The organism is Azospirillum sp. UENF 112521, assembly GCF_058780665.1.
Genome location: NZ_JBSNCI010000005.1, coordinates 657,320 through 772,662 on the forward strand (window position 1 = coordinate 657,320; position 115,343 = coordinate 772,662).

The 115,343-nt window shown below is 68.0% G+C and carries 70 protein-coding genes (2 of these 70 running past the window's edge); 42 read left to right on the forward strand and 28 right to left on the reverse strand.

Annotated elements, in window-relative coordinates; translation table 11 throughout:
* From ACWPN8_RS27860 to ACWPN8_RS27870, 3 genes are all read left to right on the forward strand, one after another.
* Positions 1–515 carry the final stretch of an ABC transporter substrate-binding protein gene (locus ACWPN8_RS27860; protein ID WP_109095744.1) on the forward strand. Its footprint begins 532 nt before the window's first position, so only the last 515 of its 1,047 coding nucleotides appear in the window; its start codon lies beyond the left edge, outside the window; its stop codon occupies positions 513–515.
* Between the two features lie 313 nt (positions 516–828).
* Entirely contained in the window at positions 829–2,079 is a 1,251-nt protein-coding gene (locus ACWPN8_RS27865) for an ABC transporter permease (RefSeq protein WP_109450921.1), read from the forward strand.
* The gene (locus tag ACWPN8_RS27870) at positions 2,076–2,906 is read left to right on the forward strand and encodes an ABC transporter permease (protein WP_492243109.1); all 831 of its coding nucleotides are present in this window, start codon (positions 2,076–2,078) and stop codon (positions 2,904–2,906) included. Before ACWPN8_RS27865 ends, ACWPN8_RS27870 begins: the two co-directional genes overlap by 4 nt.
* Positions 2,907–2,951: 45 nt before the next feature.
* On the opposite strand, the gene ACWPN8_RS27875 is transcribed toward ACWPN8_RS27870, so the two are convergent.
* Positions 2,952–3,518 (reverse strand): cupin domain-containing protein, encoded by a 567-nt coding sequence (locus ACWPN8_RS27875; protein ID WP_109450923.1) that lies wholly within the window; start codon positions 3,516–3,518, stop codon positions 2,952–2,954.
* Between the two features lie 220 nt (positions 3,519–3,738).
* Here ACWPN8_RS27875 and ACWPN8_RS27880 point away from each other — a divergent pair, with 220 nt between their 5' ends.
* From ACWPN8_RS27880 to ACWPN8_RS27890, 3 genes are all read left to right on the forward strand, one after another.
* Positions 3,739–5,199, forward strand: coding sequence for an NAD-dependent succinate-semialdehyde dehydrogenase (locus ACWPN8_RS27880; RefSeq protein WP_199237842.1), 1,461 nt, complete (start codon positions 3,739–3,741; stop codon positions 5,197–5,199).
* A gap of 23 nt (positions 5,200–5,222) precedes the next feature.
* Entirely contained in the window at positions 5,223–6,512 is a 1,290-nt protein-coding gene (gabT, locus tag ACWPN8_RS27885; protein ID WP_492243110.1) for a 4-aminobutyrate--2-oxoglutarate transaminase, read from the forward strand.
* A gap of 88 nt (positions 6,513–6,600) precedes the next feature.
* A complete protein-coding gene (locus ACWPN8_RS27890; protein WP_492243111.1) occupies positions 6,601–7,803 on the forward strand; it encodes a CaiB/BaiF CoA transferase family protein in 1,203 nt (400 codons plus the stop codon).
* A gap of 45 nt (positions 7,804–7,848) precedes the next feature.
* Here ACWPN8_RS27890 and ACWPN8_RS27895 read toward each other — a convergent pair whose 3' ends face one another.
* Complete coding sequence (locus ACWPN8_RS27895) at positions 7,849–8,889, reverse strand: zinc-dependent alcohol dehydrogenase family protein (protein ID WP_492243112.1); 1,041 nt, start codon at positions 8,887–8,889, stop codon at positions 7,849–7,851.
* 135 nt (positions 8,890–9,024) lie between these two features.
* Here ACWPN8_RS27895 and ACWPN8_RS27900 point away from each other — a divergent pair, with 135 nt between their 5' ends.
* Entirely contained in the window at positions 9,025–9,492 is a 468-nt protein-coding gene (locus tag ACWPN8_RS27900) for an Lrp/AsnC family transcriptional regulator (RefSeq protein ID WP_109453195.1), read from the forward strand.
* 80 nt (positions 9,493–9,572) lie between these two features.
* On the opposite strand, the gene ACWPN8_RS27905 is transcribed toward ACWPN8_RS27900, so the two are convergent.
* Entirely contained in the window at positions 9,573–11,204 is a 1,632-nt protein-coding gene (locus ACWPN8_RS27905) for a methyl-accepting chemotaxis protein (protein ID WP_492243113.1), read from the reverse strand.
* Between the two features lie 614 nt (positions 11,205–11,818).
* On the opposite strand from ACWPN8_RS27905, the gene ACWPN8_RS27910 reads away from it, so the two are divergent.
* Entirely contained in the window at positions 11,819–12,721 is a 903-nt protein-coding gene (locus ACWPN8_RS27910) for a DMT family transporter (RefSeq protein ID WP_492243114.1), read from the forward strand.
* 9 nt (positions 12,722–12,730) lie between these two features.
* Here the strand turns inward: ACWPN8_RS27910 and ACWPN8_RS27915 are convergent, their stop codons facing one another.
* The 3 genes from ACWPN8_RS27915 to ACWPN8_RS27925 are packed head-to-tail and all read right to left on the reverse strand — an operon-like array spanning position 12,731 to position 15,574.
* The gene (locus tag ACWPN8_RS27915; RefSeq protein ID WP_109450935.1) at positions 12,731–13,105 is read right to left on the reverse strand and encodes a hypothetical protein; all 375 of its coding nucleotides are present in this window, start codon (positions 13,103–13,105) and stop codon (positions 12,731–12,733) included.
* Between the two features lie 49 nt (positions 13,106–13,154).
* Positions 13,155–14,468 carry a hypothetical protein gene (locus ACWPN8_RS27920; protein ID WP_492243115.1) on the reverse strand — a complete coding sequence of 438 codons (1,314 nt, stop codon included), beginning with the start codon at positions 14,466–14,468 and terminating at the stop codon, positions 13,155–13,157.
* Between the two features lie 2 nt (positions 14,469–14,470).
* Positions 14,471–15,574, reverse strand: coding sequence for a hypothetical protein (locus ACWPN8_RS27925; RefSeq protein ID WP_109450940.1), 1,104 nt, complete (start codon positions 15,572–15,574; stop codon positions 14,471–14,473).
* Positions 15,575–15,793: 219 nt separating this feature from the next.
* Between ACWPN8_RS27925 and ACWPN8_RS27930 the strand changes: the two genes are divergently transcribed.
* The 4 genes from ACWPN8_RS27930 (at position 15,794) to ACWPN8_RS27945 (ending at position 20,695) form a co-directional block, all read left to right on the forward strand.
* Entirely contained in the window at positions 15,794–17,818 is a 2,025-nt protein-coding gene (locus ACWPN8_RS27930; RefSeq protein WP_492243116.1) for an AsmA family protein, read from the forward strand.
* 70 nt (positions 17,819–17,888) lie between these two features.
* Positions 17,889–19,664, forward strand: a complete 1,776-nt coding sequence (locus ACWPN8_RS27935) for an SLC13 family permease (RefSeq protein ID WP_109450944.1) — start codon at positions 17,889–17,891, stop codon at positions 19,662–19,664.
* A 117-nt stretch (positions 19,665–19,781) separates the two neighbouring features.
* Positions 19,782–20,261, forward strand: coding sequence for a hypothetical protein (locus tag ACWPN8_RS27940; protein ID WP_492243117.1), 480 nt, complete (start codon positions 19,782–19,784; stop codon positions 20,259–20,261).
* 143 nt (positions 20,262–20,404) lie between these two features.
* Positions 20,405–20,695, forward strand: a complete 291-nt coding sequence (locus ACWPN8_RS27945; protein WP_174469996.1) for a hypothetical protein — start codon at positions 20,405–20,407, stop codon at positions 20,693–20,695.
* 55 nt (positions 20,696–20,750) lie between these two features.
* On the opposite strand, the gene ACWPN8_RS27950 is transcribed toward ACWPN8_RS27945, so the two are convergent.
* Positions 20,751–21,782 (reverse strand): purine-nucleoside phosphorylase, encoded by a 1,032-nt coding sequence (locus ACWPN8_RS27950; protein WP_109450949.1) that lies wholly within the window; start codon positions 21,780–21,782, stop codon positions 20,751–20,753.
* Between the two features lie 193 nt (positions 21,783–21,975).
* Here ACWPN8_RS27950 and ACWPN8_RS27955 point away from each other — a divergent pair, with 193 nt between their 5' ends.
* The 3 genes from ACWPN8_RS27955 (at position 21,976) to ACWPN8_RS27965 (ending at position 29,955) form a co-directional block, all read left to right on the forward strand.
* Entirely contained in the window at positions 21,976–23,139 is a 1,164-nt protein-coding gene (locus ACWPN8_RS27955; RefSeq protein ID WP_109450950.1) for an aminotransferase, read from the forward strand.
* Positions 23,140–23,369: 230 nt separating this feature from the next.
* The gene (locus ACWPN8_RS27960; RefSeq protein ID WP_492243118.1) at positions 23,370–24,962 is read left to right on the forward strand and encodes a sensor histidine kinase; all 1,593 of its coding nucleotides are present in this window, start codon (positions 23,370–23,372) and stop codon (positions 24,960–24,962) included.
* Positions 24,963–25,149: 187 nt separating this feature from the next.
* Positions 25,150–29,955, forward strand: coding sequence for an alpha-2-macroglobulin family protein (locus ACWPN8_RS27965; RefSeq protein WP_492243119.1), 4,806 nt, complete (start codon positions 25,150–25,152; stop codon positions 29,953–29,955).
* A gap of 57 nt (positions 29,956–30,012) precedes the next feature.
* Here the strand turns inward: ACWPN8_RS27965 and ACWPN8_RS27970 are convergent, their stop codons facing one another.
* Positions 30,013–30,201 (reverse strand): hypothetical protein, encoded by a 189-nt coding sequence (locus ACWPN8_RS27970; protein ID WP_109450953.1) that lies wholly within the window; start codon positions 30,199–30,201, stop codon positions 30,013–30,015.
* Positions 30,202–30,596: 395 nt separating this feature from the next.
* Between ACWPN8_RS27970 and ACWPN8_RS27975 the strand changes: the two genes are divergently transcribed.
* The 5 genes from ACWPN8_RS27975 (at position 30,597) to ACWPN8_RS27995 (ending at position 37,406) form a co-directional block, all read left to right on the forward strand.
* Positions 30,597–31,058 carry a MerR family transcriptional regulator gene (locus ACWPN8_RS27975; RefSeq protein WP_492243195.1) on the forward strand — a complete coding sequence of 154 codons (462 nt, stop codon included), beginning with the start codon at positions 30,597–30,599 and terminating at the stop codon, positions 31,056–31,058.
* Complete coding sequence (locus ACWPN8_RS27980) at positions 31,055–32,191, forward strand: thiolase family protein (RefSeq protein ID WP_109450954.1); 1,137 nt, start codon at positions 31,055–31,057, stop codon at positions 32,189–32,191. The genes ACWPN8_RS27975 and ACWPN8_RS27980 overlap by 4 nt, the downstream gene beginning before the upstream one ends.
* A 26-nt stretch (positions 32,192–32,217) precedes the next feature.
* Positions 32,218–34,554 (forward strand): 3-hydroxyacyl-CoA dehydrogenase/enoyl-CoA hydratase family protein, encoded by a 2,337-nt coding sequence (locus ACWPN8_RS27985; RefSeq protein ID WP_492243120.1) that lies wholly within the window; start codon positions 32,218–32,220, stop codon positions 34,552–34,554.
* A gap of 16 nt (positions 34,555–34,570) precedes the next feature.
* Positions 34,571–36,361: an acyl-CoA dehydrogenase C-terminal domain-containing protein gene (locus tag ACWPN8_RS27990; RefSeq protein WP_492243121.1), complete on the forward strand. Its 1,791-nt coding sequence runs from the start codon at positions 34,571–34,573 to the stop codon at positions 36,359–36,361.
* Between the two features lie 391 nt (positions 36,362–36,752).
* On the forward strand, positions 36,753–37,406 hold the full coding sequence (locus ACWPN8_RS27995) for a response regulator (RefSeq protein ID WP_109047693.1): 654 nt from the start codon (positions 36,753–36,755) through the stop codon (positions 37,404–37,406).
* A gap of 81 nt (positions 37,407–37,487) precedes the next feature.
* Here ACWPN8_RS27995 and ACWPN8_RS28000 read toward each other — a convergent pair whose 3' ends face one another.
* The 5 genes from ACWPN8_RS28000 to mutY form a co-directional block, all read right to left on the reverse strand.
* Positions 37,488–37,922 (reverse strand): CBS domain-containing protein, encoded by a 435-nt coding sequence (locus ACWPN8_RS28000; protein ID WP_492243122.1) that lies wholly within the window; start codon positions 37,920–37,922, stop codon positions 37,488–37,490.
* A 153-nt stretch (positions 37,923–38,075) separates the two neighbouring features.
* Positions 38,076–38,783, reverse strand: coding sequence for an OmpW/AlkL family protein (locus ACWPN8_RS28005; protein WP_247873243.1), 708 nt, complete (start codon positions 38,781–38,783; stop codon positions 38,076–38,078).
* A gap of 156 nt (positions 38,784–38,939) precedes the next feature.
* Positions 38,940–40,631, reverse strand: coding sequence for an NAD(P)/FAD-dependent oxidoreductase (locus tag ACWPN8_RS28010; RefSeq protein ID WP_492243123.1), 1,692 nt, complete (start codon positions 40,629–40,631; stop codon positions 38,940–38,942).
* A 33-nt stretch (positions 40,632–40,664) separates the two neighbouring features.
* Positions 40,665–41,381: a DUF1194 domain-containing protein gene (locus ACWPN8_RS28015; RefSeq protein WP_109450967.1), complete on the reverse strand. Its 717-nt coding sequence runs from the start codon at positions 41,379–41,381 to the stop codon at positions 40,665–40,667.
* A gap of 33 nt (positions 41,382–41,414) precedes the next feature.
* Positions 41,415–42,473, reverse strand: a complete 1,059-nt coding sequence (mutY, locus tag ACWPN8_RS28020; RefSeq protein WP_109450969.1) for an A/G-specific adenine glycosylase — start codon at positions 42,471–42,473, stop codon at positions 41,415–41,417.
* Between the two features lie 208 nt (positions 42,474–42,681).
* Here mutY and ACWPN8_RS28025 point away from each other — a divergent pair, with 208 nt between their 5' ends.
* The 3 genes from ACWPN8_RS28025 (at position 42,682) to smc (ending at position 47,425) form a co-directional block, all read left to right on the forward strand.
* Entirely contained in the window at positions 42,682–43,155 is a 474-nt protein-coding gene (locus tag ACWPN8_RS28025) for a DUF721 domain-containing protein (RefSeq protein ID WP_109047699.1), read from the forward strand.
* Positions 43,156–43,235: 80 nt separating this feature from the next.
* Positions 43,236–43,883, forward strand: a complete 648-nt coding sequence (locus ACWPN8_RS28030) for a DsbA family protein (protein WP_247873244.1) — start codon at positions 43,236–43,238, stop codon at positions 43,881–43,883.
* An 80-nt stretch (positions 43,884–43,963) separates the two neighbouring features.
* Positions 43,964–47,425, forward strand: a complete 3,462-nt coding sequence (gene smc, locus ACWPN8_RS28035; RefSeq protein ID WP_492243124.1) for a chromosome segregation protein SMC — start codon at positions 43,964–43,966, stop codon at positions 47,423–47,425.
* Positions 47,426–47,455: 30 nt separating this feature from the next.
* Here smc and ACWPN8_RS28040 read toward each other — a convergent pair whose 3' ends face one another.
* Positions 47,456–48,520, reverse strand: a complete 1,065-nt coding sequence (locus ACWPN8_RS28040) for a hypothetical protein (RefSeq protein WP_492243125.1) — start codon at positions 48,518–48,520, stop codon at positions 47,456–47,458.
* 66 nt (positions 48,521–48,586) lie between these two features.
* Positions 48,587–49,867 carry an NAD(P)/FAD-dependent oxidoreductase gene (locus ACWPN8_RS28045; RefSeq protein ID WP_492243126.1) on the reverse strand — a complete coding sequence of 427 codons (1,281 nt, stop codon included), beginning with the start codon at positions 49,865–49,867 and terminating at the stop codon, positions 48,587–48,589.
* A 167-nt stretch (positions 49,868–50,034) separates the two neighbouring features.
* Here ACWPN8_RS28045 and ACWPN8_RS28050 point away from each other — a divergent pair, with 167 nt between their 5' ends.
* From ACWPN8_RS28050 to ACWPN8_RS28090, 9 genes are all read left to right on the forward strand, one after another.
* Positions 50,035–51,378: a glutamine synthetase family protein gene (locus ACWPN8_RS28050; RefSeq protein WP_108549038.1), complete on the forward strand. Its 1,344-nt coding sequence runs from the start codon at positions 50,035–50,037 to the stop codon at positions 51,376–51,378.
* 644 nt (positions 51,379–52,022) lie between these two features.
* Positions 52,023–54,911 (forward strand): UbiA family prenyltransferase, encoded by a 2,889-nt coding sequence (locus tag ACWPN8_RS28055; protein ID WP_492243127.1) that lies wholly within the window; start codon positions 52,023–52,025, stop codon positions 54,909–54,911.
* 41 nt (positions 54,912–54,952) lie between these two features.
* On the forward strand, positions 54,953–55,327 hold the full coding sequence (locus ACWPN8_RS28060) for an EamA family transporter (RefSeq protein ID WP_109450976.1): 375 nt from the start codon (positions 54,953–54,955) through the stop codon (positions 55,325–55,327).
* Positions 55,328–56,035: 708 nt separating this feature from the next.
* A complete protein-coding gene (locus ACWPN8_RS28065; RefSeq protein WP_452032267.1) occupies positions 56,036–57,133 on the forward strand; it encodes an extracellular solute-binding protein in 1,098 nt (365 codons plus the stop codon).
* Positions 57,134–57,235: 102 nt separating this feature from the next.
* A complete protein-coding gene (locus tag ACWPN8_RS28070; RefSeq protein ID WP_109450979.1) occupies positions 57,236–58,387 on the forward strand; it encodes an ABC transporter ATP-binding protein in 1,152 nt (383 codons plus the stop codon).
* Positions 58,384–59,328: an ABC transporter permease subunit gene (locus tag ACWPN8_RS28075; RefSeq protein WP_109450980.1), complete on the forward strand. Its 945-nt coding sequence runs from the start codon at positions 58,384–58,386 to the stop codon at positions 59,326–59,328. The genes ACWPN8_RS28070 and ACWPN8_RS28075 overlap by 4 nt, the downstream gene beginning before the upstream one ends.
* Positions 59,325–60,158, forward strand: a complete 834-nt coding sequence (locus ACWPN8_RS28080) for an ABC transporter permease subunit (RefSeq protein ID WP_492243128.1) — start codon at positions 59,325–59,327, stop codon at positions 60,156–60,158. The genes ACWPN8_RS28075 and ACWPN8_RS28080 overlap by 4 nt, the downstream gene beginning before the upstream one ends.
* Positions 60,159–60,700: 542 nt before the next feature.
* Positions 60,701–61,744 carry an agmatine deiminase family protein gene (locus ACWPN8_RS28085; protein WP_492243129.1) on the forward strand — a complete coding sequence of 348 codons (1,044 nt, stop codon included), beginning with the start codon at positions 60,701–60,703 and terminating at the stop codon, positions 61,742–61,744.
* A 223-nt stretch (positions 61,745–61,967) separates the two neighbouring features.
* A complete protein-coding gene (locus tag ACWPN8_RS28090; protein WP_492243130.1) occupies positions 61,968–63,752 on the forward strand; it encodes an AI-2E family transporter in 1,785 nt (594 codons plus the stop codon).
* On the opposite strand, the gene ACWPN8_RS28095 is transcribed toward ACWPN8_RS28090, so the two are convergent.
* The 6 genes from ACWPN8_RS28095 to ACWPN8_RS28120 are packed head-to-tail and all read right to left on the reverse strand — an operon-like array spanning position 63,749 to position 68,158.
* A complete protein-coding gene (locus ACWPN8_RS28095) occupies positions 63,749–64,537 on the reverse strand; it encodes a GGDEF domain-containing protein (protein WP_492243131.1) in 789 nt (262 codons plus the stop codon). The genes ACWPN8_RS28090 and ACWPN8_RS28095 overlap by 4 nt on opposite strands.
* Positions 64,534–65,139: a sensor histidine kinase gene (locus ACWPN8_RS28100; protein WP_492243132.1), complete on the reverse strand. Its 606-nt coding sequence runs from the start codon at positions 65,137–65,139 to the stop codon at positions 64,534–64,536. The genes ACWPN8_RS28095 and ACWPN8_RS28100 overlap by 4 nt, the downstream gene beginning before the upstream one ends.
* Positions 65,127–65,483: a histidine kinase dimerization/phospho-acceptor domain-containing protein gene (locus ACWPN8_RS28105; protein ID WP_492243133.1), complete on the reverse strand. Its 357-nt coding sequence runs from the start codon at positions 65,481–65,483 to the stop codon at positions 65,127–65,129. Before ACWPN8_RS28105 ends, ACWPN8_RS28100 begins: the two co-directional genes overlap by 13 nt.
* Positions 65,484–65,503: 20 nt before the next feature.
* Positions 65,504–65,878, reverse strand: coding sequence for a biofilm regulation phosphoprotein SiaC (gene siaC, locus ACWPN8_RS28110; protein WP_109450990.1), 375 nt, complete (start codon positions 65,876–65,878; stop codon positions 65,504–65,506).
* 20 nt (positions 65,879–65,898) lie between these two features.
* A complete protein-coding gene (locus ACWPN8_RS28115; protein WP_492243134.1) occupies positions 65,899–66,444 on the reverse strand; it encodes a SiaB family protein kinase in 546 nt (181 codons plus the stop codon).
* Positions 66,445–66,463: 19 nt separating this feature from the next.
* Positions 66,464–68,158 (reverse strand): SpoIIE family protein phosphatase, encoded by a 1,695-nt coding sequence (locus ACWPN8_RS28120; protein WP_492243135.1) that lies wholly within the window; start codon positions 68,156–68,158, stop codon positions 66,464–66,466.
* 461 nt (positions 68,159–68,619) lie between these two features.
* On the opposite strand from ACWPN8_RS28120, the gene ACWPN8_RS28125 reads away from it, so the two are divergent.
* From ACWPN8_RS28125 to polA, 3 genes are all read left to right on the forward strand, one after another.
* Complete coding sequence (locus ACWPN8_RS28125) at positions 68,620–69,495, forward strand: substrate-binding periplasmic protein (RefSeq protein WP_492243136.1); 876 nt, start codon at positions 68,620–68,622, stop codon at positions 69,493–69,495.
* 118 nt (positions 69,496–69,613) lie between these two features.
* Positions 69,614–70,393, forward strand: coding sequence for a response regulator transcription factor (locus tag ACWPN8_RS28130; RefSeq protein WP_109450993.1), 780 nt, complete (start codon positions 69,614–69,616; stop codon positions 70,391–70,393).
* A gap of 132 nt (positions 70,394–70,525) precedes the next feature.
* Positions 70,526–73,450, forward strand: a complete 2,925-nt coding sequence (gene polA, locus ACWPN8_RS28135; RefSeq protein WP_492243137.1) for a DNA polymerase I — start codon at positions 70,526–70,528, stop codon at positions 73,448–73,450.
* Between the two features lie 54 nt (positions 73,451–73,504).
* Here polA and ACWPN8_RS28140 read toward each other — a convergent pair whose 3' ends face one another.
* Both ACWPN8_RS28140 and ACWPN8_RS28145 read right to left on the reverse strand, forming a co-directional pair.
* On the reverse strand, positions 73,505–75,793 hold the full coding sequence (locus tag ACWPN8_RS28140; protein ID WP_492243138.1) for an FdhF/YdeP family oxidoreductase: 2,289 nt from the start codon (positions 75,791–75,793) through the stop codon (positions 73,505–73,507).
* Between the two features lie 115 nt (positions 75,794–75,908).
* Positions 75,909–76,922: a chemotaxis protein CheB gene (locus ACWPN8_RS28145; RefSeq protein WP_492243139.1), complete on the reverse strand. Its 1,014-nt coding sequence runs from the start codon at positions 76,920–76,922 to the stop codon at positions 75,909–75,911.
* Positions 76,923–77,081: 159 nt separating this feature from the next.
* Between ACWPN8_RS28145 and ACWPN8_RS28150 the strand changes: the two genes are divergently transcribed.
* The 3 genes from ACWPN8_RS28150 (at position 77,082) to ACWPN8_RS28160 (ending at position 81,987) form a co-directional block, all read left to right on the forward strand.
* Complete coding sequence (locus ACWPN8_RS28150; protein ID WP_492243140.1) at positions 77,082–79,349, forward strand: CheR family methyltransferase; 2,268 nt, start codon at positions 77,082–77,084, stop codon at positions 79,347–79,349.
* Positions 79,350–79,587: 238 nt separating this feature from the next.
* Positions 79,588–81,078 carry a PAS domain-containing sensor histidine kinase gene (locus ACWPN8_RS28155; RefSeq protein WP_492243141.1) on the forward strand — a complete coding sequence of 497 codons (1,491 nt, stop codon included), beginning with the start codon at positions 79,588–79,590 and terminating at the stop codon, positions 81,076–81,078.
* A 228-nt stretch (positions 81,079–81,306) separates the two neighbouring features.
* Positions 81,307–81,987 (forward strand): LuxR C-terminal-related transcriptional regulator, encoded by a 681-nt coding sequence (locus ACWPN8_RS28160; RefSeq protein ID WP_492243142.1) that lies wholly within the window; start codon positions 81,307–81,309, stop codon positions 81,985–81,987.
* Positions 81,988–82,004: 17 nt separating this feature from the next.
* On the opposite strand, the gene ACWPN8_RS28165 is transcribed toward ACWPN8_RS28160, so the two are convergent.
* Positions 82,005–83,552, reverse strand: coding sequence for a hypothetical protein (locus tag ACWPN8_RS28165; protein ID WP_492243143.1), 1,548 nt, complete (start codon positions 83,550–83,552; stop codon positions 82,005–82,007).
* Between the two features lie 320 nt (positions 83,553–83,872).
* Here ACWPN8_RS28165 and ACWPN8_RS28170 point away from each other — a divergent pair, with 320 nt between their 5' ends.
* Positions 83,873–84,088 carry a hypothetical protein gene (locus ACWPN8_RS28170; protein WP_492243144.1) on the forward strand — a complete coding sequence of 72 codons (216 nt, stop codon included), beginning with the start codon at positions 83,873–83,875 and terminating at the stop codon, positions 84,086–84,088.
* A gap of 129 nt (positions 84,089–84,217) precedes the next feature.
* Here the strand turns inward: ACWPN8_RS28170 and ACWPN8_RS28175 are convergent, their stop codons facing one another.
* Positions 84,218–84,586, reverse strand: coding sequence for a beta-barrel domain-containing protein (locus ACWPN8_RS28175; protein ID WP_492243145.1), 369 nt, complete (start codon positions 84,584–84,586; stop codon positions 84,218–84,220).
* Positions 84,561–89,720 (reverse strand): ABC transporter transmembrane domain-containing protein, encoded by a 5,160-nt coding sequence (locus ACWPN8_RS28180; RefSeq protein WP_492243146.1) that lies wholly within the window; start codon positions 89,718–89,720, stop codon positions 84,561–84,563. The genes ACWPN8_RS28175 and ACWPN8_RS28180 overlap by 26 nt, the downstream gene beginning before the upstream one ends.
* A gap of 341 nt (positions 89,721–90,061) precedes the next feature.
* On the opposite strand from ACWPN8_RS28180, the gene ACWPN8_RS28185 reads away from it, so the two are divergent.
* The gene (locus ACWPN8_RS28185; protein WP_492243147.1) at positions 90,062–108,724 is read left to right on the forward strand and encodes a beta strand repeat-containing protein; all 18,663 of its coding nucleotides are present in this window, start codon (positions 90,062–90,064) and stop codon (positions 108,722–108,724) included.
* A gap of 52 nt (positions 108,725–108,776) precedes the next feature.
* Here the strand turns inward: ACWPN8_RS28185 and ACWPN8_RS28190 are convergent, their stop codons facing one another.
* On the reverse strand, positions 108,777–109,271 hold the full coding sequence (locus tag ACWPN8_RS28190) for a MarR family transcriptional regulator (RefSeq protein WP_109451806.1): 495 nt from the start codon (positions 109,269–109,271) through the stop codon (positions 108,777–108,779).
* Between the two features lie 239 nt (positions 109,272–109,510).
* On the opposite strand from ACWPN8_RS28190, the gene ACWPN8_RS28195 reads away from it, so the two are divergent.
* Positions 109,511–110,209, forward strand: coding sequence for an HAD family hydrolase (locus ACWPN8_RS28195; protein WP_109451808.1), 699 nt, complete (start codon positions 109,511–109,513; stop codon positions 110,207–110,209).
* A gap of 404 nt (positions 110,210–110,613) precedes the next feature.
* On the opposite strand, the gene ACWPN8_RS28200 is transcribed toward ACWPN8_RS28195, so the two are convergent.
* Entirely contained in the window at positions 110,614–111,897 is a 1,284-nt protein-coding gene (locus ACWPN8_RS28200) for an MFS transporter (RefSeq protein WP_174473124.1), read from the reverse strand.
* 787 nt (positions 111,898–112,684) lie between these two features.
* Here ACWPN8_RS28200 and nifJ point away from each other — a divergent pair.
* Positions 112,685–115,343, forward strand: the 5' portion of a protein-coding gene (gene nifJ, locus ACWPN8_RS28205; RefSeq protein ID WP_492243148.1) for a pyruvate:ferredoxin (flavodoxin) oxidoreductase. 941 nt of this gene lie beyond the right edge of the window; only the first 2,659 of its 3,600 coding nucleotides appear in the window; the start codon lies at positions 112,685–112,687; its stop codon lies off the right edge, out of view.

A 115,343-nucleotide genomic window follows, 5' to 3' on the forward strand; every position in this document is an offset into this window, starting at 1 on the left:
TGGCGCCGGCCGACGTCTATAAGGTGCTCGGCACCGAGGCCGGCATCGACCGCGCCTTCAAGAAGCTCGACACCATCAAGAACGACATCGTCTGGTGGAAGGCCGGCGCCCAGCCGCCGCAGCTGCTGGCGTCTGGCGAAGTGGCGATGACCTCGGTCTACAACGGCCGCATCGACGCCGCCAACAAGAAGGAAAGCAAGAACTTCGGCATGGTGTGGAACGGCGCGCTCTACACCGTCGACAGCTGGGTCATCCTGAAGGGCAGCCCGAACGTCGATGCCGCCTACAAGTTCCTGAGCTTCGTCGGCAAGCCGGAGAACCAGGCCAAGCTGTCCGAAGGCATCGCCTACGGCACCTCGAACAAGAAGGCCCCGGCGCTGCTGTCCAAGGCGGTCCTGGCCGACCTGCCGACCGCGCCGGACAACATGAAGAGCGCGGTGGAGATCAACACCGACTTCTGGCTGGAGAACATCGACCGCCTGACCGAGCGCTTCAACAAGTGGGCGGCCAAGTAAGCTTTATCTGAGGGCCACCTCATACCCCCTCTCCCCCGCTCACGCGCAAACTTCGTTTGCGCTGACGCGACAGGCGGACCTTTGGTCCGCCGAAAGCGGGGAGAGGGTCGGGGTGAGGGGGATGCACAGCGGCACGCGTCGGGCCGATAAGCGCCTCCCCCACTTAAGTTTTTTTTGGCGGACTATTTCCCGCCCTTCGGTGACCGGACGCCATGCGTCCCCCTCGCCCTCACCCTCTCCCCGGGGGGGAGAGGGGATGGTCCCGGCTTTTTGGGGCTCTATGCACCTGCGTCTTTCCAACAGGACAATGCCGATGACAGCCGCATTCGTTGCCGGCGCCGACGTGCCGTTGAAGCGTCGATTGAAACGGGCCGAGCGGGCCCGGCAGTTCCGTGCGCTGGGTCTGGTGCTGCCGCTGCTGGCCTTCCTGCTGTTCACCTTCGTCGTGCCGCTCGCCGGCATGATCTGGAAGTCCGCGGACGACTGGGAGGTGCCGCAGGTGATGCCGCAGACCGTCGCGGCGCTGGAGCATTGGAACGGCCAGGGCCTGCCCGACGAGGCCGCCTTCGCCGCGCTCGCCGCCGACATGCGCACCGCGCGCGAGGCCGGAACGCTGGCCGTCGCGGCCAAGCGGCTGAACTACATCGTCAACGGCTACCGCACGACGCTGCTGTCCACCGCGCGCAAGCTGAAGGAGCAGCCCGCTCCCGGCACCGCGAAGGAGACGCTGATCGGCCTCTCGCCCGCCTGGGGCGAGCGCGAAAGCTGGACGGCGATCAAGAGTGCCAGTGGCCCGGTCACCAGCTATTACCTGCTGGCCGCGGTCGACCTGACCCGCAACACCGACGGCGCCATCGTGGCCGCCCCGCCGGATCAGGCGATCTACCGCGACGTCTTCATCCGCACCTTCACCATCGGCTTCGGCGTCACCGCGCTCTGCCTGATCCTGGGATTCCCGGTCGCCTATCTGCTGGCGAACCTGCCGACCGGCCGGTCGAACCTGCTGATGATCTTCGTGCTGCTGCCCTTCTGGACCTCGCTCCTGGTGCGCACCTGCGCCTGGATCGTGATCCTGCAGAGCGAGGGCATCGTCAACGGCTCGCTGCAATGGCTGGGCGTGATCGACGAGCCGATGCGGCTGATCTACAACCGCTTCGGCGTCTACATGGCGATGACCCATGTGCTGCTGCCCTTCATGATCCTGCCGCTCTACAGCGTCATGCGCGGCATCTCGCCGGCCTACATGCGGGCCGCCGCCTCGCTCGGCGCGCCGCCGGCGACCGCCTTCATGCGCATCTACCTGCCGCAGACCATTCCGGGCATCGGCGCCGGCTGCCTGCTCGTCTTCATCCTGGCCATCGGCTACTACATCACGCCGGCACTGGTCGGCGGGGCGGCCGACCAGATGATTTCGTCCTTCATCGCCTTCTACACCACGGAAACGGTCAACTGGGGCCTCGCCTCGGCGCTGGGTGCGGTTCTGCTGCTCTCCACGCTGGTGCTGGCGGTTGTCTACGGCAAGCTGGCGCTCGGCCGCCAGACGACGGGAGGTCTGAAGAATTGAGCGCGAACCATTCCCCCCAGACCGCCAGCCAGCGTTTCGCCTGGATCGCGACAATCGTCGCCTCCACGCTGGTGTTCATCTTCCTGATGGCGCCGATCCTGGCGATCGTGCCGCTCTCCTTCAGCTCCAGCACCTACCTGACCTATCCGCTGCCCGGCCTGTCGCTGCGCTGGTACGAGGATTTCCTCGGTTCCGCGCGCTGGATGAACGCGCTGAAGAACAGCGTCATCATCGGCGTGGCGTCGTCCATGCTGTCGATGGCGCTGGGCACGCTGGCCTCGCTGGGGCTGGCCCAGTGGAAGAGCAAGTGGAAGCCGCTGGTGCTGGCCATCGTGCTGTCGCCGATGGTGGTCCCGGTCGTCATCACCGCGGTCGGCGTCTATTTCTTCTTCGCGCCGCTGGGGCTGACCGGCAACTATCTCGGCCTGATCCTGGTCCACACCGCGCTGGCGACCCCCTTCGTCGTCATCACCGTGTCGGCGACCTTGCAGAGCTTCGACATGACCTTGGCGAAGGCCGCCGCCTCGCTGGGGGCGCCGCCGCTGCTGACCTTCCGCAAGGTGATCCTGCCGCTGATCCTGCCGGGCCTGGCGTCGGGTGCGCTGTTCGCCTTCGCCACCAGCTTCGACGAGGTGGTGACGGTGCTGTTCCTCGCCGGGCCGGAGCAGCGCACGCTGCCGCGTGAGATGTTCAGCGGCATCCGCGAGAACATCAGCCCCACCATCACCGCGGTGGCGGTGGTGCTGACGGTGATCTCGGTCTGCATGCTGTCGACGCTGGAAATCCTGCGCCGGCGCAACGAGCGGCTGAAGGGGAACGCGGAGTAGGGGAGTCGATGACGGGGAGGAGAATGTACTCTTCCCCGATCCCGCTCACAGATAGGGCGGGGTGCAGGCGCTGATCAGTTCGCACTCGATGTCGCCGACGTTGCGGAAGCGGTGCGGCACGCGGCTGTCGAAGAAATAGGCGTCGCCGGGGCCGAGAAGCTGCTTGCGGTCACCCACCGTCAGCTCGATCTGGCCCTTGATGACGATGCCGCCCTCTTCGGACTCGTGTTGCAGCATGGTGCGGCCGGTGTCAGCGCCAGGGGCGTAGCGTTCGTGAAGGATTTGCAGGTTGCGGCTGCGCAGGTCGCCGACCTGACGGAAGGAAACCTGGCCGACCGTGCCCTTCAGTTCGCCGGCCAGTTCGATCAGCTCGCCGCCCTTGAAGAAGATCTGCTCGGGCGGCGGCAGGTCATCGGAGGAGAAGAATTCGGCCAGGGTCATCGGGATTCCCTGAAGCACCTTGCGCAGCGACGACACCGACGGGCTGCTGCGGTTCTGCTCGATCAGCGAGATCGTGCCGTTGGTCACTCCGGCTCGCTGGGCGAGCGCCCGCTGGGACAGCCCATGCTGTTCGCGGATCTGCTTCAACCTGGCGCCGACATCGAATTCCATCACCGGACTCCTGCTCCTCACCCGCTCTAGGCAATAGCCCATTCGCGCAACCCCGTCATCAGAATATGAACAGCTAAACAGGGGTTGTTTAATTTATTAAACATGGTAGGCTTCTCTCCAAGGTCCAGGCCCCCGCGCAGGAAATCCTTGATTGCCAAGGAAGTTTTCGCCGGGTGCGGCCGGCCGGTTCCATAAATCCTTCATCCAGGGCGGATCGAACATGCTGTCGCTGAACGACCAGGGCCTTCTCCGAACCAAGGGCTACGTGAACGGTGCGTGGCGCGCGGCCGACTCCGGGAAGAGCTTCCCGGTCACCAACCCCGCCACCGGCGCCGTCATCGCCGAGGTGTCCGACATGGGCGCCGCCGAGACGCGCGAGGCCATCGACGCCGCCAATGCCGCCCTGCCGGGCTGGAAGGCCAAGACCGCCAAGGAGCGCGCGGCAATCATGCGCCGCTGGTACGAGCTGATCCTGGCGGCGCAGGAGGATCTGGCCCAGCTGATGACCGCCGAGCAGGGCAAGCCGCTGACCGAATCGCGCGGCGAGGTCGTCTATGGCGCGTCCTTCATCGAGTGGTTCGCGGAGGAGGGCAAGCGCGCCTATGGCGACGTGATCCCAAGCTTCGCCGCCAACAAGCGCATCGTCGTACTGAAGGAGGCCATCGGCGTCGTCGCGGCGATCACGCCGTGGAACTTCCCGAACGCCATGATCACCCGCAAGGTGGCTCCGGCGCTGGCCGCCGGCTGCACCGTGGTGGTCAAGCCGGCCGAGGACACCCCGCTGTCCGCCCTGGCGCTGGCCGAACTGGCCGAGCGCGCCGGTTTCCCGGCCGGCGTCTTCAACATCGTCATGGGCAGCGAGCCGGCCGCCATCGGCAACGAGCTGACCCACAGCCCCATCGTCCGCAAGGTCAGCTTCACCGGCTCGACCGAGGTCGGCAAGCTGCTGATGCGCCAAGCCGCCAGCACGGTCAAGAAGGTGTCGCTGGAGCTGGGCGGCAACGCCCCCTTCATCGTCTTCGACGACGCCGACCTGGACGAGGCGGTCAAGGGCGCCATGGCGTCGAAGTACCGCAATGCCGGCCAGACCTGCGTCTGCGCCAACCGCCTGCTGGTCCAGGCCGGCGTCTATGACGCCTTCGCCGCCAAGCTGGCCGAGGCGGTCAAGGCGCTGAAGGTCGGCGACGGCACCGAGCCGGGCGTCACCCAGGGTCCGCTGATCAACGCCGACGCCATCGCCAAGGTCGAAGAGCTGATGGGCGATGCGCTGGAGAAGGGCGCCACCGTCGCTCTCGGTGGCAAGCGCCACGCGCTGGGCGGCACCTTCTTCGAGCCGACCATCCTGACCGGCATCACCACCGAGATGCGCGTCGCCCGCGAGGAGATCTTCGGCCCGGTCGCCCCGCTGTTCAAGTTCGAGACGGAAGAGGACGCCATCCGCATGGCGAACGACACCGAGTTCGGGCTTGCCGCCTATTTCTACAGCCGCGATATCGGCCGCGTCTGGCGCGTGGCGGAAAAGCTGGAATACGGCATCGTCGGCATCAACGAGGGCATCATCTCGACCGAGGTGGCCCCCTTCGGCGGCGTCAAGGAGTCCGGCATCGGCCGCGAAGGCTCCAAGTACGGCCTCGATGATTTCATGGAAGTCAAATATCTCTGCGTCGGCCTCGGCGCCTGACTGTCGTCAAAGGAAAACAGACCATGAGCACCAACCAGTCCTTCGTCGCCCGTCGCGAGGCCGCCGTCTCCCGCGGCATTTCCGCCGGCATGCCCTTCTACATCGACCGCGCCGAGAACGCCGAGATGTGGGACATTGAGGGCAAGCGCTTCATCGACTTCGCCGGCGGCATCGCCGTGCTGAACACCGGCCATCGCCACCCGAAGGTGATGGAGGCGGTGAAGGCCCAGCTCGACCGCTTCACCCACACCTGCGCGATGGTCACGCCCTATGACAGCTTCGTCGAGCTGGCGGAGAAGCTGAACGCGCTGGTCCCCGGCTCGACGCCGAAGAAGACCGCCTTCTTCACCACCGGCGCCGAGGCGGTCGAGAACGCCGTCAAGGTCGCCCGCGCCGCCACCGGCCGTCCGGGCGTGGTCGCCTTCTCCGGCGGCTTCCACGGCCGCACGCTGCTGACCATGGGCCTGACCGGCAAGGTCGTTCCCTACAAGGTCGGCTTCGGTCCGTTCCCGGCCGAGATCTTCCATGTGCCGTTCCCCAACGCCTACCGCGGCATCAGCGAGGCGGAGAGCCTGAAGGCGCTGGACACCCTGTTCAAGTCCGACGTCGATCCGGCCCGCGTCGCCGCGATCATCATCGAGCCGGTGCAGGGCGAGGGCGGCTTCAACATCGCCAGCCCGTCCTTCCTCCAGTCGCTGCGCGCGGTCTGCGACAAGCACGGCATCGTCATGATCGTCGACGAGATCCAGACCGGCTTCGCCCGCACCGGCAAGATGTTCGCCTTCGAGCATGCCGGGATCGAGCCGGACCTCGTCACCATGGCGAAGAGCCTGGCCGGCGGCTTCCCGCTGTCGGCGCTGACCGGCAAGGCGGCGCTGATGGATGCCCCGATCCCCGGCGGCCTGGGCGGCACCTATGCCGGCAGCCCGCTGGCGACCACCGCAGCACTGGCCGTCATCAACGTCATCGAGGAAGAGAAGCTGGTCGAGCGCAGCGAGCAGCTCGGCGAGCGCATCGCCGGCCGCTTCCGCACCATGGCCCAGCGCAACAGCCTGTCGGTGATCGGCGATGTCCGCAACCTGGGCGCCATGGTCGCCATGGAGCTGGTGACCGACCGCGAGACCAAGGAGCCGGCCGCCGACCTGACCAAGGCGCTGGTCGCCAAGGCAGCGGAAAAGGGCCTGATCCTGCTGTCCTGCGGCACCTACGCCAATGTCATTCGCATCCTGGTCCCACTGACCGCCTCGGACGCCCTGGTCGATGAAGGCCTGGACATCATCGAGCGGTCGCTGGAAGAACTGGTGTCGGCGTAATAACCTCCCCCTCCCGCTCCTCTATCCCTCTTGGGGTGGAGGAGCGGGAGGGACGTGGGGACCAGAAATAATTCAGGAGGAAGACACCTTGGCCGGACCCTTGTCGCACATCCGGGTGCTGGAGCTGTCGCGCGTGCTGGCCGGGCCGTGGTCGGCGCAGACGCTGGCCGATCTCGGCGCCGACGTGATCAAGGTGGAACGGCCGGGGGCCGGCGACGATACCCGCGCCTGGGGTCCGCCCTGGGCCGGCGGCCAGTCGGCCTATTTCCTCTCGACCAACCGCGGCAAGCGGTCGATCACCATCGACTTCGAGCGGCCGGAAGGGCAGGAGCTTGTCCGCAAGCTGGCCGCCCAGGCCGATGTGGTCATCGAGAATTTCAAGGTCGGCGGGCTGGTCAAATACGGCCTCGACTATGACAGCCTGAAGGCGGTCAACCCGCGGCTGGTCTATTGCTCGATCACCGGCTTCGGCCAGACCGGGCCGTACCGCAACCGCGCCGGCTACGATTTCATGATCCAGGGCATGGGCGGGCTGATGAGCATCACCGGCCAGCCCGACGGCGAGCCGGGCGGCGGTCCGGTCAAGGTCGGCGTCGCGGTGACTGACATCTTCACCGGACTCTACGCCACCATCGGCATCATGGGCGCGCTTGCCCACCGCGACCGCACCGGCGAGGGGCAACAGGTCGATCTGGCCCTGCTCGACGTGCAGGTGGCGGTGCTGGCCAACCAGGCGATGAACTGCCTGGTCGGCGGCAAGGCGCCGCAGCGGCTCGGCAACGCCCATCCGAATATCGTGCCCTATCAGGCCTTCGCCACCCGCGACGGCTACATCATCCTGGCGGTCGGCAACGACGGCCAGTTCGCCAAGTTCTGCGCGGTCGCCGGCCGCCCCGATCTGGCGAAGGACGAACGCTACGCCACCAACCCGGCCCGCGTCGCCAACCGCAAGGAGTTGGTGGCCCTGCTGGAGGAGTTGATCCGTACCCGCGACAGCCACGACTGGCTGGACGCGCTGGAGCAGGTCGGCGTGCCCTGCGGCCCGATCAACGATCTGGCGGCGGTCTTCGAGGATCCGCAGGTCAAGGCCCGCAACATCCACCAGGATCTGCCGCACCCGACCCAGGGCAGCGTGCCGACGGTGGCGAGCCCGATCCGCTACAGCGGCACCCCGCTGGTCCACGACACCGCCCCGCCGACGCTGGGCCAGCACACCGACACGGTGCTCGCCGAAGCCCTCGGGCTGGGCGAGGCCGACATCGCCGCCCTGCGCGGGAAGGGCGTGATCTGACAGCCGGAGATGAGGCCGGAAAGCGGGAGCTTTCCGGCTTTGTCGTCAGAACTCCGTCACGACGGTGACGCCGGTGCCCTCGAAACTGTCCATGGTCATCAGGGCATCGATGGACTGTTCCAGCGTGATCGTCCGGCCGATCAGCTTCTCCAGCGCCAGCTTGCCGGACCGCATCATCTCCAGCATCGCATCGTAGCGGTGGGCCTGCATGCCGTGGCTGCCGAGGATTTCCAGCTCGTTGGCGATGACGCGGCTCATCGGAATGGCCGGCGTGCTGTTCTCGGCCAGCATCAGCCCGACCTGCACATGCTTGCCCCGCTTGCGCAGGTTGGCGATCGAGTTGAAGCAGGTGGTCGGATGGCCCAACGCGTCGAGCGAGACATGGGCGCCGCCGCGGGTGGTCTCGATCACCGCTTCGGCGACTTCCGCGACCTCCGACGCGTTCACCGTGGCGACGGCGCCGAGCGCGCGGGCCAGGGCGAGCTTTTCCTCCGAAATGTCGACGGCGACGACGTTGGCGCCCACCGCATTGGCGATCATGATCGCCGACAGGCCGACGCCGCCGCAGCCATGGACGGCGACCCATTGGCCGGCTGACGCCTTGCCCTGGTCGATGACGGCGCGGAACGAGGTGACGAAGCGGCAGCCCAGGCTGGCCGCCGTGGTGAAGTCCATGCTCTCCGGCAGTTCCACCAGATTGATGTCCGCCTGATGCAGGCCGACATACTGGGCGAAGGATCCCCAATGGGTGAAGCCGGGCTGGAACTGCCGGTCGCAAACCTGATGGTTGCCGGAGTGACATTCGGGACAGGCGCCGCAGCCGCCGACGAACGGGACCGTCACCCGGTCCCCGACCTTCCATTTCGTCACGTCCCTGCCGACCGCCTCGACGATGCCGGCCAGCTCGTGGCCGGGGACATGGGGAAGCTGGATGTCGGTGTCGTGGCCGACCCAGCCGTGCCAGTCGCTGCGGCAGACGCCGGTCGCCATCACCTTGACGACGACGCCATGCGGCTCCGGCGTCGGATCGGGCACGGTCATGATGTGCGGCGGGGCGGAAAATGCCTCGTAGACCACGGCTTTCATCGGGGGACTCCGTCTGGACGCTCCCCGCAGTCTACGCCGGGCCTGCTGAAATTGGCTTTCAATTGAAGAGAGGTCGGACCGGAGATATGAAAGAATTTTTCTTCTGATGGCTTGATTGCGAAGGAGTCCTTCAGCATGGACGCGCTGGACAAAATGGATGCCGCGATTGTCGACCGGCTGCAACAGGATGGCCGGCTGTCCAATGCCAGGCTTTCCGAACAGCTGGCGCTCAGCGAGGCGTCCTGCTGGCGGCGTCAGAAGCGCCTGGAGGAAAGCGGGGTGATCAAGGGCTATCAGGCGATTCTCGACCGCCGCAAGCTCGGCTTCGGCGTCATGGCCTTCGTGCAGATCGTCTGCACCCAGCATGGGGAGGACGTGACCGCGGCTTTCGAGGCGATCATCCAGGGCTGCCCCTCGGTTCTGAGCTGCCACAACACCACCGGAGAGGCGGATTTCCTGCTGGTGGTCGTCGCGCGCGATCTCGACGATTACAGCGGGTTCGTCGACCGGGTTCTGCGAAAGCTGCCGGGGGTGGCCAGCATCCGCTCGAACCTGTCGCTGCGGGAGATGAAGGCGACGAACAGGCTGCCTGTCATCGGGTAGGGCGGAGATCGCGCCATGCCTTTGCGCGATCTCCGATCCTGTACGATGCCGGGGCGGCGCTTTCGTGAAGGAACGCGGCATCAGGCCGCGCGGACACCCCGGAGGAACTCGTCGACCGCGGAACTGAGCGTCCTGGCTTCGCGCGACAGCTCTCCGGCGGCGTCCAGCACCTGGCCCGCCATGCTGCCGCTGAGGCTGGCGGCTTTCTGCACCTCGATGACGTTGGTGGAGACCTCCATGGTGCCGGAAGCCGCCTGGGTCACGTTGCGCGAGATTTCCCCGGTCGCCGCGTTCTGCTCCTCTACCGCCGAGGCGATCGCGGTGGCGATCCCGCTCATCTGCGTGATCGTTGCGCCGATCCCCTTGATGGCATCGACGGCTTCGCTGGTCACCGCCTGCATCGTGGCGATCTGTGCTGCGATCTCGTCGGTGGCGCGGGCGGTCTGGGTGGCGAGGTTCTTCACCTCCGAGGCGACCACCGCGAACCCCTTGCCGGCATCGCCCGCCCGTGCCGCCTCGATGGTGGCGTTCAGCGCCAGCAGATTGGTCTGGCCGGCGATGCTCTGGATCAGGTTCACCACTTCGCCGATCTTCTGCGCGGCGTTCGCCAGACCGGCGACGGTGTCGTTGGTCCGCTCCGCATCCTTGACCGCCTGGGCGGAGATCTGCGACGACGTGCTGACCTGCTTGGAGATTTCAAGCAGCGATGCCGACATCTCCTCGGTGGCGGCGGCGACGGTCTGGACGTTGGCGGAGGTCTGTTCGGCGGCGGCGGCCGAGGCGCTGGCCTGATGGCTGGTCTGCTCGGCCGTACCGACCATCGTCGTGGCGACCGACTGCATGTTGCCCGATGCCGTGGCGACGCTTTCCACCACCCCCTTGACGCTGGCCTCGAAACTCCGGGCCAGCGACGCCATCGACGCCTTGCGGTCGGCCTCCGCCTTCGCCTTCGATTGCTCCTGCTCGGCTTCCAGGCGGGCGTTCTCGATGGCGTTCCGCTTGAACACCTCGACGGCCTTCGCCATGGCGCCGATCTCGTCGCGACGCTCCTGCCCTTCGATCTGCACGCCGTTGTCGCCGGCCGCAAGCCGCCCCATGACGGCAGTCATGCCGCGGATCGGAGTGGCGATGCCGCGCGACAGCAGGATGCCGGCCGCGATCGCGAGGATGATCATGGCTCCGCCGCCGACGAGGTTGACGGTGTAGGAGGTCGAGAAGGCAATGGCCTGATCGGCCGCGCGCTTGCCGAGCAGATCGCGCTCCATCTTGTCGATCTCCGCGATTTTGCCGCGCAGCCCATCGATCGCTGATTTCCCGGCGCCGGAGGCTTCCAGCGCGCGCGCCTGCTCGCGGGTTTCAGGCTTGGCCATCAGTTCGATCTCTTTCTCGGCGACCGTGGCCAGCCACGTCCGATAGAAGCGGTCGACATCGGCGAAGCGGATCTGCTGCGTCGGGTTGTCCGCCGTCAGTTGCTTCGCTTTGGCAAGGGATTCCGCATAGTGGCGCTGGCCCTCGCGGTACGGCTCCAGGAACTTGTCGTCGCCGGCGATCAGATAACCACGGACACCGGTCTCCTGATTCACCACCGATCCCAGGATCCTGTTGACCTCTTCGAGCACCTCATAGGTGTGGGTCGTCCAACCGCTCGATGTCTCGATGAACGAAAGCTTCGAATAGCTGGAAAAGGCGACGGCCAAGGCGATTGCAACCATAGATGCAAATGCGCCGGAAATTTTCTTGGCAATCGACAGGTTTGCAAGGCTGAACATTGTCTCGTTCTCTCCCAATCCATACGCCCGGAGTGCGTTGAGGGTTTGCATCTTATGATGGCAGGCATAGAAGAAAAAACTGGGTCTAGTATTTCTATTGGAAGATCCCACAAAGTATTCTGGAGAAAAAAATTAATGAAATGTTAAAAACTTATATTCGGATTTACACCGATTTATTTTGTCAATGTCTGCTACATCCGAATGAATGTCGGTTCATTTTTCTAGAATTGGCAACAAAGCGCTTAGCCCCGCAATTAAATATTTTATGGTTTCAGAAGATGATTTCTCAGAACGGAGATTTTGTTCCGCAGCGGCGAAAACTTGGTGTGGTCATGAAGCGATCTCCGCGGTCAGGCTCCGGACGCGGTGAAAGACGGTGCCTCGTATTGCCCCGGGCGCATCGGCGCCGGCCGGCACGCGCCAGTGCCCATTCGGCATCGCTCCTGTCCGCCGGGCGGGGGTTGCGTTCGTCCGCCATTCCAGCAATATCGCTGCCCGCGCAGGTCTCCGGCCTGCTCCCGCGGACCCTGCCGTCAACCAACTCCCGGACCCCTTCCATGACCGCGGCCCCCGCGACCGACACCCGTGCCGGCATCCTGATGATGCTGGGCGGGATGACGCTCTTCACGCTGAACGACGCGCTCGGCAAATGGCTGGTGGCCGACCATCCGGTCGCCATGCTGCTGGCGGTGCGCAGCCTGTTCGGGCTGGCGGTGCTGGCGCCGATGATCTGGCGCGAGGGCATCGCCGCGGTCTTCGCGGTCGACCGGCTGCCGCTGCACATCCTGCGTGTGGCTCTGATGACGGTGGATGTCGCCTGCTTCTACTGGGCGGTCGGTTATCTGCCGCTGGCCGACGTGATGACCATCTACATGTCGGCGCCGCTGATCGTCACCGCGCTGTCGGTGCTGGTCCTGCGGGAAAGCGTCGGGTGGCGCCGCTGGGTGGCGGTGCTGGTCGGCTTCATCGGCGTCGTCATCGTGCTGAACCCGACCGGCCGTTTCGACCTGTGGCCGTCGCTGGTGGCGCTGATCGGCGCCTTCATCTTCTCAAGCGGCGTGATCTCCACCCGCGTCCTGCGCTCCGCCTCCAGCCTGACGCTGGTCGCCAACCAGATGGTCGGCGGTCTGCTGATCGGCGGGGTGACGCTGCCCTGGACCTGGGAGGCGCCGGGCTGGCTCGGCTTCATCCTGCTGGGGCTGCTGGGCGTCACCGCGCTGGCCGGCCACGCCATGATGAACCGCTCGCTGCAGCTCAGCCCCGCCGCGGTGGTGGTGCCGTTCCAGTATGTGTCGATCCTGTGGGCGGTGATCCTCGACCTCGCCGTCTGGGGCACGGCCCCCACGGCACGCATGGGGGTGGGGGCGGCGCTGATCATCGGCAGCGGCCTGTTCATCGTCTACCGCGAACAGCGCGTGAAACGAGGCGTCGCGGCAGAGGGGGTGACGGAAGTGCCGTAAGGTTCCGGCTTACAGCGCGAAATAGCGCGGCACCAGCCTGACCGTCACCGGGTCCACCGGACGCCAGCCATAGTCGCGGATGACGTCGTTGGATTCCACCGGGCGCCGCCCGTCCGCCAGCGACCAGGTGATGTGGTAGGTCGAGCCGTCCGGCCGGTCGCTGGCGCCGTCGACGGCGACGACCAGAGCCTGCACCCCCTCGCCGTCGTCGGCATAGCCGATCACGTCGGCCTCGGTGGCGGCGGGCAGCGGCTCCTGCGGGCCGACGCCGAAGCTCAGCGTCACATGGTCGCCGACCAGCCTTTCATAGCGGGGCGGAACCAGGGCCAGCAGGCGCCCGCGTTCGTCCGCCGGCAGTTCCCACCCGGTGTATCCCGATCCCATCGCCCCATCCTCCGCACCGCAAGGCGCCGGCCCACTCAATACAGCACGCTCACCGCCGGCCACCGCTCATGATCTCGTCCATGATCTTATTCGCTTCGGCCGGTCCGGCAATCAGTTCGATCATGCGGATGGCGGTGTAGCCGGTGCGGGTGCTTCCGGCCGGTCCGGCCAGCGCCTGCTGCGCCTTTTCCGTCAGCGAGGCGGTGGTCTTCTGCGTCATCTCCCGCAGCTCGCCGCGCAGCCCCAGCGTGTCGGCGATGGTCGCGCATTTGCGCAGCGCACGGGCGTGGTTCTCGGCCTGGGCCAGCTGGGCACGCCCCTCGCTGGCGCCGATGGCGCTGTTGTCGAGTGCGCCGATGGCGGCGACGATGCCGGCGTCGGCATCCTGCAGCACCTGGGTCTTCACCATGGCATGGACGGAGCTGCGCACCTGCTTCAGCCGCTGGTCGAACTCCTTGTTCCGGCTGTGCTCCATCGCCGACCGCGTGGCGTCCAGGCTGGCGACGAGGTCGAGGGCCAGATCGGCCACCGCCATGCGGTCATTGGCCGGGCTGTCCTGCCAGCTGCGCGAGCGGTCCTCGATCTGGGCGACGACGGTGCCGCTCAGCTGCATGAACAGGGTGGCGCGGTCGGCCGACTTCTGCCCCAGATCCATGTCCCACAGCCCGCTGAGCAGCACCGACGGATCGGTCAGGCGCGAGGCGGCGAGCAGGATGAAGATCCGCAGCGACGCCGGTCTGGCGCGGGACAGCCGGCGGCCGATGGTCTGGATCGCCTCGATATGGTCGCCGTGGAGCTTTGGCACCGGCTTGGGCGACAGCGCCGCCTTCAGCTCCATGATCTCGGGCGCGATGGACAGGAGGATGGCGATGTCCGCGAGCGCCCGTGTCCGGCTGGGGTTCATCCGCAGGTCGAGCGCTTCGCTGAAATGCCCGGCCACCGCCCCCTCGGCGATCTTCGACACCGCTGCGGCGCATTCGCCCCAGAAGGCTTCGGTCAGCGCCTTGCGATCCGGCCCGTTCTGTAGGGCGGGGCGGAAGGCGCGCATGCGCTCCTTGCCGACCTCGGCCTCCACCAGCGGCCACAGGCTGTTCATCAGCGACCGTTCGATCACGCTCAGCGGCACCGGGTCGGCCTTGCCCAGCGCCTCGAACAGGTCTTCAAAGGGATCGCAGAACAGCCGCTTCAGCGTCGGCCGGCGGTGCAGCCGCAGCTCGACCAGCCGGGGACGGATCACGGCGATGGTGCGCTGGATGTCGGGATGGTCGTTCATCTGCTCCAGCAGATCGACGATCTGGCGGAACTTGGCCTCGTCGATGTCCAGAAGCTTGTCGCCCAGTGCGACCAGATCCCTCATCTCCATGGTCAGGCCGCTCTCCCTTTGATCGTCTCGATCCGCATCACCAGATCGACATCGAGCTGGCCGCTGCGCCAGTCGACATAAGCGCGCACCGACCGCTTGTGGCTGTTGATCAGCTTGTCCGCCAGCGCGGACTGCTCGGCGCGGCCCTCGTCCTTCGGCAGCAGGGGGATGACGCGGAAGATGTCGTGGACGGCCATGTCCTGGCTGTAGCGGTCCTGGGTCAGCGCGTCGTTCCACAGCAGGATCAGATATTCCCAGCCGTCGAGCAGCCAGGACAGCCGGCTCGACGCCTTGCGGATCTGCGGGCGCTTGGTCTCCCACTGGCGCAGCAGCACCTCGAACGACGCCATCGCCTGATCGAACTGGCCGATGACGTTGCGGGCGTGGTTGACCGTATGCTCCGCCACCTCGGCGCAGAAGCCGCCGATGGGGGCCGCTTCCGACACGTTGTCGGTCGCCCAGTCGGTCATGCTGTCGCGGAACCCCTGGAGATCGCGCATCAGCCGCCGCAGCCGCGCCGGCTTGGGCGAACTGGCGAGCCCGATGGCCTCCATCATCAGCGCCAGCTCGGCGATGCGGCCGTAGAGTTCCTTCGGTTCCAGGGCCAGGCGCTGCGCCGCCTTCATCATCAGGTCGCGCGTCAGCTTCTGCCCTGCGGCGGAGGTCAGGCCGACCTTCAGGATCTCCGTCGATTCCAGCCCGACCGCCTTCAACGCTTCGACGATCAGCTGGTAGTTGATGAGAAGCCGCTGGTCCTCGTCGTCGCTCAGCGCCGCTTCCGCCGCCGCCACGGCTCCGCCGCCGGCCAGCCCGCAGCGCGCCGCCTCCAGCACCGCCTTGCGGATGTCGTCGGGCGAGCAGCCCTCGGCCTTGGCGATCAGATCGTGCAGCATCCGGTCATGCACGGTCATCGGGAAGGCCAGCGGCAGCGACTTCCAGGGAACCACATAGACGCCGCGCCCCTCGGAAAGGTTGGGCACCAGAACCTCCAGCTGGTCGCGGCTGTCCTTGCGCACGCGGGTCTGCGCCAGCACAGGCGTGGTGAAGGCCACGGCGGCACCGCGCTCCTCGAAGGTGGACGGGGCGAAATTGGTCAGAGAACGCATCTTGTCCTGCGGCCCTGGCTGCGGGGTGGGGTGTGGGGCGTCGTCGATTACGGCACTGCGATACTGAATTTTGCGTTAAATCCAATACAAGCGCCAATGGAATATATGACTTTCGGACTGACGGAACGGATCTCTTGCGGTACTCCCCGCCTCCGGCCTTCGCTGTTCCGCCCCCTCGTCCGTTGTCAGGGGAAGGGACGGTGCGCGGAGGGCAGGGGGATGAAAGCGGGTGCGGGATCGGTGTTCAAATGGATCGGCTACGGCCTGCTGGGCCTCGTCGGTCTGGTCGTCGTCGGGGTCGGCGCGGTGGTGCTGCTGTTCGACTGGAACGACGCCCGCGGCTTTGTCGCCCGCCGCGCCTCGGCGGCGCTGAACCGCGAGGTCGCCATCGACGGCGACCTGCGGGTGCATCTCGGCAACCCGATCCGCATCCATCTGGAAGGGCTGCGCGTCGCCAATGCCGAGTGGGCGCAGGACAGGACGATGGCGGAGATCAGGGCGCTGGACGCCTCGCTGCGCCCGTGGCCACTGCTGCGCGGCAACTGGGAACTGCCGGAGCTGAAGGTCGAGGGGCCGAAGCTGATCCTGGAGAAGAACGGCAAGGGCGAGGCGAACTGGAACTTCGGCCCGCCCAACGCGGAGAAGGAGGTGGCGAAGGAGGCCGTGACCCCCGACAAGCGCGGCGACATTCCGGTGATCGGGCGGCTGCTGATCGCCGACGGCAGGATTCGCTACCGCGACCCCACCAGCGACATCGACATCGACAACACCATCAACACCGCCACCGGCGACAACGACAGCGACACCGTGCAGCTGAACGGCAAGGGCAACTTCGCCGGCAAGCCCTTCACCCTGGCGGTGGAGGGCGGCTCGCTGCTCACCCTGCGCGACGATCCCAAGCCCTATCCGCTGAAGATCGACGCCGCCGTCGGCAAGACCAAGGGCCGCATCGAAGGATCGGTGGCGGAGCCGGTGAAGCTGGAGGGCGTCGACCTGTCGGTGGCGCTCAGCGGCAACGATCTGGCGGAGATCTTCCCGATCCTCGGCATTCCGACGCCGAAGACCCGGCCCTATTCCATTTCCGGCCATTTGTCGCGCGAAGGCGGCCTGTGGGCCTTCCACGGCATGAACGGCAAGGTCGGCGAAAGCGATTTGTCCGGCGACCTGTCGGTCGACACCAACGGGGAGCGGCCGATGGTGAAGGCCGACCTCACCTCCAACCGGCTGGCGGCCCTGGATATGGCCGGCCTGATCGGCGCCTCGCCGCGCGGCAGCGACGACTACCCGACCCGCGGCAACGGCCGCGTCATCCCCGCCACCCCGGTGAATGTGGAGATGCTGCGCAACACCGACATGGATGTCCGCCTGCGCGGCAAGCGGGTGGAGGCGCCCTTCGCTCCGCTCCAGGATCTGGACATGCGGGTCAGGCTGGCCAACGGCGATTTGCATTTCGATCCGCTGTCGCTGGGCATCGGCGGCGGGCGGATCGCCGGCACGGTCCAGGTGGACGGCAGCCGCAAGGTGCCGGCGATGCGCACCAACCTGGACATCCGCGCGATGAAGCTGTCCAGCTTCTTCAGCGAGACCTCGCTTGCCGGCCAGATCGGCGGCACGGTGGCCGGGCGCATCCAGCTTGCCGGCTCCGGCAAGACGGTGGCCGACCTGCTGGGCAGCTCCGACGGCAAGATCGGCGTCGCGGTGGACGGCGGCCGCGTCACCAGCCTCGCGGTCAAGGGGCTGAAGACCAACATCCTGGAAACGCTGGGCGTGGTCATTTCCGGGTCGAAGCCGATGCCCTTCAACTGCCTGGTCGGCAACATGTCGGTGCGGAACGGCGTCGCCCAGGTCGAGGCGCTGGTGCTCGACACGCCGGAAACGCTGGTCACCGGCAAGGGGCAGATCAGCCTGCGCAACGAGGCGCTGGACCTGCGCATCGTCGGCGATTCGAAGTCGCCGCAGGTCTTCGCCACCCATGTCCCGGTGCTGGTCGGCGGCACGCTGGGCAACCCGGACATCGGCGTCGATCCCACCGAGTTGGCGGCGCGGGGGGCTGCGGCGGTGGCGTTGGGCGTGCTGCTGACCCCGCTGGCCGGCGTGCTGCCCTTCCTTGACCCGGGCAGTGAGGAACAGCCACAGTGCGGCCGGCTGGTGCAGGATGCCCGGTCCCCCGACAAGGGGGCGGCGGCTTCAGGCAAGTCGGGCAATGGCCGCGGGGACGGAAAGGCGTCGGGTTCGGCGCGCTGACCGGACGCAGATCCGCGTTCCCCTGTCCGATCCGGCATCGGATCACAGGATAAGGACGCTGCCTTTCCCAATGACCATCGACCAGATGTTATCGTTCGGGATCATCGGCGCGGTGATCGCGCTGCTGATCTGGGACCGGCTGCGCTACGACCTTGTCGGGATGATCGCCCTGCTGGCCTCGGTCGCCGCCGGGATCGTGCCGGCGAAGGAGGCGTTCCAGGGCTTTTCCGACGACATCGTCATCATCGTCGGCTCGGCCCTGGTGGTCAGCGCCGCCGTCGGCCGCTCCGGCGTGGTGGAGGCGGCGATGCGCCCGCTGACCGCGCGGATGACCGGCGTCTGGACCCAGGTGGCGGTCCTGGCCGGGGCGGTGACGCTGCTGTCGGCCATCGTCAAGAACATCGGCGCGCTGGCCATCTTCATGCCCATCGCCCTGCAGGTCGCGCGGCGGAGCGGCACGCCGGTGTCGCTGCTGCTGATGCCGATGGCCTTCGGCTCGCTGCTGGGCGGGTTGATGACGCTGGTCGGCACCTCGCCCAACATCATCGTGTCGCGGGTGCGGGCGGAGATGACGGGCGAGCCCTTCCACATGTTCGATTTCACGCCCGTGGGGCTGGTGATCGCGGTGGTCGGCGTTGCCTTCCTGACGGTCGGCTACCGGCTGCTGCCGAAGGGGCGGGCGGCGGGGGCCGGCCCGGCCTTCAACATCGACGACTACACGGCGGAGGCGCTGCTGCCCGCCGGATCGCAGTTCGTCGGCCGCACGGTGGAGGAGCTGGAGTCCTTCGGCGAGAGCGAGGTGACCGTCGCCGCCATCGTGCGCGAGAATTACCGCCGCTATGTCCCGTCGGGCCATTGGGTGCTGTTCGCCGACGACATCCTGGTGCTGGAGGGCGACACCACGGCGCTGGGCGATCTGGTCAAGCGCGCCGGCCTCCGGATGATGCACGACAAGGGCCAGGAGGGGGTGGAGGACGAGGACGACGTCGCCGTGGTCGAGGCGGTGGTGGAGCAGCGCTCCGCCATGATCGGCCACAGCATCGAGGAGGTGAACCTGCGCGAGCGGTTCGGCGCCAACCTGGTGGCGCTCAGCCGGCGCGGCCGGCCGATCCGTCAGCGGCTGCGCCGCATCCGCCTGCAATCGGGCGATCTGGTGGTGCTGCAATGCCGGCAGGCCGCCGTCTCCGACACGCTGGCCGAGCTGGGCTGCCTGCCGCTGGCCGAGCGCAACCTCGCCATCGGCCGCACGCCGAAGCGCGCCGTGGCGGTGGCGGTGCTGGGGCTGACCGTCACGCTGGTCGCCACCGGGCTGGTGCCGGTCGCCATCGCCTTCTTCGGGGCGGCGGTGGCGATGACCGCCCTGAAGGTGGTCAGCCTGCGCGATGCCTACGAGGCCATCGAATGGCCGATCCTGGTGCTTCTGGGCTCCCTGATCCCGGTCAGCGAGACGCTGCGCACCACCGGCGGCACCGAGCTGATCGCCGGTTTCCTGTCGGACCTGTCGCAGGGCCTGCCGCCGGTGGGGGCGCTGGCGATGATCATGGTGGCGGCGATGGCGGTGACGCCCTTCCTGAACAACGCCGCGACGGTGCTGGTGATGGCGCCCATCGGCGCCAGCCTCGCCACCCATCTCGGGCTGCGGCCGGACGCCTTCCTGATGGCGGTGGCGATCGGGGCGGGCTGCGATTTCCTCACCCCCATCGGCCACCAGTGCAACACGCTGGTGATGGGCCCCGGCGGCTACCGCTTCGGCGATTACTGGCGGCTCGGCCTGCCGCTGTCGATCATGGTGGTGGTGTTCGGCACGACGGCCATCGCGATCTTCTGGCCGCTGGTGCCGCGCTGAGGGGCAGGCGCGCCGGAACACGTCCGTTCACGGGATCGTGTGTTCATGACAGGTTCCGTGTTCCCTCCGTCTGGTGTAGGCTTCCCGTCGGGGGCTGAAGCCTGACGGGAGGCGGGAATGTCGGTGTGGCGCCGCTATCTGGTGAAGGACGTGACCGGCCGGCTGGTCGATCTGCCGAGCCGCCTGCTCGACCGTGCCGACGACGGCACAGCACCGCTGCCGCATTTCGCCGGCCGTTGCGTGGAGATGGTGGCGGCGGTGATCGTCGGCGACCGCAAGGCCCAGGCCCGCGTCACCGAACTGGCCTTCACCAAGCTCTATTTCGACCAGATGGGCTATGTCGACGCCGCCAAGCGCGAGCGGATGATCCGCCTGATGCTGGAAAGCTGCGCCGACCGCCGTTGCCCGCCGCCGAGCCGGAGTGCCTCGCCGGACGGCTGCGCCCACCTGTCCCGCCGCGCCGTCGCCGCCCGCGACCAGCTGATCCGCGAATTCGGCTGGGAACCCAAGCCCGCCGAACGCGACGCCGCCCTCAGCCGCCTGGACCCGGCCCGCCTGCGCGCCGCGACGGTGGAGCCGACGCGCACGCTGCATTGAAAATCGGGGCATTGAGTCCAGCCCCTTTCCGGGGCGGGAGAAGACGCGCTCCCACACCTGCAAAGGGGAGGGGGGCCTTTTCGAGCCGCTCCCCCAGGCCCATATGCGGACGACCGCAAAGCTTGGAGCCTGTCGAACCGCAGATGAGTCCTCCCGATACCGCCCAGACGCTGTCTTTCGCGCGCGTGCGACAGCTGGCCCTGATCGGCGCCGGATGCACGATCATCCTGCTTGGCCTGCTGATCGCCCCCCTGCCCGGTCCCGGCGGCCTGCCGGTGATGCTGCTCGGCGGCGTGCTGGTGCTGCGCAACTCCGCCGACGCCCGCCGTCTGTTCGTGCGGGGCAAGCGCCGCTACCCCCGCATCTTCAGCCCGGTCGAACGCATCCGGCTGAAGTTGCGCAACCGCCGCCTGCGCAAGATCTACGGCGAGTAGGCCGCCGGCGCCTGCCGGGCGGGCGCTTGCCCCCCGGCAGGCGCCGGCAATGCCGTCAGGGAGCGGGCAGGGCCGGAACGCCGTCCTTCCACTGGTCCCAATGACCGACGATGTGGTCGACCATCCGCGACCCGACCAGTTCCACATTCTCCACCGTCTCGGCGAAGCCGCCGGCGGTCTCGCCCGGCTTCGGGTCGAGGTGCTGGAGCGTGGTCTCGTTCGGGTTGCCCTGGTCGAAATTGACCGCGCCGCGCAGGCTCATCACCCGGTCGGAGCCTTGCAGCCGCTTGATGACCAGCGTGATCGCCGCCGCCTCCATCTCGGTGATGACGTAGTCGTCGGCGCCATAGAGCTTGGCGATGTACTGCGCCTGGGCCGACATGCCGGGGCCGTGGAAGAAGGTGTCGCCCGTCATGTGGGTGCCGGTGCCCACAAAAGGAGCACGCTGCGCCGCTTCCTGCGGATAACGCTTGCGGTAGGCGCGGGCGGCGTCGCTGTCCTTCAGCGGCGTGTCGGCGGTCAGGCGCATCGCCCAGGACACCAGCGCCGGATTCATCGGGAACAGCCGCACCGCCTCGTAGCCCTTGCGCGGCATGAAGGTCGGCTCGCCCGCCTTGTTCTCCTCCGGCGCCCAGCGGTGGCCGAGGTCATAGTCGACCACCCAGGTCGCCCAGCTCACTTCGCCGATGGTGCCGCGCGACGGCGGGGTGCCGGCCACGCCGGTGACCATGAAATAGGCTTGCGACAGGTCGAGCTGCGGGTTCAGCAGGATCGCCTGCATCGAGGCCGACGAGCTGACCTTGCCCATGCCCAGCACCGATCCGCAGACGCCGTCGGCGTTGCAGTAGACCGGGTTCAACGCGCCCTTCACCGTGATCGGCTCGGCCGTCTGCCAATAGCGCTCGTACCAGTGCTGGAACTCGCCGGCGCGGTCGCCGGTGTTCTTGCCGATCTCGAACATCGAGCCGACGAACACCTTGACCTTGATCGGTTCCGCAGCCTGCGCGGAAGCGGCCAGCCCGAACAGGACCAGGGCCGGGACCAAAGCCGACAGGGCGGCACCGCGGCAGCGGGAAGAAAACGACATCGGAATTTCACTCCTTGGGACGGAAACTTACCTGAGTATGCAACAGCCATACCATGGCCGTCTCCATCGCTCGGTGGGAGTCCGAACGATTCCGTGATCAACCCGCAACCGTCAGCCCTGCGGAAGCGGGCACTGGACAGCATTGCCCCGCAGCGGCCATCTTGTGCGTCCGTTCGCATGAGGAGGTTTTGCGGTGAAGTCGGGCAACGCGCTGCTGTCCAGCTATGGCACCACCATTTTCGAGGTCATGTCCCGCCTGTCGGAGGAGCATGGCGCGATCAATCTGGGCCAGGGATTCCCCGACGACCGCGGGCCGGCCGACGTGCTGCAAGCCGCGGCCGATGCGCTGCTGACCGGGTGGAACCAGTACCCGTCGATGATGGGCACGCCCGACCTGCGTCAGGCGCTGGCCGCCCACGCCGGCCGCTTCTACGGGCTCGACGTCGACTGGAAGACCGAGACGATGGTCACGTCCGGCGCGACCGAGGCGCTGACCGCCTGCCTGCTCGGCCTGATCAATCCGGGCGACGAGGTGGTGCTGTTCCAGCCGATGTACGACAGCTACCTGCCCATCGTCCGGCTGGCCGGCGGCGTGCCGCGCTTCGTCTCGCTGAAGGCGCCGGACTGGAGCTTCAGCCGCGCCGACCTGGAGGCCGCCTTCTCTCCCCGCACCAAGCTGGTGCTGATCAACGATCCGCTGAACCCCGCCGCCAAGGTCTTCGACCGCGCCGAGTTGGAGCTGATCGCCGAGTTCGTGCAGCGCCACGACGCTCTGGCGGTCTGCGACGAGGTCTATGAGCACATCGTCTTCGACGGCCGCCGCCACATCCCGCTGATGAGCCTGCCGGGCATGCGCGACCGCTGCCTGAAGATCGGGTCGGCCGGCAAGACCTTCTCGCTGACCGGCTGGAAGGTCGGCTACGTCACCGCCGCCCCCCACCTGTTGCAGCCGGTCGCCAAGGCGCACCAGTTCCTGACCTTCACCACCCCGCCGAATCTCCAGACCGCCGTCGCCTACGGGCTGGGCAAGGAGGAGGCCTATTTCACCGGGCTCGCCGCCGGTCTCCAGGCCAAGCGCGACCGGCTGTCGGCAGGCCTCGCCTCGGTAGGGTTCGAGGTGTTGCCCAGCGCCGGCACCTATTTCGTCGCCGCCGACATCTCGCGTTTCGGCTTCGACGGCGACGACCAGGCCTTCTGCCGCTGGCTGGTGGCGGAGGCGAAGGTCGCCGCCATCCCCGTCAGCGCCTTCTTCGTGGAAAACGCGCCGACCAACGTCGTGCGCTTCTGCTTCTCAAAGAAGGATGAAGTGCTCGACACCGCCATCGACCGGCTGCGGCACCGCTTCGTGTCAAAATAGAAATCCACGGGCACAATTGGTAGGTGGACAAACAGTCAGGATATTTGACAAGTCTTAACAAATTGGCGCGATGATCGGCTCCACCCCCGCCGCATCGCGCCCGACGTTACAGATCGGCGCTGCGGACCGGATGCAGGGGGCGGTGGAACGGCGGAGCGCAGGGCATGCCACGTCTCCCGACCTTTCGTTTCCCCTTTGTCAGGGCGCTGTCCATCCGGAACGGCATCCTGATGGCAACCGCCCTGGCGCTGGCCGGGGTGTGGGCCGGCTATGCCCTGATGGCGTCCTCCATGCTGGACGGCCAGATACGGGAGGCCATCGTCAATGCCCAGACGACGGCACGCGCCTATGAGAGCAGCACCAGCCGCACCATGCACGACGTCGACACCACGCTGCGCTCCTTCGCCGAACGCTATGCCGAGGGCGGCTTGCCCCGCGCCCGCCGAATCATCGACGATGGACTCTACGACGCCGGCCTGATCCATCACTTCAGCGTCTTCGGTCCCGATGGCGCCCAGCTCTTCCGCAGCGAGGGAAAGGGGCCGCCCGAAGGGTTGGAGGACAGCGGCCTGATCGCCTATCACCAGGGGGAGGGGCGGTCGCTGATGAAGATCGGCCTGCCCTTCAATGGGTCGGCGACCGGGCAGCCGCTCTTACGCTTTTCCCGGCGGCTGGAGGATGCGGCGGGGGAATTCGCCGGCGTGGCGGTCGCCAATGTCGATCCCGATCACCTGTCCGATTTCTACCGGCAGGCCGACGTCGGCCGCAACGGGGTGGTCACGCTGGTCGGGCTCGACCGGGTCATCCGCGCCCGCGGCTCCAAGGACGGAAAGGATTCCGTCGGGCTCGACGGCTCCGGCTCCAATTTGTGGGTGGCATTGCAGCAGTCATTGAGCGGGGTTTTCTGGCAGGACAGCATCGCCGACGGCATCCGCCGCGCCTACGCCTACCGGCCGGTCGAGGGCTATCCGCTGATTCTCGTCGTCGGCATCGCGGTGAAGGACATCGACGCCGCTGTCGCCGGCTTCCGTGGGCAGATGCGGATCATCGCGGCGCTGCTCAGCGTCTCCATCCTGCTGGTCGCCGCCTTCCTGCTGGTCCAGCAGCGCAACGCCGAACGGCTGGCGGCGGCGCTGGCGGTCAACCGCGACTTCCTTGCCCGCGTCAGCCACGAGCTGCGCACGCCGCTGAACGCCATCCTCGGCTTTTCCGAGATCATCAAGGACCAGATGTTCGGGCCGGACGCCGGGGAGCGCTATGCCGATTATGCCAAGGACATCCATGCGTCCGGCCAGCATCTGCTGACCCTGATCGACGACATCCTCGACCTGTCGCGCCTGCAGGCCGGCAAGTTCGCCCTGCTGATGGAGGATGTCGACCCGGTCGCCGCCGCCGAATGGGCGCTCCGCATCGTCACCCCCCAGGCGGAGCAGAAGTCGATCCGGTTGGAGATCAACCGCCCGCTGTCGCCCACGCTGGTGCGCGCGGACGAGCGGGCGCTGAAGCAGATGCTGCTGAACCTGCTGGGCAATGCCCTGAAATTCACGCCCGAGAACGGGCGGGTGCTGGTCAGCGTCGCGCGCGGGGTGAATGGCCGCTGCGTCGTCCGCGTCACCGACAACGGCATCGGCATGACGGCGGAGGAGTTGCGGCAGGCCTCCATCCCCTTCGGCCAGACCTCCGCCCTCACCACCCAGCCCGGCCGCGGCACCGGCCTCGGCCTGCCCATCGTCAAGTCGCTGATCGAGGCGCATGGCGGCAGCCTCCGCATCGACAGCCGGCCGGGGCAGGGCAGCCAGGTCACGCTGGAATTCGCCGCCTGACCCTCGCGCCAGCACTCATTTCCGGCACGCGATCAAGGCGATCTTCGGGACGGCGCCGCAAAGCCATGGCGAAACCCCTGCCGCTTGGGCATACTCCGCGCCGGTTTTATCCAGGTCCGAGCCGACGCCAGGGCTGCCCCCGGCCGCGTGCCTTCGGATCCACCCGCGGAATTGGGGCCTGTCTATAATGTTGCGTGCGCTGGCGCGTGTCTGTGCCGTTCTTGCCGCGTGCTCCGGCACGCTCACCGTATCCCAGACCTTCGCCGCCGACCCGCCGGCCGAGCCGGTGCCCTTCGGCGTATCCAGCGTCGAAGTGGTGGCGGAGCGCGATACGCCACAGGCCTGCTTCACCTTCACCGACCGGCTGGAGCGGTCGCGCGCCGTCAACTACCGCGACTATGTCACGGTGGAGCCGTCGGTCGACGGCGCCGCCATCGCCCGCGACCGCACGCTCTGCGTCGAGGGGCTGCGCCACGGCGACAGCTACCGCGTCACGCTGAAGGACGGGCTGCCCGGCGCCGACGGCAAGCGCCTGCCGGCCGCCGACACCCGCGAGGTGCAGGTGCCCAACCGCAAGCCGTCGCTGGCCTTCCGCGGCGCCGGCTACATCCTGCCGCGCGTCGGCGCCGAAGGGCTGCCGCTGCGCTCGATCAACCTGGACCGGGCGAAGCTGCAGGTCCTGCGCATCGCCGACCGGGCGCTGGTCGAGAAGATCTATTTCGGCCGCATCACCCAGCAGATGACCGACTACGACATCGGCGAGATCCTGGACAAGTCGGGCCAGGAGGTCTGGCGCGGCGAGATGGGGATCGGCAACCAGCCGAACCGCACCGTCACCACCGCCTTCCCGATCGACGGCGTGCTGGGCAAGCTCGAGCCCGGCGTCTATGTCGCCATCGCCGGTGCCGACGAGATCAAGCCGGGCGGCTGGGACCGCAAGGCGACCCAATGGTTCGTCGTCTCCGACCTCGGCCTCAACACCATCCTCGGCGACGATTCGCTGGTGGTGTTCTCCCGCTCCGTCCAGACCGCGGCACCCGCCGCCGGGGTGGAGCTGCGTCTGGTCGCCCGTAACGGCACCGAACTGGGACGCCTCCAGACCGGCGAGGACGGGCTCGGCCGCTTCGACCTCGCCGCCTTGCGCGCCGCCGGGGCCGAGCCGGTCCAGGCGCTGTTCGCCGCGCGCGGCGACGGCGACTTCGCCGTTCTCGACCTGACCGCCGGCGGCGCCCCGCCTGCCGAGGCCCAGGACAAGCCGGTCGGCGTCGTCCGCCCGGCCGCCGGGGGACTCGACACCTATCTCTACACCGAGCGCGGCATCTACCGGCCGGGCGAGACGGTGCAGCTGACCGCCCTGCTGCGCGATGCCGACCTCAACCCGCCGCCGGCCGGCAAGCAGCTGACCATCCGCGTCCTGCGCCCCGACGGGCTGGAGGTGGAGCGGCGCAGCCTGGCCGACAGCGGGGCCGGCGGCTATGCCACCCGCATCGACCTGCCGATGAACGCCTATCCCGGCAACTGGGTCGTCACCGCCCATGCCGAGCCGGACGGCCCGGCCATCGGCCGTGTGGAGTTCCTGCTGGAGGATTTCGTGCCGCCGCGGCTGGACGTGGCGCTCGCCTCCCCGACGACGGAGCTGGCCTCCGACGGCGAGGCCGACATCGCGCTCGACAGCCATTATCTGTACGGCGCGCCGGCTTCCGGCCTGCCGGGCGAGCTGACGGTGACGCTGCGCGCCGCCGCCAACCCCTATCCCAGCCTGCCGGGCTATCATTTCGGCCTGGTTCAGGAAGAGGTGAAGCCGGCCCGCGCCGACCTGCCGGGCTTCATCACCGATTCCAACGGTTCCGCCCGCCTGAAGGTCAAGCTGCCGCGTCCGCCCGACAGCACCCGCCCGCTGGAGGCGGTGGTGCGCGCCACCCTGTTCGACATCGGCGGCCGCCCGGTCGGCCGCGATTTCGTGCTGCCGGTGCGCCACCAGCCCTTCGCCGTCGGTATCAAGCCGCGCTTCGAAGGCGACGGCGTGCCGGAGGGGGCCACCGCCGGCTTCGACGTGATCGCCGTCGGCCCCGACGGCAAGCCGACCGACCGCGCCGACCTCTCCTACGAGCTGTTCGAGGAGGAGTACGATTATGCGTGGTACGAGGCCAACGGCCGCTGGGACTACAAGGTCACGGTGAAGGACCAGCGGGTGACCGGCGGGTCGCTGTCGGCCCAGGCCGCCGCCCCGGCCTCGGTGGAGACCCCGGTCGCCGCCGGCCGCTACCGGCTGGAGGTGTTCGATCCCAAGACCGGCGTCGCCAGCAGCTTCCGCTTCGCCGCCGGCTGGTGGATGACTCCGACCGCCGGCGAACGGCCGGACGCGGTCGACGTCTCGGTGATGATGCCGGCCTACCGCTCCGGCGAAACCGCCTGGGTCTTCGTCAAGCCGCCCTATGACAGCCAGGTGCTGGTGGCGGTTGCCGATCGCGGCGTCAGCTATGCCGTCACCCGCGCCATCGGTCCGCAGGGCGCCTTCCTGGAAATCCCGGTCGGGCAGGGCTGGACCAGCGGTGCCCATGTGCTGGCGACCGCCTTCGCCACCTCCGACCCGCAGTCGAAGAAGCCGCCGCGCCGCGCCGTCGGCCTCGCCTGGCTGGCGATGGACAAGGCCCCGCGCACGCTGGACGTCCGCCTCTCCGCCCCGGCGGAGACGGAGCCGCGCCGCGCCATGACCGCCGACATCGCGGTGGAGGGCGTCGCCGAGGGCAAGCAGGCCTTCGTCACGCTGGCCGCCGTCGACGAATCGGTGATGCAGCTGACCGACCAGCCCTCGCCCGATCCGGCCCGCCATTACCTGCGCAAGCGCCCGCTGACCGTGGAGCTGCGCGATTCCTACGGCCGCCTGATCGATCCGGCCAGCCTGGACGCCGCCCGGCCGCCGGTGCAGCCGACGCCGCGCCTGCGCCAGATCTCCGGGATGGTTCCGCCCAAATCGGAACGGGTGGTCTCGCTCTATTCCGGCATCCTGACCGTCGGCGCCGGCGGCAAGCTTTCGGTTCCCCTCGATCTGCCCGATTTCCAGGGGCGCCTGCGCCTGATGGCGGTGGCCTGGAGCGAGGGGCGGATCGGCCAGGCCGAAAGCCAGATGCTGGTGCGCGACCCGGTGGTTGCCGACGCGGTGCTGCCGCGCTTCCTCGCCCCCGGCGATACGGCGCAGGTCCTGCTGTCGCTCGACAACCTGAACGGCCCGTCCGGCGACTACCGCATGACCCTGACCGCCGAGGGCGCCGTCTCCATCGTCCGGACGGAGTCCAGCGGTGAGGCGGCCGGCGAATCGGGCAACGAGCTGGCCGTGCCGAAGCTGGCGCGCGGCAAGCGGGCGACCGCCGGCCGTGTGCTGACCGCCACCGCCGTCGGGGCCGGCCATGTCACGCTGGACGTCACCGGTCCCGACGGCGTGCGCGTCACCCGCCGTTGGGATGTGACGGTGCGTCCGGCCACGCCGCCGGTGTCGCGCCGCAACGTTGCCGCCCTGCCGACCGACAAGGGCCTGACCGTTCCCGCCGACATCGCCGCCGGCCTGCGGCCGGAAACCGTCGCGGTCGGTGCGGAGATCGCGCCGCTGCCGGACCTGGACGTGCCGGGCCTGCTCTTCGCGCTCGACCGTGCCGCCGCGGGCGGAGCGGAGCAGACCGCCAGCCGCATCCTGCCGCTGCTGTCGCTGAGCGACGTCGCCGCCGGCCTCGGCATCGCGCCGGAGGACCGCATCAAGGCGCGTGTCCAGCGCAGCGTCGACCGGCTGCTGACCTTCCAGCGCATCGACGGAGCCTTCGCCCCCTGGTCGCCGAAGGGCGATCTCGATCCCTGGCTGACCGCCTATGCGGTGGATGTGCTGGGCCGGGCCAAGGCGGCGGGCTACCGCATTCCCGACCAGCCCTACCGCAAGGGTCTGGACTGGCTGAAGCAGGCCATCGACAACGCCTGGGTCGAGACCGCCGACCTGCCGGGCCGCGCCTATGCACTCCATGTGCTGGCACGCGCCAAGATGATCGACGCCGGTGCGGTGCGGTACTTCCGCGAGAACTATTGGGACCGGCTGCCGACCGACTTCGCCCGGGCGCAGATCGCCGCGGCGGCCGCCGTGCTCGGCGACCAGCCGGGTGCTGCCGAAGCCTTTTCCAAGCTGTCCGGCGCCCGCATGGTCACATCCAGCCTGCGCGACCACGGCTCCTCCCTGCGCGACGAGGCCGGTGTCGTCTTCCTGATGGCGGAGAGCGGTGCCGTGGAGCGCGACCGCATCTTCCAGGCCGCCGAGCGTGTGGCGAAGACCTTCGCCGCCGTCCGCACCACCAACCTGCAGGAGCAGGCCTGGCTGCTGCTGGCGTCCAAGGCGCTGATCGACCGGGCGGCTCCGATGAAGCTCGCCATCGGCGACCAGACGGTGGAGAACGCCAAGCCGCAGATCCTGGCCGTCGATCCCGCCGCCCCGCCCGCCATCCGCAATCTGGGCGGCGAGGTCAGGCAGATCCTGTCGGTGACGGGCGTGCCAGACCAGCCGGCCGGCGCTGAGGAGCAGGGGATGACCATCCGCCGCCGCCTGTTCGACATGGCCGGCCGTCCGGTCGATCCGGCCGGCATCCGCCACAACGACCTGCTGGTGGTGATCCTGGAGGGCGAGGTCGGCGACCCGCTCGACCATTCGGTGCTGGTCAGCGATCCGCTGCCGGCCGGCTTCGAGATCGAGAATGTCCGGCTCGCCAACAGCGGCCAGCTCGGCAAGCTGTCCTGGCTGGGCGAGCTGTCGTCGGCCCGCAATGTCGAGTTCCGCGAGGACCGCTTCCTGGCCGCCGTCGACCTGCCGAAGGCGGCCCCCCGCTTCCGGCTGGTCTATCTGGTCCGCGCCGTCACCCCCGGCGACTTCGCGGCCCCCGGCGCCCAAGTGCAGGATCTCCAGCGTCCCCACCTGTCCGCCCGCACCGCCGCCTCCCGGCTGCGCGTGCTGCCGGAGTAAAGCAGGCACAAGCGGAGGGGGCGCCGGCACCGGCGCCCCCAACCGAGTTGACGACGTCTAAAGGTAGCTCTGTTCGCCCCGGTGGCTCTCCCGCCGCCGGGCGAGGAGGGTCAGGCCCGCCACCACCACGGCGAATGCCAGGGTCAGCATCAGGTAGAAGGCCAATGCGAGGCCGACGGTCATGGTGCCGATCAGCACCATGGCCAGTATCCAGACGCCCAACGATACGATGGCGCGCGCCGACATGGGTTGTCTCCTGTCCCCTGTCCTGATCCGCCCGAAAACTTCAAAACCCGCCCTGAACCCGTCACGGCCTTGCGGCCGTCTGTTATTCGCCGCCCCCGCTTCCCACATCCGAGTGTGGGCAACGGCGAGGAGGCGTGCATTCACCGCGAAGCCTGCCACAGCCGCCGTCATCGGCGGGGCGTGGCATCCTGTCACTGTGCGGGCGCGCCGCACCCGTTAGGGACTGAACTGTCGCCGTCCCAAGGCGCCGATCCGTGCCTCCGGCCTGCTGGCCTGCCAACTGGTTGGCATGGTCAACAAGTCTGTTGACAGCAAGCGGCATCGACCTTACCTTTACGTAAACGTCAAGGAAGGGAGCAGGCGGAGTGGATCGGCTTTCGTTCGGCAACGGCGCGATGGAGACGGGGGAGGGTGACGGCGATGGCTGCCTGTCCGGCCCCAGGCTCGCCATCGGCGAACTGGCCGGGGAGTTCGGTCTGACCCACCGCACCATCCGCCATTACGAGGATGAAGGGCTGCTGTCGCCGGAGCGGATCGGCACCGCCCCTGGGGGCACCCGTGTCTACGGCCACCGCGACCGCGCCCGGCTGGCGCTGATCTGCCGGGGCAAGCGGCTGGGCTTCAGCTTGGCCGAGATCAAGGATTTCCTGAACCTCTACGACACCGACGACGCCCAGATCGAACAGATGCGCTACATGCGCTCCATCGCGCGCCGCCGGATTTCCGCACTTGAACAGCAGCTTGCCGACGTCGAACAGACGCTGGCGGAGTTGTGCACCATCGACACCCAGATCTCCGAGCATCTCAGCCGCAACGGCATCACGGAGACGCAGGACATGGAGGAGAAGCACTCATGAAGTCGGTCGTCATCGCCGGTTATGCCCGTTCGCCCTTCGCCTTCGCCCACAAGGGCGAGCTGACCAAGGTCCGCCCCGACGATCTGCTGGCCCGCGTCATCGCGGCGCTGGTCGAGCGCACCGGCCTGAAGACCGAGGACGTCGAGGACGTCATCGTCGGCTGCTCCTTTCCTGAGGGCGAGCAGGGGCTGAACGTCGCCCGCAGCATCTCCTTCCTGGCCAAGCTGCCGCAGACCGCGGCGGCCACCACGGTGAACCGCTATTGCGGCTCCTCCATGCAGTCGATCCACCAAGCGGCAGGCGCCATCCAGATGGGCGCCGGCGAGGTCTTCGTCTGCGGCGGCGTCGAATCGATGACCCGCGTGCCGATCATGGGCTTCAACCCGATGCCGAACCCGGCGCTGAAGGAGTCCTATCCGGAAGCCTACTGTTCGATGGGCATCACAGCGGAGAATGTCGCCCGCAAATACGCCATCTCCCGCGCCGAGCAGGAGGCGCTCGCCGTCGCCTCCCACGCCAAGGCCGCGGAGGCGCAAGCCGCCGGTCGCCTGGCCGATGAGATCGTCGGCATCCAGACCCCGGCCGGTCTGGTCGACAAGGACGGCTGCATCCGTCCCGGCACCAACGCCGACAGCCTGGCGGGCCTGAAGCCGGCCTTCACCGCCGACGGCACCGTGACCGCCGGCACCTCCTCGCCGCTGACCGACGGCGCGTCGGTCGTGCTGGTGACGACGGAGGAGTATGCCCGCGCCCACGGCCTGCCGATCCTGGCGAAGATCCGCTCGGTCGCCGTCGCCGGCTGCGCGCCGGAACTGATGGGGCTGGGTCCGGTCCCGGCCACCCGCAAGGCGCTGGCCCGTGCCGGCCTGTCGATCAACGACATCGACATCATCGAGATCAACGAGGCCTTCTCGTCCCAGGCCATCGCCTGCATGCGCGACCTCGACATCGACCCGTCCCGCATCAACCCGGACGGCGGCGCGCTGGCGCTCGGCCACCCGCTGGGGGCCACCGGCGCCCGCATCACCGGCAAGGCCGCGGCCCTGTTGAAGCGCGAGGGCAAGCAGTTCGCGCTGGCGACCCAGTGCATCGGCGGCGGCCAGGGCATCGCCACCATCCTGGAAGCGGTCTGACGAACGGGATCGGGGAGGAAACGACCATGAAGATCGAACGCGCCGCCGTGATCGGTGCGGGCGTGATGGGTGCCGGCATTGCCGCCCATTTCGCCAACGCCGGCATCCCCTGCGTCCTGCTCGACATCCCGGCGAAGGAGGGCGACCGCAGCGCCATCGCCAAGGGTGCAGTGGCAAAGATGCTGAAGACCGATCCGGCCCCCTTCATGCATCCCAAGAACGCCAGGCTGATCACGCCCGGCAATCTTGAGGATGACCTGACCCTGCTGGCCGACGTCGACTGGATCGTCGAGGCCATCGTCGAGAACCCGGCGATCAAGGCCGACCTCTATAAGCGCATCGACCCGGTGCGCAAGGCGGGCTCGGTGGTGTCGTCCAACACCTCCACCATTCCGCTGGCGGTGCTGACGGAGGGGCAGAGCGAGCAGTTCGCCAAGGACTTCCTGATCACCCACTTCTTCAACCCGCCGCGCTACATGCGGCTGCTGGAGATCGTCGGCGGCGCCGACACCCGCGCCGATGCGCTGGCCGCCATCGCCGACGTCTGCGACCGCCGGCTCGGCAAGGGCGTCGTCCATTGCAAGGACACGCCGGGTTTCATCGCCAACCGCATCGGCGTCTTCTGGATCCAGGCGGCGGTGAATGCCGCGGTCGATCTGGGGCTGACGGTGGAGGAGGCGGACGCCGTCGGCGGCCGTCCGATGGGCATCCCCAAGACCGGCGTCTTCGGCCTGATGGATCTGGTCGGGCTCGACCTGATGCCGCACATCGCCAAGAGCATGTCGGCCACCCTGCCGGCGAACGACGCCTATCGCGGCCAGATGCGCGAGCACCCGGTCATCACGAAGATGATCGCGGAGGGTTATACCGGCCGCAAGGGCAAGGGCGGCTTCTACCGCATCAACAAGGCCGGCGGCGGCAAGGTGAAGGAGTCGGTCGACCTCCGGACCGGCGAGTACGCTCCGTCGGAGAAGGCACGGCTGGACAGCGTGTCCTCCGCAGGCCGCGACCTGCGCAAGCTGTGCGAGCACCCCGACAAGGGTGGCCTCTTCGCCCGCCGCGTCCTGGCCCAGACTCTGGCCTATGCCGCCAGCCTGGTGCCGGAGATCGCCGACAGCATCGTCGCCGTCGATGAGGGCATGCGGCTCGGCTACAACTGGAAGCAGGGCCCGTTCGAGCTGATCGACCGGCTGGGCACCGACTGGTTCGCCGAGCTGTGCCGCTCGGAAGGCATTCCGGTCCCGGCGCTGGTCGAGACCGCCGCCGGCCGTCCCTTCTACCGGGTGGAGGGCGGCAAGCTCCAGCACCTGACCACGGCCGGCGTCTATGACACGGTGGTGCGCCCGGACGGCGTGCTGCTGCTGTCCGACATCAAGCGCGCCGCCGGCAAGCCGGTGTGGAAGAACGGCTCGGCCAGCCTGTGGGACATCGGCGACGGCGTGCTGTGCGTCGAGTTCACCAGCAAGATGAACGCCGTCGATGCCGACATCATGGCCGCCTACGAGAAGGCGATGCGCCTGATCGGCGACGGGAAGGGCGACTGGAAGGCGCTGGTCATCCACAACGAGGCCGACAATTTCTCGGTCGGCGCCAATCTGGGCCTCGCCCTGTTCGCGCTGAACATCGGCCTGTGGCCGCAGATCGAGGAAATGGTGGAGGGCGGCCAGCGCACCTACCGCGCGCTGAAATACGCGCCCTTCCCGGTGGTGGCGGCCCCCAGCGGCATGGCATTGGGCGGCGGCTGCGAGATCCTGCTGCATTCCGACCATGTCCAGGCCCATGCCGAGACCTATGTCGGCCTCGTCGAGGTCGGCGTCGGGCTGATCCCGGCCTGGGGCGGCTGCACCGAGATGCTGGCCCGTCATCAGGCCAACCCGAAGGCGCCGCGCGGACCGATGCCCGGCATCGCCAAGGCCTTCGAGATCATCAGCACCGCCACCGTCGCCAAGTCGGCGGCCGAGGCCAAGGAACTGCTGTATTTCCGCGCCACCGACGGCATCACCATGAACCGCGACCGGCTGCTGGCCGACGCCAAGGCCAAGGCGCTGGAACTGGCGGCGGACTACACCGCGCCGGAGAAGACCACCAGCTACGTCCTGCCCGGCCCCAGTGCCAAGGCGGCGATGGAGCTGGCGGTGGAAGGCTTCGCCCTGCAGGGCAAGGTCACGCCGCACGACAAGGTGGTTTGCGCCGCCCTGGCCGAGGTGCTGAGCGGCGGCGAGGAGGCCGACATCTCCAAGCCGGTCGGCGAGGACCACATCCTGCGGCTGGAGCGCGAGGCGTTCATGGGTCTGGTGCGCACCGGCGGCACCATCGACCGGATCGAGCACATGCTGCTCACCGGCAAGCCGCTGCGGAACTGAGGGGGAGGAACGAGAGATGCCGATCTACAAGGCTCCGCTTGAGGATGTGCGCTTCGTCCTGGACGAGATCGTCGGGCTGGACAAGCTGTCGGCCCTGCCGGGCTATGAGGACGCCACGCCGGAACTCGTCGGCCAGGTGCTGGAGGAAGGCGCCAAGCTGTGCGAGGAGGTGCTGTTCCCGCTGAACCAGTCCGGCGACGGCGAGGGCTGCCATTTCGAGAATGGCGAGGTCCGCACGCCCAAGGGCTTCAAGGAAGCCTACAGCACCTACATCGAGGCCGGCTGGCAGGGGCTGGCCTGCGACCCGGCCTATGGCGGGCAGGGGCTGCCGAAGCTGGTCAACACCATGCTGGAGGAGTTCATCTGCTCCGCCAACCTCAGCTTCGGCATGTATCCCGGCCTGTCGCTCGGCGCCTACAACGCGCTGGCGATGTACGGCTCGGACGAGCTTAAGCAGCGCTTCCTGCCCAAGCTGGTCGACGGCACCTGGTCCGGCACCATGTGCCTGACCGAGCCGCATTGCGGCACCGATCTCGGCATCATCCGCACCAAGGCGGTACCGGATGAGCAGGGTGCGTTCAAGATCACCGGCACCAAGATCTTCATCTCGGCCGGCGAGCATGACCTGACCGAGAACATCCTGCATCTGGTGCTGGCCCGCCTGCCCGACGCGCCGGCCGGAACCCGCGGCATCAGCCTGTTCCTGGTGCCGAAGTTCATGCCCGACGCCGACGGCACGCCGGGTGCCCGCAACGGCGTCGCCTGCGGTTCCATCGAGCACAAGATGGGCATCAAGGCGTCGTCGACCTGCGTCATGAACTTCGAGGACGCCACCGGCTGGCTGGTCGGCGAGCCGCACAAGGGCATGCGCGCCATGTTCGTGATGATGAACGCGGCCCGTTTGGCCGTGGGCATCCAGGGGCTGGGTCTGGCCGAGGTGTCCTACCAGAACGCCGTCAACTATGCCCGCGAACGGCTCCAGGGCCGGTCGCTGTCGGGGGTGAAGGCGCCGGACAAGCCGGCCGACCCGATCATCGTCCATCCCGACGTGCGCCGGAACCTGCTGACCGCCCGCGCCTTCACCGAAGGGGCGCGTGCGCTCGGCGCGCTGACCGCCTACAAGCTCGACGTGGCGGAAAAGCATCCCGACGAGCGGACCCGGCGGGATGCCGACGAGTTCGTCCAGCTGATGACGCCGATCGTCAAGGCGCTCTTCACCGACATCGGTTTCGAGTCGGCCAACATCGCCGTGCAGGTCCATGGCGGCCACGGCTTCATCTGGGAAACCGGCGTCGAGCAGTATGTCCGCGACGCCCGCATCTGCCAGATCTATGAGGGCACCAACGGCATCCAGGCGCTCGACCTCGTCGGCCGCAAGCTGCCGCAGGACATCGGCCGTCTGCTCCGCCACTTCTTCCACCCCGTCGGCCGCGACATCGAGGCGGCGATGGAGAAGGACGAACTGGGCGAGTTCGTGATGCCGCTGGCCAAGGCCTTTGCCAAGCTCCAGCAGGCCACCGCCCTGATCGCCCAGAAGGGCCTGAAGGATCCGGAGGAGGCCGGTGCCGCTGCCAGCGACTATCTGCGCCTGTTCGGGCTGGTGGCGCTGGGCTGGACCTGGCTGACCATGGTGGAGAAGGCGCAGGCCAAGCTCGAAGCCGGGGAGGGCAATGCCGCCTTCTATGAGGCCAAGATCAAGACCGCGCGCTTCTTTATGGCCAAGCTGCTGCCGCAGACCAACAGCCTGTTCATCACCATCGCCGCCGGCGCCAAGCCGCTGATGGAACTGGAAGACGCCGCCTTCTGACGAACGGCGCGATCCTTTGTCCGATTGTTCTCCGGATTGTGAATCTTCAAAACCGGTCCGGTGCCGTAACATGGCGCCGGACCGGTTTTTTTCTTTTGCGACAGATCCAGCGGCGCATTCGCACATTGGCCTAAAATTGTCATAGCTCTTTGGAAATATCACTGCTGGGAAGTGCAGCCTCTGTCCCCTAGGCCATCGGAGCGGTGACAAAAGTTAATTTCCGGTTGTCGGTCATCGTCCCTGCGTGTTACATCTCAACAGAGATTACGTTCGGCCGGTGCCTGCTATATCCTTTGGATTTTAGGGAATATGCGGGTGGCGACAACCCCCTCCTTTTCTCAAGCCCTTTGGGCGTCTTTTGGAGGGGCAGCATGGTTCAGGAGTTTGAGCGATGAAGATCCTGATCGGTGATGATCACGTCCTGTTTCGGGAAGGTCTTCGCCGTCTGCTTGAGCAGCTTCGAGATAATGCCACCTTTGCGGAGGCAAGCAATTTCGATGAGCTTCTGGACATGGCGGCATCGAAGGACGAGACCTATGACCTCGTCCTGACCGACCTGCGCATGCCGGGATGGCCCGGCTTTTCCGGCATCGGCATGCTGCGCGACCGGCAGCCGAACGCGAAGGTCGTGGTGATCTCCGCGTCCGAAGCGCAAGCCGATGTGCGCGAGGCGCTGGAAAACGGTGCCGCCGGCTATATTCCGAAATCGTCCAGCGTGAAGATCATGCTGAGCGCGCTCGACCTGATCTTCTCCGGCGGCGTCTATGTGCCGGCGACGGTTCTGCGCGAGGGGAACGAACCCGACCAGCGTGGCGGCGGCTCGGTCATTCCGCCGACCGATCCGCAGCTGGAACAGCTGCTGACCCAGCGCCAGCGCGAAGTGCTGGACCGTCTGCGCGAAGGCAAGTCGAACAAGCAGATCGCCCATGAGCTGGGCCTGTCCGAAGGCACGGTGAAGATCCACATGACGGCGATCTTCAAGTCGCTGGGCGTGCGCAACCGCACCCAGGCGGCGATGGCCTTCCCGCAGTCGCACTCGGCCTGACGCCGCTTTTCCCGAGACAAGGAAAACGCCCCGCCGGAGCGATCCGGCGGGGCGTTTGCTTTTCAGGCTGCGGGAGCCGGGTCAGCCCATGCCGGCGACGTAGCCGCGCAGCGACTCGACCTCCAACTCGGCATCGTCGATGCGGGCCTTCACCACGTCGCCGATGCTGATGACGCCGACCACCCGGCCGGCCTCGACGATGGGCACATGGCGGATGCGCCGTTCGGTCATCACCGCCATCATGTCGGCGACGGTGTCGGTCGGGGCGGCGGTGATCAGCTCGCGCGTCATCAGGTTGGCGGCCGGGCCGTCCAAGGCCGCGGCGCCGTTGCGGGCGATCGCCCGCACGACGTCGCGTTCCGACAGAATGCCGACCGGCTGTCCATCGTCATCGATCACCAGCACGGCGCCGATCCGATGCTCGGTCAGCAGGCGGGTGACGGCGGCAACGCTGTCGTCCGGTGCGGCGGAAACGATCCTGTTGCCCTTGCGCTTCAAAACGGCTGCAACATGCATGGCGGTACGGCCTCCCTTCCGATGACCCCTATATCGGAATCATGGGAATGACCGTACAATCCGCAAGGCTGACGGTAAAAAGAAAAAAGGCCGCCTCCCCCAAATGGGGGAGGCGGCCCTTCGGATGCCCGGGACCGGTCCCGAAACCCGGTCTTAGAAGCGGTAGCCGACGCCGACGCCGACCAGCCACGGGTCCAGCGTGACCTTCGAGGTGACCGGCAGGACGGCGGTGCCCAGGCGGGCGTTGGCGGTCACGTCGGTCTTCAGGAAGACCTTCTTGACGTCGAAGTTCAGCGACCAGTTGCCGGTCAGGGCAACGTCGACACCGGCCTGCAGGGCCCAGCCGAAGCGGTTCTTGTAGTTGGTGTCGGTGATGCGCAGGCCGCCGGCGTTGGGGCTCTCGGCCGCATCCTCGTTGTAGAACAGGGTGTAGTTGATACCGGCGCCGACATACGGGCTGACGCGCTCCTTCGGCATGAAGTGGTACTGCACGGTCAGGGTCGGCGGCAGCAGCGAGACCTTGCCGATCTCGGTGACGCCACCGGCGGCGGCGATCAGGTTGCCCTTCACGCGGTGGCGGCTGGTGCCGGCGATCAGCTCGGCGGCGATGTTGTCGGTGAAGAAGTAGGTGAAATCGACTTCCGGAATGTAGTCGTTGCCGACCTTGGCCGAGCCGACGTCACCCAGCGTGGTGTTGTTGATCGTGCCCTTTTCCTGAGGCAGCACGGCCAGGCCGCGCGCACGGACGACGATGTCGCCGGCCGACTTACCCTTGAAGTCCTGAGCGAGCGACGGGGAGGCGATGGCGACGAGGGCCGAGGTCGCCAGCAGGGCGGCGGCGGCGCGCGACAGGATGGTCATGGGGTCTGCTCCAGGCAATGCGTTGTTGCTGTTCTGTGGCATCAGCCGATGGAGCTATTACCAGACACCGAGTACGGGTACTAGAGGGGCTACAACCCTTCCTCTCCTGATGCAGCAGCTATGCAACAGTGACGAGTTGTCGCATGGACAAGCCAGTCAAGGAGTTGGTTTGATTGTCCGTTGCGGAACCAGCGCCATGCAGTTCTGGACGATGGCGTAGCATTGACCAAGTCGCGCCGAACCGCCGGTGGCACCGCCATACACGACGCGCTCGACAACGCCATTTCTCAAACTGAAGGTTGCTTCACAGTCGAAGCTGTTGACTTCATAGCCATAGGACGGCCAGCCGGCGCCATAGCCGTAATAAGGCCAACCCCAGCCGCCGTAATACCCCACCGGCGGCGGGCTTGGGTAGGAGACGAGGCGGGAACTGCGGTAGGTGAAGAACTCGCGGTTGTCGACGCTGGCCTGCCGTTCCGGCACCCCGGCGCAGGACAGCAGCGTTTCCTTCGGCATGCCGACCAGGGCGGTCTGCGCCACCAGCGCCTCGTCCGCCGCCGGGTTGGCACAGCCACCGAGCGCGCCGGTGGCGGCCAGTGCCGCCACGGCAAGGGCACGCCCGCTCATCGTCCCCAATCGACGCACAACCGACCGACGCACACGCATCGCACGCCTCCTGTGCCCTGACGGGCGATCCGATTTCCTTTTCAGCGCTTCCTGGCCGGCGACAGAATCCTGCTCGGTCACGCCCAGTGCCCGCACATCCTCCGGCAGGCCGCGTCCGGTGGCCAGCCCGGCCGCCACCCGGCCCATGGCCGGCGCCGTCTGGATGCCGTAGCCGCCCTGGCCGGCCAGCCAGAAGAACCCCTCCGCATCCGGCGCGAAGCCCACCACCGGCACCTTGTCGGCGACGAAGCTGCGCAGGCCGGCCCAGCGGTGGGCCAATCTGCGAACGGAAAAGCGCGCGGCTTGTTCCAGCCGGTCCACCGTGATGGCGACGTCGATGTCTTCCGGCTGCACGTCGCAGGGCTCGATCGGCGTCTGGTCGGCGGGGGAGGCCAGCAGGCGGCCGGCATCCGGCTTGACGTAGAAGGTCTCGGCCACGTCCGACACCATCGGCCAGCCGTCCAGCCCGGTCTTGTCGGCCGGAGTCTCGAAGACCGGATCGAAGGTGATGGCGGTGCGCCGCTTCGGCACCAAACCGACGGTGGCGACGCCGGCCAGCTTCGCCAGCTCGTCCGCCCAGGCTCCGGCGGCGTTCACCACCACCGGTGCGGCAAAGCTGCCGGCCCCGGTCTGCGCCACCCACAGCCCGTCCTGCCGGGTGAGCGTCCGCACCTCGGCATCGGTCACCACCCGGCCGCCGCGCGCCTTCAGCCCGCGCAGATAGCCCTGGTGGAGCGCATGCACGTCGATGTCGCGGGCATCCGGCTCCCAAACGCCGCCGGCGACATAGTCCGGGCGCAGGAAGGGCGCACGGGCCAGCACCTGCTCGCGGTCGTAGCGTTCCACCGACGGCGTCAGGCTGCGGCCCTGGTCGTATTCCGCGTCCAGCCGGTCGATCTCGGTCTCGCGTCCGACGATGAGGACACCGCGCGGGGTCAGCATCGCATGGTCGGCGAAGCCGGCGGGCGGGGCGGTGTAGAAGTCCCAACTGGCCACCGTCAGCGCGCGGATCGGCGCCGGGCCGTAGGTCTGGGTGTAGAGCGCCGCCGAGCGGCCGGTCGAGTGATAGCCGGGCTGCGATTCGCGCTCCAGCACCAGCACCCGGCCCTGTGCGGCCAGCTCGTAGGCCGCGGATGCGCCGGCAATGCCGGCCCCGATCACCAGGAAATCGACGCGCTCCAACGGTCCCGCTCCTCTCGCCTTGTTATCGGCCGCCTATCTTGCGGCGACGCTTTGGTTCGGCATTTGATCCGGCAGGGCGACCATTTCAAGGATCAGTTTCTGCCGCAATGCCGCGACGAAGCTGTCCTTGTCCATGGCGCTCTTCACGAAGCTGCCCGGTCCGCCGATCACCGATTCCTCGAAATACTCCTCCAGCCAGGGGAATTCGTCGAGGATGGCGAGGCCGTTGACGGTGATTCCGCGCTTCGTCACCCGGTCGCGCGCCTCGGCCGGTTCGATCCCGGCATTGGAAAACCCGTTGGACACCAGATCGATCACCTGCCGCGGCGCCTTGCCTCCCCGGTCGAACAATTTCGCCGCCTCGACGAGGGCGCTGCCGATGGCGGTCGAGTCGCCCTGGAAGCCGCGGGGCAGGGCGTCGATGCGGTCGGCGAAGCGGCCGGCATCCTCCGGCTTGTCCAGCGCGGTCCAGGGTATCAGCACGCGCAGGCTGTTCGGCCCGGAATAGGCGGCCAGCGTCACCCGCGCCCCGGCCGAGGCCAGCGCGTCGGCAACCGCCGGATCGCGGAAGGCGGCGGCATGGCCCTGCAGCTGGAATTCCAGATCGCCGGTGGTGATCGAGGCCGATCCGTCGAGCGCCAGGACCAGCGCCACCCCCGCCTTTCCCTCCGTCCCGCCGGGCGGGGCGGCAAGCGCCGCTCCGCACAGGCCGAGCAGGGCGACCAGAAGGGCGATCACGGCACGCGGCATTCCCATCGGCACTCCCTCAGGCGTCAGCCCCGCTCAGGCATGCGAGAGGGCGTGGCGCACCACCTTCACCATCACCGACGGCAGGGCGTGATCGCCCAGCCGGTCCACCGGCACCCAATTGCCGTCGGCCAGATGCCAGTCGGCACCGGCTTGGCCGACGACCACCTCAAGCTCCAGGTGAAAATGGGTGAATGTATGGCGGACCATGCCGGGCAGCCGGCGCCAGCGGGCGGGCAGGGGCTGCTGCGCCGCCACCGCCGCCTCGCCGGGCAGCTCCGGCCCCCAGGATGTGGACGGCACCTCCGCCATGCCGCCCAGCAGCCCTTCCTCCGCCCGGCGGCGCAGCAGGACGGAGCCGTCGGGGTTCAGCAGCCAATAGGCGACGCCGCGCCGGGTCGGCTTCTCCGCCTTGGCGACCTTGCGCGGCAGGGTTTCGGCGATGCCGGCGGCGCGCGCCTCGCAATAGTCCGCCCATGGGCACAGCATGCATTTCGGCTTGCGCGGCGTGCAGATGGTGGCGCCCAGATCCATCATCGCCTGGGCGTAGTCGCCGGGCCGGACGTCCGGCGTCAGGGTGGCGGCCAGCCGGCGCAGCGTCGGCTTGGCATTGGGCAGCGGCTCCTCCACCGCGAAGATGCGGGCGATCACCCGCTCGACATTGCCGTCCACCACGGTCGCCTTGCGGCCGAAGGCGATGGCGGTGATTGCCGCGGCGGTGTAGGCGCCGATGCCCGGCAGCTCCAGCAATTCCGCCTCGTTGCCCGGGAACCGCCCGCCATGAAGGTCCACCACCGCGCGGGCGCATTTGTGCAGGTTGCGCGCCCGCGCGTAGTAGCCGAGCCCCGCCCAGGCGACCAGCAGGTCGTCGAGCGGCGAGTCCGCCAGATCGCGCACGGTCGGCCAGCGTTCGGTGAAGTTGCGGAAATAGGGTGCCGCGGCGGGGACGGTCGTCTGCTGCAGCATGATCTCCGACAGCCAGACCCGGTAGGGATCGGCGGTCTCCCCCGGCTTGGCGCGCCAGGGCAGGTCGCGGCGGTGGCGGTCGTACCAGGACAGCAGCCGCCGGGCGGCCTCGATGGAATCTGGAATCATGATGGAAGAAATAGAGGGTTCGGAGCGTCTGGGGAAGGGAGTGGGCAGGTGCCCGTCCAAGCGTCCGTCCGGGTGTTCGGCCAATCCCCGGCCCAACCCCGCTGGCCGGGCGCTGGGCATCGGCCCACGCTTGCGCTAGGGTGCCGCCAACCCACATGACCCGGAACCGGTCGCCAAGGCCGGGGCCGCACAGGAGTGATCGCAGAGCATGAGCGGACCGCGTCGCATCGGCCAATCCGTTCCGGAGGTCGCCGGCAAGGTGCTGGGCAAGCGCGGGCTTGCCTTCGGTGCGCTGATCACCGACTGGCCGTCCATCGTCGGCCAGCAGCTGTCGCTGCGCACCGCGCCCGACAAGCTCAGCTTTCCCCGCGGCAAGCGGGAGGAGGCGACCCTGCACATCCGCGCGATGGGCGCCATCGCGCTGGAGTTGCAGCATCTGGAACCGCAGATCATCGAGCGCATCAACAGCTTCTTCGGCTATCGGGCGGTGGCGAAGATCAAGCTGATCCACGCGGCCCTGCCGTCCACGCCGTCGCCGGTGGTGCGCCCGCGCGCCCTGACGATGGACGAGGAGATCGGCATCACCACCACCACGGCGACCATCGAGGACGAGGAGCTGCGCGCCACGCTGGAACGCTTCGGCCGCTCTCTGATGGCCCGGCCGAAGCGGGCTGCGCGCTAACCGGCCTGCTGGACGCACCCTGCTGGACGCAGCGGTGCGTCATTGTCTATACGTCAACATCTGGTAGGAACGAGGGCAAAGTGAACCGCAAAATTCTGGGAATCGCCGGTCTTCTGGCCATTGGCTTCACCGCCGCGTTCGGCACCGCGATGACCGCGGCGCCGTCGGCGGCACAGGCCGCGGCCACCCTGCCGCCGGTGTCGGAGCTGATGGCCGACCGCGTGATGGGCGATCCGAAGGCGCCGGTGACGATCCTCGACTATTCGTCGATGACCTGCCCGCACTGCGCCCATTTCCACACCGACATCCTGCCGAAGATCAAGGAAGCCTACATCGACACCGGCAAGGTGAAGCTGATCTTCCGCGACTTCCCCTTCGATCAGGCGGCGCTGAGCGCCAGCATGCTGGCCCACTGCGCCCCGGCCGAGCGCTACTATCCGCTGACCGACGTGCTGTTCAAGAGCCAGGCGACCTGGAGCCGCGCGTCCGACCCGGCCAAGGCGCTGGGCCAGTACGGCAAGCTGGCCGGCATGAGCCAGGAGACCATCGACGCCTGCCTCGCCAACAAGGAGCTGGCCGACGCCATCCTGAACAGCCGCCTGACCGGCCAGAACCAGTACAAGGTCGAAGCGACCCCGACCTTCATCCTGAACGACGGCAAGGCGCGCATCGAAGGCGCCCAGTCGTTCGAGGAATTCTCCAAGGCGATCGACAAGCTGCTGAAGTAAGAGGTGGCCGTGTTCGGGGCCAGCTCGGCCCCGGATGCGGCACCTCATCCAAGCCCGGTACACCGAAGGTTCTTATCCCAGTGCAGTTCACGCGTCTCCGCCTGTCGGGCTTCAAGTCTTTCGTCGATGCCACCGACCTGGTCATCGAACCCGGCATGACCGGCATCGTCGGTCCCAACGGCTGCGGCAAGTCCAATCTGGTGGAGGCGCTGCGCTGGGTGATGGGCGAGACCTCGGCCAAGCGCATGCGCGGCGACGACATGGACGACGTCATCTTCGGCGGCACCTCCAGCCGGCCGGCGCGCAATCTGGGCGAGGTGACGCTGGCGGTCGACAACCGGTCGCGCACCGCGCCCGCCGGCTTCAACGAACATGACGAGCTGGAGATCACCCGCCGGATCGAGCGCGGGTCCGGGTCCGACTACCGCATCAACGGCAAGCTGGTGCGGGCGCGCGATGTCCAGCTTCTGTTCGCCGACAACGCGTCGGGCGCCGGCTCCCCGGCGCTGGTCAGCCAGGGCAAGGTGGCGCAGATCATCTCCGCCAAGCCGCAGGACCGCCGCGCCCTGCTGGAGGAGGCCGCCGGCATCACCGGCCTGCATTCCCGCCGGCACGAGGCCGAGCTGCGGTTGAAGGCGGCGGAGACCAACCTGACCCGTCTCGACGACGTGATCGGGGCGATGGATACCCAGCTGCAAAGCCTGAAGAAGCAGGCGCGGCAGGCATCCCGCTACCGCAACCTGTCCGACCAGATCCGCAAGGCGGAGGCGGTGCTGTGGCATCTGCGCTGGCTCGCCGCCCAGGAGGAGCGCGCCCGCGCCCATGCCGCCTTCGCAGCCGCCGAGGCCGAGGTGCGCGACCGCATGCTGGCCGTCAACCAGCTGGCCGCGCGCCGGACCGAGGCCGCCGCCGGCCTGCCCGAGAAGCGCCAGGACGAGGCGCGGGCCGCCTCCGCCCTGCAACGGTTGGTGATCGCCCGCGAACAGCTGGACGCCGAGGAGAAGCGCGTCGCCGACCAGCAGCGCGCCCTGGAGGCGCGGCTGCGCCAGATCGCCGGCGACCTCGGGCGCGAGGAGGCGCTGGCCGCCGATGCCGGCGAGGCGCTGGCCCGGCTGATGGCCGAGCGCGACCGGCTGATCGAGGCGCAGGCCGACGAGGAGATGCTGGAGGAAGCCGCCGGCGAGGCTCTGGCCGAAGCGCGCGAGCAGGTCGATGCGCTCGACCGCGAGCTGACCCGGGTGACCGAGGCGGTCGCCACCGACGAGGCCCGCCGCGCCGCCACCCAGCGTCAGGCCGCCGAACTGGAGACCCGCGCCGCCGGCCTCGCCAAGCGGTTGGCCGAGCAGCAGGCCCAGCGCGCCGCACTGGAGACGGAGATCGCCGCCCGCGCCGACCTGTCGGAGGCAGAACTGGCGGTCGAACTGGCTGACCAGCGGCTGGAGCAGGCCCGCGACGCCGCCGAGGCCGCCGAACTGGCGAAGGCGGAGGCCGAGCCGGCCCAGTCCCGCGCCCGCGAGGCTCTTTCTGCCGCCGACAGCGCCCGCGCCCGGCTGCGGGCCGAGGAACGCGCGCTGGCCGAACTGCTGGAAGCCGGTGCCGGCGGGCAGTTCCCGCCGCTGGTCGATGCGGTGACGGTGTCGCCCGGCTATGAGGGGGCGCTGGCCGCCGCGCTGGGCGACGCGCTGACCGCGCCGCTCGACACGGCGGCCCCGGTGCATTGGCGCATGCTTCCCGCCTATGAGGCGGCAGCACCGCTGCCGGCCGGTGCCGTGCCGCTGTCGAACCATGTGCAGGGCCCGCCTGCCGCCGGCCGCGCGCTCGCCCACATCGCGGTGGTCGCCGACGCCGCCCAGGGTGCGGCTTTGGCGGCGACGCTGGCGCCCGGGCAGGTGCTGGTCAGCCGCGACGGCGGGGCGTGGCGCTGGGACGGGCTGACCGTGCAGGCCGGCGCCCCGACTGCCGCCGCCATCCGCCTGAAGCAGCGCAACCGGCTGGCCGAACTGCGCGGCGAGCTGGAGCTTGCCGAGGAACAGGTCGAGCTGGCGCGCGAGGCGTTGGACGCCGCCAAGCGGACGGTCGAGGAGGCGGCCCAGGCCGACCGCCGCGCCCGTGACGCCGTGCGCGACGGCTTCGCCGCGCTGAACGCCGCCCGCGACCGCCATGCCAAGCTGGCGCGCGAGGCCGACGCCGCATCCACCCGCCTCGCCGCGCTGGCGGAGGCGGTGGAACGGCTCGCCGCCGAGGAGGGCGAGGCCGCCGCCCGCCGCGACGAGGTGCTGGAACTGCTGGAGCAGCTGCCCGACCCGCGCGAAGGGCGCGAGCAGGTCAACGACCGGCGCACCGCCCTGGCCGAGCGCCGCGCCGTCCTGGCCGAGCGGCAGAACGCGCTGGACCGGCTGACCCGCGAGGCCCAGGCCCGGCGCCAGCGCCTTGCCGCCATCCAGTCGGAAACCGCCTCCTGGGACACCCGCTCCGCCGGGGCCGGGGGACGCGTCGCCGAACTGCGCCAGCGCGCCGCGGAGGCCGACAGCGAGATCGCCCTGCTGTCCGGCCGCCCGGCGGAGATCGCGGCGGAGCGCCAGGACCTTCTCGACCGCATCGCCCTGGCCGAGCGCGACCGCAAGCGCGCCGCCGAAGCACTGACGGAGGCCGAATCCCGTCTGGCCGCGACCGAGCAGGCGCTGCACGATGCCGAAGCGGCGCTGGCCGACGGGCGCGAGGCGCGCGCCCGCGCCGAAGCCGCGGTCTCCGCGGCGCTCCAGCAGGAGCGCACCCTGACGGAGCGCATCGCCGAACGTCTTGACTGCCGGCCGGAGGACACCCGTGCCGCCGCCGACCTCGACCCTGCCGAACCGATGCCCGATGCGGGCGCGGTGGAAGCGCGGCTCGACAAGCTGACGCGCGAGCGCGAGAACATGGGGCCGGTCAATCTGCGCGCCGAGATCGAGGCGGAGGAACTGGAGGCCCAGATCGGCGGCCTGAACGGCGAGCGCGAGGATCTGACCGCCGCCATTGCCCGCCTGCGCCAGGGCATCGCCAGCCTCAACCGCGAGGCGCGCGAACGTCTTGTCGCCAGCTTCGACGTGGTCAACCGCGACTTCCAAGAGCTGTTCACCCGCCTGTTCGGCGGCGGCAAGGCCTATCTGGAGCTGGTCAACGCCGAGGACCCGCTGAATGCCGGACTGGAGATCTACGCCAGCCCGCCGGGCAAGAAGTTGCAGGTCCTCTCGCTGCTGTCGGGCGGCGAGCAGGCGCTGACGGCCTTGTCGCTGCTGTTCGCCGTTTTCCGGTCCAACCCGGCGCCGATCTGCGTGCTGGACGAGGTGGACGCCCCGCTGGACGAGGCCAATGTCGGCCGCTTCTGCGATCTGGTCGAGGACATCGCGCGGCAGGGCGACACCCGCTTCCTGATCATCACCCACCACCGCCTGACCATGGCCCGCGTCGACCGCCTGTTCGGCGTGACGATGGTGGAGCGGGGCGTGTCGCAGCTGGTCAGCGTGGATCTGAGCAGGGCGGAGGAGCTTCGCGGGGTGGCGTGACGGGAAGGGGGCGACGGTGGCTTTCCGCGCTCATCCCCCCCGCTTCCACACCGTCGTCTCGATGTAGCGGCTCGCCAGGAACCGGTAGGTCTGCTTCTGCAACGCCTCCACCTTGGGGGAGCGCTCCATCGAGATGTCGTCCCAGCCGCGCAGCAGGTCTTCCCACTCCAAGAGCTTGGCGCGCAGATCGTCGCGGATCTTGCGGATGAACTGGATGGTGGGGTGGAAATTGCGCAGCGCGCCGACGATGTCGCCGGTCTGGGCGTCGGCCTGATCGAAGATCATGTCGTATTCGCGCACCGGCTTGCGGATCAGCCCCTGCATCCGGTTCAGTTCGCTGCAGAAGGTGCGGTCGGTGCGGTAGATGGTGGCGAGCTTGCCCATCGCCTGCTCGATGCGGCGGATGTGCCGGAAGCGGTCGCGCAGCGCCTCGATGTAGGACAGCTCCTGCGCCAGATCGTCGATGCGGTCGGTCAGGTACTGTTCGGGGTTGTTGGTCAGTTTCAGCCGCTCGGCGATCTTGGCGAAGGCCGCCTTCATCTTCTCCTGCGTCTGCGGGTCGTCCAGCAGCTGTTCCAGCTGCGACTGGTCGGAAACGATGATCTCGTTGCCGGTGAAGGACGAGACGATCTGCATGGTCAGCCGCCCCTTGGCGGCGATGCGGTGCTTGTCCTCCACCGACCAGGAGGCGCGGCCGTCCAGCAGCTCGCCGGGGATTTCCTCGCCCGGCCGGATCTGCTTCACGAAGGCCAGACCCTGTTCGATGACCTCCAGCAGGCGGGCATCGTGGGTGCCGTCCTCGATCTGGAAGGACTCCATCAGGGTGGGGAAGGCCAGCGCCACCTTCAGGTCGCCCAGCAGCATGTTCAGCACGGGATCCTTGCTGTTCGGATCCTGGCAGAAGAAGGCGCCGGGCAGGCTGAAGACCTTGTGCTGGAAATCGAAATGCGTGTCCCGCATCGGCTGGACCAGGACATTCTCCTGCGCCGCCTTCTCGGCGATGGCGGCGTCCGGGGCAGCGTCCGGGGCGGCGTCCTTGCCCGGTGCGGCATCCGAAGAGGGGGGAGTCTCGTCGCTGCTGGAGATGTCGGTCATGGGTGGGGGCGGTACTCGGCGGGGGACGGAGGTGGATGCGTGGAGGCCATGGATTGCTTCCCCAGCCTACAGCAGATCACGCAGACGGAACCACATCATTGCGAGGACCAGCGCCGGGGTGCGGAAGCGCCGTCCGCCGGGGAAGGGGGTGTGGGGGATGCGGGCGAACACGTCGAAGCGCCCGGCGGTGCCGCTCACCGTCTCCGCCATCAGCCGCCCGGCCATGCCGGCCAGCGCCACGCCATGGCCGGAATAGCCGTGGGCATAGAGCGTGGTGGGCGACAGCCGGCCCAGATGCGGCATGCGGTTCATGGTGATGGCGACCCGCCCGCCCCAGAAATACTCGACGCGGGCGTCCTTCAGATCCGGATAGATCGCCAGCATCTTCATCCGCATCGCCTGTTTCAGACCCGGCCCGTCCACTCCGGAATAGCTGACGCCGCCGCCGAACAGCAGCCGGTGGTCGGCGGAGCGGCGGAAGTAATCCAGCGAGAACTTCATGTCCGACACCGCGATGTTGGTCGGCAGCAGGGTCCGTGCCCGCTCCTCGCCCAGCGGTTCGGTGGCGATCATGTAGGTCGCGACCGGCATGATGGTGCGGTCCAGCGCCGGGGCCAGCCCGCCGAGATAGGCGTTGCCGGCGAGGATCAGGTGCTTGGCCGTCACCCGCCCGCGTTCGGTGCGGACCCAGGGCTTCGCCCCGCTGTCCATGGCCAGCACGCGGCTGTTCTCGAAGATGCGAACCCCGGCGGCATCGGCGGCGCGGGCGAGGCCCAGCGCGTAGTTCAGCGGGTGCAGATGGCCGCTGCCCTCGTCCAGCAGGCCGCCGATATAGGCGTCGCTGCCGACATGGGCACGGATGCCGGCGCGGTCCAGCCGCTGCACCCGGTCATAGCCGTACCCGTCGCGCATCTCCTGTTCCAGCGCCGCCACGTCCTGCATGTGGCGCGGCTTCAGTGCTGCATAGGCGAAGCCCCAGGTCAGGTCGCAGGCGATGGCGTGGCGCTCCACCCGCCCGGCCAGTTGGGCCTTCGCCTCCTCGCCGAACTCCCACAGGCGGCGGGCATCCTCCTTGCCGACCCAGCCCTCGACGGTCGCCATCGGCTTGTTGTAGCCGGTGATGATCTGTCCGCCGTTGCGGCCCGAAGCACCCCAGCCGCAACTTTCCGCCTCCAGCAGAACGACGTCGAAGCCGCGCTCCGCCAGTTCCAGCGCCGCGGTCAGGCCGGTGTAGCCGCCGCCGACGATGCAGACGTCACAGGCGGCCTCGCCCTCCAGGGCCGGGCGGTCGATGCGGGGGGCGGCGGAGGCCGCGTACCAGCTGTTCAGGTAGGAGGCTTTCGGCATGGCCGCAGTTAAGTCCGAGCCGATGGGGAGGTCAACGGAAAGGCGGATATTTCACCGAACCGTCATGCGGAACCCTCTGGCGCGTTCCGCCGGAACGGCGTCATAGTGTCGCTGTCGTCCACAGCACGGAGGGGGCTGCCCATAGTCCGGAGCGGTCCGCCATACCCATGGGTTTTATGGAAGACTTCATCAAGAAGAACCGCATTACCGAAGTCGAATGTCTTGTGCCCGACATGTCGGGCATCGCGCGGGGAAAGATCGTCCCCGCCGAAAAGTTCCTCCGCATCCTGCGCGACCGCGGCCTGCGCCTGCCCGAGGCGATCTTCGTCCAGACCGTGACCGGTGAATTCCCCGACGACGAGGACATCACCTCGGACGAGAATTCCGACATCTACATGATTCCGGACGAACGGACGATCCGCTTCGTCCCCTGGTACACCGAGCCGACGGCCCAGGTCATCACCGACTGCGTCTATGCCGACGGCAGGCCGGTCGACGTGTCGCCGCGCCATGTGCTGAAGCGCGTGCTGTCGCTGTACGAGGAGCGCGGCTGGAAGCCGCTGGTGGCGCCGGAGCTGGAATTCTTCCTGGTCCAGGTCAACAAGGACCCCGATTACCCGCTGGTCCCGCCGGTCGGGCGCAACGGCCGGATGGAAAGCGGCCGGCAGGCCTTCGGCATCGACGCGGTCAACGAATTCGACCCGATCTTCGAGGCTGTCTATGATTTCTGCGAGAAGCAGGACATCGACATCGACACGCTGACCCACGAGGCCGGCGCCGCCCAGATCGAGATCAACTTCAACCACGGCGACGCGCTGGAACTGGCCGACCAGGCCTTCCTGTTCAAGCGCACGGCGCGCGAGGCGGCGATCCGCCACCAGATCTACGCCACCTTCATGGCGAAGCCGATGCAGGGCGAACCCGGCAGCGCCATGCACATCCACCAGTCGGTGGTCGATACCGTCACGGGCCGCAACCTGTTCAGCAATCCCGACGGCACCGACAGCGACCTGTTCATGGCGCACATCGCCGGGTTGCAGAAATACCTGCCTTATGTGATGCCGCTGTTGGCGCCCAACGTCAACAGCTACCGCCGGCTGGTGCCGAACTCCGATGCGCCGATCAACGTGCATTGGGGCCGCGACAACCGCACCACCGGCCTGCGCGTTCCCGTCTCCCAGCCCGACGCCCGCCGGGTGGAGAACCGGGTGGCCGGCGCGGACGCCAACCCCTATCTCGCCATCGCCGCGTCGCTCGCCTGCGGCTATGTCGGCATGACCCAGGGGCTGGAGCCGAACGACCCGATCAAGGGGTCGGCCTACCGCCTCGCCTTCACGCTGCCGCGCCACCAGTCGGAGGCGCTGACCAAGTTCAACGCCTGCAAGCCACTGAAGGAAATCCTCGGCGAACGCTTCATCGACGCCGTCACCTGCGTGAAGCAGACGGAGTACGAGGCCTACAACCGGGTCATCAGCTCGTGGGAGCGTGAGAATCTGCTGCTGAACGTCTGAGCCTTGGCGTCACGATTGAAAGGGCTGCCGGCGGGGACATCCGCCGGCAGCCCTTTTACGTATTTGGTTCCCTGTTCCTGCGCCAGTCCCGCTCGCCGATGTCCGTCCACTCCGTAGCGGGTCGCGCCGGCTGACCAGCCGTTCGTGAGCCGTCCCGCCCCGGAGATCCGAAAGTTCGGTCCGAAAGCCGGGTCCATCCGCGCCCCCCATCGCCCGTCCTACCCCGAGCGGTGCGATCCCCCTCGCCGGCCGGTCGCCGGGCACGGTGCTCTGCCACCACCGTGCAGCCCGGTTTTGGCGGATGCGCTTAAAAACGCAAGGTCGTCGTTCATCCCTTTATGGCCGCCGGCACACGTAATCGAAGACTTTCAAAGCAAAACCGCAGTGTATTTTCGACCCTGTGAGGAGAGGCAGGGGAAGATACGGTCGCCATGCGGCGGTTTGGCGCCGGCTGGGCGTCACTGCACTTTGTTATCTCCTTTGAAAATAGTCAAGGCACGGGGCCGTAGCTTTCGCGGGACATGGCGTTTCTGCCGCCGCGGCACGCCTTCGATTGCCTTGGCCGATTGCCCCGCCCGGGCGGATGAGCCGGAGCCGGGGCAGTGTCGCGACAAAAGTGATGGGCAACCGATGGATGGCCAAGCATGAGCATGCAACCTGCGATCCCGTCCCTTCGAACAGGCCTGCGAAGCGTTGGCTGGGTTCAGCGCAGCATCATTTTGGCGTCGCTGTTCATCGTGCTGACGACCGGGCTGCTGGGGCTGGCGCTGCACCGCGGCGGCCATGCCAGCAACCTGACCGACATCCAGAACCTGTTCGTGCTGGAGAACCCCGACCTGATCCCGGTCGACAGTTGGGACCCGATGATCGCCGCACTCGACTGGCTGCATGAACGGCCGGGCGAGAATGTCTATGACGGCGTGTTCTTCAAGCAGCACATCAAGTTCCAATATCCGGTGACCTCGCTGCTGCCGCTGGAGGCGATGAAGGCGCTGGGGGTGCTGAACCTCGTGGCGTTCGAGCGGGTCAACCTGCTGTTCGTGCTGGCGACCGCGGCCGGCATGGCGATCCTGGTGCTGGAGATGGCGGCGCGGCTGCGCCTGCCCGGCGCGCGGGACGACCGGCTGACCCAGGTGCTGCTGGGCGGCTTCGGCTTCGTCGCGACGCTGTGCTTCTATCCGGTTCTGAAGGCCTTTTCGCTGGGGCAGGTGCAGGTCTGGCTGAACGCCGCCTTCGTCTTCGCCTGCATCGCCCTGCTGCGCGACCGGCGGGTGCTGTGCGGAGCCCTGCTCGGCGCCTCGACGCTGATGAAGCCGCAGATGTCGCTGTTCCTCGCCTGGGCGGCGCTGCGCGGCGACTGGCGGATGGCGGCGGGCTGGGCGGCGGTCGTGGTGCCGGGGGTGGCGCTGGCGACCCTGGTCTACGGCTTCGCGCCGATGATCGATTACCTGGAGGTGCTGCTGTTCATCGGCCGGCACGGCGAGAGCTATCACGTCAACCAGACCGTCAACGGGCTGGTCAACCGCCTGCTGCACAACGGCAACAATCTGGAATGGTCGGCGGAGGCCTTCGCCCCCTATCACCCGGCGGTCCATATCGCCACGCAGGTTTCGGGCCTCGCCTTCGTCGGCTTCGGCCTGCTGTGGCGGCGGCGCGACCGCGGGGCCGAACGGATCCTGGCCTTCGTCGTCGCCGGCATCTGCTTCACCGTCGGTTCGCCGGTCGCCTGGGTGCATCATTACGGCATCCTGCTGCCGGCCTTCGCGCTCGCCTTCCTGATCCTGCTGGAGCCCGGGCTGCGACGTCCGGCCGGGGCGGTCACGCTGCTGGCGGTGGCCTATTTCCTGGCCGGCAACGTCCTGTTCTGGCCGGTCAACGCGCTGGCCGACAGCCCGCTGAACGTCCTGCAATCCTATCTGTTCTTCGCCACCCTGATGCTGCTGGGCCTGATCACTGTGCTGGCTCCACGGCACGACCGCGCCGCAGCAGCCCTGTGGGGCGTCGAGGGAGCGGTCGGGCGCGGTCATGCCCCGCCGGCCGAGGAGGCTGCGCCCTCCGTCGTCGCCCTCCCGCGTGCCGCCACTGCGACGCCGGTCCCGCCCCCGGTCGCCGAGGAGCCGCCGCTGTTCGTCGATCTCGACGGCACGCTGCTGAGGACCGACCTCCTCTATGAATCGCTGTTCGGCCTGATCAAGGCGCAGCCCTGGGCGGCGCTGCTGGTGCCGGTCTGGCTGGCCGGCGGCAAGGCGCGGCTGAAGGCGGAACTGGCCCGCCGGGTGGAGATCGACCCGGCCGGCCTGATCTACAACCCCGCCGTCCTGCAACGGCTGGAGGAGGAGCGCAGGCGCGGCCGGCGTCTGGTGCTGGCGACCGCCGCCCACCACCGCTATGCCGACGCCATCGCCCGTCATCTCGGCCTGTTCGATCAGGTGCTGTCCAGCAGCGACGGCCTGAACCTGAAGAGCGAGCGCAAGCTGGAGGCGATCCGGGCGCAAGTGCCGTCCGGCATCTTCGACTATATGGGCAATGACGAGGCCGATTATGCCGTCTGGCGCGCCGCCCGCCGCGGCATCGCGGTGGACGCCGCGGCCGGGGTGGTTCGCCATGCCGCCACGCTGTGCCCGCTGGAGACCATCGCCACCCCGCGCCGGCCGCGCCTGCTGCTGATCCTGAAGGCGCTGCGCCTGCACCAGTGGCTGAAGAACCTGCTGGTCTTCGTGCCGCTGGTGGCCGGCCAGAAGCTGGGGGAGGTCGGGCCGACCCTCCAGGCCGTCGCCGCCTTCCTCGCCTTCGGGCTGTGCGCGTCGAGCATCTATGTGCTGAACGACCTGCTGGACCTGCCGGCCGACCGCCGCCACCCGCGCAAGCGCCGCCGTCCCTTCGCGGCCGGCGACCTGCCGCTCGACCTCGGCCTGTCGTTGATCCCCGGCCTGCTGCTGGCCAGCCTCGTCCTGTCGCTGGTGGCGCTGCCGCCGCTGTTCCTGGCGGCGCTGGCGACCTATGCCGCCTCGTCGCTGTTCTACAACCTGTTCGCCAAGAACCGGGTGATCTGGGACGTGATGCTGCTGGCCGGGCTCTATTCGCTGCGGGTGCTGGGCGGCGCCACGGCGACGGCCATCGTCCCGTCCTTCTGGCTGCTTGCCTTCTCGATGTTCCTGTTCCTCAGCCTCGCCATGGTGAAGCGCTATTCCGAGATGGACAGCATGCTGAAGCTGGGGCTGGGGCAGGCGGAGGGCAGGGGCTATGTGACCGCCGACATGCCGGTGCTGCAATCCATCGGTGTGTCGGCCGGCTTCCTCTCGGTGCTGGTGATGGCGCTCTACATCAACAGCCCGGAGGTCGGGCGGGTCTATGACCAGCCGCAGGCGCTGTGGATCATCTGCCCGCTGCTGCTCTTCTGGATCGGGCGGGTGTGGCTGCAAACCCACCGCGGGCTGATGCACGACGATCCGGTGGTGTTCGCCGCGCGCGACAAGTGGAGCATCGCCATCGGGCTGGTCTGCGGCGCCGCGCTGATGCTTGGCCGGGCGTGAGCCGCCGCCCTCCATCCTTCCGTCATTTTCCCGGAGCCGCCATGCCCATCGCCGTCGTCGGACTGATCCTGCTGAGCGTCACCCTGTCCGCCATCGCACAGATTTCCCTGAAGATCGGCATGTCCAGCCCCGCGGTGTCGACCGCGCTGGCACGGGGGGAGGCCGGGCAGATCGCCCTGTCTGTGGTCGCCACGCCGCACATCCTGACCGGGCTGGCCTGCTACGGGCTGGGCATGGTGGTGTGGCTGGCGGTCCTGGCGAAGGTCGATGTTTCCATGGCCTATCCCTTCGTCGGGTTGGGCTTCCTGGTCACGCTGGCGCTCGGCATGCTGCTGCTGGGCGAGACGGTCAGCCTGACCCGCCTGATCGGCACGCTGCTGGTGGTTCTGGGCGTGGTCCTGACGGCGCAAAGTTAAGGTATCGTAAACCAAACCAAAGGTCCGGCCGCAAAACAGGAAGGCGCTGTGACAATAGTCGCAGCGCCTTATTCCGCATTGCACCAATATCTTTGGTACACGACTGTCTGCATGCCAATGAGTACCATGATATGGCGACGAGTTTCGTCACAGTATCTTTCAATTTGAAAATGGAATGACACGATTCGGGTATTGACCGGAAAAGATTGACGGGTATAACTGACGACATATTCGCGAGCATAAATACCAGGGCACGCAATTTTAAAGACAGGCGACCCGGGTTCCGGCCGGCAGGCCGTTGCCTTGGGAAAGGGTTTCCTTTGCCGGCCGCGACACTCTCTTGCGGGTTCCCCGGAACCCCTGGGGTCGCGGCCGGTCGCCATTTGCCAGCCCCAAGGTCTGGATCCAAAGGCCCGTGCGGACGGCTGCACCGCCGCCCGGCGGCATTTCCCCGGCGGCGATTCGCAGCGTTGGAGCCGGGTCTTCGCCCCGACCGGCCCGTTGCGACATTCGGTGTGTAGAGGATTGATTGCGCATGGCTTCGCGGAGATGGCCGCCGCCTGCAAACCAGTCCCGGAAACCAGCCCCCGACCACGACCCAAACCGTTGACAACATGGCCGGGCGTGGGTGCAATAGCGCCCGCGAGCCGGGCCAGCCGTTGGGATGTGGCGGTGCCCGCAACACACACGAACAGGTCGGGGCAAATCATGAAAAAACTCGCTCTCAGCCTCATCGGCGCGGTCGCGGCGATCGCCATCGCCGGCCCGGCGATGGCCCAGGCCAAGAAGCCGGTCAACATCTACATCTGGAACGATTATCTGGGTGAAACGACCCTCGCCGACTTCACCAAGGCCACGGGCGCTGAGACGAAGGTCGACCTGTACGACAGCCTGGAACTGCTGGAGCAGAAGGTGCTCGTCGGCAAGTCCGGCTATGACGTGATCGTGCCGACCGCGGAGCCGACCCTGTCCCGCCTGATCCAGGCCAAGGTCGTGGGCCCGCTCGACAAGTCGAAGATCCCCAACTACAAGAACCTCGACCCCAAGGTCCTGAAGCTGCTGGAGAATTCGGATCCCGGCAACAAGTACGCCGTGCCCTATCTCGGCGGCACCGTCGGCATCGCCATCATCCCGGAGAAGATCAAGGCCGTCGCCCCCGACGTGGCGCTCGACAGCTGGGACCTGATCTTCAAGCCGGAGGTGGCGAAGAAGGTCGCGGCCTGCGGCATCACCGTGATGGATTCGGCCATCGACGTCATCCCGTCGGTGCTGAACTATCTCGGCCTCGACCCGAACTCCGAGAAGAAGGAGGATCTGGACAAGGTCGAGAAGACGCTGATGGCGGTGCGCCCCTACATCAAGCGCTTCGTCACCGGTGAGAACATCAACATCCTCGCCGGCGGCGATGCCTGCGTCGTGATGGCCTACAACGGCGACGCCATCCAGGGTGCCGCCCGCGCCGCCGAGGCGAAGAGCGCCAAGGTCGAATACATCACGCCGAAGGAAGGCGTGCAGGTCTGGTGGGACACGCTGGCGGTTCCGGCCGACGCGCCGAACAAGGACGGCGCCTACGAGTACATCAACTTCGTGCTCGACCCGGCCAACATGGCGAACATCTCCAACAAGGTCAGCTACGCCAACGCGGTGCCGGCCTCGCTGGCGACGGTCGCCGACGACATCAAGTCGAACCCCGGCATCTTCCTGCCGGCCGACAGCAAGCTGAAGCTGTTCTCGCTGAAGCAGATCAAGCAGGCCACCGACCGCGCCCGCACCCGCGTGTGGACCAAGGTCAAGACCGGCAAGTAAGCCGGGCCCCCCTGAGAAGCGCCGCTCCATGGTGCTGGCCCGCCCCGGCCGATCCCCAGCGATGGGGAGCGGCCGGGGCGTTGTCATGAAAGAGGAAACCGGATGGCCGGTCAGCCAATTCGCAAGCCCACCCGCCTGGAACCGTGGCAGGACGCGGGCCAGACCCCTTATGTCCGCATCGAGAAGGTGACGAAGACCTTCGGCGATTTCGTCGCCGTGGACGAAGTCAGCCTGTCGATCTACCGCAACGAGTTCTTCGCCCTGCTCGGCGGCTCCGGCTCCGGCAAAACGACGCTGCTGCGCATGCTGGCGGGGTTCGAGCAGCCGACCGAGGGCAAGATCTACATCGACGGCGTCGATATGGCCGGCATCCCGCCCTATGAGCGGCCGGTCAACATGATGTTCCAGTCCTACGCCCTGTTCCCGCACATGACGGTGGAGCAGAACGTCGCCTTCGGCCTGAAACAGGACGGGGTGGCGAAGGCGGAGATCCGCGACCGCGTGACGGAAATGCTGGGGATGGTCCAGCTGTCGGCCTTCGGCAAGCGCCGCCCGCACCAGCTGTCCGGCGGCCAGCGCCAGCGCGTGGCGCTCGCCCGCTCGCTGGTCAAGCGGCCGAAGCTTCTGCTGCTGGACGAGCCGCTGGGCGCGCTCGACAAGAAGCTGCGCGAGCGCACGCAGTTCGAGCTGGTCAACATCCAGGAAAAGCTGGGCGTCACCTTCATCGTCGTGACCCACGACCAGGAAGAGGCGATGACCATGTCCTCGCGCATCGCGGTGATGAACCATGGCGTGATCGCCCAGGTCGGCACGCCGACCGAGATCTACGAATACCCGCACAACCGCTTCGTTGCCGAGTTCATCGGCTCGATCAACATGTTCGACGGCCGCGTCGTCTCGACCGAAGGGGACCAGGTCCTCGTCGCGTCGGAGGAGGCCGGCTGCGAGCTGCTGATCGCCCACGCCACCCCGGCGCCGGCCGGCTCGCCCGTCTCCGTCGCCATCCGGCCGGAAAAGATCGCCCTGTCGAAGGAGCCGCTGCCGGATGGTGACGGCCGCAACCGGACGACGGGCATCGTCCGCGAGATCGCCTATCTCGGCGACGTGTCGATCTATCTCGTGCAGCTGCCGACCGGCAAGACGGTGCGCGTCACCGCCCCCAACATCACCCGCCGCACCGAAATGCCGATCACCTGGGAGGACGAGGTGACCCTGACCTGGCGCCCCTTCGCCGGCGTGGTGCTGACCCAATGAGGACGGTCGTCTCCGTCCTCGTTTCCGGGCTCAGCCGGATCGGGCTGTGGGGCCGCGGCGTGGTCGTCGCCATCCCCTATCTGTGGCTGCTGCTGTTCTTCATGGTGCCCTTCCTGATCGTCTTCGGCATCAGCTTCTCCGAATCGATCATCGCCCAGCCGCCCTATTCGTCGCTGGTGGAGTGGCTGACCGACGAGGATGCCGGCACCTCCAAGCTGCAGATCCTGCTGAACATCAGCAATTATTTCCGGCTGGGCGGGGACGACCTCTACATCCTCGCCTATCTGAATTCGCTCAGGATCGCGGCGGTCACCACGTTGATGTGCCTCGCCATCGGCTATCCCATGGCCTATGCCATCGCCAAGGCCGATCCGGCCCGGCGCGGACCGCTGATGATGCTGGTGATCCTGCCCTTCTGGACCAGCTTCCTGATCCGAATCTATGCCTGGATCGGCATCCTCAAGGGCAACGGCGTCATCAGCAATCTGCTGGAATGGGCGGGCATCACCAGCGGGCCGGTCGAGATCCTCTATTCCGACTGGGCGGTCTATATCGGCATGACCTACTGCTATCTGCCCTTCATGGTCCTGCCGCTCTATTCGACCCTGGAGAAGATGGATCCCAGCCTGCTGGAGGCGGCGGCCGACCTCGGCTCCCGTCCGTTCAAATCCTTCCTGTCGATCACGCTGCCGCTGTCGCTGCCGGGGATCATCGCCGGTTCGCTGCTGGTCTTCATCCCGGCAGTGGGCGAGTTCGTGACGCCGGAACTGCTGGGCGGCCCGGACACGCTGATGATCGGCCGCGTGCTGTGGAACGAGTTCTTCGCCAACCGCGACTGGCCGGTCGCGTCGGCGGTGGCCATCGCGCTGCTTCTGGTCCTGGTGGTGCCGATCATGATCTTCCAGCATGTGCAGGGCAAACAGGCGGAGGCCGGGCGATGAAACGGTTCGGATTCCTGTCCTGGGCGCTGCTGTTCGGCTACGCCTTCCTCTATGTGCCCATCGCGCTGCTGGTCGTCTTCAGCTTCAACGAGTCGCGGCTGGTGACGGTGTGGAGCGGCTTTTCGACCAAATGGTATGGCGAACTGCTCCACAACGACGCCCTGCTGGATGCGGCGTTCCTGTCCTTCCAGGTGGCGGCGGTGTCGGCGACGCTTTCGGTGCTGCTGGGCACCTGCGCCGGGCTGGCGCTGACCCGCTTCGGGCGGTTCCGCGGCCGCACCCTGTTCGGCGGCATGATCACCGCGCCGCTGGTCATGCCGGAGGTCATCACCGGCCTGTCGCTGCTGCTGCTGTTCGTGGCGATGGAGCAATGGCTGGGCTGGCCCGACGGGCGCGGCGTCACCACGATCACCATCGCCCACACCACCTTCACCATGTCCTACGTCGCGGTGGTCATCCAGTCGCGGCTGGCCGGCATGGACGGCAGCCTGGAGGAGGCGGCGATGGATCTGGGCGCCCGTCCGGCCAAGGTGTTCTTCGTCATCACCCTGCCGCTGATCGCCCCGGCGCTGGTCGCCGGCTGGCTTTTGGCCTTCACCCTGTCGCTGGACGACGTGGTGGTGGCGAGTTTCGTCTCCGGCCCCGGTTCGACGACGCTGCCGATGGTAATCTTCTCCAGCGTCAAGTTCGGCATCAGCCCGCAGATCAACGCGCTGGCGACGCTGATGGTTCTGGTGGTGGCGGCCGGCATCTTCGTCGCCAGCATCGTCATGGCCCGCCAGGAACGGCAGCGCAAACGCGACGAACAGATGGCGATTCAGAACGGCTGAACGGCTTTTTGGAAGCGTTCCGCAGACCTAGCCATCCGCGCGCAGCAGACCTCTGCCGCCGCGGATGGCAATTGCCCGTTTCCTTTGCTATGTTGATGTCATCGTCAACAGCGAAAGAGGTCGTGCCATGCGCGCGCTCCTGTGGTTCCCCTTGTTGAGACTCGGATTTTTCAGTCCCGTTTCCACTGCCTATGCGACCACCCGTTCGGTCACCGCCCGCCGCGCCCTGCGCCCGCCGTCCGGCCTCTAGCCGGGCCTCATGCCGGACTCCTCTCCCGGCATGACGACGCGACGTCCATCCGCGTCTTTTTAAAATCCCGTCGCCGCAAGGCCACTCTGCACGACGCCCCTCTGCCATAACGCCAAGCACGCGCTGCGGCGGACGCGATTGCCAAAGGCGCGCTCCCGTGGTTAGGGTGGAGGGGTATGAAAAATGTCCCGGTCTCTTGCGGCGCGCTGACCGTTGTCTCGGTCCGACCGTTGTTTCGGTGTCGCGGCTGCGACGGGCAGAGGACTTTGAAAAAGGGTAGAGGGATCGACGCATGACGACACCGAACGCCCCGATGCCGACGGGTGAATGGACGGGTCAAGGCTTCCGCATGCCCGGCGAATGGGCCAGCCACAGCGGATGCTGGATGGCGTGGCCGTGCCGGCCGGAAACCTGGCCGGAGGGCGCTTTCGACGCCGCGTGCGACGCCTATGCCGAGGTCGCGCAGGCCATCTCCCGCTTCGAGCCGGTGACGATGGTGTGCGACCCGGCGGACGTGGCGGAAGCCTCGCTCGCCTGCGGTCCCGGCATCCAGATCCTGCCGCTGCCGATCAGCAATTCCTGGATCCGCGACACCGGCCCCAGCTTCGTCGTCGACGGCAAGGGTGGGCTGGCCGGCGTCCATTGGGGATTCAACGCCTGGGGCGGCAATTACGAAGGCAGCGACAAGGACCAGCAGGTCGGCCGCCTGATCCTCGACCATCTCAAGCTCCCCTGCATGTCCGCCCCGCTGGTGATGGAGGGCGGCTCCTTCCATGTCGACGGGGAGGGGACGCTGATCACCACCGAACAGTGCCTGTTGAATCCCAACCGCAATCCCGGCCTGTCGCGGGAAGAGATTGAGCAAAACCTGAAGAGCCATCTCGGCGTCGAGACGGTGATCTGGCTGGGGCAGGGCTATCAGGACGACGAGACCGACGGGCACATCGACGAGATCGCGCTGTTCGTGCGTCCGGGCGTGGTGATGGCGATCACCACCGACGATCCCGGCGACCCCAATTTCAAAATCTTCCAGGACAATCTCGACCGGCTGAAGCGTGCCCGCGATGCGAAGGGCCGCGAACTTGAGGTCATCACCATCCAGCAGCCGGCCCGCCGCGACGTGAACGGCGTGCGCCTGACCCTGTCCTACACCAACCTCTACATCGCCAACGGCGGCATCGTCATGCCGGCCTTCGAGGATCCGGCCGACGACGAGGCCTTCCGCGTCGTCCGCAAGGCCTTCCCCGACCGCGAGGTGGTGCAGATCGCAGCGCTCGACATCGTCCGCGGCGGCGGCGGCATCCACTGCATCACCCAGCAGCAGCCGCTTCCCTGACGGGCCCGATCATGGTTTGGCGACCCTCGCCGCCGTGACGGGGCAGGCGAGGGAACGTGGCGGCGCGGCCGGTGTTCATGTCGGGCATTCTCCCTTCCGGAAAGCCCGACGATCATGGCCGAGGACACCGCCCGCCGGCTGCAGGCACGCCCCATCGCGGTGACGAAGGCCGCTCCACCCGTCTCCACCCAGAACGATCCTGCTGATCATCACGCTGATCGTGGTGACGCTGTATCTGGCGGCGGACATCCTGATGCCCATCGCGCTGGCGGTGCTGCTCAGCTTCGTGCTGACGCCCATCGTCACCCGGCTGGAGCGCTGGCGTCTGGGCCGCGTTCCGTCGGTGCTGGCGGTGGTGGCGCTGCTCTTCCTCGGCATCATCGGCTTCGGTGCGGTGGTGGGCAGCCAGCTGGGCGATCTGGCCGACAATCTGCCGACCTACCAGCGCAACATCCACACCAAGATCGAGTCGCTGCGCAGCGCCACCGCCTCGGCCGGCGACCGCGGCGCGCTGAAGCAGGCGACGGATGCCTTCCGCGACCTGCAACAGGAGATCGAGCGCGCCACCGCCGGTGCCGCGGCCAACCAGCTGCCCGGCGCCGGTCCGGCGCCGCAGGCCGGCGCGCCTGTGCACCGCGAGCCGGTCCCGGTGCGCATCGACCAGTCCGACACCGGCGTCTTCGACCTCGTCAGCCGGGTGCTTGGCCCGGCGATGACGCCGATCGCCACCGCCGGCATGGTGCTGGTCTTCACCATCTTCATGCTGTTGCAGCGGGAGGATCTGCGCGACCGGATGATCCGGCTGGTGGGTTCCGGCGACCTCAGCCGGACGACGGAGGCGATGAACGACGCCGGTGAGCGGGTCAGCCGCTATCTGCTGATGCAGGTGGTGGTGAACGTGACCTACGGGCTGCCCATCGGCGTCGGGCTCTGGCTGCTCGGCGTGCCGAACCCGCTGCTGTGGGGGCTGCTGGCGACGGTGCTGCGCTTCATCCCCTTCCTCGGGCCGGTGATCGCCTCGGCCTTTCCCATCCTGCTGTCCTTCGCGGTCGACACCGGCTGGACCCTGCCGCTGCTGTGCATCGCCCTGTTCGTGGCGGTCGAGCTGTTCTCCAACAATGTGGTCGAGCCCTGGCTCTACGGAACGGCGACCGGCCTGTCCTCGCTCGCGATCATCGTGGCGGCGGTGGTGTGGACGACGCTGTGGGGCCCGGTCGGGCTCTTGCTGGCGACGCCGCTGACCGTCTGCCTCGTGGTGCTCGGCCGCCATGTGCCGCAGCTGCATTTCCTGGAGGTGATGCTGGGCGACCGCCCGGTCCTGCCCGACGAGGCGAAGATCTACCAGCGCCTGCTGGCCCGCGATCCCGCGGAAGCGACGGAACTCGCCGAGGAGCGGCTCGGCAAGTCCACTCCGCTGGAACTGGCCGACGGACTGCTGCTGCCCGCCCTGTCGCTGGCCGAACAGGAGCGCCAGCGCGGTTCCCTCAACCCGGACGGGAGGCAGGCGGTGGCCGAGGGCATGGCGGGGCTGCTGGACGAGTTGTCGGATGCAACCGCGCCTGCCGAGAATGCGCCGCGCGTGCTCTGCGTCGGGGCCCGCAACAATCTGGACGAGGCGGCGGCCGGGCTTCTCGCCTATCTGCTGGCGGGACGCGGCATCCATGCCGATGTCGTGCCCTGCGAGAAGGCATCGACCCGCTCCATCGCCAGCCTCGGCACCACGGGGGTGGATGCGGTGGTGCTGTCCTCGCTCAACCCGTCGGCGCTGGGCCATTGCCGGCGGATGATGCGCCGCCTGCGGATGCATTTCGGCCCGCGCGTGCCGATTCTGCTCTGCCTGTGGAGCGCCCATCCGGAATCCGAGGTGCCGGAGCGGGCCAGCGCCGAGACCGACGCCACTCTGGTCGCCACCGGGATGGCCGGGGCTCTGGCGCAGCTGGAGGAGCTGAACATCGGTGCCGTGCCGGTGCCGGACACGGTTGCCGAAGCAGCACCTTCCCCGACCTAGGCTGCTGCCGCCCAGCGGTTGCGTCCGGCGCGCTTGGCGATGTAGAGCGCGTCGTCGGCCGCCTGGATGCAGGTGTCGGCGGTCTGCCCCTGGCGATAGGACGCAACGCCCAGGCTGAGCGTCACCGTGATGCTGCTGTCCTGGTGGGCGAACGGATGGTGGGCGATGAGCTGGCGTAGTTTTTCCGCGACGGTTTCGGCCTGGATCTGATCGCTGCCGGGCAACAGGATCAGGAATTCCTCTCCGCCCCAACGGGCGCACAGGTCGTGCAGGCGGAGGTTCCGGCGCAGCAGGCCGGCGGTCTCCACCAGCACATGGTCGCCGGCGGCATGGCCGAAGGCGTCGTTCACGTCCTTGAAATGGTCGATGTCCAGCATGATCAGGGCGAAGCCGCTGCCGTTGCGGCCGACGCGGCACAGCTCCGCCTCCAGCCGCTCCATCATCTGGCGGCGGTTCGGCAGATCGGTCAGCGGGTCGGTCTGCGATGCGGCGTGCAGCGTGCGCGCCATCTGGCGGGTGTCGGTCTGCATGCGGTCGCTGATCTTGGCGATCTTGGTCAGCTGCCGCATCAGCTTCATGTGGTCGTTGGCGAGCGCGCGGAACTCCTGCATCAGCGGATGGCCGGCATAATCCTCGTTCGCCGCAAGACGGTCGACCCAATCCTGAAGCCTCTGTTCCTGCAGCATCATGCCCATCGTTCCCCGCCGCAAGGCCCAGCGCCTGGGCAAGCCCGTTACCGTCGTGCCGTCGGAATTGTCGACCTCGGAGTCGGCAGCCCCTGTCATTGCGACGTCTCCGGTACCGGAACCGCCGCCGAAGCCGTTGCCGCCGTGGACATCGCTGCCCGCGCCACCGGCAGCCGGACGGTGAAGGTCGAGCCCTGGCCCGGCTCGCTCGCCACCGAGATCCCGCCGCCATGGGTATCGACGATGCAGCGGGCGAGGTGGAGGCCAAGCCCGGCCCCGGTCGTCCCCGCCGCGTTGGAGGCACGGAAATACTTGTCGAACAGCCGCGCCGCGTCGGCTGCGTTGACACCGATCCCCTCGTCCGAGATCCGCACCGTCACCTGACCGCCCGCGCCGCCTCCGCAAGGGCTGCCGGCGGCACCGTCGCCGACCGAAAGGTCGAGGCGGATCGTCCCCCCGTTCGGCGAGTATTTGACAGCGTTTTCCATCAGGTTGGAGAACACGACCGCCAAAAGGTCGCGGTCGCCTGGAATCGGCACCGGAAGGTCCAGGCCGTGCAACTCGAACCGGTGGCCGGTGGCGGTCCCTGCCATCTCGCCCGCCAGCGTGGTCAGCATCGCCGCAAGGTCGAAGGCCACTGGCCGCGCCTTCGCGGCGCCAAGCCGTTCGTTGGTCAGGCAGCGTTCGATCAGGTGCAGCATCCGCTGGACCGCGTTGCGGATCTACCGACCCGCGGCATCGCCGAAACCGGCAGCTTCGGCTCCAGCTCCAGCATCTGCGAGGCGCTGTCGATGATCGCCAACGGCGTGCGGAATTCGTGGCTGACCATCAGCACGAACTGCCGCTGCTGGCGCGTTATCTCCTTGGTCTCGGTCTGGAGACGGTCACTGATCTTGGCGATCTTGTGAAACTGGCGCAAAAGCTTGCCATGCCGCTCCGCCAGCGTCTGGAATTCCGCCAGCAGCGGGTTGTCGGCATTGGCCGGATCCTCGGCCAACCGTGCCACCCATTGACGAAGCTCCTGTTCCTGTGAGCGCATCGGCATTTCGGGTACTCAGCGCGCCATCAATGGGCCAGAATTTCAAACGGCAGAGACACGTCCTCGGCAAACTCCTCCGCCATGTCGAGGGCGCGGTCGTTGTCGCTGTCGTAATGCCAGCGCACCGACACCGTCTGGCCCTGCTGGTGGGCGCCGTCCAGCATTTCCAGCACGTCGATCATGCATTTGATGCTGCTGGTGTTGAGGTAGCTCAGCCCGATGTCCAGCACCACTGCCGGCGCGGGGGTCTTCAGATAATCCTCCAGCCAGTTGAACACCGGCGCGTAGAAATCGAAGGAGTTCTCCGGATAGGATTCGCCTTCGATGCGCAGCAGTCCGGCCGCCGGATCGAAATCGATCAGGGGAGAGCAGGAGGTTGCCTCGATCCGCAAACTGTCCATTATGTGTATTCCGTGATTTCTTATAGCTGCACTTCAAGGCTGAAGAAGAAATAGGTGTCATCCACCGCGCGCAACGAATATTCCAGCGGCCGGGTGGCCTTGCGCGCCATGTCGATCAGGCCCAGCCCGGCGCCGCTGGCGCCCGCCTCGCGCGGCTTGCGCGACTGTTCCTTGTAGACCGCCTTCAGGCCGGCCTTGTCCAGCCCGCGCAGCTTCTCCAGCATCGCCGACAGGCCGGGGACGTCGTCCGCCTCCACCAGATTGCCGGAGCTGACCACGTAATGGTCATGCTCCTTGCCGATCACCACGATGCCGCTGTTGGCCGGGATCGGCCGGCCCAGCGCTTCCCGCGACGCCGTGTAGTTGCGGACATTCTGCGCCTGCTCCACATAGACGGAGAAGACGTCCATGATCGCCGACTTTTCGATCCGCTCATTTTCCAGATGGTTGCGGACCGCCTTGCCCAGCTCTTCGATGACGCTGTGGCTGAAGGGGCCGCTGAAGCAGATCAGCAGCTTCTGCCGCGACAGCAGCTCCTGAAGGTTGAAGAGTTCGTTGCCTTTCATCGGACCTTGACGACCTGCCTTACGGGTGAACGGGGTGGGATGAGGATGCGTCGGGCGCGGATGCCGCCGCAAGCACCGGTGTTGCGGCCGGTGCGGCGGCAGGCGAAACGGTGAAGCCGACCAGGGTGATGTCGTCGCGCTGTGCCCGCTCGCCCTGATGCTCGGCCAGGGCCTGCGCGAAGGCGGCCCGGCGCTCCGTCATCGGGATCGCGTCATGCTCAAGCAGCATCGCGGCGAAGCGGCGGTTGCCGAAGCCGAAGCCGCGGGTGCCGCCGGCCTGATCGAGGAAGCCGTCGGTGGTCAAATAGAAGCTGCGTCCGGGCGCCAGCTCCACCCGGTGGGTGGTGAAGCGGTGGCTGCTGTCGGACCGGCGATAGCCCAGGCTCTGCGCATCGCCCTTCACCTCATCGACGGTCCCGCCGGCAGCGGAGTCGACGATGTGCAGGCCGATCCGCCCGCCGGCGAACAGCAGGTCTCCCCGGTCCGGCCGCACGAGGCACAGCCCGATGTCCAGGCCGTTGTCGAAGCGCGGGTTGTCGCGCCCGCGGGCCAGTGCCGCGCGCACCATGCGGTTCAGCCCGCCCAGGATCGTCGCCGGATCGCTGTCCGGCGTTTCCGACAGCACATGGTCCAGGACGGCCGACACCGTCATCGTCATGAAGGCCCCCGGCACGCCATGGCCGGAACAGTCGGCGACGCCGATCAGGAAACGGCCGTCCTCCAACTCGCGGAAGATGTGGAAATCGCCGCCCACCACGTCGCGCGGACGCCAAAGCACGCAGACGCCGTCCAGGTGCCGTGCCATTTCCCGCTCGTCGGGCAGGATGGCGGATTGCAGGAGGCTGGCATACTGGATGCTGTCCATCACCTGCCGGTTGACGACCGCCAGCTGCTCATTGGACTGGCGCAGCTCCTCCGTCCGTTCGGCGACGCGCTGTTCCAGCCGCTCGGTATAGCCGTGGACGGTTTCCGCCATGTGGTTGAAGGCGACGGTCAGCTGCCCGATCTCGTCGGCGCGGGTGTTGCGCAGGCGGACGCGGTAGTCGCCGGCGGCGATGGCCCCGGCGGAGCGCGTCAGCCGGGCGAGCGGCGCCAGCACCAGCCGGTTCAGCAGGATGCTGATCATGCCGATGACGGCGAGCAGCGAGAAGAAGACCAGTCCGGCCATCGGCGCCAGCGCGGTCATGGTGGCGCTTTCCGCCTCCTCCAGCGAATAGGTCATGCGCAGCAGGCCGACCATCGTGCGCTCGCCGTTGCTGCCGGACATGACGATCTGCTTTTCGACGGTCGTCAGCTCGGCCCGGCCGGCCGGACGCTCCAGCGCCACCAGCGGCTCGCCATGGCCGCCGCGGCCGCCGGAAGCCGCCCACACCTTGACGCTGCGCACCGCCGCGTCCTCGGCCAACAGGCCGCGGATCATCGCCTCCACCGCGCGGGTGTCGAACTCCCACACCGCCTGCCCCATGGCCGAGGCCTGGAGCGTGCCGACCAGGGTCGCCCGGTGGGTCAGCGCCTCCCTCTGCTGCCGGCCGACCAGGACGGAGGAGACGCCCATGGCGATCAGCCCGACCAGCAGGGTGCAGCCGACGATCATCAGGATGACGCGGGTCAGCAGCGACGACCCGCCGGCACGGACCACCTCGTCGCCCGACCCCTGGGGGCCGGCGCCGCGCAGCGTATAGGATTCGGTGTCGTCCCATCCCGTGACGCTCATCCACATCCTCCTGACCCGGCCGATCGGACGATCCGTGTTCATGGCGGGTTTCAAGTCAGCCGCGGCCCCGGTTGCCGGATCCGCGATAGTCCCAGGCGCATCAGTAAATCCACCCTCGCGTGCAGCATGCCGACAGTCATCGAACCGGCCGGCGGACATGATGCATGTGGCGGATAAGGTTACCCTTAGCACGACGGGATCAATCAGTCCTGAAATAACATTCGGCACCGGCTTCATGCAGTGTCGGGACATCCGGGAAAATGGGAACAATCGGAAACCGGCGGAGACCATTTCCATCCAATTGCGACGAAGTGTAACAACGGCCTGGCCACCCGGCTGAAGCCTTTGGGGGAAAGCGGTTTTTCCCGTAGACGCCCGCGTCGCCGGCCGTGCTACCCTCGGATACTGTTGCTTGTGGCAAGAGCCGGCGGCTGGAGCTGTCTTCTGGGGGAGAGCGAAGGATGGCGTTTGGTGTTCGTGCATTCGTTGTCCCGCGGACCGTTCCAGCCAGACTTGCCGCCGTCGGCGGGGCCGTTCTTGCCGCATTGGCCGCGACGGCGTTGCCCGCCGCTGCGCGTCCGGTGACCGTGCTGGCGCCGGAACTGCCCCCGATGATGAGCGCCGACGGCACCGGGCGCGAGGCCAGCATCATCGCGGAGACGCTGGCCGCCTGCGGGCATGAGGCGCATTTCAAGGTCGTCCCCTTCGGCCGCCACTGGAACGACTACCGCGACAGCGTCCAGGGAAGCGCGCAGGCCGGCGGGCAACCGGGAGGGCAGATCGACGCCGTCTCCACCGTCCCGGCGGGCATGGAGATGCCGGGAGCCCGCTCCGCCCCCTACATCCTCTACCAGAACGGCGCCTCCGTGCTGAAGAGCAGCGGTTTGACCGTGCAGTCGCTGGCCGATCTGGCGGGCAAGCGCGTCATCACCTTTTCCGGCGCGCCGGACGTGCTGCCGGGGCTGCGCGCCGCCATCCCCAGCTTCGGCGATTTCCGGGAGCGCGCCGACCAGATGGTGCATTCCAACCTGCTGTTCGCCGGTCGGGTCGACGCGGTTCTGGCCGACGGCCTGATCTTCGCCGAATACAACCGCCAGCTTCAGGAAAAGGCGAAGGCGGCCGGCGGCCTGCCCTTCGACCCGGCCCAGCCGGTGCAGTTCACCGCCATCTTCCCGCCCACCGCCTACAGCATGGTGTTCCGCGACGAACAGCTGCGCGCCGACTTCGACCGCTGCCTTGCGGAGATGAAGGCGAAGGGGCGCCTCGACGCCATCGACCGCGACTGGGTCGGCCGCTATTCCGCGACGGTCGGCGACCGCTACCTGTCCCAAAGGTGAGGTCGCGGAACCGGATTTGCGGAACCGGGGTTTATCCCATCCGTCCGATATGGTTTGCGTAACCGCTTCGGGCGTTTAATATAACTTCATATGAATGTGAATGGGGGCGTGAGGCGTCGTGGCCCGGATCATTGTGGTCGAGGACGAAGCCGACCTTCGTGACGATCTTGTCGAATATCTCGACCGCTGCGGGTTCGAGGTGGGGGGTGCGTCGCGCGGCGCCGAGCTGGACCGCCTGCTGGAGGCAGGCCCGGCGGATGTGATCGTGCTCGACATCAATCTGCCGGACGAGGATGGATTCTCGGTCGCCCGCCGCGTCCGCGCCAGCTCTTCGGCCGCCATCATCATGCTGACGGCGCGATCCGGACTGATCGACCGTGTCATCGGGCTGGAGCTGGGCGCCGACGTCTATCTGGTCAAGCCGGTCGATTTCCGCGAGGTGGAGGCGCAGATCAAGGCGCTGATGCGCCGGATGCAGAAGGGCGCCGCACCGCAATCGGCCACAGAGCAACCGGCGGGGATCGGGGTGTCGTTGCCCGGTCCGGCGCCTGCCCTTGCCCCTGCGGACTCGCGCAAGGTCTGGGTGTTCGACGACATCGAATGGCGCATCCAGCCGCCGACCGGTTCCGCCGTGCCGCTGACCGCGACGGAGTACAAGTTTCTTTCGCTGCTGGTCGCCGCCCCCGGTGAGGCGGTCAGCCGCCAGGACATTTCCGTCACCCTGACCGGCCGCGATTGGGACCCCTACAGCCGCTCCATCGATTCCCTGGTCCGCCGCTTGCGCATCAAGGTGGAGGAGCGCAGCGGCTGCGCCCTGCCGGTCCAGGCGGTCCACGGCGTCGGCTATGCCTTCGTCGGCCCGGTGGTGACCAGCGCGGTGGAGGACAGCGCCGACTGAGGCCGCGCTGCCGGCGGTGTGCTGCCGGCGGCAAGGGGCGTTGGCGGCGGGTCTCCACCCCGGTCTCGGCACTCGACTCCCGGCCCTCCTTCGGCGATGGTAGCGCCCGCAAGGAAGGGACGAGAGACCACCATGACAGATGCCACCGCCGCCTCCGAGAACACCCCCGCGACCGGCAGCCCCGCTTCCGGCGGCGCCAATTCGGGCAGCGACGGCAGCGGCCTGTATCTGGTCGACGGCTCGGGCTTCATCTTCCGCGCCTTCCATGCGCTGCCGATGCTGACGCGACCGGACGGCACGCCGGTCAACGCGGTGCTGGGCTTCTCCAACATGCTGCTGAAACTGCTGGCCGACGCCAAGGCGGAGGCCGTGGCGGTGGTCTTCGACAGCAAGCGCCTGAATTTCCGCAACGAATTCTACCCCGACTACAAGGCCCACCGCCCGGAGCCGCCGGAGGAGCTGAAGCCGCAGTTCGCGCTGATCCGCGAGGCGACGGAGGCCTTCTGCCTGCCCTGCCTGGAGCTTGAGGGCTATGAGGCCGACGACCTGATCGCCACCTACGCCCGTCTGGCGCAGGAGGCCGGCCGGCCGGTCACCATCGTGTCGTCGGACAAGGACCTGATGCAGTTGGTCCGCCCCGGCGTCGGCATGTTCGACCCGATGAAGAACAAGGCCATCGGCCCCGACGAGGTGTTCGAGAAGTTCGGCGTCCCGCCGGAGAAGGTGGTGGACGTACAGGCGCTGGCCGGTGACAGCGTCGACAACGTCCCCGGCGTGCCCGGCATCGGCGTGAAGACAGCCGCCCAGCTGATCACCGAATACGGCGACCTGGAAGCCCTGCTCGCCAATGCCGAGAAGATCAAGCAGCCGGCCCGCCGCCAGAAGCTGGTCGAGTTCGCCGATCTGGCCCGCGTCTCCCGCCGTCTGGTCCTGCTCGACGATCAGGTGCCGCCGCCCAAGCCGCTGGACGAGCTGCGGGTGCGCGAGCCCGATCACCAGCGGCTGATCGACTTCCTGCGCGCCCAGGGCTTCCGCAGCATCGTCTCCCGCGTCGAGATGGAGATGCAGAAGGACGGCCGCATCGCCGACGGGGCCGGCGGCTCGCTCCCGGCCCCCGGCTCCATGCCCAGCCCTGCGGCGAAGTCGCCGGCGACGGCGGAAAGCCCGGCCACGGAGGACCGCCCGGCCCGCAGGACGGTGCTGAACGTCCCGGAGGTGCGCTACGAGCTGGTCCAGGATGCCGACGCGCTGCGCCGCTGGGTCGAGCGGGCGCGCGAGACCGGCGTGCTGGCGGTCGACACCGAGACCGACAGCCTGACGCCGGCCACCGCCACGCTGGTCGGCGTCTCGCTGTCGACCGAGCCGGGCATCGCCTGCTACATCCCGCTCGCCCACAAGGCGGAGGGTGCGGCGGCGGCCGGCCAACTCGATTTCGAGGCCCCGACGCCGCCCAGGCAGATCGCGACCGACGAGGCGATGGCGATCCTGAAGGACGTGCTGGAGGACCGGTCGGTCCTGAAGATCGGCCACAACTTCAAGTTCGACCATCAGCTGTTCGCCCGCAACGGCGTCAACGTGTCGCCGGTCGACGACAGCATGCTGATCTCCTACGTGCTGGAGGGCGGGTCGCACGGCCACGGCATGGACGAACTGGCGGAGCTGCACCTCGCCTACACGCCGATCCCCTTCAAGGAGGTCTGCGGCACCGGCAAGAACCAGATCACCTTCGACCGCGTGCCGCTGGACAAGGCGCTGGCCTATGCCGCCGAGGACGCCGACATCACGCTGCGGCTATGGACGCTGCTGAAGCCGCGGCTGGTCGACGACCGCATGGTCACCGTCTACGAGACGCTGGACCGCCCGCTGGTCCCGGTGGTGGCGGACATGGAGCGGGCCGGCGTCCACATCGACAAGAAGGCGCTGTCCGACCTGTCGCAGAGCCTGTCGCTCCGCCTCGCCGAGATCGAGAAGGATGTCCATGCGCTGGCCGGCCAGAGCTTCAACATCGGCTCGCCCAAGCAGCTGGGCGAAATCCTGTTCGACACTCTCAAGCTCGGCACCGGCAAGAAGGGCAAGACCGGAGCCTATTCCACCGACAGCAGCGTGCTGGAGGAGCTGGCGGAACAGGGCCACACCATCGCCCAGCGTGTGCTCGACTGGCGCCAGCTCGCCAAGCTGAAGAGCACCTACACCGACGCGTTGCAGGAGAAGATCTCGCCGGTCACCGGCCGCGTCCACACCGCCTTCGCGCTGGCGGCGACCAACACCGGCCGCCTGTCCTCGACCGACCCCAACCTGCAAAACATCCCGGTGCGGACGGAGGAGGGCAAGAAGATCCGCCGCGCCTTCGTCGCGTCCCCCGGTTACAAGCTGCTGAGCGTCGATTATTCGCAGATCGAGCTGCGTCTGGTGGCGGAGATGGCGAACATCCAGGCGCTGAAGGACGCCTTCCGCGACGGGCTGGACATTCACGCCGCCACCGCCGCCCAGGTCTTCGGCATCCCGCTGGAGCAGATGACGCCGGACATCCGCCGCAAGGCCAAGGCGATCAACTTCGGCATCATCTACGGCATCTCCGGCTTCGGGCTGGGCCGCCAGCTCGGCATCGCGCCGGGGGAGGCCAACGCCTTCATCAAGACCTATCTGGAGCGCTTCCACGAGCTGAAGGTGTGGATGGAGGCGACCAAGGCCTTCGCCCGCCAGCACGGCTATGTGGCGACGCTGTTCGGCCGCCGCTGCTACATGCCCGGCATCCAGGAAAAGAACGCCGCCCGCCGCGCCTTCGCCGAGCGTCAGGCGATCAACGCCCCGATCCAGGGCACCGCCGCCGACATCATGAAGCGGGCGATGAACCGCATGCCGGGCGCGCTCGCCGCCGCCGGCAGCAACGCACGGATGCTGCTGCAGGTGCACGACGAACTGCTGTTCGAGGTGCCGGAAGCGGAAGCCGAGGACGCCGCGCGCATTGTGCGCGAGGTGATGGAGGGTGCGGCGACGCTCGGCGTGCCGCTGGTGGCGGAAGCCGGGATCGGGGATAACTGGGAAGAGGCGCACTGAGGGGGGCGAGAACCCCCCTCTCCCTCCCCGGGGAGAGGGGATTGCAGTTTTTTCCTACGCCACGATCCGTACCGGCACCCCCTTCGCGGCGGGCGTCTTCGACGCCTCGTCGTGATACCACAGCGGAATCAGCGGGTTCATCTCCGGGTAGTACGCCCCGACGCAGCCGCGCGGCAGCTGGAAGGGCGTCACCGTCAGCCCTCCCACCCGGCGGTCGACGTCGTCGCCGGCATCGCTCGCCAGCGCCACCACCTGACCCTCGCGCAAGCCGGCGGCGGCGATGTCCTGCGGGTTCATCAGCAGCACGTCGCGGGTGCCCTCGATGCCGCGCAGGCGGTCGGAGTAGCCGTAGATCGTCGTGTTGAACTGGTCGTTCGACCGCATCGTCATCAGCCGCCAGCGGCCCGGCGCATCCTCGAAGCCGATGGCGCGCAGACGGCCCGGCGGGGTGAAGTGGGCCTTGCCGGACTCCGTCTTCCAGATCCGCTCGCGTGCCGGGTTGCCGCGGTAGAAGCCGCCGGGGGTGAAGACCCGCTCGTTGAAATGGTGGAACTGGTCGGGATAGGTCGCCTCGATCTGGGCACGGATGCGGCGGTAATCGGCCACCCACGCGTCCCATTTTACCTTCGGGTTGGGCGGCAGGGTCGCCTTCGCCATGCCGGCGACGATGGCGACCTCCGATTTCAGATGCGGGCTGGCCGGCGTGTTGTTGCCGAGCGAGCCGTGGATGCAGCTCAGGCTGTCCTCCATCGTTACCGCCTGCGCGCCGCTCTCCTGCACATCCTCCTCCGCCCGGCCCAGGCAGGGCAGCAGATAGGCGACCTCGCCGTTGATCAGGTGGCTGCGGTTCAGCCTGGTCGCGATCTGCACGGTCAGGCGCAGGCGCGACCAGGCCGCCTCCATCCGCTCGCGCTCGGGGATGGCGCGGACGAAGTTACCGCCGAACCCGATGAAGGCCTTCACCTCGCCCGACAGGATCTTCTCGCAGGCCTTGACGGTGTTCAGCCCCTCCTTGCGCGGCGGCTCGAAGCCGTACTGTTCGGCCAGCCGGTCGAGCGGCACCAGCTCCGGCTTTTCGGAGATGCCGACGGTGCGCTGGCCCTGGACGTTGGAATGGCCGCGCACCGGCGAAATGCCGGCGCCGTCGCGGCCGATGTTGCCCTTCAGCAGCCACAGATTGACCAGAGCCCCCAGCGTCTCCGAGCCGTGCACCTGCTGGGTCAGGCCCATGCCGTACATGGCGATGGAGCGTTCCGCCTCGATGTAGATGTCGGCGGCCTGCTTTAGGTCGGCGCGGGTCAGGCCGGACTCCTCCTCGATCTCCTCCCAGCCGATGGCGTCGACCCGCGCCTTCATCTCCTCGAATCCGGCCGTGTGCTGGGCGATGAAGTCGTGGTCGAGGATATGTTTGCCGTCCGCCTTCCGCTCCTTCTCGGCGGCCAGCACATGCTTGATCAGGCCGGTGATCGCGGCGATGTCGCCGCCGGTCTTGACCTGGAAATAGAGGGTGGAGATTTGGGTGTCCTTGCCCGTCAGCATCTCCAGCGGGCTCTGCGGGTTGCGGAAGCTCTCCAGACCCTTTTCCCGCACGGGGTTGAAGGTGACGATCTTCGCGCCGCGCTTCACCGCGTCCTGCAACGGGTGGAGCAGGCGGGGGCTGTTCGACCCGGTGTTCTGGCCGAAGAAGAAGATGGCGTTGCAGCTCTCGAAATCGTCGAGCACGCAGGTGCCGACCGGCGAGCCGATCACCGTCTTCAGCCCGACCGAGGTCGTCTCGTGGCACATGTTGGAGCTGTCGGGCAGATTGTTGTGCCCGTAGAGCCGCGCGAACAGCGCGTAGAGATAGGAGGTCTCCAGGCTGGCGCGGCCCGAGGCGTAGAACACCGCCTGTTCCGGGGCGATGGCGCGCAGCTCCGCCCCGATGGCGGCGAAGGCCTCGTCCCAGCCGCAGGGCACATAGCGGTCGCCGGCGCGGTCATAGCGCATCGGGTGGGTCAGCCGCCCCTGCTGCTCCAGATCGTAATCCTTCCAGCCCTTCAGCTCCGTGACCGTGTGCTGGGCGAAGAAGTCGGGAGTGCAGCGCCGGCTGGTCAGTTCCCAGATCGTCGCCTTGGCGCCGTTCTCGCAGAACTCGAAGGCGCGGGGCTTGGCCGGCTTGGCCCAGGCGCAGGACACGCACATGAAGCCGCCGGGCTTGTTCTGCCGGCGCAGCGTGTCGAGCACGGCGGGGGTCGGCCGTTCCTCCCCCATGATGCGGGCCATCGACCCGACCGACCCCCAGCCTCCGGCCGGACCGTCGTAATGCGGGGTGTCCTTGTCGTCCGACAGGCCGTCGATGCTCATGGGGCGATACTCTGGGGAGTGGTCTTGCGACATTTCGGGGGCAGGCTCCTGGGACCGGAACGTCGGTTCCGACAAGGATCCAACCCGGCGGACGGCTTCGGGTTCCCCGAACCGGTCAGCGCTTCTTCTGGGAACTGGTGTTCCGGACATCCGGCTTGGACAGCACTGCGCGCAGCAGTTCGGCGTTCTTGCGTGCCTCCTGCTTCTGGCTGTCCCAATTGGCGGCGATCAGGTCCTGGCCGCGTTCGCGGGCATAGTCGCCCAGGCGCTGGAACAGCTCCACCCGTTCCTCGTGGGTCCGCAGGGCGACCCAAAGGGCCGTTTCCATCGCTTCGGCCTGCGCCGCCTCCATGCTGTCGGGGCTGTAGGCATGGCCGACATGGCAGCGGAAGCGCAGCACCGGTCCGTCATGGATCTCGCTCAGGCCGCCGCCGCATTCCGGACAGGACAGGGTGGTCGGCTTGCCGACCGCGTTGGTGTCTTCTGACACGGCTGTGAACTCCTGCTCGGCGATCCGCGCCTCCGTGGCGACATCGAGCGGCACGGGTGGGCCAGATGGGGCCGGTTCGGCGGCCAGCCGGTACAGCAGGGCCGGCATATGGGCGAGCGGCAGGACGTGATCGGCCTCGCCTTTGTCGATGGCGCTTTGCGGCATTCCCGGCCATTCGGCATCGTCCGGATCCTGGACGACGCCGATGCCGCCGCAGCGGCGGATCGCCCGCAGGCCGGACGTGCCGTCATCCAGGGTGCCCGACAGCACGACGCCGACGACACGGCTGCCGAAGGCGACCCCGGCCGAGCGGAACAGCGGGTCCACCGCCGGCCGGGTCCGGTTCTCCCGCGGGCCGCGGCGGACCAGCACCCGGTCGCGGTGGACCAGCAGATGGTGGTCGGGCGGCGCCACATGGATGTGACTGGGGCGGATCGGTTCGCCATCCACGGGATGGAAGGCCGGCAGCCAGCCGATCCGTTCCAGCAACTGCGGCAGGACGCTGGTGGCATTGGGCGTGATGTGGAGAACGACGAACACAGTCGGCGCCCATCCTTTCGGCATCGCGCCGAACAGGCGGGTGAGAGCGGTCAACCCGCCGGCCGACGCACCGATGGCGATGATGTCGCGATTCTCCATGAAACCAGAACAGGTCCGCATCCGCGGCGTTTCACGATTGGCTGAATAATTCACCTGTTGCTTGCAGCAGTTCCCGGGAAGGGCGTAGGTCTCCACGTCGCTTGAGCCGGGGGCGGGCAGGCGATTATGCTTGTCCCGACACCGTCATGACGCAGACTGATGACCAAGAAGACCGACGATCCCGACAGCGATTTCAACAATCTGATCCGTCACATCCAGGAAAGCCGCGGCATCGATTTCCGCGGTTACAAACGCACGAGCCTGGAGCGGCGCATCCGCCGGCGGATGGAGGAGGTCGGCTGCGACAGCTTCGCTGCCTACCACGCCTTTCTGGAAGTCCACCCGCAGGAATTCGTCGATCTTCTGAACACCGTCCTCATCAACGTCACCTCCTTCTTCCGCGACACCGAGTCGTGGGAGGTTCTGCGGCGGGAGGTCGTTCCCCGCATCCTGGAGCGCAAGGGCGACAAGGGGGCGATCCGCATCTGGAGCGTCGGCTGTGCCTCGGGCGAGGAGCCCTATTCGCTGGCGATGATGTTCGCGGAGGTGCTGGGGACTGTGGACTTCTGCCGCCGCGTCAAGATCTACGCCACCGATCTGGACGATGCGGCGCTGAACACCGCGCGCCACGCCACCTATGCGCCGCGCGACGTGGAATCGGTGCCGGAGCCGCTGCTGGAACGCTATTTCGAGCGCATCGGCAATCATTACGTGTTCCAGCGCGACCTGCGCAAATGCGTGATCTTCGGCCGCCACAATGTGGTCAGCGACGCGCCGATCTCCCGCATCGACCTGCTGATCTGCCGCAACCTGCTGATCTATCTGGAGGCCGACACCCAGGGCGTCGTCCTGCCGCGGCTGCATTACGCCCTGGTCAATGACGGCTTCCTGTTCCTGGGCAAGGCCGAAACCCAGCTGGCCCGGTCGCGCATGTTCGAGCCGGTCGACCTGAAGAGCCGCATCTTCGCCAAGGTGCCGCAGGAATGGCGGCGGAGTGCCGGCGGAAGCCTGTCGCTGGCCAACGACGCCGGCGGCCCCCGCGTCAACCAGCAGATGCGGCTGCTGGAGAGCATCGTCGACAGCAGCTCCACCGGCTATCTGGCGGTGAACGCCGAAGGGGTGCTGGTCTTCGCCAACACCCATGCCCGCCGCCTGTTCGACGTCGAGGAAACCGACATCGGCCGCCCGTTCCACGACCTGACCATCTCCTACCGTCCGACCGAGCTGCGCAGCCGGATCGAGGAGGTGCGAACCTCCGGCCGCATGGTCCGCATCGAACACCAGCCCTTCACCCGGCCGGAGGCCGAGCCGGTCCGCCTGACCATCGAGGTGGCGCCGCTCCACAGCCGCGACGGCAAGGCCTTCGCCACTCTGCTCAGCTTCTTCGACACCAGCCGCATCTTCCTGTTGCAGCAGGAGATCGAGGCGGCACAGGAAAGCCTGGAGACGACCATCGAGGAACTCCAATCCTCCAACGAGGAGCTGGAGACGACCAATGAGGAACTCCAGTCCACCAACGAAGAGCTGGAAACGACCAACGAGGAACTCCAGTCCACCAACGAGGAACTGGAGACGATGAACGAGGAGCTGCGCTCCACCAACGAAGAGCTGGAGGTCGCCAACGAGGAGATGCGCCGGCAGAGCGAGGAGGCGGGCGAGTATCGCCGCTATTCCGAATCGATCCTGCGCAGCATCGACGTCGGCATCATCGTTCTGGACGACAACCTCACCGTCCAGTCCTGGAACCGCTGGAGCGAGAATGTCTGGGGCCTGCGCAACGAGGAGGTGGCCGGAGAGCTGTTCCTGGATCTGGACATCGGCCTGCCGGTTCAGCGGCTGCGCCGCCCCCTGCACGACATCCTGACGACGCAGGCTCCGGCGGAGCCGGTGGAGATGGAGGCGATGGACCGCCGCGGCCGGCGCATCGCCTGCCGCATCCGTCTGTCGCCTCTGCTCTACGACAACCGGGCAGCCCGTGGGGCCGTGCTGATCATCGAGGACGTGACGGAACGGGCGCGGTCCGACGCCTTCGTCGAGTATCTGGGGCGCATCATCGGCCAGTCCCTGAACGAGGTCTATTTCCTCGACGCCGCCAATTTCAATTTTCAGCTGGTCAACAAGGGAGCGGAGGAAAAGCTGGGCTATTCGCTGGATGCGCTGCGCCAGATCGCGCTGCACGACCTGATGCCGGACATCGACGCGGCCGCCTTCAGCCGGCTGGTCGGGCCGCTGCTGTCCGGGGAAAAGGCGGAGATCGTCCTTGAAACCACCATCGAGCGTCCCGACCAATCGGTCCGCCCGGTTGAGCTTTGCATGCAGTATTTCGGTGAGGAACAGCCGCCGATCCTCGTCGCCCTGGCCCATGACGTGACCGAACGGCAGCGGATCGGCCTCGATGACAGCCGCGTGGAGGCGGCCAGCAATTGATCGTCAGGCCGATTTATACGATGGCGGCGCGTGGAGGTCGCGAAAGGTCCGGTTGTGATCAGGGTGGCCGATGCTGGCCACCCCGCCTGTACTCGATCCGGCTCATATCAACTGGCCTAAAGGAATAGGGTGGAACTGCGGCTGACTGTGACAGTTTAGATAATGAACCTACGGCTGGTTTGTCTGAACGACTCGATGCAAAGTTGCTCATTGGTGGCGCTGGCAGGGGCTGCACAGGATGTCGGATGCGCACGGATACAAGGGAGCGGAGCGGGTCGCGACCACTGGCGTGAAGGCTAGGCCGCTGATCGTGCAGCCCCTTTGGGACCACATGGACCATGCCGTCATCGTTACCGACTGCAATCTCGATGCGCCGGGACCGATCGTCCTCTATGTCAACCGGGCCTTCACCACCCTGACCGGCTATCGGGCGGACGAGGCCATCGGCCGTTCCCCACGCTTCCTGCAATGCCGCCGCACCGATCCCGCCGTGTCCGCGACCATCCGGCGTGACCTGCGGCAAAACGGTGCGGCCCGCGTTTCCCTTGTCAACCGCCGCAAGGACGGCAGCGACTATCTGTGCAGCCTCGTCATCACGCCACTGGTTGGGGTGCGCGGCGAAACCGAGCATTTCATCTGCGTGGCCCAGGCCCTGAAGGAAGACCGCACTCCCGACGCGCTGATGCGCCTGTCGGCCGAGCTGGAGCAGGCGCAGACGCTGATCGAGGATCTGGAGCGGCGTCAAAGCGACGCCGATGAGTTGATCGACCGTCAGCATCGTGAAATGGCGATCGTGACGGAGCGCTACCGCGAGTCCCTGTCTCAGCTGGATGCGATCCAGGAAAGGTTGGCCATCCGCGAGACTGCGCTGGACCGCCGCGGCAGGGATTTCGAGCGCTCGGATTCCGAACTGAACGCCTCGCTGGAAGAGCTGCGAGCGATGGACGAGGAACTTCGCGCCACGCTGGAGCAGATGGAGGACTCCAACATCCAGCTTGCCCAGGTCAACGAGGAACTCCGTCGCCTCCAGGCCGCCGATGCCGACAAGCTGCAGCTCCTGGCATCGGCCAGCCACGACCTGCGCCAGCCGGTGATGTCGATGGGGCTGTTCCTCGATGTCCTGCGCAACCGCCTGGGCGAGGCGGAGCGGCCGATCATGGGCGGGCTTCTGGCGGCACACCTGTCGATCCGCACCCTGCTGGACGGCATGCTGGACACTGCGAGGCTGGACGCCGGAGCGATAGAGCCGGTGGTCGAGACATTGCCGGTCGCCCTGATGCTAGAAATCATCCATGGCGAATTCATGCCGCAGGCCGAAATGCGCGGCCTACGCTTCCGCGCCGTTCCCAGCACCGCGATGGTGGTCAGCGACCCCCAGCTGCTGGAGCGCATCCTGCGGAACCTCGTCGCCAACGCGCTGAAATACACCGTGTCCGGCAAAATCCTGCTGGGCTGCCGCCGCTGCGGCGATTGCCTGCGCATCGAGGTGTGGGACACCGGCCCCGGCATCCCCGAGCACAGCCAGCAGGCCATATTCGAGGAGTTCCGGCAGCTCGACAATCCGAGCCATGATCAGAAACACGGCGTCGGGCTGGGGCTGGCGATCGTCTCGCGGCTCGCCGGCCGGCTCGGTCATCAGGTTCAGTTGCGCTCCTGGCCGAACCGTGGATCGGTCTTCTCGGTGACGGTTCCGCTGGCCGAACGTAAAAGGCGCAAGCGCCGCCGTTGATGGTGTGGCTTGCCACCTTCGGTTTGGAGGACGGTTATCCCCATGCGCCGTCTACGTGCCGATGGAACGGTTCATCCCAAGGCCAAATCGGTCCAAAGTCGCATCATGGCCCTGCGTCTCTATGGCCAAGTGGCACTTTTGCACGAGTAAAGGGGAACAAACGTGGATCATCACGTGCAGCACGCTCATGACTCAGCAAAGTTGGATCAGGCGTCCGACCGCCGGGGCTTGTCCGGCGCTCCCCTCAAGTTCCTGATCGTCGACGACCATGCCCTGGTCCGCTACGGCCTGTCGCTGGCCTTGCAGCAGCGCTATGAGGACGTCGCGATCGTCGAGGCGGGATCGCTGGCCGATGCCACGCGCAAGGCGCACTCCGAACCGGGTCTCACCGCCATCCTCTACGATCTTCAGATGGGCGACGCTGACGAGCACAGCGGTTTGGCCGAGATGCTGGAGGCGGCCGGCGATGTGCCGGTGATCGTGGTTTCGGGGGTGACCGACGGCAACGTCATCGCCTCCTGCATCCGCGCCGGTGCCCGCGGCTTCGTCCACAAGGGATGCGACGGCACGGTGCTCGACCAGGCGCTGCCCATTGTGCTGGAAGGCGGCATCTTCGCCCCGGCGCCGCCGGCCGTGCGCGGCGGCACGCCGATCCGCATTCCGCTGCCGGCCTCCGCGACGCCGGTCCGCACCGAAGGCGATGCCGTCAACAGCCTGACCGACCGTCAGCGCGAGGTGCTTCGCCTGCTTCTGGAAGGCCAGTCGAACAAGGAGATCGCCCGTGCGCTGGGTGTGCTGGAGGGCACCATCAAGGTCCATCTGCGCACCGTGATGCAGCGGCTGGGCGTTCGCAACCGCACCCAACTGGCGCTGGCGACCATGAAGTCGGGGATCAAGCTGTCGTCCTGATCGGTAAAGGGTGGGGGCTATTGCGGCGTCGGGCCGATGCCGCGTTGCTGGGCGGCGTCCAGCAGGCTGACGAGTTCGCCCGACACCCACCAGCGGCAGCGGCGGCGCTCCTCGGTCGCGACGGTCACGACGCGCTCGATCAGCCTGCTTTCCCCGGCGTTCAGCTCACGGCCATCGCGCAGGGCCCGCTCGGCGATGCCCAGCAGGGTCTTGTCGATGGCCGTCACCTCGATGGGGTAGCCGGCCTCCTCCGCCAGTTCGCACAGATCGGCCATGGCCGACAGCGCGTCCTCCCGGCCATAGGCGCCGATCTGCCGGAACAGGGCGGCCAGATGCTCCCCGATTGCCGTCAGCCAGGGGTTGGTCGAGGCGGCGATGCCGCGGCGGCGCAGCCGGTGGTTGAAGCCGTTGATGAAACGCACCGGGTCGATCAGCGGCCGGGCGGAGGTGCTGGCGTTCAGGGTCAGCAGCCGGTGGCTCAGCACCGGCACCACCTCGCCCTCGACCAGCCCGGTCACCCGGCCGACGGCGGCCGAGACCGCCGCCCAGTTGCGTCCGCCGCGCTCGACGCCGAAGCCCTGCAACGCGTCGTACCAGCGGAAGGCACGTTCCTGCAGGCGGTCCACCGTCTCGCCCGCCGTCAGCTGCGGCGGGGCAGGGCGGCTGAGATGCAGATCCTCCAGCTTCTGGCGCAGGCATTGCCAGGCGAACTGCACATGCCCGACCGCCGCCTCCACCAATGCCGGGCTGGGGGACATGCCATGGAGGGCCAGCGCCTGATCGGGATCGCGCGACCCGTTGATCAGGGAGAGCGCATAGTGCATCGCGCCGTCGGCCGAGCCGTGCTCCGCCATCTCCGACACGGCGTGCAGGATGCCGATGGTGTCGCGCGGACGGACCATCCCCTTCCACAGCGGCGCATGTTCCAGCATGGAGTCCAGCATCGCCAGATCGCCCATCGACAGCGGCGCCACGCCGGCCAGCCCGCGCTTGCGCAGCAGCGTCAGCCGTTCGGCGTTGGCGGTCGCCAGCAGCGGCCCGGCCACGCCGCGCTGGCGCAGGACGGCCAGCGAGCGGACGCGAAGCTCCTCCGCCCAGTCCGCTGCGGCGGTGGAGGCGAGGACCCTGTCCAGCGGATGTTCGCTGGCACGGGCGGCGATGTCGGACTGCACCCGTCCGGCCAGTTCGCGCAGATGCGGCAGCAGGGCGAACCACCAGGCACTGGCGTCGACCACATGCATGCAGCCGGGCGGCCGGCTTTCCGCCAGCATCAGCTGGTCGGTGCGCAGCATCACCGGATCGAACCAGCCGGTCCAGATGCGGCGCGCATGTTCGGTGCGCGGGCCGTTCAGCATGGCGACGATCAGCCGGCCGACCTCCACCGTCATCTGATCGTCTTCCAGATGCCCGGCCTGCACCAGCTCGAACAGCTTGGATTTCTGCGCCCGGTCCAGCGGAGCCAGAATCGCCTTCACCTTGTCCAGGCTGACGGAAGCCGGATCGGGTTCGACCGCGCGGAGCGGAGCGGTCAGAAGGGAGGCGCTGCGGTTGGGGCGGCCGGCCATTGGCGTTCACGGGCGCTGCTGAATCACGGCAATTTTAGGTACTGGCACGAATGATTGCTACTGGTATGTCGTGACATATTCTGTCGAGCTGTGTCGGAGCCGTTTCTTGCAGCACCTCCGCAACTTTTGGCCGACGGGCCGACACAATTGAAACGAGATGCATCAAATGCATCCAAAATTTATTTCATTTAAGCGCTAAATCGTCCCTTCACACATGTGTCCCGTACACCCATTATGGGGTCAGGCATCGCCTCACGCATCAAGGCGCTCACATGGTTCCGCAACAGATCGCCGACACCGCTCCCAGGTTGTTCAAAGTCATGACCCAGGCCGACTCCCGCAAGGCAGAGAAGATCGGACCCGAGCAGGCGGCAGACGATTTCGTCGCCCGTCTCGCCGCGGCCGGCCTGCCGGCCGACGAGCGGGCCGAGGCCTACGAGGCGGCGCTGAAGCGGCTGATGGCACACCTGATCCGGCAGGAAGGCTGGCTCGCCGAGGAATTCACCGCCGTCGCCCGGTCGCTCGGCGCCTACTGACCGCTTCCGCCGTCCACACGCCGGCCGCCCGTCCACTCAGGACCGGCGGCCTTTTTGCGTTTGTGGAGCGTTTGCAGAGGGTGGCCGTCCTCCCCTCTCCCCGGCGGGAAGAGGGGATGGCCACTGCCCTCACCGCTCGTTGAAGCTGTCGGACAGGGCGAAGTAGATCGGCTTCAGCAGATATTCCAGCAGCGACCGCTCGCCGGTGGGCAGCTCCACCTGGGTGGTCATGCCGGGAAGAACCGGGTGCTGGACGTCGTTGCGGCCGACATGGTTGCGGCTGAGCGCCACGACCGCCTTGTAGTAGGGGCGGTGCTGCTCGTCCAGGAAGGTGGAGGCCGAGATGCGCAGCAGTGTGCCGGTGATGGCGCCATAGCGGGCGAAGTCGTAGGTCAGCACCTTGACCGTCGCCTCCTGCCCGACCTGGAGATGGCCGACGTCGCGCGGGGTGACATGCGCCTCCACCGTCATTTCATGGTCGACCGGGACGACCTGCATCAGCACGCCACCTTCCGGCACCACCGCGCCGATGGTGTTGACCCGCAGAATCCTGCACCAGCCCGCGCACCGGCGACAGCACGGTCAGGCGCTGGGCACGGTCGTCGAGCTTGGCGCGGGCCTCGCGCAGCTGGGCGATCTCGGCGGTGACGGTTCCCATCTCGGTCACGGCGTCCTGCGACAGCTTGGCCGACTGGTCGAGGATGCGGTTGCCGGCCTCGGTGATCGCTTGGCCGGTGGCGATGATCTGCCCCTCGATCCGCCGCTGCTCACCCATCAGGCGCGACTGCTCGCGCTGGGTTTCCAGCGATTGCAGCTTCGACGACAGGCCCATCGATTCCAGCTTGTTGCGGATGTCGACCGATCCGGTGATGAAGGTGATCTGGTCCTTGATGCTGGCCAACTGCCCCTCATACAGCGCCAGTTCCGCCTCGCGCTGCGACACCTGGGCGCGCAGGACGGCGATGGCGGTGTCGCGGGCCTGGCGCTGGGTGTCGTAGATCAGCTTCTGGTCGGCGACCTGCGACTCCGTCTGCGGCGTGTCGGGACCGGCGACGCGGGCGAAATCGGCGGCCCGCCCGGCGGCGAAGGCGCGCAGCCGCTCCGCCCGCAGTTCCAGCGTCAGCAGCCGGGCATTCATCTGCTCCCGCTCCGCCTGGACCTGCTTGGGGTCGAAGGCGAGCAGCGGCTGGCCGGCCTCCACCAGATCGCCTTCCTTGACCAGGATGGACGACACGATGCCGCCCTCCAGATGCTGGACGACCTGGGCATTGCCGGACGGCACCACCTGCCCGGCGGTGACGACGGCCTCCTTGACCGGCATCAGCGTGGCCCAGGTCAGCAGGGCCGCCATCAGCAGGACCAGCACGAGGATGGTGGCGCGGACCAGCGACAGCGTCGCATCGTCGGCGCTGAGCGATTTGCCGGTGGGGCGGGCGAGGTCTGAAGCGGCCATCTTGCGGTTCACACGGGACTGGAGGAAAGAGCGAAAGGCGTCGGTGCCCGATCGGCGCCAGATCAGCGTTGTGGCGTAGCGGCGACGCCGGGCGGGCGTTGCAGCCCGATCCCACCCAGCAGCGCCCCGGCGATGCCGTTGGCGACGCTGTTGCCGCCGCCCGGGCCGCCGCCCGGGCCGCCATTGGGACCTGTTCCGGGGCCGACCGGACGGGGGCCGGGCAGGCCGCCGGCCGGGGCGGCGGGGCCGATCATGCCGGCATCCATGGTCAGCACCGTGTCGGCCAGCGTCAGGTGGCTCGGCCGGTGGGTGACCAGGAAGATGGTGCTGTGGCTGCGCAGGGCGGCGAGCGCCGCGTGCAGCGCCTTGTCGCCCTCGAAGTCCAGCCGGCTCGCCGGCTCGTCCAGCAGCAGGATGCGCGGACGGCGGATATAGGCGCGGGCCAGACAGAATCTTCTGGGTCAGGCTGGGCGACAGGCGCAGCGACTGGTTGTCGCCGATGCGGGTATCCAGCCCGCGCGGCAGCGCCTCCACCTCGTCCAGCGCGCCGGCCAGCGACAGCGCCCAGCGCAGTTCGGCCTCGTCGGCGGTCTGGTCGGCGAAGCGGAGGTTCTGCGCGATGGTGCCGTAGAACAGCGAGCTGGCTTGCGGCACATAGCCGATGGACTTGCGCAGGTCGACCGGGTCCATCTGGCGGATGTCGACGCCGTCGACCCGCACATTGCCGGCCTGCGGCGCATAGAGCCCCAGCATCACCTTCAGCAGCGACGACTTGCCGGCGCCGTCCGGCCCGACGATGGCGACGATCTGCCCCGGCTTGACGGTGAAGGTCACGCCGACCAGCGCCGGATCGGCATCGTTGCGGTAGCGCAGCGACACGCGGGAGAAGGAGACCTCGCCCTTCAGCCGGCGCGGCTGCAAGGTGGCGCAGCGCGGCTCGCGCTCCGGCCGGATGCTCATCAGGCCGTTGATCTGGCGGGCGTTGGCGCGCAGCTGCTCGATGCGCGGCAGCATGGAGACGGCGGTCTGCAACGGCACCATCACCCGCCACAGCAGCATCATCGACGCCATCAGCGCGCCCGGCGTCATCGTGCCGGCGAAGACCTGGAGGGCGCCGACGCCGACGGTGGCCAATCCTGCCACCGGCACCACCAGCCCGGCCAGCGCCGCATGGGTCGCCGACAGGTTGGCGGCGGTGTGGCCCGACCGGGCGGTGCGGGCGGACAGCCGGTCATAGCGGTCGCGCCAGTGGGCCAGCCCGCCGATGGCGCGCAGGGCCGGCATCTTGGCGACCATCTCGACGAAGAATTCCTGCCGCTCGGTGTCGGCCCGCGCGGTGATGCCGGTGCGGGCTCGCACCATCGGGTGGACGGCGGCGCCGATTGCGGCGGTGACCAGCACGGCGGCCAGCGGGACGAGGGCCAGCGGCCCGCCCAGCACCGCCATCACCATCAGATAGAACAGGGCGAAGGGCACGTCGAACAGCGCCGCCACCTGCCCCTGGCTGATGAAGTCGCGGATCGACTCCAGGTCCTTCACCCGCGCGATCTGCGTGCCGATGGCCGCCCGCTCGCTCATGCCCACCGGCAGCATCAGGATGCGGTCGATGGTGGCGTTGCTGACGGTGCGGGCGATGCGCGATCCGGCATGGGCCAGCGCCCGGCCACGGATCTGGCGCAGGGCGAAGTCGCCGGCGATGACCAGGAAGGCGCCGACGGCGATGGTGACCAGCGTGTCGAACGACCCGGTGCCGATCACCTTGTCGTAGATCGCCATGGTGAAGAGCGGGGCGGCGACGGACAGCAGGTTGATGACGGCACTCAGCCCCAGCACCGCCCACAGCAGCGGGAAATAGGCGTGGATGACCGAGCCGACCCAGTTCTGGCTCCCGGCGCCGGAGGCGGACTCCAGCGGCGTGAAGACGTAAGCCGTGCCCTTGCCGTAGTTCAGCGTGACCGTTTCGCGCGACTGGCCGCTGAAGGCGGTGACGCCGTCGGCATCGGCCGACAGCAGCGTGTAGATGCCGCCGTCGCGGGCGCGGAACAGGCAGGGCAGCAGCGACGGCTCCGGCCGGCCGAGGTCGAAGCGCAGGCTGCGCCCCTCGAAATGCAGGCGCTGGAACACGTCGCACAGCTCCTCCACCGTCTGCACCTCGGAGAAGTGGGGCAGGGCTTCCGCCAGCGTCTGCGGCGCGCCGCGCCAGCCGAGCGCGTCGAGCAGCGGCACCATGCAGGCGCCGACGGCCGACGCCTCGGCCAGACGGCGGCGCAGGATGTCGCCATCATCATGGGCGGCACGGATCGGCTGCGCATCGGTGCCGGATTCGGCCTCCGGTTCCACGGCGCTGGAGACGGCGGCCACCAGGGCCGGCTGTCCCCCGACGGCATCGGCGGCCGGGTTGCGGGCCACCGCAAGGCCGTCGACGATCTGCACCACCCGGTCGGCCAGCGACAGCAGCGACGGGCGGCTGCTGACCAGCAGGATGGTGACGCTGCCGCGCAACTCGTCCAGCGCACGGCGGAACGCCTTGTCGGACTCGACGTCGAGCGACGAGTTCGGCTCGTCCAGCAGCAGGACGGCCGGTTCGCGGACCAGCGCGCGGGCAAGGCAGATCATCTGGCGGGCACCGCGCGGCAGCGCCTCCTGCGAGGCGTCGCCGACGATGGTCTCGTAGCCCTGCGGCAGGCTGGCGATGCGGCGGTCGAGGCCAAGGCGCCGGCAGACCTCCATCGCCAGATCGGCCCGGCTGGGGTCGAACAGCGTCAGGTTCTGCAGGATGGTGCCTTTGAACAGCTCCGGATGCTCGCCGACATAGACGACGCCGCCGATGCCGATCATGGCGTCGGCCCCGGTCAGGGTGCGCACGCCGACCCGGACCTCGCCGGACCGCGGCCGCAGCACGCCCAGGATCAGGCGCAGAAGCGTCGTCTTGCCCGAACTGTTGGTCGCCACCACGCCCAGCAGCTCGCCCGGCCCGACGCTGAGCGACAGGCCGCTCAGGATCTCCGGCCCGCGGTCATAGGCGAAGACGACCTTGTCCATCTCGATGGAGCCGGGGGCCAGCGGCGTGGCGACCGCACCGTCCGACTCGGGGTTTCCATCCCTGGCGACCGGCGCCGCGGCGCCGTTGGATCCGACCTCCAGCAGGACATGGCCGATGCGGCGCAGGGCCAGCGACACCGACTGGTAGCGCACCCAGCGGTCGAACAGCGCCTGCACCGGCTGGACGCAGCGCCCGGCCAGCATCGAGCAGGCGGTCAGCACGCCGGTGGTCATCGCCCCGTCGATCACCGACACGCTGCCCAGCAGAACCACCAGCATCATCGTCGCCTGCGCCAGCGTGCCGGCGACGACGGAGGCGGTGCCGCTGAGCCGCGCGACGGTGAAGTCCTCCTCGCTGCAGCCCTGTTGCAGGCGCTCGTGGCGGCGCAGCAGGCCGGCCTCGGCCCCCAGCCCCTTCACCGTGTGGACGCCGCCCAGCACCTCGCTGATGAAATTCAGGCGCCGCTCCTCCAGCGTGTGGCGGCTCTCCAGCGCCCGGCGCATCCGCCGGCCCAGCACGGCGCCGACGATCAGGAAAAGCCCCAGCACCGCCACCGGGATCGCCGCCAGCCAGCCGGCCAGCAGGGCGATCAGGCCCAGGTAGAGGGCGGCGAAGGGGATGTCGATGGCCGATTGCAGCGCCTGGCCCGAATAGAATTCCCGCACCAGCTTGATGGCGCGGTAGACCTCGAAATGGGTGCCGATTCCCTGCTGGGAAAAGGCGTTCAGCGGCATGTGCATCAGCCGGTCGATCAGCGACGCGCTCGACTGGTGCTCGATCCTCGCCCCCATCCAGGTGGTCAGCGCCGAACGCGCGACCCGCAGGATCGCCTCCATCACCGCCGCCGCCCCGCAGCCGATGCCGAGCAGAAGCATGGTGCCGTCGGATTCGTTCGGCAGGATGCGGTCGTAGACGTGCAGCAGCGTGACCGGCAGGGCCAGTCCGAAGATGTTCAGCGCGAAGGATGCGAGGATCAGCATCCCCCGGTCGCGGCGCGGGCCCAGCATGCCGGACAGCAGGCGCCGCGCAGCCTTCTCGGCCGCACGGTTGCTGTCGCCGCGGTCCCGGCCGGTCGAGGCCTTGGCCGAGTCGGCGGAGGATGTGGTGCGGGAAGTGGGCTGAGGGGCGGGCTGCAAGCGGATCGACCTGTTTCACGGAGTTAACCGAGCGCTAATCAACACCATATTTGCTAGTGATAGGTAAATCCGCGAATAGCAACAAAAGGCAACCGAGTGACAAAGCGCGTTGCGCGCGGCCCTTCGGAGTTTGCGCGAAAGCGGTAAAAACCCAACAGTCCCAAGGGATTTCGTTGCCACTGGGTGGGCCCCCTGGGGTAGAGGTGGTGGGCGGTTCAGCGTCCAACATGTTGAAACTCATCACAGGATGTTTCTTATCACAAGCAAGTAGGAGCGCTAGAACCTAGGGTCGTGACGAGTGGTGCGGTGCGATTTCGCGCCCGACTTTATGGAGCGGTCCGATGGCTGAGGAAGCGGTTCAGGGTAAGGTCCCGGCGGTCGACGATCGTCAGATCCTGGACGATCTGACCCTTCTCCAGCAGGTCGACGGTACTCGCCTGGGCGGCGTCATCCATGAAGCGAGCTCGGTACAGCTTCAGCGGCCCGACGATACGCTGGGCTATGTCCAGACCGATTATCGCGGCGCCGAGGATCTGATGGTGGGCGGCGCGGTGCAGACCGGTGCCGTCGTCGGCGAATCGGTGGCGGTCGCCGCCGACCAGGCGGTGAACGCGCTGCTGCTGAACGGCGACGTGCTGCGCACCGAAGGCACCCGCGGTTCCGGCCCGACCGGTCCCGAGGGCTCCGGCCCGACGGACGGGGAGGGCCGCGGTGCCGACGGCAAGGCGGCGGAGCGGGCGGAGCTGCTGTCGACCGCGCGCACCACCTCGGCCTACGACCCGCTCGAGGCTGCGGCGTCGGACATCCCCGTGCCGGAGTCGCCCGATCAGGTGATCGACAATGGGGTGGTTCCCGCCGCCGAGGGCGTGACGTTCCTGCAGGCCGCCGCGGTGGTCGCCCCCGCCGTCGCCACAGCCTCGACTCCGGCCCCGGCCCCGGTGTCCGACACGCCCAGCCTGACGGTGAACGGGGTGTCCGGTGACGAGGACAGCGCCATCGCGCTCAACATCGCCGCCGCCCTGACCGACACCGGCGGGACGGAGGTGCTGACCGTCACCCTGGCCGGCATTCCGGACGGCGCGGTTCTGCGCGACGCCTCCGGTGCGGTGCTGACGGTGGTCAACGGCAGCATCGTGCTGACGGCGTCGCAGATCCCCGGCCTGACGCTGACCCCGCCGGCCAACAGCGGCGACAGCTTCAGCCTGACGGTGACGGCCACCAGCACCGACGGCACCGCCGCGCCCAACAGCGTCACCGCCACGCTGCCGGTCACGGTCAATCCGGTGTCCGACACGCCGACGCTCAGCGTCTCGGCCGTCACCGGTGCCGAGGATACGGCGATTCCGCTGACGATCAGCCCGGCGCTGACCGACACCGACGGCTCCGAGACGCTGACGGTCACCATCGCCGGCATTCCGACCGGTGCGGTCCTGACCAATGCGGCCGGCGAGGTTCTGACCGTTTCCGGCGGCTCGATCACCCTGACGCCGGGCCAACTGGCGGGGCTGGCGATCACCCCGCCGCTGAACAGCGACGCCGATTTCACGCTCACCGTCACGGCGACCAGCCGCGACGGCAGCGCCGCGCCCGCCAGCACCAGCCTGCCTCTGGTGGTCACGGTGAACCCGGTCACCGACACGCCGACGCTGAGCGTCGCTGCGGCGACCGGCAACGAAGACTCCGCGATTCCGCTGACCATCACCCCGGCCCTGACCGATACCGACGGGTCGGAAACGCTGAGCATCACCATCAGCGGCATTCCCTCCGGCGCCAGCCTCGCCAACGCGGCCGGCGATACGCTGTCGATCAGCAACGGCTCCGTCACGCTGACGCCCGGCCAGCTGGCGGGTCTCCGCATCACGCCGCCGGCCAACAGCGACGCCGACTTCACCCTGACGGTCACCACGACCGCGCAGGACGGCACCGCCGCGCCGGTGAGCGTCAGTGCGCCGCTGGCCGTCACCGTCAATCCGGTGACCGACACGCCGACCCTGTCGGTCAGCGCGGCGACCGGCAGCGAGGATACGGCCATTCCGCTGGTGATTTCGCCGGCCCTGACGGACACCGACGGCTCGGAATCGCTGAGCATCACGATCAGCGGCATTCCCGTCGGCGCGAGCCTGAAGAACAGTGCGGGAGACACGCTGACGATCGGCAACGGTTCGATCACGCTGTCGCCGAACCAGCTGGCCGGCCTGACGATCACGCCGCCGGCCAACAGCGACGTGGATTTCACCCTGACGGTCACCGCCACCGCCCGCGACGGCGGCGCCGATCCCGTCAGCGTCAGCGCGCCGCTGGTGGTCACCGTCAATCCGGTGACCGACACGCCGACCCTGTCGGTGTCCGCCGCCACCGGCAGCGAAGACACGGCGATCCCGCTGTCGATCACCCCGGCGCTGACCGATCTGGACGGGTCGGAGGTGCTGACCATCACCATCAGCGGCATCCCGGCCGGCGCCAGCCTCAGCAACACGGCCGGCAACACGCTGACCATCAGCAACGGCTCGATCACGCTGATGCCGGACCAACTGGCCGGTTTGAAGATCACGCCGCCGTCGAACAGCGACGACGACTTCACCCTGACCGTCACGGCAACGGCCAAGGATGGCGTCGCCACTCCGGTTTCGGTGACGCAGACCCTGGCGGTGACCGTCAACCCGGTGACCGACACCCCGACCCTGTCCGTATCGGCCGCCCGCGGCGATGAAGACACCGCGATTCCGCTGACGATCAGCCCGGCCCTGACCGACACCGACGGGTCGGAGACGCTGAGCATCCGGATTTCCGGCGTTCCGGCGGGAGCGACGCTGAGCGCCGGCACCTCGGTCACCGAAAGCAACGGCACCACCACCTGGACGCTGACGCCCCAGCAGCTTGCCGGTCTGAAGATCACGCCGCCGGCCAACAGCGACGTGGATTTCGACCTGACGGTCACTGCAATCGCCAAGGACGGCACAGCACCGGTCGCGACGACGAGCCAGACCCTGCACGTCACCGTCGATCCGATCACCGACACGCCGACGCTGAGCGTCACCGCGGCGAGCGGCAATGAAGACACCGCAATCCCGCTGTCGATCACTCCGGCCCTGACCGATCTTGACGGGTCGGAAACGCTGACGATCACCATCAGCGGCATCCCGGCGGGCGCCAGCCTCAGCAACACGGCTGGCAACACGCTGACCATCAGCAACGGGTCGATCACGCTGACGCCGGACCAGCTGGCCGGGCTGAAGATCACGCCGCCGTCGAACAGCGACGACGACTTCACCCTGACCGTCACGGCAACGGCCAAGGATGGCGTCGCCACTCCGGTTTCGGTGACGCAGACCCTGGCGGTGACCGTCAACCCGGTGACCGACACCCCGACCCTGTCCGTGTCCGCCGCCCGCGGCGACGAAGACACGGCGATTCCGCTGACGATCAACCCGGCCCTGACCGATACCGACGGGTCGGAGACGCTGACCATCCGGATTTCCGGCGTTCCGGCCGGAGCGACGCTTAGTGCCGGCACCTCGGTCACGGAAAGCAACGGCACCACCACCTGGACGCTGACGCCCCAGCAGCTTGCCGGCCTGAAGATCACGCCTCCGTCGAACAGCGACGTGGATTTCGACCTGACCGTCACCGCGATTGCCAAGGATGGCAGCGCGCCGGTGGCGACGACGAGCCAGACCCTGCACGTCACGGTCGATCCGATCACCGACACGCCGACGCTGAGCGTCTCCGCGGCGAGCGGCAACGAAGACACGGCGATTGCGCTGGCGATCACTCCGGCGCTGACCGATCTTGACGGGTCGGAGACGCTGACGATCACCATCAGCGGCATCCCGGCCGGTGCGACGCTCGCCAACACGCTGAACGGGACGCTGACGGTCAGCAACGGCTCGATCACGCTGACGCCCGACCAACTGGCCGGCCTCAAGATCACGCCGCCGGTGAACAGCGACGACGACTTCACCCTGACCGTCACCGCGACGGCCAAGGATGGCGTCGCCACTCCGGTCAGCGTCAGCGCACCGCTGGTGGTTACCGTCAATCCGGTGACCGACACGCCGACGCTGAGCGTCACTGCTGCGACCGGCAACGAAGACACCGCCATTGCGCTGACGATCAACCCGACCCTGACCGATACCGACGGGTCGGAGACGCTGACGGTGACCATCAGCGGCATTCCGGCGGGCGCCAGCCTCAGCAATACGGCCGGCAACACGCTGACCATCAGCAACGGCTCGATCACGCTGACGCCGGACCAGCTGGCCGGGCTGAAGATCACGCCGCCGTCGAACAGCGACGATGACTTCACCCTGACCGTCACGACCACGGCGAAGGACGGTGTCGCCACTCCGGTCAGCGTCAGCGCACCGCTGCTGGTGACCGTCAACCCGGTGTCCGACACCCCGACCCTGTCCGTATCGGCCGCCCGCGGCGATGAGGACACCGCGATTCCGCTGACGATCAGCCCGGCGCTGACCGACACCGACGGGTCGGAGACGCTGAGCATCCGGATTTCCGGCGTTCCGGCGGGAGCGACGCTGAGCGCCGGCACCTCGGTCACGGAAAGCAACGGCACCACCACCTGGACCCTGACGCCCCAGCAGCTTGCCGGTCTGAAGATCACGCCGCCGTCGAACAGCGACGTGGATTTCGACCTGACGGTCACCGCAATCGCCAAGGATGGTAGCGCGCCGGTGGCGACGGCGAGCCAGACCCTGCATGTCACGGTCGATCCGGTCACCGACACGCCGACGCTGAGCGTCTCCGCGGCGAGCGGCAACGAAGACACGGCGATTGCGCTGGCAATTAGCCCGGCGCTGACCGATCTTGACGGGTCGGAAACGCTGACGATCACCATCAGCGGCATCCCGGCGGGCGCCAGCCTCAGCAATACGGCCGGCAACACGCTGACCATCAGCAACGGCTCGATCACGCTTACGCCCGGTCAGCTGGCTGGGCTGAAGATCACGCCGCCGCTGAACAGCGATGCGGATTTCACGCTCACCGTCACCGCGACTGCCAAGGACGGCGTCGCCGCGCCGGTTTCGGTCAGCCAGACCTTGCCGGTGACCGTCAGCCCGGTGTCGGATACTCCCTCGCTGAGCGTCACGGCGGCGACGGGCAACGAGGACACCGCGATTGCGCTGTCGATCACGCCGGCTTTGACCGACACCGACGGGTCGGAGGTGCTGACCGTCACCATCTCTGGGATTCCGGCCGGTGCGACGCTCGTCAACACGCTGAACGGCACGCTGACGGTCAGCAACGGCTCGATCACCCTGAACCCCGACCAGCTTGCCGGGCTGAAGATCACGCCGCCGCTGAACAGCGACGATGACTTCACCCTCACCGTCACCGCGACTTCGAAGGACGGGAGCGCCGCGCCGGCCAGCACCAGTGCGCCGCTGCTGGTGACCGTCAACCCGGTGTCCGACACCCCGATCCTGTCCGTATCGGCCGCCCGCGGCGATGAGGACACCGCGATTCCGCTGTCGATCAGCCCGGCCCTGACCGACACCGACGGCTCGGAGACGCTGACCATCCGGATTTCCGGCGTTCCGGCCGGAGCGACGTTGAGCGCCGGCACCTCGGTCACCGAAAGCAACGGCACCACCACCTGGACGCTGACGCCCCAGCAGCTTGCCGGGTTGAAGATCACGCCTCCGTCGAACAGCGACGTGGATTTCGACCTGACCGTCACCGCGATCGCCAAGGATGGTAGCGCGCCGGTGGCGACGGCGACGCAGACCCTGCACGTCACCGTCGATCCGGTCACCGACACGCCGACGCTGAGCGTCACCGCGGCGAGCGGCAATGAAGACACCGCAATCCCGCTGGCGATCACTCCGGCGCTGACCGACACCGACGGGTCGGAAACGCTGACGATCACCATCAGCGGCATCCCGGCCGGAGCAACGCTCGCCAACACGCTGAACGGCACGCTGACGGTCAGCAACGGCTCGATCACGCTGACGCCCGACCAACTGGCCGGGCTCAAGATCACGCCGCCGTCGAACAGCGACGTGGATTTCGACCTGACCGTCACCGCGACGGCCAAGGATGGCGTCGCCACGCCGGTTTCGGTGACGCAGACCCTGGCGGTGACCGTCAACCCGGTGACCGACACCCCGACCCTGTCCGTGTCCGCCGCCCGCGGCGATGAGGACACCGCAATTCCGCTGTCGATCAGCCCGGCCCTGACCGACACCGACGGGTCGGAGACCCTGACGGTCACCATCGCCGGCGTTCCGGCGGGAGCGACGCTGAGCGCCGGCACCTCGGTCACCGAAAGCAACGGCACCACCACCTGGACGCTGACGCCCCAGCAGCTTGCCGGGTTGAAGATCACGCCGCCGTCGAACAGCGACGTGGATTTCGACCTGACCGTCACCGCAATCGCCAAGGATGGTAGCGCGCCGGTCGCGACGGCGACGCAGACCCTGCACGTCACCGTCGACCCGGTCACCGACACGCCGACGCTGAGCGTCACTGCGGCGAGCGGCAATGAAGACACCGCAATCCCGCTGGCGATCACTCCGGCGCTGACCGATACCGACGGGTCGGAGACACTGACGATCACCATCAGCGGCATCCCGGCGGGAGCAACGCTCGCCAACACGCTGAACGGCACGCTGACGGTCAGCAACGGCTCGATCACGCTGACGCCCGACCAGCTGGCCGGCCTCAAGATCACGCCGCCGGTGAACAGCGACGATGACTTCACCCTGACCGTGACCGCGACCGCCAAGGATGGCGTCGCCACTCCGGTCAGCGTCAGCGCACCGCTGGTGGTTACCGTCAATCCGGTGACCGACACCCCGACGCTGAGCGTCACTGCTGCGAGCGGCAACGAAGACACCGCCATTGCGCTGACGATCAACCCGGCCCTGACCGACACCGACGGGTCGGAGACGCTGACGGTGACCATCAGCGGCATTCCGGCCGGTGCAACGCTCGCCAACACGCTGAACGGGACGCTGACCGTCACCAACGGCACGATCACGCTGAACCCAAATCAGCTTGCCGGGCTCAAGATCACGCCTCCGCTGAACAGCGACGCGGATTTCGACCTGACGGTCACCGCGACCGCCAAGGACGGCACAGCGCCGATCGCGACGGCGACGCAGACCCTGCATGTCACCGTCGACCCGGTGACGGACACGCCGACGCTGAGTGTCACTGCTGCGAGCGGCAACGAAGACACGGCGATTGCGCTGTCGATCAGCCCGGCGCTGACCGATACCGACGGGTCGGAGACACTGACGATCACCATCAGCGGCATTCCGGCCGGCGCGATCCTCGCCAACACGCTGAACGGCACGCTGACGGTCAGCAACGGCTCGATCACGCTGAACCCCGATCAGCTTGCCGGGCTCAAGATCACGCCGCCGTCGAACAGCGACGTGGATTTCGACCTGACCGTCACCGCGACGGCCAAGGATGGCGTCGCCACTCCGGTTTCGGTGACGCAGACCCTGGCGGTGACCGTCAACCCGGTGACCGACACCCCGACCCTGTCCGTGTCCGCCGCCCGTGGCGATGAAGACACCGCGATTCCGCTGACGATCAGCCCGGCCCTGACCGACACCGACGGGTCGGAGACCCTGACGGTCACCATCGCCGACGTTCCGGCGGGAGCGACGCTGAGCGCCGGCAGCTCGGTCACGGAAAGCAACGGCACCACCACTTGGACGCTGACGCCCCAGCAGCTTGCGGGTCTGAAGATCACGCCGCCGTCGAACAGCGACGTTGATTTTGACCTGACCGTCACCGCAATCGCCAAGGATGGCAGCGCGCCGGTCGCGACGACGAGCCAGACCCTGCACGTCACCGTCGACCCGGTCACCGACACGCCGACACTGAGCGTCTCCGCGGCGAGCGGCAACGAAGACACGGCGATTGCGCTGGCAATCACTCCGGCGCTGACCGACACCGACGGGTCGGAGACGCTGACGATCACCATCAGCGGCATCCCGGCCGGAGCGACGCTCGCCAACACGCTGAACGGGACGCTGACGGTCAGCAATGGCTCGATCACGCTGAACCCCGATCAGCTTGCCGGGCTCAAGATCACGCCTCCGGTGAACAGCGACGATGACTTCACCCTGACCGTCACCGCGACGGCCAAGGATGGCGTCGCCACTCCGGTCAGCGTCAGCGCGCCGCTGGTGGTCACCGTCAATCCGGTGTCGGACACCCCGACCCTGTCCGTGTCCGCCGCCCGTGGCGACGAAGACACCGCGATCCCGCTGACGATCAACCCGGCCCTGACCGACACAGACGGGTCGGAGACGCTGACCATCCGGATTTCCGGCGTTCCGGCGGGAGCGACGCTGAGTGCCGGCAGCTCGGTCACCGAAAGCAACGGTACGACCACCTGGACCCTGACGAAGGACCAGCTGACCGGCCTAAAGATCACGCCGCCGCACAACAGCGACGTGGATTTCGACCTGACGGTCACCGCGATTGCCAAGGATGGCACAGCACCGGTCGCGACGACGAGCCAGACGCTGCATGTCACGGTCGATCCGATCACCGACACGCCGACTCTGAGCGTCACGGCGGCGACGGGCAGCGAGGACACAGCGATTGCGCTGGCGATCACTCCGGCGCTGACCGACACCGACGGGTCGGAAACGCTGACGATCACGATCAGCGGCATTCCGGCCGGTGCGATCCTCGCCAACACGCTGAACGGCACGCTCACCGTCACCAACGGGTCGATCACGCTGACCCCCAATCAGCTCGCCGGGCTGAAGATCACGCCGCCGTCGAACAGCGACGACGACTTCACCCTCACCGTCACCGCGACTGCCAAGGACGGCGTCGCCGACGCGGTCAGCGTGACCCAGCCCCTGCCGGTCACCGTCAACCCGGTGTCCGACACGCCGACGCTGAGCGTCACCGCCGTCACCGGCAACGAAGACACCGCCATTCCGCTGACGATCAGCCCGGCGCTGACCGACACCGACGGGTCGGAGGTGCTGACGATCCGCATCACCGGCATTCCGGCCGGTGCGACGCTGGTCAACACGCTGAACGGCACGCTGACGGTCACCAACGGCTCGATCACGCTCAATCCCGACCAGCTGGCCGGTCTGAAGATCACGCCGCCGCTGAACAGCGACGACGACTTCACCCTGTCGGTGACCGCCGTCTCCAAGGACCGCGGCGCGGCCGAGGCGACCACGACCCTACCGCTGGTGGTCACCGTTAACCCGGTGACCGACACCCCGACGCTGACCGTCACCGCGGCGAGCGGCAACGAAGACACCGCCATCGCGCTGGACATCAGGTCGGCCCTGACCGATCTCGACGGATCGGAGAGCTTGAGCATCAAGATCACCGGCGTTCCGGCCGGGGCGACGCTCAGCGCCGGCACTTTCGTCACGGAAAGCAACGGCACCACCAGCTGGACCCTGACCCAGGCGCAGCTGGCCAACCTGAAGATCACGCCCAAGGCCGACAGCGACGTCGATTTCACCCTGACCGTCACCGCCACGGCGACGGACCGCGGCCTGTCCCCGGTCTCGGTGCAGACGACCCTGGCCGTCACCGTCATCGCCGTGGCCGACAAGCCGACCGTTTCCGTCACGCCGATCACCTACGATCTGGCGGTCGGACAGAACGACACGCTGACCGGCACCGCCGGCAACGACACGCTGTCGGGCGGTGCGGGCAACGACACCATCCTGGGCGGCGCCGGCGACGACGTGATCTATGGCGACGGCAGCGGCACCTTCACCGTCGCCCTGTCGATCACCCCCGCCGTGACCGATCACGACGGGTCGGAATACATCTCCAAGGTGACGATCTCCGGCGTCCCGGCCGGGGCGACGCTCAGCGCCGGCACCCTCAACGCCGACGGCACCTGGACCCTGACCCAGGCCCAGCTGTCCGGGCTGAAGATGACCGCGCAGGAAGGCGACACCAGCCATCCCATCACCCTCACCGTCGTCTCGACCTCCAGGGAGCAGGAGAACGGCAGCACCGCCGACAGCGACCCGCGGACGCTGACCGTCAGCTTCGCCAACACGCCGAAGGGCAACGACAGCCTGGACGGCGGCGACGGCAACGACACCATCTTCGGCGGGGCCGGCAACGACACCCTGATCGGCGGGCTGGGCGACGACAGCCTGGACGGCGGCGCCGACAACGACCTGCTGGCCGGCGGCCCCGGCAACGACACCATCGACGGCGGCGCCGGCAACGACACCGTCACCTATGCCGGCTCGGCGACCGCGGTGAACGCCAACCTCGCGACCGGGGTCGGCACCGGGGAAGGCACCGACGTTCTGCGCAATCTGGAGAACGTCACCGGCTCGGCCTTCGACGACGTCATCACCGGCGACGGCGGCGCCAACATCCTGCTCGGCGGCGGCGGCAACGACACCATCACCGGCGGGGCCGGGACCGACACCATCCATGGCGGGGCGGGCGACGACCTGTCGATCTTCACCGTCGGAACCGACGGCGGAACCGCGTCGGCTCCGGAACTGCAGGATGGCGATGCCGGCATCGACACCTTCCGGGTGATGCTGACGTCCGCCCAGATGTCCAACCCGGCGATCCTGGCCGACCTGCGCACCCTGCGCGACCTGATCGAGGCGGCGGCGGCCGATCCCAACGCCGCGACCAAGGACACCGATGTCGCCAACGCCGTCACCCTGACGGCGCTGGGCATCAAGGTCGCGGATTTCGAGAAGCTCGAAATCTACGTCGACGGCCAGCCGGTCAATGTGCGCGAGGTGCTGAACTACACCCCGACGGCCACCGCCGCCGCCGCCACCACCTCCACCACCGAGGACAATGCGGTCAGCAGCCGCCTCGTCGCCACCGACCAGGACACCCTCAACGGCCGCACCGACGACAGCCTGACCTTCAAGGGGCCGGGCGCCGACGGCCAGCCGGTGCGGCTGGCGCACGGCACGCTGGTGGTGAACGCCGACGGCACCTTCACCTACACGCCGGACGCCGATTTCAGCGGCACGGAAACCTTCTCCTTCACCGTCACCGACGCCTATGGCGGCACCTCCACCGCCACGCAGACCATCAAGGTGGCGCCGGTCGCCGACTCCATCACGCTGACCACGCTGAACACGCGCGGCAACGAGGATGCGGCCGGCGGCATCGCCATTGCCCCCACCATCACGCTGAGCGACGTCGATGCCGCCAGCCCGGAGGCGGTGGAGACGGTCACGCTGACCATGTCGGCCTCGCAGCTGGATGTCGCCGGCGCCAAGCTGTACCTGAACGGCACGGAGCTGACGCGCAGCGGCAGCGGGACCTACAGCTGGACGATCCCGACCAGCGCCCTGGTGGCCGGTGGATCGGCCGGAACCTGGACGGTGTCCGGCCTGAAGATCGTCACCACCCGCAACTCCGATGCCGACCTCACCTACACCCTGACGGTCGGGACCATCGACAGCACCAGCGCCGGCACGGTGCGCGGCAGCAAGTCGGCGACCGGCACCATCACCGTCGATGCGGTGGCCGATGCGCCGACCGTGACCGCCGCCGCCGCGGCGACGGACGAGGACACCTCGGTCGCGCTGAAGATCACCCCGGCGCTGACCGACACCGACGGGTCGGAGAGCATCGGCTATGTCACCGTTTCCGGCGTGCCGGCCGGGGCGAGCCTTAATCTCGGCACGGTCCTGAGCACCCAGGGCGACGGCAGCACCAGCTGGAAGGTCAACGCGGCCGATCTGGCGAGCCTGCGCCTGACCCCGCCGCACGACTTCTCCGGCACCATCACCCTCCGCGTCGTCGCCACCTCGGTGGAGCGCGAGAACGGTTCGACCGCCGATTCCGCGCCGGCGACCTTGACGGTGACCGTCACCGGCGTGGCCGACGCCCCCATCGTCATCCCCGTGGCGGCGACGGGCAATGAGGATACCGCCATTCCGCTGTCCATCGACGCCCACCTGTCCGACGTGACGGGCGAGACGCTGGACCACATCACCATCACCAACCTGCCGGAAGGGGCGACGCTGTCCGCCGGCATCCACAACGCCGACGGCAGCTGGACGCTGACCCCGGCGCAGCTGACCGGCCTGACCTTCACGCCGCCGCCGAACTATTCCGGCACGCTGACGCTGAAGATCACCGCCACCTCGGTGGAAGGGGCGACCACCGCAACCTCGGCACAGCAGTCGCTGACGGTGACCGTCACCGCCGTCGCCGACACGCCGGTCCTGTCGGCCTCCGATGCGGTGGGGCGCGAGGACACCGCCATCCCGCTTTCGGTGGTCGCAGCATTGACCGACCGCGACGGGTCGGAAAGCCTCAGCATCCTCGTCGGCGGCGTGCCGGCGGGCGCCACGCTGAACCACGGCCATTACGACGCGACGCTGGGCAAATGGGTGCTGACCCAGGCCGACCTGTCCGGCCTGACCATCACCCCGCCGGCCAACTCCAACACCGGCTTCAACCTGACCTTCACCGCGCGGGCGACGGAAGGCTCCAACGGCGCCTTCGCCGACGCGGCTGCGGTGTCCGTCCATGTCGAGGTGCAGGGCGTTGCCGACGTGGTGACGCCGAACGGCACGCTGACCGCGCGCGGCGACGAGGACACGGCGATCAACCTGAAGCTCGGCGATCTGGTGATGACCGACAATGACGGGTCGGAGCGCCTGTCGCTGGTCGTCAGCAACCTGCCGTCGGGCTCCTGGCTGTCGCTGGCGGCCGGGCACGACAGCGGCCTGGTCTATCTCGGCAACGGCCGCTGGTCGGTCGATGCGGAGTACCGCAACGAACTGACGCTGACGACGAAGAAGGACTTCTCCGGCACCATCACGCTGAAGGTGGACGTCATCACCACCGACAGCAACGGCGCGCCGATCATCACCGTGAACGGCGTGACCTCCGGCGGGATGCTGAAGGACACCCGCGACCTGACGGTCACCGTCGACCCCAAGGCGGACGAGCCGGTCGTCTCGATCGGCGCCAGCGGGCTGGAGGATGCCGTCGGCGGCATCCCGCTGACCATCTCCGCCCTGACCGGCGACAGCGACGGGTCGGAGCACATCTCCTCCATCGTCATCTCCGGCCTGCCGGCCGGGGTGACGCTGACCAGCTCGGACGCCGGCGCGCTGACCGCGAATGCCGACGGCAGCTGGACGGTCGATCCGGCGAAGCTCGGCAACCTGCGCCTGATCGTGCCGGCCAACAACGCCGACGACTTCACCATCACCGTCAAGGTGACGGCGATGGACGGCACCGACACGTTGACCAAGACCTACACCCCGACCGTCACCATCACCGCGGTGGCCGACGCGCCGGTGTCGCATGCTGCCGACGGTTCGGCGGTGCCCTACCATGTCGACGACCAGTCGACGACCGGCGTGCCGGACGGGCTGGTGCTGAACCTGAACGCCTTCCTGGCCGACACCGACGGGTCGGAAAAGCTGGCGGTCACCATCGGCGGCGTGCCGAAGGGCACGGTGCTGTCGCGCGGCATCGACAACGGCAACGGCACCTGGACGCTGACCGCGGAGGACTACACCGCGGCGCTGGCCGAGGGCGGCCTGAAGCTGACCGTCAAGGATGCGAACGCCACCGGCATCACCCACAGTGTGTCCGGCAGCGTCGACACCGCCAGCGTCACGCTGACGGTCAACCCTTACAGCATCGAGAGCGAGGGCGACCGCAACACCAGCGTGTCCGACAGCTTCGTGCTGAGCTGGACCACCACCGCCTCCTCCGGCGGCGGCTCGACCGATCCGGGCAACGGCGGCAACACTGGCGGCGGCACCAGCCCGCCTCCTCCTCCGCCGCCCCCTCCGCCCCCTCCGCCGCCGCCCCCGGTGCTGGACCCCAGCGTCGGCAGCGACCGGCCGCATGCCGTGACCACCGCCGAGGATACGTCGGTGGCACTCGGCCTGAAGGACGGGCTGGCGAACTGGCAGGACGTCTCCACGGTCACCCTGTCGGGCATCCCGACCGGCGCCAGCCTGAGCAACACGGCCGGCGACACGCTGACCGTCACCGGCGGCTCGATCACGCTGACCAAGGCGCAGCTGGACGGGTTGAGGCTGACGCCGCCGTCGAACAGCGATGCCGATTTCACGCTTTCCATCGACGTGGTGTCGGGCAGCAGCAACGCCCACACCACGCTGACCCAGGCCGTGACCGTCACCGCCGTGGCCGACAGCCCGCTGCTGACCGTGCAGACGGCGTCCGGCAACGAGGATACCGCCATCGCGCTGGACATCACCGCAGCGCTGGCCGACACCGACGGGTCGGAAACGCTGGCCAGCATCGTCATCGACGGGGTGCCGGCCGGTGCCTCGCTGTCTGCCGGCTATCTCGACTCCACCACCGGGCGCTGGGTGCTGACGCCGGGCCAGCTGGCCGGGCTGAAATTCACCCCGCCGCACGATGCCAGCGGCACCTTCCAACTGACGGTGACGGCGGTCTCGCGCGAAACCAGCAACGCCGACCGGGCGACCACGACCAAAACGCTGACCGTCGAGGTGGCGCCGGTCAGCGACGCCCCCGCCATTTCCGTCAGCGCCGCCACGGCGCTGGAGGATCATGCCGCCAACCTGTCCATCGATGCCGCGGTCACCGATCTGGTCGGCACCTCCGAGGTGATCACCGCCCTGCGGGTGACGGTGCCGGCCGGCTTCACCCTGTCGGGCGGCACGTCGCTCGGCAACGGCGTCTACGACCTGACCGGCCTGTCGGCCAGCGACCGCGCGGCCCTGAAGCTGACGCCGCCCGCCAACTATGCCGGCACGGTGACGCTGACGGTGGACGCTGCCGCCCAGGACGGCACGGCGGCCCCCGCCTGGTCGAGCAGGAGCTTCTCGGTCACCTACACCGCGGTCGCCGACGCGCCGAACGTCACGGTGCATGACACGACGGGGGCGGAGGACACCGCCATCGCCCTGAACCTGTCGGCCAGCCTTGTCGACACCGACGGGTCGGAGACGATGGCGGTCATCCTGTCGGGCCTGCCGGCCGGTGCCGTGCTGAACCATGGCTCCAACAACGGCGACGGGTCCTGGACCCTGAAGCCGTCGGAGCTGGCCGGCCTGACCGTCACGCCGCCGCGCAACTATTCGGGCGGCATGGACCTGACGCTGACCGCCACCAGCCTGGAAAGCTCCAACAAGGACACGGCGAGCACCACCGCCACCATCCATGTGACCGTCACTGCGGTCGCCGACGCGCCGACCGTCATCGTCGCCAACGCCTCGGGCAGCGAGGACACCGCCATCGCGCTGAACCTGACGGCGGCGCTGGTCGATACCGACGGGTCGGAGACGATGGCCCTGGTGCTGTCCGGCCTGCCGGCAGGTGCGGTGCTGATTGATGCCAACGGCACCATTCTGACGCCGACCGCCGGCTCGGTCGCGCTGACCGCCGCCCAGCTGTCCGGGCTGAAGCTGATGCCGCCGGCCAATGCCGGCACCGACTTCAACCTGACCCTGACCGCGACGACGACGGAGGCTTCCACCGGCGCCACCGCCACCACCAGCCAGCTGTTCCGGGTCAGCGTCGATCCGGTCGCCGACCAGCCGATCATCACCTGGGCACCGCTGTCCGGCACCGAGGACACGGCCGTGCCGCTGAACCTCTCGGTGGCGCTGTACGACACCGACGGGTCGGAGCGGCTGGGGCTGCTGACGATTGCCGGCGTGCCGACGGGCGCGCTGCTGTCGGCCGGGACGAAGAACGCCGACGGCAGCTGGACCCTGACGCCGGCCCAGCTGACCGGCCTGACCCTGACCCCGCCCGCCAACAGCGATGCGGCGATCGCCCTGACCGTCACCGCCGTCAGCATCGAGTCCAACGGCAGCACGGCGACCAGGACCGTCACTGTGCCGATCACCCTGGCCGCGGTGTCCGATACCCCGACGCTCAGCGTGTCCGCCGCGACCGGCAACGAGGACACGGCCATCGCGCTGACCATCACCCCGGCGCTGACCGACACCGACGGCTCGGAGACGCTGACGATCACCATCAGCGGCATCCCGGCCGGCGCCAGCCTGAGCAACAGCGCCGGCAATGTCCTGACGATCAGCAACGGGTCGATCACCCTGACGCCGGCCCAGCTTGCCGGGCTGAAGATCACGCCGCCGTCGAACAGCGATGCCGACTTCACCCTGACCGTCACGGCTATCTCCACTGACGGTACGGCGGCACCGGCCAGCACCAGCGCGCCGCTGCCGGTCACGGTCAACCCGGTCACCGACACGCCGACCCTGAGCGTCGCGCCCGCGACCGGCAATGAAGATACACCCATCGCGCTGACCATCACCCCGGCCCTGACCGATCTGGACGGTTCGGAGACGCTGACGATCACCATCAGCGGCATTCCCACCGGCGCCACCCTGAGCAACAGCGCCGGCAACACCCTGACGGTCAGCAACGGCTCGATCACGCTGACCCCGGACAAGCTCGCCGGGCTGGCGATCAAGCCGCCATCGAACAGCGATGCCGATTTCAACCTGACGGTGACCGCCACCGCCAAGGACGGCAGCGCCGCTGCGGTGTCGGTGTCCTCGACCCTTGCGGTGACGGTCAACCCGGTGTCCGACACCCCGACGCTCAGCGTGTCCGCCGCGACGGGCAACGAAGACACGGCGATTGCGCTGACGATCAATCCGGCGCTGACCGACACCGACGGGTCGGAAACGCTGACGGTCACCATCAGCGGCATCCCGGCCGGCGCCAGCTTGAGCAACACGGCCGGCAATGTCCTGACCATCAGCAACGGCTCGATCACCCTGACGCCGGCCCAGCTTGCCGGGCTGAAGATCACGCCGCCCTCGAACAGCGACGCTGACTTCACCCTGACCGTCACCGCCACCGCCACCGACGGCAGCGCCGCCCCGGCCAGCACCAGCGCGTCGTTGCCGGTCACGGTGAACCCGGTCTCCGACACGCCGACCCTGAGCGTGTCGCCAGCGACCGGCAACGAAGACACGGCGATTGCGTTGGCCATCACCCCGGCGCTGACCGACACCGACGGGTCGGAGACGCTGACGATCACCATCAGCGGCATCCCGACCGGCGCCACCCTGAGCAACAGCGCAGGCAACATCCTGACGGTCAGCAACGGGTCGATCACCCTGACACCGGCCCAACTGGCCGGGCTGGCGATCACGCCGCCGTCGAACAGCGATGCCGATTTCAACCTGACGGTGACCGCCACCGCCAAGGACGGCAGCGCCGCTGCGGTCTCGGTGTCCTCGACGCTCGCGGTGACGGTCAACCCGGTGTCCGATGCCCCGACCCTGACCGTGTCGGCGGCGAGCGGCAACGAGGACACGGCGATCCCGCTGTCCATCACCTCGGCCCTGACCGACACGTCGGAAGTGCTGAGCATCACCATCAGCGGCATCCCGGCCGGGTCCAAGCTGACCAACAGTGCCGGCAACACGCTGACGATCAGCAACGGGTCGATCACCCTGACCCCGGCCCAGTTGACCGGGCTGAAGATCAAGCCGCCGTCGAACGACGACGCCGACTTCACCCTGACCGTCACCGCGACCTCGACCGACGGCAGCGCCGCTCCGGCCTCCACCGTTGCGCAGCTGGCGGTCACGGTCCTGCCGGTGTCCGACACGCCCACCCTGGCGGTCAATCCGGCGACGGTGGCGGAGGATGGCACGGTCGCCCTGTCGATCACCCCGGCCCTGACCGACCCGTCGGAGACGCTGAGCGTCACCATCGCCAACATCCCGACCGGTGCCCACCTGTCGAACAGCGCGGGCGACACGCTGACCATCAGCAACGGCTCGATCACCCTGACGCCGGCCCAGCTGGCCGGCCTGTCGATCACGCCGCCCCATGACAGCGGCACCAGCTTCACCCTGTCGGTCACCGCGACCTCGACCGACGGCACCGCAACGCCGGCCAGCCTGTCGCGCTCGCTCGCGGTGACGGTGACGCCGGTCGCCGACACCCCGACGCTGACCACCCCGGCCGTCCATGGGCCGGAGGACACCGCGATTCCGCTGACCATCACCGCCGCCTCCACCGACACCGACGGGTCGGAAACGGTGACGGTGCGGATCACCGGCATGCCGGCGGGCGCCAGCCTGAACCACGGCACCCACAACAGCGACGGCAGCTGGACCCTCAGCACCTCGGACCTGACCGGCCTTACCTATACCCCGCCGGCCGACGCCAACGGCACCGTCACCCTGTCGGTCACCGCGACCTCCCAGGACGGGGCCAGCACCGCGGCGGTCACCCAGACCCTGGCGGTGACCGTCGATCCGGTGAACGACAAGCCGACGCTGGCCGCCGCCCACACCACCACCGTGATCGCTGCCGATGCGACCGACCACCCGGCCGTGGTGTCCGACGCGACGATCACCGATGTGGACAGCAGCGTCATGTCCGGCATGTCGATCCGCATCGCCGCCGGCTCGCAGACCGGCGACACGCTGAATCTCGACAGCCTGACCATCGCGACCGATCCGTCGACCGGACGCAAGACGGTGGCCGGCACCGGGATCGAGGTCAGCTGGGACGATGCCAACCACCAGCTGTCGCTGTCCGGCACCGCCTCCACCGCGACCTACACCGACATCCTCCACCATCTGGCCCTGACGCCCAACGGCAGCGGCGCCCGGACGCTGGAGGTGATGGTCAGCGACGATCAAGGGCTGTCCAGCGACCCGATGGCGGTGCAGGTGCTGGTCTCGAACAGTGCGGCGATGACCGGCAGCGCCGGTGCGGACATCCTGCATGCCGGCAGCAGCACCACCAGCATGTCCGGCGGGGCCGGGGACGATCTGTTCATCTTCGCCCCGCGCGGTGGCGACCTGACCATCAATGGCGGGGCGGGCTGGACCGACGTGGTGGAGGTCGGCGCCTTCGTTGCCAATGCCGGCACCAACTGGATGCAGCAGCTGGACGGGCATGCCTACACGGTCGATCCGTCAGGTCACGGCCTGACCTTCACCCAGGAGACGACCGTCACGCTGGAGGACCAGAACCATCACCAGCTGGTGCTGCAGAACATCGAACGGCTGACGTTCTGACGGGGTGGGTGACGCGGTGGGGCAGAGGCAGAGGGGGGAGCGGCAGGCGGGGTCAGGCGTCCGGCGTGCCGTCCGCCTTCTCCCCTCCGGCTTCACCGTCGCCGCTGTCGGTCTGCATGTGGGTTATGATCCGCTTCATCAGCCGGCCCAGCATCGCCCGTTCGTTCGCCGCCATGGCGGCGATGGGCGGGCTGAGCGACTGGCGCAGGGGGTCGCGGTCCAGAAGGAGCCTGCCGTCGTCGGTCAGGTCGAACAGCCAGCCGCGCTTGAATCCCGGATGCTGCCGGCGGGTCAGCAGCCCCTTGTCCACCAGGGTGGAAACGGTGCGCGATACCGGTGCCAGGTGGATTTTCTGGAACCGTGCCAGCGCGGTCAGGGTGCGCGCCGGCTCCGGCGCGTCATGGAAGTAACGCAACGCCACCCATTGGGCCGGGAAAAGCCCATCGGTGAAGCTGATGCCATAGACAAGCCGGCTGACCTGGTCCAGCAAGGTGACCAGATCGTCGTCGGTCGACGGGTTGTCGCCATCCTCCGGCCTTTCCGACACGCGCTTCTCTCCCTCCCGACACTGCACCGAACCAACCGGCGGCAAGCTTGGCGGTGGACTGTAGCGAAGTCAACGCGCCAGCGGAAGCGGCAGTCTTCGCGTCTGCGTGGTGAAAGTGCCATCAGGATTCGCGTGGATTATCGTTGAGGGAAATCCATCGCTTCCGTACCAAAGCCTTGGCGAAAGCAGCCGGCCCGCCCCATTTGTGGTCCAACCATCACAAACCGCGGATACTGGACATGACCGGCACCCCCCGTCTGACCAACGCCTTTCTGTTCGACCTCGACGGCACGCTGACCGACACGGTCTACCAGCATGTGCTGGCCTGGAAGGAGGCATTGGACGAGGAGGGCATCGCCCTGTCGGTCTGGCGCATCCACCGCAAGATCGGCATGAGCGGCGGGCTGTTCACCAACATGCTGCTGCGCGAGACCGGTCTCGGCGCCGACCAGGCTCTTCTCGACCGCCTGCGCCAGCGCCATGCGCAGGCCTACAGGCGGCTGGCCCCCGGCGTGGTTCCGCTGCCGGGCGCCCGCGAGTTGCTCGACACGCTGACGGAGTTGAACATCCCTTGGGCCATCGCCACCAGCGGCCGGATGGAGACGGCGCGGCCGGCGCTGGAGAAGCTGGGCGTCGATCCCTCGAGGGCCGCGGTCATCACCCGCGACGAGGTCGAATATGCCAAGCCCGACCCCGACCTGTTCCTGGCCGCCGCCGCGCGCATCGGCGTGGACATCGCCAGCGCCTTCGTCGTCGGCGACAGCATCTGGGACATGATCGCCGCCAAGCGGGCGCGGGCGCTGGGAATCGGCCTGCTGTCCGGCGGCTATGGCCGGGAGGAGTTGGAACGCTCCGGCGCGCTGCGCGTCTATGAGGACCCGGCCGACATGCTGGATCACCTGGACGAAGTCGGCGGGCGCCGCGGGCTGGCGCAGTAAAAGCGGGAGTGCCGGAAACCATCCGATCCGCCGTTTCGGTCGGAGCGGTGCGAGGTGCCGTCTCCGGTCTCCATGACTGCCATCGATAGCCAGTCCTTCCTGTTCAACTGAAGGCCGTCTCCAGACCAGCCAAAAAAAGCCGCCGGAAACACCGGCGGCTTTTAAGTCCGAGAGGAACGTCCAACAAGTTGTGCCGGGTCAACCCACGGCGCATCCAGCGGTACGGGACTAATATATTAATATCTCATCCGTCTGGCAAGCGGCTTTCCTTCCTTCGGCCGGATTTTTTGTCCCGTGGTGCCTGACCGCAGATATGACGGCGCCCAAACGCAGAACGCCCCCCGGCGGTGAGCCTGAGGGCGTCTCTATCACAGTTAAGCGGCTTTTCAGGGAGGGGCGGGCCGTCAGTCGGCGCCGGCCGTGGCGTTCGGGACGGCGGCGGCGGATTTCGGACCGCGCTGGCCCAGCACCAGGGCGATGATGGCGAAGGCGGTCAGGTCGAACACGGTCAGGCAGGCGAACAGCGGCTCGTACCCGATGGTGGTGGCGAGCTGGCCGATCATCAGCGAGAAGATCATGCCGCCCATGTAGCCGGCCATGCCGCCGAAACCGGTCGCCGTGGCGACGTCCTGCTTTTCAAAGGTGTCGGTGACCAGGGCGTAGAGCAGGCTCGACAGCATCTGATGGGCGAAGGCACCGAGGGAGAACAAGAAGATCGCGGTGATCGGGCTGGCGGCGAAGCTGATCAGCGCCGGGCCGACCATGCAGACCGCACCCACGCCGACGCCGGCGATGCGGGAGTTGACCAGCGACATCCGGAAGCGCTTCACGAAGAAGGGCGACAGGTAACCGCTGAGGATGCAGCCGATGTCACCGGCCAGGAACGGCAGCCAGGCGAACAGGGCGAACTGCTTGATGTCCATGCCGCGGGTGGAGACCATGTACAGCGGGATCCAGAAGCTGAAGGTCTGCCAGGCCGGCTCGGTCAGGAAACGGGCGGCGGCGATGCTCCAGAACTTGCCCTTGCCCAGCACGCGCTTCATCGACGGCTTCGGCAGCTCGACCTGCTCCTGGCCGTCCAGGATGTAGGCATGCTCTTCCTTGGTCAGGCGCGGATGGTTCTCCGGGTTGCGGTACAGCATGTACCACAGGGCCGACATGCCGACGCCCAGCAGACCGGTGACGAGGAAGGCTTCCTGCCAGCCATAGGTCAGCGACAGCCAGATGACGAAGGGCGGGGCGATCATCGCGCCGATGGAGCTGCCGGTGTTGAACCAGCCGGTGGCGATGGAGCGCTCCTTGGCGGGGAACCACAGGGTGGAGGTCTTGACGCCCGACGGCATGGCCGCCGCTTCGCTGACGCCCAGCAGGCCGCGGAAGAAGGCCATCGACTGCCAGCTGCCGGCCAGCGCATGCATGGCGGCGGCGATGCCCCAGACGCCGGCGAACATCGCGTAGCCCAGCTTCAGCCCGATCAGGTCGGTGATGTAGCCGGCGACCGGCTGCATCAGGCTGTAACAGAGCTGGAAGGCGCTGACGATGAAGGAATACTGCTCGGTCGTGAAGTGGAGCTGTTCCTTGAGCGTCGGCGCCAGGATGCCCAGGGTGTTGCGGTCGATGTAGTTGACCACGGTGCCCAGCATCATCAGGGCAAGGATTTGCCACCGCAAACCACGGATCTTGTTCATCTTTTCCTCACATGCCTGCCACGGCAGGCGCCGGTGCGCACGTACAGGCCCTTATGGCGGCGATCCTCGGGCGGGATGCCTGGCCGGCGGGTGTTCGGTGCCGGGCGAATGGGTCGCTTCCGCTCTGCTTCAAGAGGGGCGGGAGCATCGCTGACGGAGTTATATTAATATATCAGTGTTGGGTGCAAGCGGTTTTCCGGTGCCGCCTTCGGCTCTTGCGAAAATGTCGCAGTCCAATGATGCGATGCGCTGATTTCTTCGCAGTCGCAGCAAAAACCAGCCCGTTTCCCGAGAGCGGTTACTTGCTGCGGTGCAATATCATTGAAAGTTGAAAGGCCTGTTTTGCTGTTCGGATTTTAATGGCGGGCCGGTCTGCCCGGTTCATCCGCCCGTAGGAAGCCACAGCATCGGCTCGCCATAAATGACCTGGATCAATGGCCTACGCGCCGCTTCCGCCCCGCCGGCAATGGCAGGACGGCCGCCATGCCGCTGCCATCTCTGTGGAAACGCTCGGATCTTGTTCGTTGCTGCACTGCGACAATCTGGGGCCTTCCTTGCAAAAGTAATATATCAGACAGTTGTGCAGCGCAGAGCAGCGGCACCCGGAAATCCCGCTTCGGACTGACCGACGTCAATGTGTCCGGCCCGCTTCGGACCGACCATTCGTCCTGGTCGACCGCCGTTTTCTGCCGCACCCCGCGCCGGCTTTTGAAAGACCCGCCGGCCCCGTCATCGAAGACGCCCCCCTCGGGAGACGACTGTCGCCAGCACAAAGGATTTTTCCGGCATGACCCAAAGCCCGACCTCCACCGCCCCCCTCAGGCCCGTCTCTTCCGTCCGCAACATGGCCCCCAAGATGGCCCGCATCATGGACGGCAACGAGGCGGCGGCCTCCGTGGCCTATCGCGCCAGCGACGTCATCGCGATCTACCCCATCACGCCATCCTCGCCGATGGGGGAATTCGCCGACGAATGGTCGGCGGCGCACCGCCCCAACCTGTGGGGCAGCGTGCCGCAGGTGGTGGAGATGCAGTCGGAGGGCGGGGCGGCCGGGGCGGTCCATGGCGCCCTGCAGGCGGGATCGCTGGCGACGACCTTCACCGCGTCGCAGGGCCTGTTGCTGATGATCCCCAACATGTACAAGATCGCCGGAGAGCTGACGCCCTTCTGCATGCATGTGGCGGCGCGCACGCTGGCGACCCATGCGTTGTCGATCTTCGGCGACCATTCCGACGTGATGGCCTGCCGTCAGACCGGCTTCGCCATGCTGGCCTCGGCCAACGTGCAGGAGGCCCACGATCTGGCGCTCGTCGCCCATGCCGCCACCTTGCGGGCGCGGGTGCCCTTCCTGCATTTCTTCGACGGCTTCCGCACCTCGCACGAGTTCAACTGCATCGTGCCTCTCGCCGACGATGATCTGCGCGCCCTGATCGATGACGGTTGCGTCGATGCCCACCGCCGCCGCGGCCTGACGCCGGATCATCCGGTCGTGCGCGGCACGGCGCAGAATCCCGACGTGTTCTTCCAGGCGCGCGAGGCCGCCAACCCCTGGTACGACGCCTGCCCGGCCATCGTGCAGGAGATGATGGACCGGCTCGCCGCCCGCACCGGCCGGGCCTACCGCCTGTTCGACTATCACGGCCATCCGCAGGCGGAGCGGGTGGTGGTGGTCATGGGGTCTGGGGCGGAGACCTGCAACGGCACGGTGGACCGGCTGGTCGGGCAGGGGGAGCGGGTCGGCTGCCTGACCGTCCGCCTGTTCCGTCCCTTCGCCATCGCCGATTTCGTGTCCGCCCTGCCGGCGACGGTGCGGCGCATCGCCGTGCTCGACCGCACCAAGGAGCCCGGCGCCGTCGCCGATCCGCTCTATCTCGACGTGGTTGCCGCCTTGGCCGAAGCCCGCGCCGCCGACCCCGCTGCCATCGATCCGATGGTGGTTGCGGGCCGCTACGGCCTGTCGTCCAAGGAATTCACCCCCGCCATGGCGAAGGCGGTGTTCGACGAACTGGGCCGCGACCGTCCGAAGCGCCGCTTCACCGTCGGCATCACCGACGACGTCACCCACCACTCGATTCCCTGGGATCCGCGCTGGGCGGTGGAGGAGCCGGGCGTGTCCCGTGCCGTCTTCTTCGGCCTCGGCGCCGACGGCACGGTGGGCGCCAACAAGAACTCGCTCAAGATCATCCAGTCGCGCAGCGGCGGCCATGCCCAGGCCTATTTCGTCTATGACAGCCGCAAGTCCGGCTCGACCACCGTGTCGCACCTGCGCTTTTCCAAGGAGCCGATCCGCGCGCCCTACCTGATCGGGCAGGCCCAGTTCGTCGCCTGCCACCATCTGCCGCTGATGGAGCGGGTGGAGGTGGCGGAGATGGCCGCCCCCGGCGCCACCCTCCTGTTGAACGCCCCCGGCACGCCCGAGCAGGTGTGGGACGCCCTGCCGGCCGAGGTCCAGCGCCTCTGCATCGAGCGCAGGCTGTCCCTGCACGCCATCGACGCCGGCGCCGTCGCCCGCGAGGTCGGGCTCGGCCGCCGCGTCAACACCATCATGCAGACCTGCTTCTTCGCCCTCTCCAACGTCATGCCGGTCGCCGACGCCATCGCCGAGATCAAGGCGGCGATTGCCAAGACATACTCCCGCCGCGGCGAGGAGCTGGTGGCGCGCAACATCGCCGCCGTCGATCAGGCGCTGGCCCATCTGCATCCGGTCCCGGTGCCCGACCATGTCACCGCCGACCATGGCCGCCCGGCCCCGGTGCCGGAAACCGCCCCCGACTTCGTCAAGCGGGTCACCGGCATGATGATCGCCGGCCATGGCGACCGGCTGCCGGTGTCCGCCTTCCCGGTCGACGGCACATGGCCGACCGGCACCTCGAAATATGAGCACCGCAACATCGCGGCGGAGGCGCCGGGCTGGAACGCCGATCTCTGCATCGAGTGCAACAAGTGCGTGCTGGTCTGCCCGCATGCCGCCATCCGTGCCACGGTGGTGCCGGAGTCGGCACTGGCCGGTGCCCCGGACTGCTTCGAGACCATCCCCTACAAGGGCCGCGAGTTCCCCGGCGGGCGCTACCGCCTGCAAGCCTCGCCGGCCGACTGCACCGGCTGCACGCTGTGCGTCGCCGCCTGCCCGGTGGAAGACAAGAGCGGCTCCGGCCGCAAGGCGCTGGAGATGCGCCCCATCCAGGCGCTGGCCGGCCAGCAGGAAGCCTTCGAGTTCTTCCGCGGCCTGCCCGCCATCCCGCGCGAGTCGGTGCCGGTCACCGTCAAGCACAGCCAACTGCTGGAACCGCTGTTCGAGTTCTCCGGCGCCTGCGCCGGCTGCGGCGAGACCCCATACATCAAGATGCTGACCCAGCTGTTCGGCGACCGCATGGTGATGGCGAACGCCACCGGCTGCTCGTCGATCTATGGCGGCAACCTGCCGACCACGCCCTACACCACCGACG

Coding starts and splice junctions, on each gene's coding strand:
- ACWPN8_RS27910 (WP_492243114.1), top strand. CDS start 11,819: ATGACCGCGGCCCCCGCGACCGACACCCGTGCCGGCATCCTGATGATG.
- ACWPN8_RS27960 (WP_492243118.1), top strand. CDS start 23,370: ATGGCAACCGCCCTGGCGCTGGCCGGGGTGTGGGCCGGCTATGCCCTG.
- ACWPN8_RS27915 (WP_109450935.1), bottom strand. CDS start 13,105: ATGGGATCGGGATACACCGGGTGGGAACTGCCGGCGGACGAACGCGGG.
- ACWPN8_RS27895 (WP_492243112.1), bottom strand. CDS start 8,889: ATGAAAGCCGTGGTCTACGAGGCATTTTCCGCCCCGCCGCACATCATG.
- ACWPN8_RS27930 (WP_492243116.1), top strand. CDS start 15,794: ATGAAAGCGGGTGCGGGATCGGTGTTCAAATGGATCGGCTACGGCCTG.
- ACWPN8_RS27985 (WP_492243120.1), top strand. CDS start 32,218: ATGAAGATCGAACGCGCCGCCGTGATCGGTGCGGGCGTGATGGGTGCC.
- ACWPN8_RS27965 (WP_492243119.1), top strand. CDS start 25,150: ATGTTGCGTGCGCTGGCGCGTGTCTGTGCCGTTCTTGCCGCGTGCTCC.
- ACWPN8_RS28000 (WP_492243122.1), bottom strand. CDS start 37,922: ATGCATGTTGCAGCCGTTTTGAAGCGCAAGGGCAACAGGATCGTTTCC.
- ACWPN8_RS27905 (WP_492243113.1), bottom strand. CDS start 11,204: ATGGTTGCAATCGCCTTGGCCGTCGCCTTTTCCAGCTATTCGAAGCTT.
- ACWPN8_RS27970 (WP_109450953.1), bottom strand. CDS start 30,201: ATGTCGGCGCGCGCCATCGTATCGTTGGGCGTCTGGATACTGGCCATG.
- ACWPN8_RS28050 (WP_108549038.1), top strand. CDS start 50,035: ATGGGTTTTATGGAAGACTTCATCAAGAAGAACCGCATTACCGAAGTC.
- ACWPN8_RS28115 (WP_492243134.1), bottom strand. CDS start 66,444: ATGAAAGGCAACGAACTCTTCAACCTTCAGGAGCTGCTGTCGCGGCAG.
- ACWPN8_RS28060 (WP_109450976.1), top strand. CDS start 54,953: ATGCCCATCGCCGTCGTCGGACTGATCCTGCTGAGCGTCACCCTGTCC.
- ACWPN8_RS27940 (WP_492243117.1), top strand. CDS start 19,782: ATGTCGGTGTGGCGCCGCTATCTGGTGAAGGACGTGACCGGCCGGCTG.
- ACWPN8_RS28070 (WP_109450979.1), top strand. CDS start 57,236: ATGGCCGGTCAGCCAATTCGCAAGCCCACCCGCCTGGAACCGTGGCAG.
- ACWPN8_RS28015 (WP_109450967.1), bottom strand. CDS start 41,381: ATGCCGCGTGCCGTGATCGCCCTTCTGGTCGCCCTGCTCGGCCTGTGC.
- ACWPN8_RS28095 (WP_492243131.1), bottom strand. CDS start 64,537: ATGACAGGGGCTGCCGACTCCGAGGTCGACAATTCCGACGGCACGACG.
- ACWPN8_RS27935 (WP_109450944.1), top strand. CDS start 17,889: ATGACCATCGACCAGATGTTATCGTTCGGGATCATCGGCGCGGTGATC.
- ACWPN8_RS27880 (WP_199237842.1), top strand. CDS start 3,739: ATGCTGTCGCTGAACGACCAGGGCCTTCTCCGAACCAAGGGCTACGTG.
- ACWPN8_RS28125 (WP_492243136.1), top strand. CDS start 68,620: ATGGCGTTTGGTGTTCGTGCATTCGTTGTCCCGCGGACCGTTCCAGCC.
- ACWPN8_RS28065 (WP_452032267.1), top strand. CDS start 56,036: ATGAAAAAACTCGCTCTCAGCCTCATCGGCGCGGTCGCGGCGATCGCC.
- ACWPN8_RS27995 (WP_109047693.1), top strand. CDS start 36,753: ATGAAGATCCTGATCGGTGATGATCACGTCCTGTTTCGGGAAGGTCTT.
- ACWPN8_RS27900 (WP_109453195.1), top strand. CDS start 9,025: ATGGACGCGCTGGACAAAATGGATGCCGCGATTGTCGACCGGCTGCAA.
- ACWPN8_RS28080 (WP_492243128.1), top strand. CDS start 59,325: ATGAAACGGTTCGGATTCCTGTCCTGGGCGCTGCTGTTCGGCTACGCC.
- ACWPN8_RS27975 (WP_492243195.1), top strand. CDS start 30,597: ATGGAGACGGGGGAGGGTGACGGCGATGGCTGCCTGTCCGGCCCCAGG.
- ACWPN8_RS28085 (WP_492243129.1), top strand. CDS start 60,701: ATGACGACACCGAACGCCCCGATGCCGACGGGTGAATGGACGGGTCAA.
- ACWPN8_RS28025 (WP_109047699.1), top strand. CDS start 42,682: ATGAGCGGACCGCGTCGCATCGGCCAATCCGTTCCGGAGGTCGCCGGC.
- ACWPN8_RS27920 (WP_492243115.1), bottom strand. CDS start 14,468: ATGGAGATGAGGGATCTGGTCGCACTGGGCGACAAGCTTCTGGACATC.
- ACWPN8_RS27980 (WP_109450954.1), top strand. CDS start 31,055: ATGAAGTCGGTCGTCATCGCCGGTTATGCCCGTTCGCCCTTCGCCTTC.
- ACWPN8_RS28175 (WP_492243145.1), bottom strand. CDS start 84,586: ATGCAGGTCGTCCCGGTCGACCATGAAATGACGGTGGAGGCGCATGTC.
- ACWPN8_RS27875 (WP_109450923.1), bottom strand. CDS start 3,518: ATGGAATTCGATGTCGGCGCCAGGTTGAAGCAGATCCGCGAACAGCAT.
- ACWPN8_RS28165 (WP_492243143.1), bottom strand. CDS start 83,552: ATGGCCGGCCGCCCCAACCGCAGCGCCTCCCTTCTGACCGCTCCGCTC.
- ACWPN8_RS27865 (WP_109450921.1), top strand. CDS start 829: ATGACAGCCGCATTCGTTGCCGGCGCCGACGTGCCGTTGAAGCGTCGA.
- ACWPN8_RS28075 (WP_109450980.1), top strand. CDS start 58,384: ATGAGGACGGTCGTCTCCGTCCTCGTTTCCGGGCTCAGCCGGATCGGG.
- ACWPN8_RS28120 (WP_492243135.1), bottom strand. CDS start 68,158: ATGAGCGTCACGGGATGGGACGACACCGAATCCTATACGCTGCGCGGC.
- ACWPN8_RS28200 (WP_174473124.1), bottom strand. CDS start 111,897: ATGAACAAGATCCGTGGTTTGCGGTGGCAAATCCTTGCCCTGATGATG.
- ACWPN8_RS28185 (WP_492243147.1), top strand. CDS start 90,062: ATGGCTGAGGAAGCGGTTCAGGGTAAGGTCCCGGCGGTCGACGATCGT.
- ACWPN8_RS28055 (WP_492243127.1), top strand. CDS start 52,023: ATGAGCATGCAACCTGCGATCCCGTCCCTTCGAACAGGCCTGCGAAGC.
- ACWPN8_RS28100 (WP_492243132.1), bottom strand. CDS start 65,139: ATGCTGCACCTGATCGAACGCTGCCTGACCAACGAACGGCTTGGCGCC.
- ACWPN8_RS28045 (WP_492243126.1), bottom strand. CDS start 49,867: ATGCCGAAAGCCTCCTACCTGAACAGCTGGTACGCGGCCTCCGCCGCC.
- ACWPN8_RS28005 (WP_247873243.1), bottom strand. CDS start 38,783: ATGACCATCCTGTCGCGCGCCGCCGCCGCCCTGCTGGCGACCTCGGCC.
- gabT (WP_492243110.1), top strand. CDS start 5,223: ATGAGCACCAACCAGTCCTTCGTCGCCCGTCGCGAGGCCGCCGTCTCC.
- mutY (WP_109450969.1), bottom strand. CDS start 42,473: ATGATTCCAGATTCCATCGAGGCCGCCCGGCGGCTGCTGTCCTGGTAC.
- ACWPN8_RS28145 (WP_492243139.1), bottom strand. CDS start 76,922: ATGGAGAATCGCGACATCATCGCCATCGGTGCGTCGGCCGGCGGGTTG.
- ACWPN8_RS27945 (WP_174469996.1), top strand. CDS start 20,405: ATGAGTCCTCCCGATACCGCCCAGACGCTGTCTTTCGCGCGCGTGCGA.
- ACWPN8_RS28140 (WP_492243138.1), bottom strand. CDS start 75,793: ATGAGCATCGACGGCCTGTCGGACGACAAGGACACCCCGCATTACGAC.
- polA (WP_492243137.1), top strand. CDS start 70,526: ATGACAGATGCCACCGCCGCCTCCGAGAACACCCCCGCGACCGGCAGC.
- siaC (WP_109450990.1), bottom strand. CDS start 65,878: ATGGACAGTTTGCGGATCGAGGCAACCTCCTGCTCTCCCCTGATCGAT.
- ACWPN8_RS28150 (WP_492243140.1), top strand. CDS start 77,082: ATGACCAAGAAGACCGACGATCCCGACAGCGATTTCAACAATCTGATC.
- ACWPN8_RS28040 (WP_492243125.1), bottom strand. CDS start 48,520: ATGACCGACATCTCCAGCAGCGACGAGACTCCCCCCTCTTCGGATGCC.
- ACWPN8_RS27950 (WP_109450949.1), bottom strand. CDS start 21,782: ATGTCGTTTTCTTCCCGCTGCCGCGGTGCCGCCCTGTCGGCTTTGGTC.
- ACWPN8_RS27990 (WP_492243121.1), top strand. CDS start 34,571: ATGCCGATCTACAAGGCTCCGCTTGAGGATGTGCGCTTCGTCCTGGAC.
- ACWPN8_RS28195 (WP_109451808.1), top strand. CDS start 109,511: ATGACCGGCACCCCCCGTCTGACCAACGCCTTTCTGTTCGACCTCGAC.
- ACWPN8_RS28105 (WP_492243133.1), bottom strand. CDS start 65,483: ATGCCGATGCGCTCACAGGAACAGGAGCTTCGTCAATGGGTGGCACGG.
- ACWPN8_RS28170 (WP_492243144.1), top strand. CDS start 83,873: ATGACCCAGGCCGACTCCCGCAAGGCAGAGAAGATCGGACCCGAGCAG.
- ACWPN8_RS27925 (WP_109450940.1), bottom strand. CDS start 15,574: ATGCGTTCTCTGACCAATTTCGCCCCGTCCACCTTCGAGGAGCGCGGT.
- ACWPN8_RS28155 (WP_492243141.1), top strand. CDS start 79,588: ATGTCGGATGCGCACGGATACAAGGGAGCGGAGCGGGTCGCGACCACT.